Raw genomic sequence first — 115,343 nt, 5'->3', positions numbered from 1 at the left:
GACGGCGTACCGAGAAGGGAGCGGAAGTGAGCTACTCCGTGGGACAGGTCGCCGGGTACGCCGGGGTCACGGTGCGGACCCTGCACCACTACGACGACATCGGCCTGCTCGTCCCGAGCGAGCGCAGCCACGCGGGCCACCGGCGCTACAGCGATGCCGACCTCGACCGGCTGCAGCAGATCCTGTTCTACCGAGAGCTCGGCTTCCCGCTCGAAGAGGTCGCCGCCCTGCTCGACGATCCGGACGCGGACCCCGGCGCACACCTGCGCCGCCAGCACCAACTGCTGACCGCCCGGATCGAGAAGCTGCAGAAGATGGCGGCGGCCGTGGAGCACGCCATGGAGGCACGCAAGATGGGCATCAACCTCACGCCCGAGGAGAAGTTCGAGGTGTTCGGGGACTTCGACCCGGACCAGTACGAGGACGAGGTGCAGCAGCGCTGGGGCGACACCGACGCCTACCGGCAGTCGCGGCAGCGTTCGGCCTCCTACACCAAGGAGGACTGGCTGCGGATCCAGCGCGAGGCCGAGGAGATCAACGGCCGCTTCGTCGCGCTCATGGAGGCCGGAGAACCGGCGGACTCCGAAGCGGCCATGGACGCCGCCGAGGGACACCGCCGGTGGATCTCCGGCAATCACTACGACTGCGGGCACGAGATGCACACCTGCCTCGGCGAGATGTACGTGTCCGACCCGCGGTTCACGGAGACGTACGACACGATCCGCCCCGGCCTCGCGGTCTATCTGCGCGACGCCATCAAGGCCAACGCGGCCCGGCACTCCTCCTGACCCTTCTGGCCCGGGACCCCGCTCCCGGGCCGGAACCACCGGGAACCCGAGGCGGACACCTTGCGTTGATAGCTTTGTCCAGCCGTATTGGATGCCGTACTTCCCGACCCCTCAGGAGCCCGGAACCGTGACGACGCTTGCCCTCGGACCGAGCTGGCTGGATCCGAACTATCTGCTGGACACCTTCGGTATCTGGGGCCTGCTCCTCATCGTCTTCGCCGAATCGGGCCTGCTCATCGGCTTCTTCCTGCCGGGCGACTCGCTCCTGTTCACGGCCGGCCTGCTGATCGCTTCGAAACAGCTGGACTTCCCGCTGTGGGCGGCCGTCGTGCTGATCTGCATCGCCGCCATCCTCGGCGACCAGGCGGGCTACATGTTCGGCAAGAAGGTCGGCCCGGCGCTCTTCACCCGCCCCGACTCCCGCTTCTTCAAGCAGGAGAACGTCACCAAGGCCCACGAGTTCTTCGAGAAGTACGGCCCGAAGTCCCTGGTCCTGGCCCGCTTCGTGCCCATCGTGCGCACGTTCACGCCGATCATCGCGGGCGTCAGCGGCATGCGGTACCGCTCGTTCCTGATCTTCAACGTCGTCGGCGGCATCCTGTGGGGCGCGGGCGTGACGCTGCTCGGCGCCTGGCTGGGCAACATCGGCTTCGTCAAGGCGAACATCGAGGCGATCCTGATCCTGATCGTCTTCGTCTCGGTGCTCCCGATCATCATCGAGCTGTGGCGAGCCCGCTCGAAGAACAAGAAGAACCCCCCTCAGCAGCCCCAGCCCCAGCACCAGCCTCCGGCCCAGCAGCAGCCCCTGATGGACGACGCCACGACCCAACTCCGCCGCATCGAGCCGGACCACCAGCACGACCAGGGGTACGGCGGCCAGCAGGGTTACGGTCAGCAGGGGTATGGCTATGGCCAGCAGGGGTACGGCGACCAGGGCTACCCGCAGCAGTACCCGCAGCAGGAGCCGTACGCCCAGCAGTACCCGCAGCAGCAGTACGGCGGCCAGCAGGGCCAGCAGCAGTACCCGTACGACCCTTACCGGCAGAACTGAAACGCCCTCAGGGGCGCGGGCTGTATCGATGTGCGGCTCCGCCGCGTGGGCGCCCGGCGTCAGAACCCTCGCGTCCGCTTCGCAGCCCGCCGCCCCCCGGCGGAGCCCCCCGGCAGCCGCAGGAACAACCGAGAGATCTCCGACCCCAGATTGACCCCGATCGCAATGGCCATCGCCAACGCCGCGGCCTTGGTCAGCGACCCCAACCCCGGATCCACCTCGTTCTGCGCGATCGACAACAGCCCGAAGTACGTCGCGGATCCCGGCAGCAACGGCCCGATCGCGGCCGTCGTGTACGGCAGCGCGGACGCGTACCGGTACCGCGACAGCAGTTGCCCGAACAGCCCCACCAACCCCGCGGCCACCGCCGTGGAGGCCACCGGTGAGATGTCCCCGGCGTAGTGCATCGCCCCGTACACGGTCCACGCGACACCCCCGTTGAGCGTCACCGCGAGCACGGTGGACCGTTCCTGCTGCAACAGCACCGCGAAGGTCAGCGACAGCAGCATCGCCGCGGCGATCTGCACCCAGGGCCGCTCGGCGATGTACAACGCCGTGTCGGGGTTGAGCTGGGCACCGAGCTGAACGCCGAAGTACAGCACGACCAGCACGCCCACGACGATGCCCACGAAGAGGTACATGACCTCCAGCAGACGCGCCGCCGCGGTGATGTAGAAGCCGGTCAGGCCGTCCTGCACGCCCGCCACCAGCGCCCGCCCGGGCAGCAGCGCGAACAGTCCACCGGTGATGACGGCGGACGCCTTCACGTCGACGTGCAGCAGCGTGAGCGCGACCCCCATCGCGGCCGGCGGCATCGCGGCCACGGTGAACTGGTAGAACTCCGGCAGCCCGCGCCCGGCGCAGAGCCAGGCCAGCCGGTCGCCGAGCATCGCGCCCAGCGCGGCCGCGACGAACACGATCAGGCCACCGCCGACGAGCACGGAGGCCGCACCGGCGAGCAGCCCGGACGCGGAAGTGAGCACCCAGGTCGGGTACGGGTGCCGGTTGCGGCGGATCTCCGCGAGGCGCCGGTAGGCCTCCTCCAGGGAGATGTGGGTCTCGGGGTCGCTGAGGTCGTCGACGAGCCGGAAGACGGCCGCCAGGCGCGTGTAGTCGGTGCCCCGGCGGCGTACCGTCCGGGACGCCGTCACGGGGTCGTCGACGAGGGACGGCTGGTACGAGATCGACAGCAGCGTGAAGGTGACGTTCGGCTCACAGCGGTCCAGGCCGTAGGAGCGGCAGACCGCGAACATCGCCGCCTCGACGTCCTCGGCGCCCTCACCGCCGGCCAGCAGCAGCTCACCGATGCGCAGGGTCAGGTCGAGGACGCGCGGGACGGCGGGGCCGCCCTCCTCCTCGGCCTTCTGCACCGGCTCCGGCGCGGGCCGCTCGGCCACCGGCAGCCGCAGCATGGTGCGCATCCGGTCCTGCCAGGGCACGTCCTTGGTGAGCCGGACCGCGGGGATCCCGCTCGCGGGCGTGAACGCGACCGGCGCGCTGCGCGAGTTGTAGGTCTTCGGCGGGCTGAACGCCGACCCCTCGGGCTCGGCGGCGGACGGCGCCGGGACGTCGAGTCCGTCCGGCACGGCGAACTCGGACGTCGTCTCCGGCTCGGCGCCCGTCTTCGCGACGTCCAGCCCCTTGGGGACCGCGAACTCGGACGTGACCTCGGAGTCGAACGTGGTCCTGGCCTCGTCCGACTGCGGCTTGCGGTCCTCCGCCTCCGTCACCTAAGCAGTGCTCCCTGTCCCTATACATCCCTGTACGACATACATCCCTGTACGACACACTCGATGGCCCAGTATGCGCACAGACACGCGGACGGGCCGCACGCGTGCGCGTGCGGCCCGTCTACCCGGGATGCGGGCGCTCAGTGACCGCCCTGCTCCTTGAAGCGCTTGTAGGACCGCTCGATCTCGGCCTCGGCCTCCGTCCGGCCCACCCAGTTGGCGCCCTCGACGGACTTGCCGGGCTCCAGGTCCTTGTAGACCTCGAAGAAGTGCTGGATCTCCAGGCGGTCGAACTCGGACACGTGGTGAATGTCGCGCAGGTGCTCCACGCGCGGGTCGTGCGCCGGAACGCACAGCAGCTTGTCGTCGCCGCCGGCCTCGTCGGTCATCCGGAACATGCCGATCGCACGGCACTGGATGAGGCAGCCGGGGAACGTCGGCTCGTCCAGGATGACCAGCGCGTCCAGCGGGTCGCCGTCCTCGCCGAGGGTGTTCTCGACGAAGCCGTAGTCGGCCGGGTAGCTGGTCGACGTGAACAGGCGGCGGTCCAGGCGGATACGACCGGTCTCGTGGTCCACCTCGTACTTGTTCCGCGAACCCTTCGGAATCTCGATCGTGACGTCGAACTCCACCGGTGGCTCCTCCATGATCAGCACACAGTTCTGGTGGTTAAGTGTCCCTCACGCAGCTGTGTGATCGCGAAAGGGGCTGGTGGTCGTGCCCGAGCTGAGGCCTTGGCAGGCCGCGAGACCGCGTGTGGCGCGGATCGCGAACGCCGTTCGTCCCCGTCTCGCCCGGGCCCGCGCGGCCACCGCGCCCCGGGTCGCCCGGTGGGCGTCGGCCGCGAAACCGCAGGTCGGGAAGGTGATGGGGGCGAACCCGTGGCCGTACACCGCGGTCGCCGCCACCGCGGGCCTCGTGCTGGCCGCCGGTGTGGTGACCGCCGCGGGGCCCTGGGACTCCTCCGGCCAGCGTACGGCGGAGCGGGACCGGGCCGCCGCCCAGGAGGACCCGGGTGGCGCAGATCACGGCGGTGACTCCGGCATGGCCGGCGCCCCGAAGCCCGCACCCAGCGCCGCCTCGGTCCTGACCGGCCTCGGCGGCGCCGCGAACGCCGTCAAGTCGGCGCCGAACGGCCGGGACCTGGCCGGTGTCCTGGAGCCGCTGCTGGCCGATCCGGCGCTCGGCAGCCGCCGTACCGCCGTGGTCGTCGACCTGACCACCGGCAAGCGGCTCTACGGCAGCGGCGCCGACGAGGCGCTCACCCCCGCCTCCACCACGAAGATCGCCACCGCCGTCGCCGTCCTGTCCGCCCTGGGCCCCGACCACCGCCTCACCACCCGCACCGTCTACGAGCCCGACACGAAGGAACTCATCCTCGTCGGCGGCGGCGACCCCACCCTCACGGCCCGCAAGGACAGCGCGGGCCAGGCGAGCCTGCGCACCCTGGCCGCCGACACGGCGGCCGCCCTGAAGGAGCGCAAGCTGCGCGAGGTGACGCTGTCGTACGACACCACCCTGTACGCCGGGCCCGAACTTCACCCCATCGGTATCAACGACAACATCGCCGCCGTCAGCGCCCTGATGGTGGACGAGGCCCGCACCGACGCCTCGACCAGCGGGCCCGTGCCCCGCGTGCCCGACCCGGCGGCGGACGCCGCCCGGCAGTTCGCGGAGCTGCTGAACGAGCACGGCATCAGCACGACGTCCCCCGGCCCGTCCAAGGCGACCCGGCGCGCCCAGCCCCTCGCCGAGGTCCAGTCACCGCCCCTGTCGGCCCTGGTCGAGCGGATGATGACCAACAGCGACAACGACATCGCCGAGGCCCTCGCCCGCCACACCGCCCTCGCGACCGGCGAACGCGCCGACTTCGACGGGGCCGGACGCGCCATCCACGCCCAGCTGCAGAAGCTCGGCCTGCCGCTGCAGGGCGCCCGTTTCAAGGACGGCAGCGGACTCGACCGCGAAGGCCGCCTCACCGCCAACCTGCTGTCGCGCCTGCTCCTGAAGGCCGCCGACCCCTCCCGGCCCGAGCTGCGCCCCACCCTCACCGGCCTGCCGGTGGCCGGCTTCACGGGCACCCTGACCGGCCGGTACGCCGACGGCGCGGCCGGCATCGTACGCGCCAAGACCGGCACCCTCACGGGCGTGAACACCCTGGCCGGGACGGCCGTCACCCGGGACGGTCATGTTCTGGGATTCGCCTTCCTGGCGTCGGAGACGACCGACGCGACGGCCGCCCAGACGGCCCTGGACCGCGCGGCGACGGCGCTGACGACCGCCCGCTGAACCGGGTGCGGGGCCCCTGGAGGCAGCCACCACCGCCGCCGGCGGGCCGGGGCTGGCGGCGCCCCCGGCCCCCGCCGATCGTCACGCCCTGCCCGAAGTGGGACCGCTCACGTACGGTTGACGCATGACGAGCATCGGTGCTTCTTCCGGGATGGTCGACTGGAACCTCGCGGTGGCGACCGCGACCCGGCTCGTGCGGCCGGGCCCAGAAGTGAGCCGCGACGAGGCCCGGGCCGTCGTCGCGGAACTTCGCCGGCACGCCAAGGCCTCGGAGGGACACGTCCGGGGCTTCACCCGGATGGGCACCGAGGAGACCCACGACACCCCCGTCCTCGTGGTCGACCGCCCCGGCTGGGTCCGGGCCAACGTCGCCGGCTTCCGGGAACTGCTCAAGCCGCTGCTCGGCAAGATGCAGGAGCGGCGCGGCAACACCCCCGGCGGCGCGGTCCTCGGCGCCGTCGGCGGCAAGGTCACCGGCGTGGAACTGGGGATGTTGCTGTCCTTCCTGGCCTCCCGCGTCCTCGGCCAGTACGAGACCTTCGCACCCGCCGCCCGCGATCTCCCGGCCGGCGAGAACGGCGGCGGCAGGCTGCTGCTCGTCGCCCCCAACATCGTGCACGTCGAGCGCGAACTCGACGTCGAACCGCACGACTTCCGCCTGTGGGTGTGCCTGCACGAGGAGACGCACCGCACGCAGTTCTCCGCCGTGCCGTGGCTGCGTGATCACCTGGAGGGCGAAATCCAGTCGTTCTTGGCGGAGACCGACGTCGACCCCATGACCGTCCTCGAGCGCATCCGCGAGGCCGCCCAGACGCTCGCCGGGGGCCGTCCCGAGGGCGAGGAGGACGACGGCGGCCGGTCCCTGGTGGAGCTGGTGCAGACCCCGGCACAGCGGGAGATCCTCGGCCGGCTCACCGCCGTGATGTCACTGCTGGAGGGCCACGCCGACTTCGTGATGGACGGCGTCGGCCCGGACGTCGTACGGACCGTGGGGGAGATCCGCGAGAAGTTCCAGCAGCGCCGCGCCAAGGGCGCCTCCCGCCTGGACCTGGCCCTGCGCAAGCTGCTCGGTCTGGATGCCAAACTCAGGCAGTACCGGGACGGCGAGCGCTTCGTACGGGCCGTCGTCGACGAGGCCGGCATGGACGGCTTCAACCGCGTGTGGACCTCCCCGAACACCCTCCCCACCAAGGCGGAGATCGCCAAACCGGCGGACTGGATCGCACGGGTGCATCGCAGGAGTGAGACATGAGCGTCGGGTGAGCAGTGGTGAACCGGATCCGGCCGACGGCAGACGGACGTCCCTCCAATCACCCGTCCGAGGGACCGTGAGCCATGGGTAGGCGTGCAATGCTCGGGGAACGGCCCGGTTCTGTCACCATCTACACACTCTGAGTGACCGAACTCGGGCTCACCCCCGAAAAAACTTCATGAAGGGAACCGGACAATGGGTCCCCATCCTGCGGTCGCGGCGATACGCCTGGCGGTCCGCCGCGTCCTCCACGACATCCTCACCGAGCACACCTCCGCCCCCCACACCGCCGACCCCGACGAGCGTCCCCCCTCCCCGCTCGTGCTCGTGGCCTGCTCCGGCGGCGCCGACTCCATGGCGCTGGCCTCCGCGGTCGCATTCGAGGCCCCCAAACTCGGCATCCGCGCGGGCGGCATCACCGTCGACCACGGCCTGCAGCCCGGCTCCGACCTGCGCGCCGAGGAGGTCGTGCTGCGGCTGCGAGAACTCGGCCTGGACCCGGTCGAGTCCACCACCGTGCGCGTCGGCCGCGACGGAGGTCCCGAAGCCGCCGCCCGGGACGCCCGCTACGCCGCCCTCGACGCCGCCGCCGTACGCCACCGAGCCGCCGCCGTCCTGCTCGGTCACACCCGCGACGACCAGGCCGAAACCGTCCTGCTGGGCCTCGCCCGCGGCTCCGGCATCCGCTCCCTGTCCGGCATGGCCGCGGTCTCGGGGGCCGGCGGCCGTTACCGGCGCCCGTTCCTCCAGCTCGACCGGCAGACCGCCCGCAAGGCCTGCATGGTCCAGTCCCTGCCGGTGTGGGACGACCCGCACAACGCGGACCCGGCCTACACCAGGTCGCGGCTGCGGCACGAGGGACTGCCCGCCCTGGAGAAGGCGCTCGGCAAGGGCGTCGTCGAGGCGCTCGCCCGCACGGCCCAGCTCTCCCGGGACGACGCCGACGCCCTCGACACCTGGGCCAGCCAGGCCGAGGCCTCCGTCCGCGACGCCGCCGGCGGCCTGGAGTGCGCCAAGCTGTACGCCCTGCCGCCCGCGGTACGCCGCCGGATCCTGCGCCGGGCCGCCATCGAGGCCGGTGCGCCGGCCGGTTCGCTGTTCGCCCGTCACATCGAGGAAGTCGACCGCCTGATCACCGGCTGGCGCGGTCAGGGAGCCATCAATCTCCCCGGCAAAGTCGTCGTCCAGCGCCAGGGTGGCAGACTGGTGATTCGGCAAGGCTGAATCCGGACCCTCCCACCGGACGGTGCGCACGGCCCCACAAGGGCCGCTCACGCGGTCGGGGACGTTTCGGAGACGGCCGGTGGGACGACCGAAAGTGATGCGGGTGGACGCGAAAGACATGGGTGCCGACCTCAAGCAGGTACTCATCACCAAGGAAGAGATCGACGCGAAGCTGGCCGAGCTGGCCGCGAAGATCGACGCGGAGTACGCGGGCAAGGACCTGCTGATCGTCGGCGTCCTCAAGGGCGCGGTGATGGTCATGGCCGACCTCGCCCGGGCGCTGTCCACCCCGCTCACCATGGACTGGATGGCGGTGTCGTCCTACGGCGCGGGCACCCAGTCCTCCGGTGTCGTGCGGATCCTCAAGGACCTCGACACCGACATCAAGGGCAAGCACGTCCTCATCGTCGAGGACATCATCGACTCCGGCCTGACCCTGTCCTGGCTGATCTCCAACCTCGGCTCCCGCGAGCCCGCCTCCCTGAAGGTGTGCACGCTGCTGCGCAAGCCGGAGGCCGCGAAGGTCGCCATCGACGTGGAGTGGGTCGGCTTCGACATCCCCAACGAGTTCGTCGTGGGCTACGGCCTCGACTACGCCGAGAAGTACCGCAACCTCCCGTTCGTCGGTACGCTCGCCCCCCACGTCTACGGCGGCTGAGCCGGACGGCTGGGGCCTTGTAGAGAGATCGGGAACCCCGGCGGGCCTCGCGCCGTTGGAGCATGCAGACGGGTTCGCCAGCCGTCCCGTGCGGCTTCGCGCAACAATGCTGGGGTACCGTCAGAAGAACTGTCTTTATCAAACTCACTATGGCAGGAGGGACGGGGCGGCACCGCTCCGTATGGATGGACGTGAAGCGATACTTCCGTGGGCCGGTCATGTGGATCGTGCTGGCCGTCCTTGCCGTGGTCGTGTTGATGCAGGTCGTCGGCTCGTCCGGGGGCTACAAGACGGTGGACACCGGCCAGGTCGTCCAGGCGATCAATGACAACAGGGTCGAAGCGGCCAAGCTGACCACCGGCGACGAGCAGACCATCAAGGTCACGCTCAAGGACGGCGTAAAGATCGAGGACAGCTCCAAGATCCAGGCGAGCTACATCGGCGACCAGGGCGCCAACCTCGCCTCCACGCTGCAGGACAAGTACCAGAACAAGCAGATCCCGGACGGTTACACGGTCACGCCGACCAAGCAGAACGCGTTCGTCAGCATCCTGCTGTCTCTGCTGCCCTTCGTCCTCATCGTGGTTGTCTTCCTGTTCCTGATGAATCAGATGCAGGGCGGCGGCTCCCGAGTGATGAACTTCGGCAAGTCGAAGGCCAAGCTCATCACCAAGGACACCCCCAAGACGACCTTCGTGGACGTCGCGGGTGCCGACGAGGCCGTCGAGGAACTCCAGGAGATCAAGGAGTTCCTGCAGGAGCCGGCCAAGTTCCAGGCCGTCGGCGCCAAGATTCCCAAGGGCGTACTGCTGTACGGCCCGCCCGGTACCGGCAAGACACTGCTCGCGCGCGCCGTCGCCGGCGAGGCGGGCGTGCCCTTCTACTCGATCTCCGGTTCCGACTTCGTCGAGATGTTCGTCGGTGTCGGTGCCTCCCGAGTCCGTGACCTGTTCGAGCAGGCCAAGGCGAACGCCCCGGCGATCGTCTTCGTCGACGAGATCGACGCGGTCGGCCGCCACCGCGGCGCCGGCCTCGGCGGCGGTCACGACGAGCGCGAGCAGACCCTGAACCAGCTGCTCGTCGAGATGGACGGCTTCGACGTCAAGGGCGGTGTGATTCTCATCGCGGCGACGAACCGGCCCGACATCCTCGACCCGGCGCTGCTGCGCCCCGGCCGCTTCGACCGGCAGATCGCCGTCGACCGCCCGGACATGCAGGGCCGTCTGGAGATCCTCAAGGTCCACCAGAAGGGCAAGCCGGTCGCTCCCGACGTCGACCTGTCGGCGGTCGCCCGCCGCACGCCCGGCATGACCGGCGCCGACCTGGCGAACGTGCTGAACGAGGCCGCCCTGCTGACGGCCCGCAGCGACAAGAAGCTGGTCGACAACAAGATGCTCGACGAGGCCATCGACCGCGTCGTGGCGGGCCCGCAGAAGCGGACCCGGATCATGTCGGACAAGGAGAAGAAGATCACCGCGTACCACGAGGGCGGTCACGCCCTGGTCGCGGCGGCCTCACCGAACTCCGACCCGGTCCACAAGATCACGATCCTGTCCCGCGGCCGCGCCCTCGGCTACACGATGGTGCTGCCGGACGAGGACAAGTACTCGACCACGCGCAACGAGATGCTCGACCAGCTGGCCTACATGCTGGGCGGCCGCGCGGCCGAGGAGCTGGTCTTCCACGACCCGACCACCGGTGCCGCCAACGACATCGAGAAGGCCACCAACCTGGCCCGCGCGATGGTCACGCAGTACGGCATGACGGAGCGCCTGGGCGCGATCAAGTTCGGCGGCGACAACAGCGAGCCGTTCCTCGGACGTGAGATGGCTCACCAGCGCGACTACTCCGAGGAGGTCGCGGCGCTCGTCGACGAAGAGGTCAAGAAGCTCATCGAGACCGCGCACAACGAGGCGTGGGAGATCCTGGTCGAGAACCGCGACGTCCTCGACAACCTGGTCCTGGCGCTCCTGGAGAAGGAGACCCTGGGCAAGGAGGAGATCGCCGAGATCTTCGCCCCGATCGTCAAGCGGCCGCCGCGTCCCGCGTGGACCGGCTCCTCCCGCCGCACGCCGTCCACCCGTCCGCCGGTGCTCTCCCCGAAGGAGCTCGCACTGACGAACGGCGCCAACGGCGCGACGGCGGCGATCACCGCGAAGAGCTCGGCGACGGAGCCCGCCCCGGCAGCTGAACCGGCCGCCCCGGAGGACCGTCCCGAAGCCTGAGCCCCGGGCCGCCCCTGCGGCCCACCAGGCCCGGAATGGATGCCGCGCCCCCCTGGTTCTAGCCTGGGGGCGCGGCATCGACGTATGCGCACAGATGGGACGCGTCTCAGCACGCGTCAGGCACAGGAACGAGGCACCACACATGACCGACCCCGTGACGCTGGACGGCGAGGGCACGATCGGCGAGTTCGACGAGAAGCGCGCCGAGAACGCCGTCCGCGAACTGCTGATCGCGGTCGGCGAGGACCCCGACCGGGAGGGTCTCAGGGAGACGCCGGCGCGGGTGGCGCGGGCGTATCGGGAGCTCTTGGCGGGGCATATGCAGGAGCCCGAGGACGTGCTGACGACTACGTTCGACCTCGGGCACGATGAGATGATCCTGGTCAAGGACATCGAAATCGTGAGTCTGTGTGAACATCACATGTTGCCATTTCATGGCGTAGCCCACATCGGGTACATTCCGGCCGAAAGCGGCAAGATTACGGGCCTGTCGAAGCTTGCGCGGCTGGTTGAGGTGTTTGCACGCCGCCTGCAGGTGCAGGAACGACTCACTACGCAGATCGCCGACTCCCTCATGAAGATCCTCGAGGCTCGGGGCGTGATCGTCGTCATTGAGGCCGAGCACATGTGCATGTCGGTGCGTGGGATCCGTAAGCCTGGTGCCAAGACCACGACGTCGGCAGTGCGTGGACAGCTTCGGGATGCTACGACACGGGCCGAGGCAATGAGCTTGATACTGGCTCGCTGACCCGATTGTCAGTGGTGCCCGATAGCGTCCTTGATCAGCGGAGTTGATCGCTGATCAAGAGGGATCGAGTTGGGGTACGGGCTGCCCAGCAAGCAGACGGTGAACGTCGTTGGTGGACGTCTTCAGGCGCGAAGCGTTCAAGTGGGCGGCCGCCTGTGGACGCTGGACGGAGAGCGCACTGTTCAGACCACCGTTGTGGAGGTGGTGACCGCCAAGGTCCGTGACGTGGTGGACGTGGTGACAGATCAGGTGACGTTCACCGTGGCCGCGGACCAGATGCTGGGCACACCCGATGGATGGGTTCACGCGAGGGACGCCGAGGGCACCGTCCTCGCGTGGACACACGCTCGGAAGCTGTGCCGCGAACGGCTGACCATCAAACCGGGCTACGAGTTCGGTTACATGATCGGGGCCAACTGCTCGGACGGAACGGTTGGCAAGAACTACGTGTCACTGGTGGTCAACGATGAGGCATTCGCTTCCCGCTACGCGGCCTGTGTCACAGCGGCAACCAGGTTGCCTGCCCGTCTGGAATCAGTGACGCGGCCTTCTGGATACCTGCGGCGGGACGTGCCTGGCTTTCGAGTTCGGGTGGTCTCGTCGTACCTGGCCGACCTGATGAGGCAATACGTGGGCGGTGACGCGCACCACATGCGGCAACGGTTTCCGCGCGTTGTTCTCCGGGATGAGGAGACGTTCGAAGGATTCCTGGACGGTTACGTGGACGGCGACGGATTCCGTCCAAAGACGTGGCGTGGTCGCTTGCTGGTCAGCGCCAATGTGGCGTTTCTTTCCGAGCTGGCACTGGTGGTCGGCGCGAGATTCACGCCTCGTACAGGCGGGCGGGCCTCACACCTGGTCGTAGCGGACAGCTGGTCCTCACGGGGCGCCCTCCCATCCGAGCAGCACTCGTTGCAACTGAGGGAGATGACCTGGACGCAGGTGCACGAGGTGCGGCGGCGTACCACCGAGAACAAGCCGTTCACCCTTTACAGCTATCGCCTCGACCCTTACCCCAGCTTCCTGATCAATGGGCATCTGGCCCGCCAGGCCTGGTGAGCCTTGGCACCTCACGCCGCCGGAGCCGTCCCCGCGCCGTTGTGTTCGTCGTCCTCCGGGAGTTTGCAGACGTGCTCCAGGAAGATGGCGGCGGCTATGACGGCGATGCCTGCCACGACCGAGCAGCCGGCGTAGATGGCCTGGTCGCGGCGGGCCGGGATGTCCAGGGACTCCAGTAGGAAGACGCCCGTGCCGCCGTACATGCCGGCGACGAGGGCGGCGACCAAGGCGCTGGCCTGGCCGAAGACGACCGCGCGGGCCGCCATGAGGGGGTCGACGCCCTTGGCCTCGGGGCGGCGTTCGCGCTGGGCCCTGAGGCGGGCGCGGATCGAGAGTGCCGTGGCGAGCAGCACCGCGGCGATCAGTGCCAGCACGATGGGGGCGGCCAGGGGGACGCTCGGGAGCGTACCGATCGAGTTCCAGAGGCGGGCGCCCGCCCAGGACAGGATCCCGGCGACGACGAAGACGCCGGCCAGCACCCTGATACGCAGCTCTCTCACGGTGTCCCTTCGGTTCCCCGGATGCCCCGGACTGTGGCCGTCTCGACCTTAACGACTACTCGGGCAGCCGAAGTTCCAGGTCCGCGCGGGGAGCGACACCCTCGCGGGTGACCGCGCCGAGCAGGTCGGCGACGGCACCGCGGCCGGGCAGCTGGGCGTCGGGGTCCACGTCGTGCCACGGGGCGAGCACGAAGGCGCGTTCGTGGGCGCGTGGGTGGGGGAGGGTGAGCGTCGGGTCGTCGGAGACGACGTCGGAGTACGAGACGATGTCGACGTCGAGGGTGCGCGGGCCCCAGTGCTCGTCGCGGACCCGGTGGAAGGCCTCCTCGACCGCGTGCGCCCGCTCCAGGAGCGAGGACGGGGGCAGGGTGGTCTTCAGGACCACGACCGCGTTGAAGTACGACGGCTGGGTGCCGGGCTCGACGCCCCACGGCTCCGTCTCGTAGACGGGAGAGACCGCCTTGATGCGTACGCCGGGGGTGTCCTCCAGGGCGTCGATGGCGCCCTGCAGGGTCTCCAGGCGGTTGCCGAGGTTGGAGCCGATGGAGATCACGGCGCGTTTGGGGTTGTGCAGGGTGGTGTCGGCGGCGTCGACCTTCTCGACGACGGAGGCGGGTACCGGCTGTACGGTCGGGTCGCTGTGACCCTTGGTGAAGAACGCGGTCATACTCGGCTCCGGGTGATGGTGACGGTCACGTCGTCGAAGGGGACCGTGATCGGTGCGTCCGGTTTGTGGACGGTGACCTCGACCTCCTGAACCCCTTCGTGCTTCAGACAGGCATGGGCGATGCGCTCGGCGAGCGTCTCGATGAGGTTGACGGGCTCGCCCTCGACGACGGCCACGACCTCCTCCGCCACGATGCCGTAGTGCACGGTCTTCGTCAGGTCGTCGTCGGCCGCGGCCGGGCGGGTGTCCAGGCCGAGGACGAGGTCCACGATGAAGGTCTGGCCCTCCTCGCGCTCCCTGGGGAACACCCCGTGGTGCCCGCGGGCCTTCAGGCCGCGCAGCGCGACACGATCCACGCGAATCACTCCTGCAATCGTCGGGTGCGACCGGTCCGTACCGTGTGCGGGCGACACACCGGCCTCGAACGAATCTACCTGCGGCTACCGACAATCCCGGGCCACGGGGGCGCGGGGTCCGGCGGGGGCCGGGAGGTTTCATCGCGTGTTTCCCCTGGGGAATCCGGCGGCTCACGGGTTGGTAGCCGCCTATACCCGCGGGTTCGTGATTCCAACCACTTCTTGGTCCCTTCGGGCCCCGTGCGGTCCCTTCTTCCGGCCCCTTGTGGTGCGCCTACCCACTCAGGCGGTTGGCTCCTCGTCCTCGTCCTCGGCGCTCTCGGTCAGCACCGGGGACGCGTGGTGCGACCAGAGCTTCCAGCCGTCGGGTGTGCGCCGGAACACATTCGTGGCGACCACCAGCTGGCCGACGAGCGGACCGGGCCCTTCGCCGTCCTCGGGGACGGGGCCGCCGCTGAGGATGTTCTCCGTGCAGCTCACCAGGGCGGTGTCGCCGGTGACCGAGACGTGGACGTCGGTGAGGAAGAACTGGATGTAGTCGGTGTTCGCCATGATCAGGGCGTACGACCGGAGCACCTCGCCGCGGCCGGTGAGTACCGGCCAGCCGGGGTGCACGCAGGAGACCACGCCGGTGTCCGCCGGGTCGTGGTACGTCTCGTCGACGCCCAGGTCGGACGGGGTGAGCCAGAGCGTGGACAGCTCCTCGAAGTCGCCGCGCTCCAGTGCCTCGTAGAAGGCGGTGTTGGCGAGTTCGACCTGCTCGACGTCGGTGTGGGGGGCGCTCACCGGGCTCCTTCCACGGCGCGGGCGACCCGTACCGCGTCCGCCGTCGCACGCACCTCGTGCACGCGCACCGCCCATGCGCCGGCGTGCGCCGCCAGCGCGGAGACGGCGGCCGTGGCCGCGTCGCGCTCCCGCGCCGGGGGCGGGGAGCCGGCCGGGCCCGCCAGCACGCGGCCGAGGAAGCGCTTGCGGGAGGCGGCGACGAGCAGGGGGTGCCCGAGGGCGCGCAGGCGGTCGAGGTGGGCGAGGAGGGTCAGGTCGTGCTCGGTGTCCTTGGAGAAGCCGAGGCCGGGGTCGATCACGATCCGGTCGGGGGCGACGCCGCCCTCCAGAACGGCCTCCACGCGCGCGTGCAGTTCGTCCACGACCTCGGTGACGACGTCGTCGTACACGCCCCGGACGTTGCCGCCCTCCAGGAAGCCCCGCCAGTGCATGACGACGAAGGGGGCGCCGGTCCGCGCGACGACCGGGATCATCGCGGGGTCGGCGAGGCCGCCGCTGACGTCGTTGACGAGGGCGGCACCGGCGGCGAGGGCCTGTTCGGCGACGGAGGCGCGCATGGTGTCGACGGAGACGACGACGCCCTCGGAGGCGAGGCCGCGGACGACCGGGATGACGCGGCGCAGTTCCTCGGCCTCGTCGACCCGGGTGGCGCCGGGGCGGGTGGACTCGCCGCCGACGTCCACGAGGTCGGCGCCCTCGGTGACGAGGTCGAGGCCGTGCTTGACGGCGGCGGTGGTGTCGAACCAGCGGCCGCCGTCGGAGAAGGAGTCGGGGGTGACGTTCACGACTCCCATGACCGCGCAGCGGTCCCATTCCGGAAGGCCCGCGATCCGCCCGCGTCCGCTGTGGTTGCTCATACGTTCAGCGTAGGCCCAGGGTGGGGCCGGGCTCTTCACGTGGGCGGCCAGGCCGGGCGGGGCCGACGGGGGTGGTGCGGTCCGGCGCGGCAGCGTCGGCAGGGTGGTGCGGCCCGAGCGGCGGACCCCAGGGCTGGAGGGGCGGGGCTGCCGCTCGGGCCCGTCCTGTCGGGGTCAGGCCGCGCGTACGTCCCGTTCCGCGACGGCGTGCGCGCAGGGGCGCGCGGCGGCCTTCTGGCGCCGCAGGGGGCGTGGCAGGGCGCGGCCGAGGTTGAGGAAGCCCTCCGCCTGCAGGGCGGCCAGGCCGATGCGCGGCAGGTCGCCGGAGGCCCGGTAGACGACGAAGCGGGGCTCCCAGCGCGGCTGGAACTTGGCGTTGAACCGGTACAGGGACTCGATCTGGAACCAGCGGGAGAGAAACACCAGCAGGCCGCGCCAGGCGCGCAGCACCGGGCCCGCGCCGATCTTCTCGCCGCGCGCCAGCGCCGAGCGGAACATCGCGAAGTTGAGTGACACGCGCGCGATGCCGAACTTCGGCGCCGCCTGCAGCGCGGCCACGATCAGCAGTTCGTTCATGCCGGGGTCCGCCGAGCGGTCGCGGCGCATCAGGTCCAGCGAGACCCCGTCCGTCCCCCAGGGCACGAAGTGCAGGATCGCCTTCAGATCGCCGTACGGACCCGGCTCGGCGTCCGCCTTGTGGGCGGTGGCCACCAGGCAGTCACCGTCGGCGGGGTCGCCGATGCGGCCCAGCGCCATGGAGAAGCCCCGTTCGCTGTCGGTGCCGCGCCAGTCGTCGGCGGCGCGGCGGATCCGGTCCAGCTCGGCCTCGCCGACGTCACGGACGCGTCGTACCCGGGTTTCGTAACCGGCACGCTCGATGCGCTTGACCATCTGACGCACGTTGCGCATGGCGCGGCCGGTGAGGGAGAAATCCGCGACGTCCACCACCGCCTCGTCGCCCAGTTCGAGGGCGTCGAGGCCGGTCTCACGGGTCCACACCTCGCCGCCCGTCTCGGAGCAGCCCATGACGGCGGGCGTCCACGAATGCGCGCGTGCCTCGTCCATGAACCGTTCGATGGCGCCCGGCCAGGCCTCCACGTCACCTATGGGATCCCCGCTGGCGAGCATCACCCCGGAGACCACGCGGTACGTCACCGCCGCCTTGCCACTGGGGGAGAAGACGACGGCCTTGTCGCGGCGCAGCGCGAAGTGGCCGAGGGAGTCCCGGCCGCCGTGCCGCTCCAGCAGGGCGCGCAGCCGGATCTCGTCGTCCTCGGTGAGCCGCGCGGCCGGGTGTTCGGGGCGCAGGGCGAGGTAGATCGTGGTGACGGCGGTGAGCAGGCCGAGCGCGCCCAGGGAGGCGCCGACCGTCCATGAGGTGGTGCCCTGGTAGGCGACCGGGCCCTCGAAGCCGAACAGGCCGTACAGGACATGGGTGATGCGGTCGGCCAGGGACGGGTCGCCGATCAGGCTGTGCGGGTGCGCGCTGACGACGACCAGGCCCAGGGCGAGCGAACCGGCGCCCATGAGCACGAAGTTGGCCAGCGCACGCCACCGGCTGCGCGGGTCGGGCAGGGACGCGAACTGGTCGCGGTGGCGCACCAGCGCCGCGAGCAGCGCCAGCGAGATGATCACGCCGATCAGGGAGTGCCGGTAGGTGAACTGCGCGATCGCCCCGGCCGGCAGCAGCGCCACGGCGGCCCGCCAGGCCCGGCGTTTGCCGCGCTTGAGGCCGTGGGCGAGCAGCAGCAACAGCACGCCGACGCTGAGCGAGAGCGCGGCCGCGAACGGTCCGAGCGCGCCGGGCAGCACCTCGGCCAGCGCGTGCATACGGCTGTGCCGGAAGCGTGGGAAGACGCCCGCGGCGATGTCCACGATGCCGACGAGGGCACAGGCCCTGCCGACCAGGACGGGAACGGACTCGGGACGCGGACCGCGCAGCCGGCGGCGCTGCCGCGTCATTTCCTCATCTCCCCTGACAGACATCGCATCCCGTAGTTCTGCGCGTGAGTTGGCGTCCGGTGCCGATTCGGGCATCCGGCGACATTGCGCCCTCTAGGACGACGGGACGCAGGGCGAGGTTCACTGCGTTTCGCAAAGCCGTTTCAAAGGACGCGTGGTTGCTGTGATGCGAGGCCATGCGGTTGCTGTGATGCGAGGCCATGCGGTGGCCGTGTTTTTACCGGCTGGGGCACCACGATTCGCCTACGCGCGGTAAGTTTCTGGCCATGCCACGTGGACGTCATCGCCATTCACCGCCTCTGCACAGGCTGCTGCCCCCGTCGGCGATCGCAGGCGTCTCGCTCGTCTGCGCCCTCGGCCCATGGGTCTTCACGGAGCCGATGGTGCTCCGGGGACTGGCGGCGGCCGCCGCGGTGACGGCTGTCGCCGGCGCGGTCGTCATGCGCCGCTGGGACATCCAGGCCGGCAAGCAGGTGGCCGACCTCACGCGCGCGCGTGCGAGCGACGAGTGGCGGCACGAGGAGCGCGTCGCGGAACTGGAGAGCGACCTGGATGAGTCGCGCGAACTGCGCGGCAAGCTCGAACAGCGCCTGCGGGCCAAGCGCGCCGAACTGGCCGGCCTGCGCAACGAGCACGCGGCACTGCTGCGCCGGTACGCCACCGCCGAGACCGAGCGCGCGAGCGCCCTGGAAGGCCGCCGCCTGCTGGAGATAGAGGCCGCCGTTCCCGTGCCCGCGCTGCCTCCCGTACCGGACCGGGAGGACTCCGCCGACGTCGACGAGGCCGCGGTCGACGAGTCGGCGGTCGAGGAGTCCGGCGTCGAGGAGAAACCGCGGACGCCGAGGCTGTTCTCCCCGGAGGGGTCCCGGCTGTTCCTGCGGGCGCAGGCCGCGCTGGTCCGCTTCGCGGATCTGAAGGCCGGGGCCGGGAAGGACACGGCTGCCGGGGCGGAGGTGTCCGCCAAGGAGCCGGTGCCGGACGACGCCGACCGCGGTGCCGGGGCGGAGGCCGCGCTGGAGGACGAGGCGCGGGGGAAGACCGAGGCGGCCGACGGGCACCAGCGCGCGGCCGCCACCACTCCGGCGTACGTCCAGCAGCCCTCCGGGCACTACACTGTGCCGACCGCGGTGGCGGTCGTACCGGCGTCCACGCCGGTACGGCGTCCCAGTGTCGAGGGTGGCTTCGACTTCTTCGGTACGAAGGCGAAGGGCGCGGCGTCCGCCGCCCTGGAGGCCGTGCAGAACGAGGACCTCGCCGACGTGGTCGGCCAGGAGGCGCTCGATCTGCACAAGGCCCAGGCGGAGGCGGAGTTCAAGCCTCCGAGCGAGGAGTCGCGCGGCGTCGGGCAGGTGATCGACCTGACGGCGCACGACGAGACCGAGCAGATCGACGTGCAGGGGCTGCGGAGCGCGGCTTCCTGAGAGCCCGCACGAAGGACTCACTCCCCGTCCCGGCGCATGAAGGCCCGTTTCAAACGCTGCTTTCCGGACGACTTCACGCCATCCACCGGTCCGGCCGCGCGTCCCTGCGTCCCGTCCGGGACCGTTCCGCCTGGGCGTGCAGCAGCCGCGTGGCCTCCTCGGCGTCCCTCAGACGGGCTGTCACGGTCTTGTTGGCGCCGGTGTCCACGTGGACGTGCGCGAGCCGCCAGCGCCGCATCCAGGGGCCCTGCTCCTGCCGGACGCTCTGCACCTTGGCATGCGGGACGAGCGCGAGGCTGCGCCGGAGCAGTCCGTGCCGAGCCACGAACACCGTGTCCGTGACGGTGAGGCCGTATCCCCGCCACCACAGCGGCATGCACCGGCCCGCGCGTCGCGGCGGGCGGGACAGGGACGCGGCGGGCGGTACGGTCACGCCGGGCAGTACGCGCGCGATGAGGGGCTCCGCGACCTCGCGCGGAGCCACCGGCAGCAGCACGGAGTTGGACGAGCCGGCCACGTCCAGCTCCACCCGCACCCAGCCGCGCCGCCGCCACAGCAGCGGCTCCACGAGCCGCACGGTCTGCACCCGCCCCGGCGGCACCGTCTCGTGGGCACGGTCGAGGAGCCCGCGGTCGATCCGGATGCCGTCCGGCGACTCGGCCACCGTCCAGTCGTACTCGGCGACGAACCGCCCCACGCTGCTCGCGCCTGCCGCACCGAGCAGCGGCACGGCGGTCGCGACCACCGTCCACAGGTTGTGGGTGAAGAACCACAGCACGGGCGGTACGACGAGCGCGGCGGCCAGCGTGGCCCAGGTCGCGCCGGTCAGCAGCAGGGAGACGGCGAGCACGCCGGCCGGCACGTGCAGCAGCCGCTGCTCCGGCGCCTCGCCGACCTCGTGCGCGGTCTCGGGGGCGAAACCGGCCGCCCGCGCGAGGAGTTCGGCCCGCAGCGCGCGTGCGTCGGCCTCGCCCAGGTAGGCGAGCTCGTCCTTCTTGTCGGTCCCTATGACGTCGAGTTTGAGTTTCGCGACACCTGCCACGCGCGCGAGGAGCGGTCTCGTGACGTCGACGGCCTGGATGCGCTCCAGGCGGATGTGCGCGGTGCGCCGGAACAGCAGGCCGGTACGGATGCGCAGTTCCGTCCCGGTCACCGAGAAGTGCGTGAACCACCAGCTGAGAAAGCCGTACAGCGCGGCGGCCGGGATGACCACCGCGAGGGCTATGAGGATCGTGGTCGTCGTCAGCCGGGTCAGCTGGCGATGCGCCCCGTCCGGGTCGTGCAGCGCCCACCCGATGAGTACGGCGACCGGCGCCCACGCCCGCCTGAACGGCGTGACCGGGTGCAGCCGCCGCTCGGTCACGGTCACCTCGCGGCGGACCTCGTCGTCGGTGCCCGGCGCCGTCACAGCCCCGCCGATCGTGCCTCGCCCAGCTCGGTGAGCCGGTCGCGCAGTCGTTCGGCCTCGGCCGGGTCGAGGCCGGGGATGGTCGCGTCGGTCGCGGCGGCGGCCGTGTGCAGCTGGACGCTGGCCAGCCCGAAGTGCCGCTCGACGGGACCGGAGGTCACCTCGACCAGCTGCATGCGGCCGTACGGCACCACCGTCACGGTGTGCCACAGCACACCCCGGCTGAGCAGCAGGTCGTCGGCGCGCTCGGCGTACCGCCAGGAGCGCCAGTTGCGGCCGATCAGCACCCAGCCCCACAGCATCAGGGCCAGCGGCAGCAGCGCGAACACGGCCCATGCCGGACCGGCCAGCAGTCCCGGCACCAGACCCGTGGCCACGGTCAGCGACCCCAGCCACACCACCAGCAACAGCCGTCGCATGCGCAGCAGGCCGGGCGGCAGCCCGGTCCACGCCGGTTCCGCCTCCACCGTCACCACGCCCTCCGGGCCCATCGTCCTGCCACCCTCCGGGCTCCCCGTCTCCATATGGTCAGCCTACGTAGGACAGACTGTGTTCATGACTCCTACGACGGAGACCACGGTCGGAATCGGCGGCGCCGCGGAGAGTACCGACATGGTGCTCAACATCGGCCCTCAGCACCCGTCCACACACGGCGTGCTGCGCCTGCGGCTGCTCCTCGACGGTGAGCGCGTCACGCGTGCGGAGCCGGTGATCGGCTATATGCACCGCGGCGCGGAGAAGCTGTTCGAGGCGCGCGACTACCGCCAGATCATCATGCTCGCCAACCGTCACGACTGGCTGTCGGCCTTCTCCAACGAGCTGGGTGTCGTCCTCGGCGTGGAGCGCATGCTCGGCATGGAGGTGCCCGAGCGGGCGGTGTGGACGCGCACGCTGCTCGCGGAGCTGAACCGGATGCTGAACCACCTGATGTTCCTGGGCTCGTACCCGCTGGAGCTGGGCGGCATCACGCCGGTCTTCTACGCGTTCCGGGAGCGCGAGGTGCTCCAGAACGTCATGGAGGAGGTCTCCGGCGGGCGGATGCACTACATGTTCAACCGCGTCGGCGGTCTCAAGGAGGACCTGCCGGCCGGGTGGACCGCACGCGCGCGTGCCGCGGTCGCGGGGGTGCGCTCGCGCATGGACCGGTTCGACGACCTGGTGCTCGGCAACGAGATCTTCCGGGGGCGCACGCGGGGCGTGGGGTATCTCGCGCCGGAGACCGTGCACGCGTACGGCGTGAGCGGGCCGATCGCGCGCGCCTCGGGCGTCGACTTCGACCTGCGCCGCGACGAGCCGTATCTGGCCTACGGGGAGCTGCAGGACACCCTCAAGGTGGTCACCCGCACCGAGGGCGACTGTCTCGCCCGGTTCGAGTGCCTGCTGGACCAGACGCACAACGCGCTCGACCTCGCCGACGCCTGTCTCGACCGGATCGCCGAGCTGCCGCCGGGGCCGATCAACCAGCGGCTCCCCAAGGTGCTGAAGGCGCCCGAGGGGCACACGTACGCGTGGACCGAGAATCCGCTCGGCATCAACGGCTACTACCTCGTCAGCAAGGGCGACAAGACGCCGTACCGGCTCAAGCTGCGCTCGGCCTCCTACAACAACATCCAGGCGCTGACCGAGCTGCTGCCGGGGACGCTGGTGGCGGACATGGTGGCGATTCTGGGGTCGATGTTCTTCGTGGTGGGGGACATCGACAAGTAGGCGACCAGGAGGGTATGGGCGGGCGTCAGCCGCCCAGTGGGTCCAAAATTCCAACCGGCTGGACCAGCCACCCGAAGTCCCCCAGCCCGCCCGGCGCCGTCAGTTCGGCGGCCTCCCCGGCGCTCGCGAGGGCTCGTACGTAGGCCGCGGGGTCGGTGGTGGCGAGTGCGAGCGGGGGGCGTGCGCCTGCGACCCCCAGGGCGTGCAGGGCGTCGCGCTGGGTCAGCGTGCGCCCCCCGGGGAGCGCGCACGCGTCCAGCGCCACGTGCGCCGTGATGTCGCACGATCCGTCCGGCACGGGCGCCGTCTCACGCCCCTCCCGGAAGCCGGCGAGCGTCCCGAAGGGCGGGCGGGCGTCCGCGGTGTGCGCGTAGTCCACGGCGACCGCCAGCCCCCGCTCGACGCGCGCGACGACCGACGCCCACGCCGTGTCCCTGGGCAGCCCGATCTCCGCGCGCAGCCCCTCCTCGGCAGGCCCCGGCCACCACCGGGCGAGCCATTCGGCCGCCGCCCCGGACACCGGCTCCCCGAGCCGTTCGGTCCCGTCCTGCCGTACGAGCACGAGTCGCCACACTCCTGAGGGGTCCGCCTCGGCGACCTCCACGGGCACGTTGTCCAGCCACTCGTTGGCGAACAGCAGCCCGGTGACGCCCTTGGGGCACTCCGCGAGCCACTCGATGCGGTGATCGAGACCGGCCGGGCGGTCGGCGATCTCGACGGAGTACGCGCGCGTGCGGGCGGCCAGGTCGGTCGGCAGCGTGGCGAGCACGCCGGTGACCAGTTCGCCCCGCCCCGCCGCCATGTCGACGAAGTCCAGGGACGCCGGGCGGCCCAGCGCCTCGTCGACCCGGCCCAGCAGCCGCGCCACCGCCTCCGCGAACAGCGGCGACGCGTGTACGGACGTACGGAAGTGCCCGGCGGGCCCCTCGGGCCTGTGGTAGAAGCCGCCGGGGCCGTACAGCGCCGCCTCCATGGCGGCGCGCCAGCCACGCCCGTCGCCCCGGTCGCCGTCCGTCGTCTCGTGCGTCGCACCCCTGGTCACACGGCAAGGCTAGGCGCACAGGAGAACGGGGCCTCCACCTTGCGGAGTACACGTATCGCATCCGGATCGGCCCTCCGGTTGACTCCCGCACGCACCACGCTTCCCTACTCTGGGTTACGTGCAGCGCCTCTACGACTTCCTCCGCCGACACCCGACATGGGTCGACGGCTTCTGGGCCCTCGTCCTGTTCGGGATCTCGGTGGTCGGCGGGGCGGTCACCCAGGAGAACACCGGGACCGATCTGCCGGCTCTGGTGGTGCCGGTCACGGTCCTGCTGTGTGTGGCGCTGACGCTGCGCCGGCGGATGCCGGAGAAGATGCTGGTCCTGGCGGCCCTGGCAGGGGTGGCGCAGCTGGCGCTCGACGTGCCCCCGATGCCCGCCGACTTCGCGATACTGGTGATCGTCTACACCGTGGCCGCGGTCGGAGCGCGCTGGGCCTCCCGGTTCGCGCTGGTCGGCGGCCTGTGCGCGGCGCCGATGGCACAGATCCGCTGGCCGGAGTTCCAGACGAGCGTCGCGGGCAACATCGCGCTGGCGATCTTCCAGACGGTGCCGTTCGCCCTCGCCTGGGTGCTCGGCGACTCCATCCGCACCCGCCGCGCCTACTTCGCGCAGCTGGAGGAGCGCGCCGCCCGGCTGGAGAAGGAGCGCGAGGCGCAGTCCAAGGTCGCGGTCGCCGCCGAACGCGCCCGGATCGCCCGTGAACTGCACGACGTCGTCGCGCACAACGTGTCCGTCATGGTGGTGCAGGCCGACGGCGCCGCCTACGTCCTCGACTCCGCGCCCGACCAGGCCAAGAAGGCCCTGGAGACCATCTCCTCCACCGGCCGCCAGGCCCTCGCCGAGATGCGCCGCCTGCTGGGCGTACTGCGCACCGGCGAACACCAGGAGAGCGGGGAGTACGTCCCGCAGCCCGACGTCCAGCAGATCGAGGACCTCGTCGAGCAGTGCCGGGTCTCCGGACTGCCCGTCGACTTCAAGATCGAGGGCACGCCGCGCCCGCTGCCCAGCGGCGTCGAGCTCACCGCGTACCGCATCGTGCAGGAGGCGCTCACCAACACCCGCAAGCACGGCGGGCCCAACGCGGGCGCCAGCGTGCGCCTGGTCTACTTCGACGACGGTCTCGGCCTGCTCATCGAGGACGACGGCAAGGGCGCCCCGCACGAGCTGTACGAGGAGGGCGGCCTCGACGGCCAGGGACACGGCCTGATCGGGATGCGCGAGCGGGTCGGCATGGTCGGCGGCACCCTGGACGCGGGCCCCCGCCCCGGCGGAGGATTCCGGATCAGTGCCCTGCTGCCGCTCAAACCGGCGCACTGACGCAAACGCACGCCCCCTGTTGACACCTGTCACGCCCCCGAACAACTTCGCACCAACGACCTTCGAGACGGATACGGAAGAGGCCCCGATGACGATCCGCGTGATGCTCGTCGACGACCAGGTGCTGCTGCGCACCGGGTTCCGGATGGTGCTCGCCGCCCAGCCGGACATGGAGGTCGTGGCCGAGGCGGGCGACGGCGTCGAGGCCGTCCAGGTGCTGCGCTCGACCGAGGTCGACGTGGTGCTGATGGACGTCCGGATGCCGAAGCTGGACGGCGTGGAGGCCACCCGCCGGATCTGCGCGGATCCGAACCCGCCGAAGGTGCTGATCCTGACCACCTTCGACCTCGACGAGTACGCCTTCTCCGCGCTCAAGGCGGGCGCCTCCGGTTTCATGCTCAAGGACGTGCCGCCCGGCGAGCTCCTCGCGGCCATCCGTTCCGTGCACAGCGGCGACGCCGTGGTGGCCCCGTCGACGACCCGGCGCCTTCTGGACCGGTTCGCGCCGATGCTGCCCAGCGCCGGCAAGGAGCCCCAGCACAAGGAGCTGGAGCGGCTCACCGACCGGGAGCGCGAGGTCATGGTGCTGGTCGCCCAGGGGCTGTCCAACGGGGAGATCGCGGCCCGGCTGGTGCTGTCCGAGGCGACCGTGAAGACGCACGTGGGCCGCATCCTGACCAAGCTCGGGCTGCGGGACCGGGTGCAGGTGGTGGTCCTGGCGTACGAGACGGGGCTCGTGCGGGCCGGGGGACACGGCTGACCGGGGCGCTCGGCCGTCGGTAGGGTCTGCGCATGCTCCTGTGGATCAACGGGCCCTTCGGGGGCGGCAAGACACAGACCGCACACGAGATGCAGCGCCGGCTGCCCGGCAGCGTCATCTGCGACCCGGAGCACGCGGGCTTCGGCCTGCGCCGCATGCTCCCGCCCCCACTGCGGGGAGACTTCCAGGACCTGGTCTCCTGGCGGCAGGGCGTCGTCGAGGTCCTCGACCTCGCCCTCACCGAGCACGACGGCATCGTCATCGTGCCGATGACGGTCACCGACTCCGGCTACTTCGAGGAGACCGTCGGCCGACTGCGCGAACTCGGCCACGACGTACACCACTTCACTCTCCTCGCGGAACGCGAGACCGTGCTGAAACGGCTGCGTGAGCGGGGTCTCGGACGCCTCCTTCAGTACATCGGCGGGAAGAACGCCGGGCTGCGCAGGGAGAGTTGGGCGGTACGGCAGCTCGACCACTGCCTGGAGCGGCTGCGTGAGCCGGAGTTCGCCGAGCATCTGTGGACCGACCACTCGACGGTGCCGAAGACGGCGGACCGGATCGCCGTGCTCGCCGGGCTGACCCTCCGGCCGAACAACGAGGGGGCGCTGCGGACGCGGCTGCGGCAGGCCCGGGTGGGGATCAGGCACATCCGGTTCGACTGACGACCCCGGTCAGCGCAGGATCCCCTCCAGAAAGTCGCTGCCCAGCCGGGCCACCACCGTCACGTCCAGCTGGTGCAGCACGTACCGCCCACGGCGGCGCGTGGTGATCAGGCCCGCCTTCTTCAGCACGCTCAGGTGCCGGGATATCTCCGGCGCCGTCACGCCGTGCGCCGTGGCGAGCTCGCCGGTGGTGAACGCGCTGCGGGCCAGATGGCGGCAGATACGCATCCGCAGGGGGTGGGACAGGGCCGTCATCCGCAGGGTGAGCTGCTCGACCGACGGCGGCGAGGCCAGCTCAGGGGAGCTCACCGGGTAGTGCAGGACCGGCTGCCAGCCGTACCGGTGCAGCACCTGCAGGTGGGGCCAGCCGAGGCTCGTCGGTATGAGCAGCAGACCGCCGTCGGCGGTCGTCGTACGCCCCTGGGCCAGCTTGTCCACCGTGATCCGGGTGCCGTCCCCGTCCAGTGTCACGGCGGACGACACGGCGGCCAGCGCCTCGCCGAGGCCCTTGTGCCGCAGCAGCTCCGTCTTGTGCCGCGCGTCCGCGGCGAGGGAGTGGTGCACCCTGGCCCAGACGTCGCCGAAAAAGGCCTCGTCGCAGTCCTGCAGGAACTGCCGCAGCCAGGCACGCACGCGTGGCGGATCGGCGAGCAGACGCTTGGTGAACCGCAGCTGGCGCGGTCCGCGCGACGCCGCCAGGTCGAGGGCGCGGCGGCGCAGGCCGGGGTCGGCGAGGACGCTGCTGCTCGGCAGGTCGTAGTCGGGCGCGCAGGTGAACTCCAGCGCCGCGTCCGCGAACTGCTCGTCCGACAGCTTGTCCAGCAGCTCCATGTCCCCGGTGAGCGTCGCCCCGGGCAGGGTGCTGCGGCCCGGGATGCCCGCGAACGGCATGAAGAGGTCCGAGAACGTCGTCCGCCACAGGAAGTCGGCCTCGCACATCCGGTCGGCCAGATGCGAGTCGAGGCGGGCGGTCACGCCGGTCACCCAGCCCTGCAGGCCGGGATGGTGCCCCGGCTCGGACAGCGCGTGCAGCGCCATGCCGAGCTCGGTGAGGGGCGAGGGCACGACGGCGACCCTCTCCGGCCGCAGCCCCGCGATGTCGATGCTCACGCTCATGACGCCATGGTGCACTCCGCCACTGACAACGCCGCCCTCGATTGACGCCGGGCGTCAATTCGCGCGACGCCGACCGCCGGGGCGACGCAGCCTGGGGTCACCGGGGCAGGCGCTCCGCCCGCTCCCGGCACCCACGACTGGCAGGTCGTGCGCGAGTGGCGCGACCGGCGCGAGTTCCGCGCGGTACTCGCCGGCCGCCCGGCCCATGGGCGGCTACGGCAGTCCCTGGGCCGGTGGCTCCATCCGGGGCGACGGGCAACGAGCTGATCCTTACGGCAGCCGGGAGACGAACTCCGCGACCGCCGCCTTCACATCCTCCGCCGTCCACTCCAGGCCCCCGGCCCGTACGTCGATCTCCGTGACGGCGAGGCCCGGGCCCGGGGCGTCCCACGCGCGATCGAAGAGCAGGGTCCCCGTCTCCTCCGCCTGCCGGACCGCCGCCTCGGCGACGGTGTCGGCGTCGTACGGCAGCCAGACCTGGAACTCGTTGGTGTGCGGCTCCTCGGGCTGGACGCGCGCCCAGGGCACGCCGGCCGCCGCGAACCCCTCGCGCAGCGCGGCGGCCACCACGCGCGCGTGCCGCACGTAGTCGGGGAGCCGGGGCAGCTCCCGCTCCAGACCGGCGAGAGCCGACAGCACGGTCGGGAACTGCTGGAACACCTGACCGCCGTACCGGTGCCGCCAGGTCTTCGCCTCCTCCACCAGCGTCCTCGGGCCGGCGAGCGCCGCGCCGCCGAAGCCGTTGAGAGACTTGTAGAACGACACGTACACGCTGTCCGCGAGGCCCGCGATCTCGTGCAGGGGGCGGCCGAAATGGACGGTGGTCTCCCACAGGCGCGCGCCGTCGAAGTGCACCACCGCGTCGCGCTCCCGCGCCGCCTGAACCACCTCGGTGAGCTCCTCCCAGGAGGGCAGGACGAAACCGGCGTCCCGGAGCGGCAGTTCCAGCATCAGCGCACCGAACGGCTCCTCGAAGTCCCGGATCTCGGCGGCGGTCGGCAGCCGCGGCGCACCGCTCACATGGACCGGGCGCAGGCCGCTGACCTGCGTGAAGGCGTGGCGTTCGTGCACCTCGGGATGGGCGAGCGGGTGCAGGGCGACGGTCGGGTTGCCGGTGCGGCCCGCCCAGCAGCGCAGGGCCACCTGCTGGGCCATCGTGCCGGTCGGGAAGAACGCGGCGGCCTCGGTGCCGAGCAGTCCGGCGACCTTCGCCTCCAGGGCCTCCACGATGCCGTTGCCGTACACGTCCGCCGTCTCGTCCAGGTCGTACAGCTCCTCGGCGGTCTCCAGCACCGCCAGGCGCTCTCGGAGCGTGCCGAGCATGCCGGAGCGCGCGAGAACGCGCCGCGCGCCCCGATACGCCGCCTTGCGCCGCTCGAAGCGTTGCTTGCGCTGCTCCTCGACCGACTCCACCGATTCCCGCGAATCCTGCTCCACCGTCTCAGCCATGCCTGGATCATGCCGGGCCCCACCACGCGTGCGTACCGGATTTCACCACCCACAGCCTGTGGACAGAGCCACAGCCTGTGGACAACCGAACGCCCGTCGAACCAATCGCGTTAACATGACGAGAAATCGTCCGGTACCCCGAGCGGACTGGAACGGGAAGGCCGCCGTCGCGTGAGTACAAGCCAACAGCCAGACCCCAGGGACCGCCCCGCGCGGCTCACCGTCGGCGTCGTCGGCGCCGGTCGGGTGGGCCCCGCCCTCGCCGCGTCGCTCCAGCTCGCCGGGCACCGCCCGGTGGCCGTCTCCGCGGTCTCCGACGCCTCCCGGAGGCGGGCCGCGCTGCTCCTGCCCGACGTGCCGGTCGTCCCGCCCGCAGACGTGCTCCAGCGCGCCGACCTGGTTCTGCTGACCGTCCCGGACGACACCCTGCCCGGCCTCGTGGAGGGTCTCGCCGCCACCGGGGCGGTACGGCCGGGGCAGCTGCTGGTGCACACCTCCGGGCGGTACGGCGCGAACGTCCTGGAGCCCGCTCTGCGCGTCGGCGGACTGCCGCTGGCCCTGCACCCCGCGATGACGTTCACCGGGACTCCGGTGGACGTCCAGCGCCTCGCAGGGTGCTCTTTCGGCGTCACCGCCCCCGAGGAGCTGCGGCTGGCCGCCGAGGCACTCGTCATCGAGATGGGCGGCGAGCCCGAGTGGATCGCCGAGGAGAACCGCCCGCTCTACCACGCGGCGCTCGCCCTGGGCGCCAACCACCTGGTGACACTGGTCGCCCAGTCCATGGAGCTGCTGCGCACGGCCGGCGTCGAGGCCCCCGACCGGATGCTCGGCCCGCTGCTCGGCGCCGCCCTCGACAACGCCCTGCGCTCCGGCGACGCGGCCCTGACCGGCCCTGTCGCGCGCGGAGACGCCGGTACGGTCGCCGCGCACGTCACGGAGCTGCGCCGGCACGCCCCGCAGGCCGTCGCCGGCTATCTGGCGATGGCGCGGGCGACCGCCGACCGGGCGCTGGCCCGCGGCCTGCTGAAGCCCGAACTCGCCGAGGACCTGCTCGGGGTACTCGCCGCCGACACGACCCTGCCCGAGAACGGGGGAGACCGATGAGCCGCCGCAGCTTCGAACTCGTCCCCACCCTGGACGACCTGACGTACGTGCGCGAACACCACGCCGTACCCGGCCGTACCGCCGTGGTGATGACGATGGGCGCCCTGCACGACGGCCACGCCACCCTCATCCGCACCGCGCGCGGGCACGTCGGACCGGACGGCTTCGTCGTCGTCACGGTCTTCGTCAACCCCCTGCAGTTCGGCAAGGGCGAGGACCTCGACCGCTACCCGCGCACCCTGGAGGCCGACCTCAAGATCGCCGAGCAGGCCGGCGCGGACGTGGTGTTCGCCCCCGCCGTGGACGAGGTCTACCCGGGCGGCGAGCCCCAGGTGCGCATCACCGCGGGCCCCATGGGGGAACGCCTGGAGGGCGCCTCCCGCCCCGGCCACTTCGACGGCGTGCTCACGGTCGTCGCCAAGCTGCTCCACCTCACCCGCCCCGACGTCGCGTTCTTCGGGCAGAAGGACGCACAGCAGCTCGCCCTGATCCGCCGCATGGTGCGGGACCTGAACTTCGGCGTCGGGATCGTCGGCGTACCGACCGTGCGGGAGGACGACGGCCTGGCCCTGTCCAGCCGCAACCGCTACCTCTCGCCCCAGGAGCGGCGCACGGCGCTCGCGCTGTCCCGCGCGCTGTTCGCGGGCCGCGACCGGCACGCCGCGCAGGAGGCGCTGCGCGCGCGGGCGCGTGAGGTGCCCTCCACGCGCGCGCGTGCCGAGGCGCTGAGCGCGATCGGCGAGTCCCGCGCCGCCGCCGACGCACACGCCGTCGCCAAGGCGGTCCCCGGCGGCCCGTCCGCCGTCCGCGCCGCCGTCCGCCTGGTCCTCGACGAGGCCGCCCGCCTCGACCCGCCCCTGGTGCTGGACTACCTGGCCCTGGTGGACCCCGACGACTTCACCGAGATCGACGACGACTTCACGGGAGAGGCCGTCCTCGCGGTCGCCGCCAAGGTCGGCACGACCCGGCTGATCGACAACGTCCCCCTCACCTTCGGAGCCGCCTCGTGACCAGCACAGGCATACGACTGCACGCCCCCGCCCCGGGCTGGTCCATCGCCGCGGACGTCGTGGTCGTCGGCTCCGGCGTCGCCGGTCTCACCGCCGCGCTGCGCTGCGAGGCCGCCGGCATGCGGACGGTCGTCGTCACCAAGGCGCGCCTCGACGACGGCTCCACCCGCTGGGCGCAGGGCGGCATCGCCGCGGCCCTGGGCGAGGGCGACAGCCCCGAACAGCACCTGGACGACACCCTGGTCGCCGGGGCCGGTCTGTGCGACGTGGAGGCGGTACGGATCCTCGTCACGGAGGGCCCCGACGCCGTACACCGCCTCATCGAGACCGGCGCCCACTTCGACGAGTCCACCGAGGGCGAACTGGCGCTCACCCGCGAGGGCGGCCACCACCGCCGCCGTATCGCCCACGCCGGCGGCGACGCGACCGGCGCGGAGATCTCCCGCGCCCTCGTCGAGGCCGTACGCGCGCGTGGCCTGCGCACGATCGAGAACGCCCTCGTCCTGGACCTCCTCACGGACGCCGACGGCCGCACGGCGGGCGTCACCCTGCACGTCATGGGCGAGGGCCAGCACGACGGCGTGGGCGCGGTGCACGCCCCCGCGGTGGTCCTCGCGACCGGCGGCATGGGCCAGGTCTTCTCGGCGACGACCAACCCCTCGGTCTCCACCGGCGACGGCGTGGCCCTCGCCCTGCGCGCGGGCGCGGAGGTCAGCGACTTGGAGTTCGTCCAGTTCCACCCCACGGTGCTGTTCCTGGGCCCGGAGGCGGAGGGCCAGCAGCCCCTGGTCTCGGAGGCCGTACGCGGTGAGGGCGCCCACTTGGTGGACGCCGACGGCGTGCGCTTCATGCAGGGGCAGCACGAGCTCGCCGAACTCGCCCCCCGGGACATCGTCGCCAAGGGCATCATGCGGCGTATGCAGGAGCAGGGCGCCGAGCACATGTTCCTGGACGCCCGGCACTTCGGGGCCGACATGTGGGAGCACCGCTTCCCCACGATCCTCGCCGCCTGCCGTGCCCACGGCATCGACCCGGTCCACGAACCGATCCCGATCGCCCCGGCGGCCCACTACGCCTCCGGAGGCGTCCGCACGGACTCCCACGGCCGTACGACCGTCCCCGGCCTGTACGCGTGCGGGGAGGTCGCCTGCACCGGCGTGCACGGCGCCAACCGGCTCGCCTCCAACAGCCTCCTCGAAGGCCTGGTCTACGCCGAGCGCATCGCCCACGACATCGCGGTGACCCACCGCCGCAACGGCCTCCACGCGCGCGTGCCCGCCCCGGTCCCGCACCCGGAGCAGCCCGCGCACCCCCTCCTCGCCCCCGAGGACCGCTTCACGATCCAGCGGATCATGACCGAGGGCGCCGGAGTCCTGCGCTCCGCGGACTCCCTCACCAAGGCCGCCGAACAACTCCACCGACTGCACGCCGACGCCCGCGACGCGCTGCACGAGAACGGCAAGACGGCCGAGCCCGGCGTGGACACCTGGGAGACCACGAACCTCCTGTGCGTGGCCCGGGTCCTGGTGGCCGCGGCGCAGCTCCGCGACGAGACCCGCGGCTGCCACTGGCGCGAGGACCACCCCGACCGCGACGACACCGCATGGCGCCGCCACATCGTCGTACGGCTGAATCCGGACCGCACACTCGCCGTCCGTACCACGGATACCGCAGACTTCCCCCCAACCCGCCGGCACCATCGGGCGCACCGTCCCCAGGAGCAGTGAGAGCAGTGAGCACCCCCGACCTTCCCCTCGCCCCGTCCGACGGCTGCGGTGACGGCTGCGCCTGCGGCGCGGACACCGACGACGAGGCCTACCTGGAGTGCGGCCTCGACCCCGCACTCGCCCAGCTCCTGGCCGACGCCGGACTCGACCCCGTGGAGGTCGAGGACGTCGCCAACGTGGCCATCCAGGAGGACCTCGCGGGCGGCGTGGACGTGACGACGGTCGCGACCATCCCCGAGGACGCGGTGGCGACGGCCGACTTCGTGGCCCGCGAGGCGGGCGTCGTGGCGGGCCTCAGGGTCGCCGAAGCGGTCATGTCGATCGTCTGCGAGGACGAATTCGAGGTCGAACGTCACGTAGAGGACGGCGACCGAGTAACCGCAGACCAGAAACTGCTCTCCATCACCACCCGCACCCGAGACCTCCTCACCGCCGAACGCAGCGCACTGAACCTCCTCTGCCGCCTCTCCGGCATCGCCACGGCCACGCGCGCGTGGGCGGACGTCCTGGAAGGCACGAAGGCGAAAGTCCGGGACACCCGCAAGACCACCCCCGGCCTGCGCTCGCTCGAAAAATTCGCGGTCCGCTGCGGCGGCGGCGTCAACCACCGCATGTCCCTCTCCGACGCGGCCCTGGTCAAGGACAACCACGTGGTGGCGGCGGGCGGCGTCGCCCAGGCCTTCAAGGCGGTACGGGAGGCCTTCCCGGACGTACCGATCGAGGTCGAGGTCGACACCCTCCACCAGCTCCGCGAGGTCGTGGACGCGGGCGCCGACCTGATCCTCCTGGACAACTTCACTCCGGGCGAATGCGAAGAGGCAGTGGCCCTGGTCCACGGCCGAGCAGTCCTCGAAGCCTCCGGCCGCCTGACTCTCGCCAACGCCAGGGCGTACGCCGAAACGGGCGTCGACTACCTGGCCGTGGGCGCCCTGACGCATTCCTCCCCGATCCTGGACATCGGCCTGGATCTGCGAGCGGCGGAGTAGGGAGCGGGAACCGGCCATGCTGCTGACGATCGACGTAGGCAACACCCACACCGTCCTCGGCCTCTTCGACGGCGACGACATCGTCGAACACTGGCGCATCTCCACGGACGCCCGCCGCACGGCGGACGAGCTGGCGGTGCTCCTCCAGGGCCTGATGGGTATGCACCCCCTCCTCGGCGACGACCTGGGCGACGGCATCGACGGCATCGCGATCTGCGCGACGGTCCCCTCCGTCCTCCACGAACTCCGCGAGGTGACCCGCCGCTACTACGGCGACGTCCCCGCCGTCCTCGTCGAACCGGGCGTCAAGACGGGCGTCCCGATCCTCACAGACAACCCCAAGGAGGTGGGCGCCGACCGCATCATCAACGCGGTGGCGGCGGTCGAGCTGTTCGGCGGCCCCGCGATCGTCGTGGACTTCGGTACGGCGACGACGTTCGACGCGGTCAGCGCGCGCGGGGAGTACGTCGGCGGTGTCATCGCCCCCGGCATCGAGATCTCGGTCGAGGCCCTCGGCGTCAAGGGCGCCCAACTCCGCAAGATCGAGGTGGCCCGCCCCCGCAGCGTGATCGGCAAGAACACCGTCGAGGCCATGCAGTCAGGCATCGTCTACGGCTTCGCAGGCCAGGTCGACGGAGTCGTCAACCGCATGTCCCGCGAACTCGCCACGGACCCCGACGACGTCACGGTGATCGCAACGGGCGGCTTGGCCCCCATGGTCCTGGGTGAATCCTCGGTCATCGACGAACACGAACCCTGGCTGACCCTGATCGGCCTACGCCTGGTGTACGAACGCAACGTCTCCCGCATGTAAGAAGGCCTGCCCTGCGCCAGCGGCCCGACTGCCCGCGGCTACGCGTTGCTGCGGCCGAGCCGGGGATGCCCCGCAGCCCGGCGTCGCATACGGCGAGCGCCCCCGCGCGCGCCACGGCGATAGCCGCACTCGCGGACGCACGGAAGGGGCCGTGTCGGGGGGTGTCCGCCCGCAGCGGTTGGCGCGTCAACACGGGTACCTCTGTGAGAGACCGAGTCGCGCCGTTCCGAGGACGGACACCCCCCGGCGCGGCCCCGACCCACACCCCGCACCGTAGGCGCTACCGCAACCACGCACCCACAGCCACAGGCCGCCGCAGGCATTCAGCCCTCCGCCCCGCCCACCCGAGTGGCACCCCACGCCACACCCACCCCCTACCTCCTGGTTTGTCTGATTAGCGCGTATCGTCGCCCCATGCCCACGCCATACGGATCCCGCGGCGGCATGGCGTTCGGTGTGGCGGAGCTGCGTGTGCTCCGCCGCGCTCTCGCCCTCGCCCTCCACCCCGGCCAGGCCTCGGCCGAGGACGTCCAGGACTGTCACCGCCTGGCCGAGTCCCTCGACGAGGCGATGCGCGAGGGCGCCCGCCTGCGGGCCTTCCTCGTGGCCGACCTCGCCCGCTACCGCGCCGCCCTCCCCGGCACCGCGGCCGGCTACCTCACGCTCCTTGAGGAGGCGCTGCGCGCCGGATACCGCCCCCACCCCGACGACCTGGCCGCCCTACGGTCCCTCCGTGGCACCCCCACCGCCACCGCCCTGCTCGACCGCTGCCAGACCCTCGCCGAACAGGACGTACGCACGCGCCTGACCCGCAGCACCACCACCCCACCCCACGCCGCACCCCACGCCGCACCCCATACCGCAACCCTCGCCACCCTCGTCCCGGCCTCCCGCACCCACCTCCTCGCCCTCCCCGGCGGCCTCACCAACACCGCCGAGAACCCGGCAGCCAAACCCGACCGCAATCCCGAGAAGAAGCCGGCCGAAAAGCCGGCCGAACCGTCCCCAGCCCCCACCCCCACCCCGACCCCCGCCCCCGCGCCCGCCGCCCCGAAGCCCACCCGCCGCCCCGTCCCCACCCCGGGCGAGGTCTTCCCCCGCCGCAAACCACCCCAGCCCCCCGCGAACCCCCCACAGCAACTCGCGGCCGTCTGACCCTCCGCCCCTACGCCGCCCTCGCCCCGCCGCCCCGCCCTCGCCCCGCCGCCCCGCCCTCACCTCGCCGCCGCCCCGCACCCGCCCCACCCTGGCCCTGCCCCCACAAGGCGCGCCCCGAACAAACCCCCCAATCCCCCACCACTACCCTGGACCCATGGACTACGTCTCCGCGCTTCTCCCCCCGATCGTCATGGCCGTGTTCTTCATCGGCGTGATCCGGGTGATCGTGAAGTCCCAGGGCGGCGCCAACAAGGCCAAGGAGGACGCGGCCGTCGACGCCGCCCTCACCCGCGCGGAGGGCACGCGCCAGCCCTCCGCGGCCACCCCCGACGCCTGACACGGCCGCCTCGGACGCGCCCACAGTGGCGTACGCCCCTCACACCAGGGTCGTACGCCCCTTTTGTCCCCATTCGCCAAGAAAAATGCCCACCCAGCACGCCATAACCCAGATCTCCCACTATTGTGCTGAACTGTGCCTCGCCCATTGGGAGAACTCGAAGACGCGGTCATGACGCGGGTGTGGAAGTGGAACCGCCCGGTGACCGTTCGAGAAGTCCTGGAAGATCTTCAGCAGGAACGGTCCATCGCCTACACCACGGTGATGACCGTTATGGACAATCTCCATCAGAAGGGCTGGGTGCGCCGCGAGGCGGAAGGCCGGGCCTATCGATATGAGGCGGTCTCCACCCGGGCCGCCTACGCCGCCGCCCTGATGAACGACGCCTGGTCGCAGAGCGACAACCCCGCCGCCGCGCTCGTCGCCTTCTTCGGCATGATGAGCGAGGAACAGCGCAAGGCCCTGCGGGACGCGGCACGCATCGTAGGCATCCCGGAATCCCCCGAACCCGAAGCGCCGCCCCGCACCCGCCCCACCACCGAGCCGACCGACCCTGTCAAGAGCGCCGAACGCGCCGAACCGACCGAACCCCCGAATACCCGCCCCGATACCCAGGCCGAGAACCCCACCGACAACCCCACCGAGAACCCCGGCTCCGCCCCGGAGGCCCCCGGACGATAGCGTCCGCTCATGTCCGCAGAGTCCCCCTCCGCCGAGAACCTCGAAGTCACCGCTAAAGCCATCACCGTCCGCCGGGCCCGGACCAGCGATGTCCCCGCCGTCCGCCGACTCCTCGACGCCTACGTCCGCGACGGCATCCTGCTCGACAAAGCCACGGTGACGCTTTACGAGGACATCCAGGAGTTCTGGGTCGCGGAACGTGACGACAACGCCGAGGTCGTCGGCTGCGGCGCACTGCACGTGATGTGGGAAGACCTCGCGGAAGTCCGCACTCTCGCCGTGAAGCCCGGCCTCAAGGGCGCCGGCGTCGGCCATCACTTGCTGGAGAAGTTGCTGCAGACCGCACGCTGGCTGGGTGTTCGCCGGGTTTTCTGTCTGACCTTCGAAGTCGACTTCTTCGGCAGCCACGGCTTCGTGGAGATCGGTGAGACGCCGGTCGACACCGATGTCTACGCGGAGCTGCTGCGTTCATATGACGAGGGCGTCGCGGAGTTCCTGGGTCTCGAACGAGTGAAACCGAACACCTTGGGCAACAGCCGGATGCTTCTGCATCTGTGATCACCAAGGGTATGCCGGGGGGTATGCCGTAGGTATGCCCGGGGTATGCCGGAGTATTCCACCCGAGCCCGCTGCCCAAGTTCCCTATGTCCGAAACGCGCATGTTTCCGGGCGGGGACCGTGGGCCGGCCTCTCCCGGGGGTTTGTGTTTTTCCAGCAAAAGCGGTTTGCTTTCCGACGTACTGCAGTACTGCATATAACAGGGGGCGGCGAAACGGCGGACGCCGCAGACCCCCGGCCCTCAACGTTATCGATGAAAGGAAATCCGGTGGCACAGAAGGTTCAGGTCCTTCTTGTCGACGACCTCGACGGCGGCGAGGCGGACGAGACGGTGACGTTCGCGCTGGACGGTAAGACGTACGAGATCGATCTCACGACCACCAATGCGGACAAGTTGCGCAGCCTTCTTGAGCCCTATGTGAAGGGCGGTCGGCGTACTGGTGGCCGTGCTTCCGGTGGGCGTGGAAAGGCGCGTGCCGCGTCCGGCGGCAGCCAGGACACCGCTGCGATCCGTGCGTGGGCGAAGGAGAACGGTTACGAGGTCAACGACCGTGGCCGTGTTCCCGCGTCCATTCGCGAGGCTTACGAGAAGGCCAACGCCTGAGCGCACACGCGTCGCAGCCGGATTCGGTGGCAGTGAGTCGCCACCGTGTCCACCAGCCGTACGAGATCGGGGGCGCCTCCAACGCCCCCCATGGCCGACAACGTCGGCAGCGAGGCCTCGACCTCGCACCCCGGTTCGGGGGGCCGCAGCCACACGGCGGCCCCCTGAAGAGAGCCGCCCTCTGCGGCGCGGCCGGCCGCAGCGTCCCCCGGCGGGACGGGAGCCTCCATCACCCCGCTCCCGATGTCACCGCCGATGACCCGTAGATCCAGCGGCAGGCCGCCCCACTCCAGCCAGTCCAGCACCCCCGGCAGCTCGTCCGCGCTTCCCGGCGCCACCAGCAGCCGCATCCGGTCACCCTGGACGGCCACCGGAGAGCCCGGAACAAGGTGCCGCAGGCCCGCGAGGCCCGCCTCGGCCGGTACGTCCAGGACATCGAAGCGGGCGCCCACCGACAGGTGGAGCGGGGTGCCCGGCACGGTCGGCCAGCCCAGTTCGTGCTCGTACCACCGCCTGACCCGATCGCCCGGATCGACAGGGCGCCGTGGGATCGGGACCGAGGGCATCGCGCCAACCATGCCAAGCGAAACCGTCAAAACGGCGTTCGAGTTACGCTGGGTGTTCCTGATGGTGCGCAGAGTGGCGAAAGAGGGGGCATGTGGGGGCGCGGGGTGGCGCAAGGTTGTTCGCCCGTAGCGGAGGGAACGGGGGCGCGCGGCATGGAGTGTCGGTGCCTGCGGGTAAGACATCCCTAGTGAGAGGGGGCGACACGCAGGACAGGGCGTCTCACGTTCGCCATCGGCGTAGTGATGGTGAGGGTAACCACCTGGCCTGCGGGAACATCGTCTCGCACCATCGGGTTGGAGCAGATGTCGGCGTTAGCGGGGTCAGGAGGCCATCGACGGTGTCGGCAGTTGGAATGAGCGGTCCCCGCTTGCGGGACTAAGCTGCGGAAGGACAGGGAGGGGAAGTTCCCCCCACTGCCTGACCGCTCTGAGGAGCGATTAACGATGTTCGAGAGGTTCACCGACCGCGCGCGGCGGGTTGTCGTCCTGGCTCAGGAAGAAGCCCGGATGCTCAACCACAACTACATCGGCACCGAGCACATCCTCCTGGGCCTGATCCACGAGGGTGAGGGTGTCGCCGCCAAGGCCCTTGAGAGCCTCGGGATTTCGCTCGAGGCGGTCCGCCAGCAGGTGGAGGAGATCATCGGCCAGGGCCAGCAGGCGCCCTCGGGTCACATTCCCTTCACCCCCCGTGCCAAGAAGGTGCTGGAGCTGTCGCTCCGCGAGGCCCTTCAGCTGGGCCACAACTACATCGGCACGGAGCACATCCTGCTCGGCCTGATCCGTGAGGGCGAGGGCGTCGCCGCCCAGGTCCTGGTCAAGCTGGGCGCAGATCTGAACCGCGTGCGGCAGCAGGTGATCCAGCTGCTCTCCGGTTACCAGGGCAAGGAGACCGCCACCGCCGGCGGTCCTGCCGAGGGCACCCCCTCCACGTCCCTGGTCCTCGACCAGTTCGGCCGGAACCTCACCCAGGCCGCTCGTGAGTCCAAGCTCGACCCGGTCATCGGGCGCGAGAAGGAGATCGAGCGGGTCATGCAGGTGCTGTCCCGCCGTACGAAGAACAACCCGGTCCTGATCGGTGAGCCCGGCGTCGGCAAGACCGCCGTCGTCGAGGGTCTCGCCCAGGCCATCGTCAAGGGCGAGGTGCCCGAGACCCTCAAGGACAAGCACCTCTACACCCTGGACCTCGGCGCGCTGGTCGCCGGCTCCCGCTACCGCGGTGACTTCGAGGAACGCCTGAAGAAGGTGCTCAAGGAGATCCGCACCCGCGGCGACATCATCCTGTTCATCGACGAGCTGCACACGCTGGTCGGTGCGGGTGCCGCCGAGGGCGCCATCGACGCGGCTTCCATCCTGAAGCCGATGCTGGCCCGCGGTGAGCTGCAGACCATCGGTGCGACCACGCTGGACGAGTACCGCAAGCACCTGGAGAAGGACGCGGCCCTGGAGCGCCGGTTCCAGCCGATCCAGGTCGCGGAGCCGTCCCTGCCGCACACGATCGAGATCCTCAAGGGTCTGCGCGACCGGTACGAGGCGCACCACCGCGTCTCCATCACCGACGAGGCGCTGGTCCAGGCCGCCACCCTGGCCGACCGGTACATCTCCGACCGCTTCCTGCCGGACAAGGCGATCGACCTGATCGACGAGGCCGGTTCCCGGATGCGGATCCGCCGGATGACCGCGCCGCCGGACCTGCGCGAGTTCGACGAGAAGATCGCCGGTGTCCGCCGGGACAAGGAGTCCGCGATCGACTCGCAGGACTTCGAGAAGGCCGCCTCTCTCCGCGACAAGGAGAAGCAGCTCCTGGCCGCCAAGGCCAAGCGGGAGAAGGAGTGGAAGGCCGGCGACATGGACGTCGTCGCCGAGGTCGACGGCGAGCTGATCGCCGAGGTCCTCGCCACGGCTACCGGCATCCCGGTCTTCAAGCTGACCGAGGAGGAGTCCAGCCGACTGCTCCGCATGGAGGACGAGCTCCACAAGCGGGTCATCGGCCAGGACGACGCCGTCAAGGCGTTGTCGAAGGCGATCCGCCGTACGCGTGCGGGTCTGAAGGACCCGAAGCGTCCGGGTGGTTCGTTCATCTTCGCCGGCCCGTCCGGTGTCGGTAAGACCGAGCTGTCCAAGGCGCTCGCCGAGTTCCTCTTCGGTGACGAGGACGCGCTGATCTCCCTCGACATGTCGGAGTTCAGCGAGAAGCACACGGTGTCGCGTCTCTTCGGTTCGCCCCCCGGCTACGTGGGCTACGAAGAGGGCGGTCAGCTGACCGAGAAGGTGCGCCGCAAGCCGTTCTCCGTCGTCCTCTTCGACGAGGTGGAGAAGGCCCACCCGGACATCTTCAACTCGCTGCTGCAGATCCTGGAGGACGGTCGCCTGACCGACTCCCAGGGCCGGGTCGTGGACTTCAAGAACACGGTCATCATCATGACGACCAACCTCGGCACCCGGGACATCTCCAAGGGCTTCAACCTGGGCTTCGCGGCCTCGGGTGACACGAAGACCAACTACGAGCGCATGAAGAACAAGGTGTCGGACGAGCTCAAGCAGCACTTCCGGCCCGAGTTCCTCAACCGCGTCGACGACGTGGTCGTCTTCCCGCAGCTGACCCAGGGCGACATCCTGCGGATCGTCGACCTGATGATCGGCAAGGTGGACGAGCGACTGAAGGACCGGGACATGGGCATCGAGCTCTCCCAGTCCGCCAAGGAGCTGCTGTCCAAGAAGGGTTACGACCCGGTGCTGGGTGCGCGGCCGCTGCGCCGCACCATCCAGCGCGAGATCGAGGACTCGCTGTCGGAGAAGATCCTCTTCGGCGAGCTGCGTCCCGGTCACATCGTGGTCGTGGACACCGAGGGCGAGGGCGAGACCAAGACCTTCACCTTCCGTGGTGAGGAGAAGTCGGCCCTGCCGGACGTCCCGCCGATCGAGCAGGCGGCCGGCGGCGCGGGTCCGAACCTGAGCAAGGACGCGTAGCCGCTGCGCTCGGCTTGAACAGAGGGGCTGCCCCGGGACCAGGTCCCGGGGCAGCCCCTTTTGCTGGTCCGGTCGGCTCAGGACAACTGGCCGTCGTAGTCCGGCAGCTTGTACGCCTTCTCGGCGTGGCCGCCCGACAGGTCGGTGGTGTTGTTGCCGATGTTGGCGATGATCGTGTAGCCCTTGGACTCGATGTTCACGCGCTGGGCGGTCTTGTAGGCGGCGACGTCCTTGAAGAGGTCGAAGAAGCCGCGGACGTAGAGGCCGTCGACCTCGTAGCCGACCTTCTCCAGGTTGTACTCGGTGGGCGCGTAGATGATGCCCGGGCGGGCGGTGACGAAGAAGATGTCGACGCCGCGCTGTTGGGCGTACTCGGCGACCTCCAGGACCGGCTTGTTGGCCGGCTGCGGGAAGCTGAAGCCGAAGTCGGTCTCCAGCGTGGTGTTGTCGATGTCGAAGACGATCGCCTGCTTCTCGCCCGGCTCGGCCTGGGCGATCCGCTGCTTCAGGTACGGCAGCGCCTGGTCCATCACGGCCTGACAGTCCTTCTGCCAGGTGGCGTAGTCGACGTCCGCGGCGGCGGCGGTGGTGGCCGCGGTGGTCGTGGCGGTGCTGGTCGCGGCCTCGGCGGGGGCGGCGATGGCCACGAGGGCGGCCGCGGCGACGGCGGTTGTGGCGGCGCGGCTCGCCCAGGGGCGTCTTCTCGTCATCTGGGGGTCCCTTCACGTCCGTACGGTGACCGGCATGTCGTGTGCATGTTCGTGCGTGAGGGTGGCGCGAGGGGAACCGTAGGGTTACTGGACGGTAGGTGTCCAGGGGTGTGCGTCACACAACGGTGCGGTCCCTGGTGAACGTCGGTGTCACCGGGAGGAGTTCGCGTACGTGGTCCGGTACGTCGGCGACGTCGACGGCCAGGTTGATGCTGACCGTCTGCAGGTTGGGGAACAGGGTACGGACACCGGAGATGTCCTCGGTGCCGTGGAAGTTGTTGAGGCGCAGGGCCGTGACGCCGGGCAGCGGCGGGCCGTCCCAGCCGACGGCCTGCCAGTTGAGGCGCAGATCCAGGTCGTTGAGGCGGCCGATCTCCTCGTAGTCCTCGGGGGTGAGTGGCACGGCCGGGGTGGCGAGGCTGAGATGACGCAGTGTCGTCAGGCGGTGCAGGCCGCGCAGGCCGGTGTGGGTGATGGCGTTCTTGGTGAGCCGGAGGTAGCGCAGGGGCAGGCCCTCGGGGAGCGCCCGGTCCAGGGACTCGGCCTGGAGGGCGATCCCCAGGTCCAGCTGGTCCAGCGTCGGTGAGCCGGAGAGCGCGGACAGCACGTCCGGTCGTTCCAGACCGGGCAGGAGGTCCAGCGAGAGCCAGCGCAGCGGCAGGCGGGCCAAGGGCGCGATGTCGTCGACCTGCGGGCATCTGCTGAGGTCCAGATAGGTGAGCCGGTCCTGGTCGGCCAGGCACTGAAGGTCCCGCAGCTGTTCGTTGCCGCGGATGACCAGCTGGGTCACGCCGTCGGGCAGCTCCGTGGGGTCCACGTCGCCGATCAGCTGCAGTGACGGCCGGCCGCCCAGTTCGCGCAGGAAACGCAGGTGGTCCCCGGAGTGCGCGGCGAAGAAGAGGTCGTCCTCGGGCAGATGGGCGATGACCTCCGCGCCGTACCGCCTGGTGGGGAACCGGTGCCAGGTCCAGGTGAGTTGGGCCCGCACCGCCAGGGCCGGATGCGAGCGGAAGCGAGCGAGGACGGGCAGGGCGGCGTCCGTGCCGATCAGCGACGCCGTGATGACGACGGCCCGGGCCTCCTCGTCGCTGAGCCCCTCCGGCCCCGGCAGCAGTTCCAGCGCGAGCGGGCCGACCGAGGCCAGCGCGCGGGCCTCCTCCTTCGTCCGGGGTGGGATCAGGACGGCGGCCTGCTGCTCCACCTCGGCCCGCACCCCCGGATCCAGCTCCGTTGCATGCTCCAGGGACGCCAGCGCCAGTAGTCGTACCCGCGCGCGAGCCGGGTCCTCCAGCCGGTCCGCGAAAGCCACTAATTCCCGCAATAGTTCCGCCCGTTCCCGCGGTCGCGCGTGCGCCACCGCCATCCGGATCACGTCCACCCACTGCTCGTCCGCCGCGCCCCGCACCAGCAGCCCGAAGTCCCCGTCCTCCACCGCCGCCTTCGCGCCCAGGTAGTCCTGGAAGGTGCGGTGGACGAACTCCACGGTGCCGGGGGACGGTTCGCGCAGCAGCCCGCTGCGGACCAGCAGGTGCCGCAGGATCGACGGGGCGTCGCCCTGGGAGGCCGCGGCGGGGAGGGCGGGGAGGACGTCGGCGACGAGGCGCTCGGCCCGCTCGCGGTCCATCTCCGACTGGTTGTTGCGGATCAGCCAGTAGGCGAGCCGTTGGAGCAGCTGGATCTGGGGGAGTTCGGTGAGGTGGATGCCGTCGGGGCCGGCCATGTCCCGCTCCTCGTCCCGGCGGGCCAGCAGCATCGACAGGGCGGCGTCGTACAGCTCCTGGCGGCCGTGCGGGAGATAGCCGCGCCGGTCCCGGTGCAGGGCGCAGATCAGGCCGCACATCAGGGGGTTGGTGGCCAGGCGGCCGAGGTCGGGCTTGGTGCGCACGGCGTCGAGGAGGCTGCGCTCGTAGGCGTCGAGGCGGTCGCGGTCCTCCGGGGCGTCGGCGCGGGCGGCCGTATGCCAGCGGGTGACGAAGGCGGCCACGTCGTCCGCCCTCATCGGGGTGAGCGCCAGCTCCGTGAAGCCCTCGGGGGCGAGCCAGTCCTCCCGTACGGCGGAGGGGCGGGAGGTGACCAGCCACTGGTTGCCGGGATAGACGTCCAGCAGGTCGCGCAGCCAGCGGCGGGTGCGTTCGCGCTCGCGTTCGGGGATCTCGTCGATGCCGTCCACCAGCAGCAGCCCCCGGCCCGCGCTGAGGACGTGGTCCGCCCAGCCGTCCGGCTGGCTCGCGTGGAAGGGGACGCGTACGGCGGACAGGAAGGCGTCGGGTGCGGGGAGGCCGTCGGGGCGGCGGACCAGGGTGCGCAGGGGGAGGACGAACGGGATGCGGTCGCCGCGCTCGCCCCGGGCGGCGGTGACCGCGAGCCACTGGACGAGCGTGGTCTTGCCGGAGCCGGCCACCCCGCGCAGCAGCACCCGGTCGTGCTCGGCGAAGGCCTGTTCGGCGGGGAGTGCGGTGGCGGCGGAGGCGAAGCCGGGGCCGTCCGGGTCGGCCGCCTCGCCGTCGGCGGCCGGGCGCAGGGCCTGGAGGCTGAGGTAGGCGGCGTCGAGGGGCCAGCGGTCGGGGGAGTTGACCAGGTCGATGCCGTAGATGGTGAGGTGGCCGTGCTTGGTGGTGACGTACGCCATATAGCGCTGTTCGAACGCGGAGTCGGACGCCGGTGCAGTGCGGGCGAGCAGAGCGTCGACCTTGTCGATCAGTTCGCGCTGGCGGCGGGACTGTTCGACCAGAGTGCGGGGGACAAAGGTGGAGCGCTGGGTGAAGAAGTGCAGGATGTGCAGGCACGCGGTGGTGAGCGTCCTGAAGTAGAACAGGGCCGCGTCGAGGGAGAGGTCGCGGTCCGGCTTGCCGCTCGCGGCGCGCAGCCGTGCGGCCAGCGCCTCGTGGCCCAGCTCCACCGCCTGTACGTCGGTCATGTCCAGCTCGCCGAGGGCGTACAGGGTGTTGGCGAGGGCGTGGACGACGGCCTCTTCCTCGTCCGCCGGCAACGCGCGCTCCCCGGCGGCCTTCAGCGCCTGCCGCACCAGCTCGGCGGCCAGCCGCGCCAGGTCCTTGCGGTCGAGCTGCCGCTTCTCACCCCGGAACGAGACGTACGACGAGATCCGCACCGGCCGGTCCACCAGTCCGGCGCCCGCTCCCTCGGTCACGAACAGCTTCTTCACGAGCGGCGCGACCACGGCCGACGCCAGCCGTACGCCGATGACCGACGGTTCCACCCGGTCTCCCCCTGAGCCCTGTTGGCAGGAAACAGCAGAGTAGCGCCGGTCACATTCCCGGATGGTTGGATCTTGCCCGCCGGTGACATGCCGCACAGGCGATTTGTCCGTTACTAGCCGGAATAGTGGAAGGGCCAGTTTGGGCAAAACGGACTTTTATCTCGTAACTCTGCTGTCGGATTCGCGGACTTAGGTGCATTCACCCGGGATGGGTGCCCTGTCAAGAGTCCGCAGATTATGCAATGAAATACTGCCTTCCATAGTAGGTCACACGTTTTGGGCTTTATGGGTCCCCCGGGTACCAAGGGATGGCCCACCCGGCAGGTGCCTTTCGCGCCGAGTGGTTTCCCCGTTCCCGTCCCATGAGGTTCCGCATGTTCACGCAGGTCACGTCCCGTTCTTCCCGTACGTCCCAGCTCCGCACTCGCGCGGCCGTGCTGGCCGCCGGCATCGGCGCCTCGGTCGTGCTGGGGGCCGGGGTCGCGGCCGCCGGCACTTCCACGGCCACTGCCACGACCGCCACCAGCGGTGTCGCGCACGCCGTCGAGGCGCAGGCCGCGGCTCAGGCCAAGGCGGCCGAGGTCGCCGCGGCCAAGAAGGCGAACGCCAAGGTGGCTGCCAAGTCGGCCGCCGCCAAGAAGGCCGCCTCCTGGGTCAGTCCGGTCAAGGGCTACACGCTCAGCGCCAGCTACGCCCAGGCCGGCGGTATGTGGCAGTCCACCCACAGCGGGCAGGACTTCGCCGTGTCCACCGGCACCAAGGTCGTGGCCGCGCACGGCGGTAAGGTCGTCAAGGCCGGCGGCAACGGCGCCGGTGACGGCCCCGCGTACGGCAACGCCATCGTCATCAAGCACGGCAACGGCACCTTCTCGCAGTACGCCCACCTGTCTCGCGTCGACGTGAAGGTCGGCCAGATCGTCGCGACCGGCCAGCGCATCGCCCTGTCCGGCAACACCGGCAACTCCAGCGGTCCGCACCTGCACTTCGAGATCCGCACCACCGCCAACTACGGCACCGCGATAGACCCGGTCGCGTTCCTGCGGACCAAGGGCGTCAAGCTCTGAGGGAATGTGACCTAGGGCCTGTCCGGCGGATCAAGTCGCAGGAAAGCGACGGCGACTGTTCAACGCAGGCGAGCGGGGCCTGGTGCGTGCAGCTGCAAGGCGGAGGAGGGAGTCGACGCGGCGCGTCGGCGACCGACGACAACGCGGCAGATGTGCGTGCCAGGCCCCGCGTCTGCGGCATGATCCGCCGGACAGGCCCTAGGCCGCACCCTTGTGTGCCTGCGTCACCATGTCGATGGCGACCTCCAGGATGGCCTCGCGCTTGTCCTCGGGGTCGCCTTCGAGATCCTGCATCACGAACACCATCCCGGCGTGCAGCGTGAAGATGGCGCTCACGCAGCGGACCTGGTCGGCCAGGGTGGCGTCCGGGTCGATGATGATGTGGCGCAGGCCCTTCATGCGCTCCTTGAACAGATCGCCGATGCGCAACTCCCGTACCGTCGCCTGGTTCTCGTGCATGAAGCGGAACAACGGCGCCGCGGCGGAGAGGTGTTCGCTGTAGCGCCGTACGATCTGCTGCTTCGTCTCCAGGGTGTGCGGCTCATGGCGACCCCACTCGATCAGTTCGTCGATCGGCTGCATCACATCGTCGAAGACGCTGACCAGGATCTCTTCCTTGGTCTTGAAGTGGTAGTAGAGCGCCGCCTTGGTGACGTCGAGGCGTTCGGCGATCTCGCGCAGGGACGTCTTCTCGTAGCCCTGTTCGGCGAAGAGGTCCAGGGCCACGTCCTGGATGCGCCGGCGGGTGTCGCCGCGTCGCCGCTGCTTGGTGCCTTCCATCGTGCCGCCCGTCCTCGTGCTGTCCGGCAACTCCCTGGCCAGGAAGGTAATGCCCCGGCCAAGAAAAACTTACTTGACGCATGGCTAGTTTGCGAGCTACGTTCACGCCGTAGCTAGCCTGGCGGCAAGTAAGTGGGGGAGCGGTGCAAGACGGGAAGCAACCGAGGAGCGTGCGGGTCGTCCTGCTCGCCCTGATGATCGCGATGATGCTCGCGATGCTCGACAACATGATCATCGGCACGGCGATGCCGACGATCGTCGGCGAGCTGGGCGGTCTGGAACATCTGTCGTGGGTGGTGACGTCGTACACCCTGGCGACCGCGGCCTCCACCCCGATCTGGGGCAAGCTCGGCGACCTCTACGGGCGCAAGGGCGTCTTCCTCAGCTCGATCGTGCTCTTCCTGATCGGCTCCGTGCTCAGCGGCATGGCCCAGGACATGGGGCAGCTGATCGCGTTCCGGGCCGTGCAGGGACTGGGCGCGGGCGGACTGATGGTCGGTGTGATGGCGATTATCGGTGACCTGATACCGCCCCGGGAGCGCGGCAGGTACCAGGGCATGATGGCCGGCGTCATGGCGCTGGCGATGATCGGCGGCCCGCTGGTCGGCGGCACCATCACCGACCACTGGGGCTGGCGCTGGACCTTCTACATCAACCTGCCGCTCGGCGCGGTCGCGCTGGTCGCCATCAGCGCCGTACTGCACCTGCCGAAGAAGCGGTCCGAAGCCCGGATCGACTACCTGGGCGCCGCGCTGCTGACCGTCGGCATCACCGCGATCGTGCTCGTCACCACGTGGGGCGGCACGGAGTACGCCTGGACCTCCGCGGTGATCATGGAGTTGATCGGGATCGGTGTCGCCGCGCTGGTCGGGTTCGTGTTCTGGCAGACCCGCGCCGCCGAGCCGATCCTGCCGCTGCACATCTTCCGCAGCCTCAACTTCACGCTGATGTCCGTGATCGGATTCATCGTCGGTTTCGTGATGTTCGGGGCGACCCTGTTCCTGCCGCTGTACCAGCAGTCGGTGCAGGGCGCGTCCGCGACCAACTCCGGGCTGCTGCTCCTGCCGATGCTGGGCGCGATGCTCGTCACGTCGATGGTGGCCGGACGGGTGACCACGCAGACCGGGCGCTACAAGGTCTTCCCGCTGCTGGGCGGGGCGCTGCTGGTCGTCGGGCTGTATCTGCTGTCCCTGATGGACACGGAAACCTCGCGGCTGACCTCCGGTGTGTACATGGCCGTGGTCGGGCTCGGCATGGGCTGCCTGATGCAGATCACCATGCTGGTCGCGCAGAACAGCGTGGAGATGAGGGACATGGGCGTCGCGTCCTCCTCCACCACCCTCTTCCGCACCCTCGGCTCCTCCTTCGGCGTCGCCATCATGGGCGCGCTCTTCAACCACCGGGTCCAGGACGTCATGGCCGAGCGGGCCGGCGCGCTGGGCTCCAAGGTGACCGAACAGTCGGCCCAGCTGGACGCCGCGAGCCTGGCCAAGCTGCCGGTTGCGGCGCGGGAGGCGTACCAGCACGCGGTGTCCGCGGGGACGCACGGGGCGTTTCTGCTGGGCGCGGCGGTGGCCGTGGTGGCGCTGGTCGCGGCGGTGTTCGTGAAGGAGGTCCCGCTGAAGGGGGCGGGGCCGCAGACGGAGGACGCGGGGACGGCTGAGGCTCGGGCGCAGGTGAGCGGGGCGGTCTGATTCGGGGTGGGTGCAGAGGTGGGTGGGGCTGCCTGATTCGGGGGCGGATGCAGGTGAGCGGGGCCTCCTGATCCGGGGCGGTCCAGGTGAGCGGCGTCGTCGGACCCGGGCGGGTGTTCGGCACCGGCGTCGATGTCAGTGGCCCGTGCCACCATCGGCTCATGGACAAGATGCGCCAGCTGCGGCTGGCGAAGGACGCGATGGACCGCGACTGGGCCGACCCCGCACTCGACCTGGACGCGGTCGCCGCGCACGCCGGGTACTCGCGGTACCACTTCGTCCGCGCCTTCAAGGAGGCATACGGCGAGACACCCGGCCAGTACCTCACCCACCGCCGGACCGAGCGGGCGGAGGAACTGCTGCGCGCCGCCGACCTCACCGTCACGGAGATCTGCCACCTGGTCGGCTTCAGCAGCCTGGGCACCTTCTCGACCCGCTTCAAGACGCGCACCGGGCTGACGCCGAGCGAGTACCGCACGAAGCACGTCGGCAGCGGGGCGTCCCTGATACCCGGGTGCTACGCGATGCTGTGGGCCGGCGGCTTCCCGCGTCGCGCGCTCCCCGATCAGCACCGCGGTCAGCACCGCAATTCTGGAGAAGCGCCCTGAGCCGTGCCCTGCCTACGGTGACGAACACAAGCCGTTACCGACGCAGGAGAGCAGAGTCATGATCACCGGCCTGGGCATCGCCACCGTATGGACCTTCGACCAGCAGCGCACCAAGGACTTCTTCACCGAGAAGCTGGGCTTCGAGGTGCGCAGCGAGGTCCCGATGGGCGCCATGCGGTGGGTCACCGTCGGCGCCAAGGAGCAGCCGGACGTGGAGCTGGCCCTGATGAGCCTGGACGGCCCCGGTCTCGACGCCGAGTCCGCCGAGGCGCTGAAGAAGCTGGTCAGCAAGGGGGTCATCGGTGCGGGCGCGTTCCGGACGGACGACTGCCGGGGTGACTACGAGACGTTCCGGGCGCGCGGGGTGGAGTTCCTCCAGGAGCCGCAGGAGCGGCCGTACGGCGTCGAGGCGATCTTCCTCGACGACAACGGCAACTGGTACTCGCTGACGGAGCGCAGCGAAGAGCTGGACTTCTCGAAGGACTTCGGCGTCTGAGCCGACGCCTGCCGCAGTACGGTTCGGCACCGCACCTGAAGGGGCGCGAGCGCGGAGCGCTCAGTCGGCCAGCATCGGGAAGCTCCCCGTGTTCGTCGGCGCGTGTTCCGGCAGCCACAGGACGGCGACGGCGCCCTCGGCCGGTATGTGGTCGGCGGCGCCCGGTGGGCGGACGTTGCGGAAGGTCAGGCGGGCGCCCAGCACCCTCGCCTGGCCGGCCGCGATGGTCAGGCCCAGGCCGTGGCCGACACCGGCGCGGTCCTTGCTGCCGGTGCGGAACCGGCTCGGCCCCTCGGCCAGCAGGTCCTCGGGGAAACCCGGCCCATGGTCGCGGACGCGGATGACCCGGCCCTCGACGGTGACCTCTATGGGCGGCCTGCCGTGCCGGGCGGCGTTGGCGAGCAGGTTGAACAGCACGCGCTCCAGGCGGCGCGGGTCGGTCGTCACCTCCGACTCGTGCACCACCTGCACGCCGACCTCCGCGTCCTTGGCCGCCACTCGCCGGGCGACGAACTCGCCCAGCATGATGTCCTGCAGCTCGGCCCGCTCGGAGGCGCCGTCCAGGCGGGCCACCTCCAGCACGTCCTCGACGAGCGTGCGCATCGCCTTCGCCCGGTCCAGCACCAGCTCGGTCGGGCGGCCCGGCGGCAGCAGCTCGGCGGCGGTCAGCAGTCCGGTCACCGGCGTGCGCAGCTCGTGCGCGATGTCGGCGGTGACCCGGCGCTCCGCCTCCAGCCGCTGCTGAAGCGTGTCCGCCATCGCGTCCACGGCCCGCGCCAGGTCGTCGGTCTCGTCCCGGACGACCCCGCCGATGGCCTCGCGCACCCGCACGTCCGGCTCACCCCTGGCGACCCGGTGCGCGGCGGACGCCGCCTTGCGCAGCCGGCGCGACAGTTGCCCGCCGATGAGCACGCCGAGCGCGCTGCCGCCGAGGACCACCGCGATGGAGCCGATGACCAGGGCCTGGTCGAGGTCCTTGAGGATGTCCGTGCTGCGGTCGGTGAACCCGGTGTGCAGGGACAGCACATGCCCGTCCTTGAGCGGCACGGCCGCCCAGATGTCCGGCCCGCCACCCGGCCGGTCGGTCACGTACGTCGCCCGGCGCCCGTCCTTGACCTTCGCCCGCAGCGCGGACGGCAGGTGCGGGTCGTCGATCTTGATGTCGGGGAAGTTGGGCCGCCCGGACAGCTCATAGTTGCGCTGGGCGATCTGCACCCGCTCGTCGGCGAGGTCGCGCGCGTTGTCCAGCATGGAGACCCGGGCGGCGTTGTGCACGACCAGGCTGAGCACGATCGCGACCAGCGCGCCGACCAGCGTGATCGCCGCGCTGAGCTTCCATCTGAGTCCCGTACGGATGCCCGTACCCCGCACGCGCGCCCCGACCAGGCGCCGGATGATCCCCCGCATCGACGTGTCCTGCCCCGCCTCAGGGCTTCAGCTTGTAGCCGAAGCCGCGGACCGTCTCGATCCGGTCCTGACCGATCTTCGTACGGAGCCGCTGCACATGGACGTCGACGACACGGGTGTCCCCGCCCCAGCCGTAGTCCCACACGCGCTCCAGCAGCTTGTCCCGGGACAGCACCGTGCCCGGCGCGGCGGAGAACTCCAGCAGCAGCCGCATCTCGGTCGGCGTGAGCGCCACCGGGCGGCCGGCCTTGCGCACCTCCATGCCCTCGGTGTCGACCTCGAGGTCGCCGAAGGTCAGCACGCCGCCGGCGGGCGCCGAGCCGACGTCCTGGGGACGGTCAGCACCGCTCGCGTGCCCGAACCGGCGCAGCACCGCCCGGATCCGGGCGACCAGCACGGCACCGTCGAACGGCTTGGTCACGTAGTCGTCGGCGCCCGCCTCCAGGCCGAGGACCACGTCGATCGAGTCCGCCCGCGCCGACAGCATGATCACCGGGACGGTCGACTCGTCGCGGATACGGCGGCACAGGCTGACCCCGTCGAGGCCCGGCACCATGACGTCCAGCAGGGCGATGTCCGGCCGGTTCGCCCGGAACGCCTCCAGCCCCGACAGCCCGTCGGGCATCGCGGTGACCGCGAAGCCGTCCCGCTCCAGGGCGAGCTGGGTGGCCTCGCGGATGACGTCGTCGTCCTCGACGAACAGGACGTGGGTCTGGTCTGCCATCCGTGCTCTCAGTTCGTATCCGGTGGGGTCCGTCAGGTCGGTGCCCGGTCAGTTGCTCTCGGGGGCCACGGTCGGCTCGGCCCCGACGACCGTGCTGTAGTCGTTGTGCGTGCGGTATTCCTCGGTGAAGCGGCCCGCGGTCCAGCGGTACGTGATCACGTTCTCGCCGGACGGGCTCGACACCGGGTCGCCCTTCGCGTACACCTGCTTGGTGACCACCAGATCACCGCGGTCTATCTCGGCATAGACCGGCGGTTCCTCCGCCTTGAAGACATTCCGGTAGGAACCGCCCTCCTCGCGATACACGTACGAGCCGATACCGACGACGTCACTGCACGTCACGACGTTGACGACGACGTCCTCGACCGTTCCGCCGGTCAGATCGCCGTACGACAGGTCGACCGGGTACGCGTCGGCGACGCACGGCTTCAGGCCGCGCTTGACCGCCGCCGAGACATGCGGATCCGAAAGCAGCAGCTTGACCGCGGCGGCCCGCGTCAGCGACCTGGACTCGGGCACCGCGGAGGCCTGGGCGGCCGAGCTCGCCGCCGTGCCGGCCATCGAGTCGTCGTGCGCCGGGCCCTCGTCCCGGGCACCGGTGCCGCCCGTGGCGCAGGCGGACAGCAAAAGGCTGAGGGCGGTGAGCACGGCCGCCGCCGTGATCACCGCCTGCAAGGTGCCTCGGGCCGGGGTGGGCCCGGGGCCGGTGTCGACACCGGCCCTGCCGGTCAGGCCGCGCAACGCTCCCGCTCCTCACGCTCCAGCGCGCGTGCGTCCAGATCGCGGGCCTCCAGCTCCTCGCGGAGCCGGGCGAGCGCCCGGTGCAGCGTGCTCTTGACCGTTCCGGCCGACATGCCGAGGGCCGCGGCCGTCTCCTCCGTGGACATCTGCTCCCAGTGTCGCAGCACGACCACGCTGCGCTGCTTGGGGGCCAGCACCTTCATGACGTCCATCAGCAGGGCCCGGTCCGCGTGCTGCTCGGAGGAGTCCTCCACACACGCCTCCGGGAGCTGCTCGGTGGGCACCTCCTCCAGCTTGCGGGCCCGCCACCACTCGGTCCGCGTGTTGATCATGACCCGGCGCAGATAGGCGTCCGCCAGCCGCTTGTCGGCTATGCCTTCCCAGCGGCCGTATGTCCGGGCCAGTGCCGTCTGGAGCAGGTCCTGGGCGTCGACCGGGTCCGGGACCAGTCGGCGGGCGCTGCGCAACAGCGCGTCCTGCCGAGTGCGGACGTACTCCTCGAACCCGAGCACCTCGCCCACGTCGCCCTGCTCCATGATCAACGCCTCCATCCCCGTTTTTCTGTCCCTGCGCCCCTCTGTCGGGCACAGAAAGGAAGCTACGGAGGCGTTGTCACGGGGCTGTCCGAAGCAGCCTGCGGTGAACGCTCGGCTGTCCGTCGGTTGTGTAACGGAAGTAGGAAACGGTTAAAAGCGCAGTTCGGATGGGGTAGGTATGGGTGATTTGCCCGCCGGGGGGCGGAGCGCAGCTGTGATCCGTCTGTGTGCCGGGCTGTGAGCCCGCTGTACGTCAGCTCAGCGGCAGCCGGTACAAGCCGCCCGGCAGCGGCTCCACCAGACCGTCGGCGACCAGGCCGTCCAGGGCCCGGGCGCGCTGCACCGGCTCGTGCCACACCCGGTCGAGCAACGCCTGCGGGACAGGGGCGTGCGCCTCGCGCAGTACGGCGAGCAGCTTGCCGCGCACCTGGCGGTCCGTACCGGCGTACGTCTGACCGCGCCGCGGCGGGCCCTCGTGCTCCGGCTTGCCCGCCAGCCGCCACGCGCACTGCGCGGCGATCGGGCAGCGGTGGCAGCCCTCGTTCTTGGCCGTGCACACCAGCGCGCCCAGCTCCATCGACGCGGCGGCCCAGCGGGCGGCGATCCGCTCGTCGTCCGGGAGCAGGGCCCGCGCCAGCCTGCGCTCGGCGGCCGTCGTCGCGTTCGGCGGGTACTGCACGCCGATGACCGCGCGGGCGAACACCCGGCGGACGTTGGTGTCGAGCACGGCATGCCGCTGCCCGTACGCAAACGACGCCACGGCCGCCGCCGTGTACTCGCCGATGCCGGGCAGTGCGAGGAGCTGGGCGTGGTCGGTGGGTACGTCGCCGCCGTGCCGTTCCGTTATGGCGACGGCGGCGCCGTGCAGGCGCAGGGCGCGGCGCGGGTAGCCGAGCCGGCCCCAGGCGCGCACGGCCTCGCCGGGGGCCTCCTTGGCGAGGTCGGCGGGGCGCGGCCAGCGGGCCAGCCACTGCTCATAGACGGGCAGGACGCGGTTGACCGGGGTCTGCTGGAGCATGAACTCGCTGACCATCACGCCCCACGCGCCGGCCTCCGGCCGCCGCCAGGGCAGGTCGCGCGCGTGCTCGTCGAACCAGGCGATGACGGGGGAGTGGAGGTGCTCTCCGCGGATCTCTCCGCGCGGAGAGCCGGGGAGTGCCTCGGTGGGGCTGGTGTGCGGGGGCTTCGTGGGAGCAGTCATGGCAGTTCCGATCCTGCCATGTCGGGACGGATCGACCGTGCTGCTGCGTAGCGTTTCGCGGGGCGGCAGACCAAGGCCACTGGTGGAGCGGCGCGGTCCGGTGGGCTCGCCGCTGTGCCCGGCGCGCCCAACTGTCGTACGTTCGCAGGACGTTTCCGGGATGATGATCCGGAAAAGTTGTGGCTCCAGGCGGCGGGTGGGGCCAGTGACGGCACCGATCTCTCGTACAGTTTGCGCCGTGGGATCTCTGCGCAATCCGGTCGGGCCGCTTCCCTCCTCCATCTACTGGCGACGGAGGGCCGTCCTGCTGTCCGTGGTCGCCCTGCTGGCCCTGCTGGTCACCTGGGTCGTGACGACCGGTGGGGGCGGAAACGGCACCGGCGCGAACGGCTCCGACGGCAAGAATCCCGCGCCCTCCATCACGCCGGGGCCGTCCGGTTCCGGGCCCGCGATCTCCGAAGCGCCGGGCGGGCGCGACGAGTCGGGCGACGAGGGCTCCGGCGGGACCGGCGCCGGGGACGGGTCCGGTGACGGTACGGGCGACAGTTCCGGTGCGGGTTCGAGTGCGGGTTCGGGTGACGACGGTGGGTCCGGCGCCTCGGGCGGTGCCGGTTCCGGCGGTACGGCCGCGGGTGCCTCCGGGGGTGGTGTCGGTACGGGCGAAACGGTGCCGGCCGGGTCGTCGCTGCCCAACTGCACCGCGAACGCCGTGACGTTGACCCTGCGCAGTGTGCGCAACACGTACTCACCGGACGAGACGCCCGCGTTCCGGCTGACCGCGAAGAACACCTCCGGCAGTGACTGCAAGGTCGATCTCGGGCCGAAGAGCGCGGTGCTGACGATCACTCAGGCGGCGGGCGACGACACGTACTGGTCGTCGGCCGACTGCCCCAAGGGTGCCGGGAGCCTGCTGTACCGGGTGCCGGCCGGGAGCAGCATCACGTACACCGTGCAGTGGGACCGCAGGCCGAGCGCCCCGGAGTGCGGGACGCCTCCGGCGGGGGTGGCCGGGGCAGGGACGTATCTGCTGGAGGGGAAGGCGGCGGGGTTCGGGACGTTGCGGACGTCGTTCGTGCTGGACGCGGACTAGGCTCCGCCGGGTGCGGGTCCGTTGTGGCTGGTCGCGCCCACGCGGCGGAGCCGCACATTGATGCAGCCCTGCGCCCCTGACGGCGCTGCCCTCCCGGCCGCTCCAATGTGAGCGTCTAGACGTAGCGCTCCAGGATCGACGACTCCGCCAACCGCGACAGGCCCTCCCGTACGCTGCGTGCCCGGGCCTCGCCCACGCCGTCCACCGTCTGGAGGTCGTCGACGCTCGCGGCGAGCAGCTTCTGCAGGCCGCCGAAGTGTTCCACCAGCCGGTCGATGATGGCGCCCGGCAGGCGCGGCACCTTGGCCAGCAGCCGGAAGCCGCGCGGTGAGACCGCGGAGTCGAGGGCCTCGGGGGAGCCGGTGTAGCCCAGCGCCCGGGCCACCGTGGGCAGTTCGAGCAGCTCGGCGTGGCTGAGGGCGTCCAGCTCGGCCAGTGCCTCGTCCACCGTGCGTGAGCGCTTGGCCGTGGGCTCGGGGACGTAGTCCCGGACGACCAGCTCGCGCTCGGGCTCCACGCCCGCGATCAACTCGTCCAGCTGGAGCGCGAGCAGCCGCCCGTCGGTGCCCAGCTCGACCACGTACTCGGCGATTTCGGTCGCGATCCGGCGCACCATCTCCAGCCGCTGCGCCACCGCCGAGACGTCCCGGACCGTCACCAGGTCCTCGATCTCCAGCGCGGACAGCGTGCCCGCGACCTCGTCGAGGCGGAGCTTGTAGCGCTCCAGGGTCGCGAGGGCCTGGTTGGCGCGGGACAGGATCGCCGCGGAGTCCTCCAGGACGCGGCGCTGGCCGTCGACGTAGAGGGCGATCAGCCGCATGGACTGGGAGACCGAGACCACCGGGAAGCCGACCTGCTTGCTCACGCGGTCCGCGGTGCGGTGCCGGGTGCCGGTCTCCTCGGTCGGGATCGTGGGGTCGGGGACCAGCTGGACGCCCGCCCGGAGGATCTTCGACAGGTCGGAGGAGAGCACGATGCCGCCGTCGAGCTTGCACAGCTCGCGCAGCCGGGTCGCCGTGAACTCGACATCCAGCACGAAACCACCCGTGCACATGGCTTCGACGGTCTTGTCGGAGCCGAGCACGATCAGGCCGCCGGTGTTGCCGCGCAGGACCCGCTCAAGGCCGTCACGCAGGGGCGTGCCGGGTGCCACGGCGCTCAGCGAGGCGCGCATCAGGCCATCGGAACCGGCACTCCCACCGGACTTTCCGGGAGCTGCTGCCCGGTCGTTGGCTGCCACTGCACTCCTCCGGTCGCAGGTTCTGGGGCGCTCCCGGATCCGCACTCTGTTCGTACGGACGGGCGAGACCAGGGCAAAGTCTACCGGCGGTCCTCCTCGTCCCGGGGGGCCTCTCGGCGACGGGAGCGGGGCAGCACCCTCAGGGCGTCCCCTATGTCCGCGACTTCCAGGACCTTCATCCCGGCCGGGACCTTCCCCGGGTCGCCCGGTACGAGGGCGTGCGTGAAGCCCAGCCGGTGCGCCTCGGCGAGCCTGCGCTGCACGCCGGTGACCCGTCTGACCTCGCCCGCGAGGCCGACCTCGCCGATCGCGACGAGGTTCTTCGGCAGCGGAGTGTCGCTGGCGGCGGAGGCCAGGGCGAGGGCGACGGCGAGGTCGGCGGCCGGCTCGGAGAGCTTCACGCCGCCGACCGTCGCGGAGTAGATGTCCCGTTTGCCCAGGGCGCTGATCCGGCCGCGCTGCTCCAGCACCGCCAGCATCATCGAGACGCGGGAGGTCTCCAGCCCGGACGTCGTACGGCGCGGGGAGGGAATCTGGGAGTCGACCGTGAGGGCCTGGACCTCGGCCACCAGGGGGCGGCGGCCCTCCAGGGTGACGGTCAGGCAGGTGCCGGGGACGGGCTCGGCGCGCCGGGTGAGGAACAGGCCGCTGGGGTCGGCGAGGCCGGTGATGCCCTCGTCGTGCAGCTCGAAGCAGCCGACCTCGTCGGTCGTGCCGTAGCGGTTCTTGACACCGCGTACGAGCCGCAGGCGTGCGTGCCGGTCGCCCTCGAAGTGCAGGACGACGTCGACGAGGTGCTCCAGGAGGCGCGGGCCCGCGATCGCGCCGTCCTTGGTGACATGGCCGACCAGGAGCGTGGACATGCCGCGTTCCTTCGAGGCGCGGATCAGGGCGCCGGCGACCTCGCGGACCTGGGCCATGCCGCCGGGGGCGCCGTCGATCTCCGGGGAGGCGACCGTCTGCACCGAGTCCATGATCAGCAGCGACGGCTTCACCGCGTCCAAGTGGCCGAGCACGGCGGCCAGATCCGTCTCGGCGGCGAGATAGAGGTGGTCGTCGATGGCGCCGATGCGGTCGGCGCGCAGCCGGACCTGGCTCGCCGACTCCTCGCCGGTCACATAGAGGGTGCGGTGCTCGTCGCTCGCCGACTTGGCCGCCACGTCCAGCAGCAGCGTCGACTTGCCGACGCCCGGCTCGCCCGCGACCAGCACCACCGCGCCGGGCACCAGGCCGCCGCCGAGCACCCGGTCCAGCTCGGGCACCCCGGTCGAACGGGCGGTCGCCTGCCGTCCGTCGACCTGCCCGATGGGCACCGCGGACGTCGTGACGCGCCCCGGCGCCGTGGTCCGCACCGCGGGCGCGCCGTACTCCTCGATCGTCCCCCAGGCCTGGCACTCGGGGCAGCGGCCGAGCCATTTGGCCGTCTGCCAGCCGCATTCGGTGCAGCGGTAGGACGGCCGGTCCTTGGTGGTCTTCGTACGGGCAGCCATGGACGAAACCGTAGCCGCCGCCACTGACAGCCGGGGCACCGGCGCTGTATGCCCCTTTCACGCCCGGCCACGCGCCGGTACGCACCCCGAACCGGCAGCCCCGTCATGAACGAGCCATGGAATGCGGGGTTCCTGTCCCCTTATGAGGGATCGTTTCACCCGTATGGATTAAAAGTGCTCATCGGGGCAGAAGCCGCAACCCCCCGCCGCCTACGGTCGCCGGGTGATGAGCAGCAGCCCGGACACCACGACCCGCACCACTGGCGCCCATCGTGCGCGCCGCGATGCGCGTGACCGCGCTGCGGCGCGCACGCTGGTGCATCGGCCACCCGCGCGCTACGAGCCGTATCTGGACGGTCTGTTCACGTACTGCCTGTCCGTGCTGTGCGACCACGACGCGGCCACCGCCGCCCTGGGCGAGGTCCTCGCGCTCGCCGAGCGCCGCGGCCAGCGCGCTCCGCAGGCCGCCGGTGACCGCCGGGCCTGGCTGTACGCGCTGGCCCGCTGGGCGTGCCTGTGCAAGCTGGCCGAGGCCAAGCAGAAACGTCAGGCCACCCACGCGGCAGGCCGACCCGGCACCGAGCGAAAACGCGCCACGAGGTCCGTCACGCCCCCCGTCCCCGAGGAGGTGCACGAGCAGCGCCGGCGCGAACTCGCCCTGCTGGCCTGGCCGGAGGCGGCCGGCACCACCCCCGAGCAGCGCGAGGCGCTCGAACTGGCCGTGCGCCACCACCTGGCCGCCCACGAGGTCGCCGCCGTCCTCGGCCTGGACCTCGCCGCCGCCCGCGACCTGCTCGCCTCCGCCGCCTGCGAGGTGGAACGCACGCGTGCGGCCCTCGCCGTCGTCGAGACCGGCGCCTGTCCGAGCGTCGCCCGCCTCACCGGCGACCACCAGCTGGTGCTCAGCGCCGCCCTGCGCAAGGAACTGGTCCGGCACGTCGACGACTGCCCCCGCTGTCGCCGCACCGCCGAGCGCGCGTTTCCCGGCCGCTGGCCCGGCGCCGGCCCGACCCCCGCCCAGCTGCCCGTGCTGGAGGCGCCCCGCGCGGCCCTGCACATGGCCATGGCGCACCACCCGCGCGCGCGGGGCACCGCGCCCCGCTTCGACCGGCGCGGCTTTCCGATGGACCCCAAGGACCGTGCCGCCCGCAGAGACCGCCTCCGCGCGCGTGCCGTCACCACCACCGTCGTCGCCACCGTGGTGGCCGCCCCGGTCCTCGCCCTGTGGTCCGCCTACCGGGGTGCGCCGATCGGTGAGGGCGGGGACGGCCGCGGGGCCACCGCCAGCCGGGACGACGGTCCCGGCGCCCTCGGTGGCGAGGCGGCGGACGGCGGCTACGAGAACGCCGGCAACGCCGGCACCCGCCCCGGCGGCCGTTTCTCCCAGGGCAACCAGCCGGACGTGTCGGTCGAGGTCATCAGCGTCGCCGGCGCCGGTGAGAAGAGCGCGGGCCGGCTCCGGGTGAGCGCGGGCAACACCGGCGACACCACCTTCATCACCCTCACCGCCTCCGGCTCCGCCCCGGTCCGCTGGTCCGCTAGCACGGCCGCCTCCTGGCTGTATCTGAGCCGGTCCTCGGGAACCCTCCGGCCCGGCGAGACGCTGACGATCAAGGTGTACGTCGACCAGCTGCGCGAACCGTCCGGGTACTGGAGCGCACGGGTCGCGCTCGCACCCGTCGGCGCGGTCGTCTCCATCCAGGGGTACGGCAGCGCACCCACCCCCTCCGACCCCGGCCCCGCCCCGGACCCCCGGCCGAGCACCCCGGGCGACCCCGGTAAGCCGCCCCCGCCCGATCCGGACCCGACGCCCACGACCCCGCCCGACCCCACACCGAGCACCCCGACCACACCGCCGCCCGACCCCGAGCCCACCCCCAGCGCCACCGACCCGTCCGCCCCGGGAAGCCCGACACCGCCACCCGGCGAAGGCGGCGACCCGAACCCCGGCACGTCCTAGGTGTATTGACCCGCAGGGTTGTTCACGCGGGTGATGGGTGGCCGGCCGCCGGATCAGTCCACCGGATCCGCCGGATGCGGCGCGAGCAGGGGCAGCTGCGACGCCAGCCGCTGCGCGCAGAGCTCGGCCAGACGGTCGTAGCCCGCCTTGCCCATCAGCTCGGTCAGCTCCGCCCGGTAGGAGACGTACACCGGCTCGCCCGCGCCGTGCGCCGAGGTCGCCGACGTGCACCACCAGTGCAGGTCGTGGCCGCCCGGACCCCAGCCCCGGCGGTCGTACTCACCGATCGAGATCTGCAGCACGCGCGTGTCGTCGGGCCGGTCGATCCAGTCGTAGGTGCGCCGGATCGGCAGCTGCCAGCACACGTCCGGCTTGGTCTCCAGCGGCTCGCGGCCCTCCCGCACGGCGAGGATGTGCAGCGAGCAGCCCGCGCCGCCCGCGAATCCGGGCCGGTTCTGGAAGATGCACGAGCCCTGGTAGGGCCGGGTCTGGCGGGAGCCCTCGTCGTCCTTGGAGACCCAGCCCTTTCGGGTGCCCTCGGCGTGGTTCTGCCAGATCTCCGGCGTGAGCCTCGCCACATGCTCGGCGACCCGCCGCTCGTCGTCCTCGTCGGAGAAGTGGGCGCCCAGCGTGCAGCACCCGTCGTCCGCGCGGCCCGCCTGGATGCCCTGGCAGCCGCTGCCGAAAATGCAGTTCCAGCGAGAGGTGAGCCATGTCAGATCGCAGCGGAACACCTGCTCGTCGTCCGCCGGATCCGGGAACTCCACCCACGCGCGCGGGAAGTCGAGGCCCTTCTCGTCGGCTGCCGGGACGGCCGGGGCCTGCTGCGGCTGCTTCTTCGGTGCTGTCGCCTGCGAAGAATCCTGGACAGACCCCTTGGCCGATGTGGCCTTCTTGTCCGCCTTGCCGGTCTTCGCCTTTTTCGTCTTTGGCACCCGTCCAGGGTAAGTCGCCCGCGGCCGGTCCCGGGACCGCCTCGGGGACGGCGCACGGCGCGGCTGGCAGTAGCGTTCCGTACATGAGACTCGGTGTCCTCGACGTGGGAAGCAACACGGTGCATCTGCTGGTGGTGGACGCACACCCCGGCGCGCGCCCGCTGCCCGCGCACTCGCACAAGGCGGAACTGCGCCTCGCCCAACTCCTCGACGAGGCCGGTGCCATCGGCCCCGAGGGGGTCGACAAGCTGATCGCGGTCATCCATGACGCGCTCCAGGCCGCCGAGGACAAGGGCGTCGAGGAACTCCTGCCGTTCGCCACCTCCGCCGTGCGCGAGGCCGCCAACGCCGACGACGTCCTCGCGCGCGTGCAGCAGGAGACCGGCGTCGCCCTCCAGGTCCTCACCGGCCCCGAGGAGGCCCGGCTCACCTTCCTCGCCGTCCGCCGCTGGTTCGGCTGGTCGGCGGGCAAGCTGCTCGTCCTGGACATCGGCGGCGGCTCCCTGGAGATCGCCTACGGCATCGACGAGGAACCCGACGCGGCCGTCTCGCTGCCGCTCGGCGCCGGCCGGCTCACCTCCGCCTGGCTGCCCGCCGACCCGCCCGCCACCGAGGACATACGGGCGCTGCGCCGCCATGTCCGCGCCGAGATCGCGCGCACGGTGGGCGAGTTCGCCCGCTTCGGCGCCCCCGACCACGTGGTCGCCACCTCCAAGACCTTCAAGCAGCTCGCCCGCATCTGCGGCGCCGCCCGCTCCGCCGAGGGCCTCTACGTCCAGCGCGAACTCAAGCGGCAGTCCCTGGAGTCCTGGGTCCCGCGCCTGTCCGGCATGACCGCGGAGGAACGCGCCGACCTCCCCGGCGTCTCGGAGGCCCGAGCGGGCCAGCTCCTCGCGGGGGCGCTGGTGGCGGAGGCGGCGATGGACCTGTTCGGGGTGGAGACGCTGGAGATCTGCCCGTGGGCGTTGCGGGAGGGGATCATTTTGCGTCGGCTGGATCACATGGGGCCGGAGTGAAACGGGCGGCTGGGCGTCGCCGGGTACAGGGGCGCGGGGCTGTATCGATGTGCGGCTCCGCCGCACAGGCGCGACCAGCCACACGCGACCCGCACTCGCCCGTGGCGATCCTCGAACGGTGAATAGGCGCACACCAACCCCGGCCCACCCCCCAGACCCACGTACCCTGTCTCCGTGGCAGAACCAGTCGTACGCATCCCGGATGCGAAGGTCGCCCTCTCGACGGCCTCCGTCTATCCGGAGTCGACGGCGACGGCCTTCGAGATCGCCGCACGTCTCGGGTACGACGGCGTCGAGGTCATGGTGTGGAACGAACCCGTCAGCCAGGACATCGAGGCCCTGCGCCGGCTCAGCGACTTCCACCAGATCCCGATCCTCGCCGTACACGCCCCCTGCCTGCTCATCACGCAGCGCGTCTGGTCCACCGACCCCTGGGTCAAGCTCCAGCGCGCCCGGGCGGCCGCCGAGAAGCTCGGCGCCGGCACCGTCGTCGTCCACCCCCCGTTCCGCTGGCAGCGCCAGTACGCGCGCGACTTCGTCGCCGGGATCTGGCGGATGGCGAACGAGACAGATGTGCGGTTCGCCGTGGAGAACATGTACCCCTGGCGCTACCGGGACCGCGAGATGCTCGCGTACGCCCCCGACTGGGACGTCACCAAGGACGACTACCGGCACTTCACGATCGATCTCAGCCACACCGCGACCGCCCGCACCGACGCCCTGCACATGATCGACCGCATGGGCGACCGCCTCGGCCACGTCCACCTCGCCGACGGCGGCGGCTCCAACAAGGACGAGCACCTGGTCCCGGGCCGCGGCACCCAGCCCTGCGCCGAGCTGCTGGAACGTCTCGCCCTGAGCGGTTTCGACGGCCATGTCGTCATCGAGGTCAACACCCGCCGCGCCATGTCCAGCGCCGAGCGCGAGGCCGACCTCGCCGAGGCCCTGGCCTTCACCCGGCTCCACCTGGCCTCCTCCGTGAAGGTGCCCCGGCGATGACCGACGCGACCGCCCGCAGGCGCGGCAGGCCCCCTCGTACGGAGTCCGCCGACACCCGCGACCGCATCCTCGCCGCGGCCCGCGAGGAGTTCTCCGAGCGGGGCTACGAGAAGACGTCCGTACGCGGCATCGCCAAGGCGGCGGGCGTTGACTCGGCGCTGGTGCATCACTACTTCGGAACCAAGGAGCAGGTCTTCCAGGAGGCGCTGGAAGCGGTCTTCGCGCCCGCGCTGAAGGCGCCGGACGTGATCTTCGAAGGGCCGGCCGAGGGGGTCGGCGAGCGGTTCGCCCGGTTCCTGTTCGGCATCTGGGAGAACCCGGTCACCCGGACCCCGCTGCTCGCCGTCGTACGGTCCGCCGTGACCAACGAGGTGGCGGCGTCCGTCTTCCGCCGCCTCGTCGCCGCCCAGCTGCTGCGCCGGGTCGCCTCGCAGCTCGGCCTGCCCGACGCCGAGCTGCGCGCCGAGCTGGCGGCCGCGCAGCTGGTCGGGGTGGCCATCATGCGGTACGTGATCAAGCTGGAGCCGCTGGCCTCGGCCGACGTCGAAGTGATCATCAAGCGCATCGCACCGGTCGTCCAGGGACACCTGACCGGACCCTGACGGCCGGCAGCAGACGTCGACCGGCAGCAGACCCAGACCGGCCGCAGACCACCTTGAGACACACATCCCGCATTCCGGACACCGTGTCCATCCCTTGGAGCACCGGCGTACGCTCGTAGGAGTCAGATTTCTCCGAAGGAGCGAGCGACGATGCCCGAGCTGAGGTCCCGCACAGTCACCCACGGACGCAACATGGCGGGCGCCCGCGCCCTTATGCGCGCCTCCGGTGTACCCGGTGCGGACATCGGCCGGAAGCCGATCATCGCGGTGGCGAACTCCTTCACCGAGTTCGTGCCCGGCCACACGCACCTCCAGCCCGTCGGCCGGATCGTCAGCGAGGCGATCAAGGAGGCGGGCGGCATCCCGCGCGAGTTCAACACGATCGCCGTCGACGACGGCATCGCGATGGGCCACGGCGGCATGCTCTACAGCCTGCCCTCCCGCGACCTGATCGCGGACAGCGTGGAGTACATGGTCGAGGCGCACTGCGCCGACGCCCTGGTCTGCATCTCCAACTGCGACAAGATCACCCCGGGCATGCTGAACGCGGCGCTCCGCCTCAACATCCCCACGGTCTTCGTCTCCGGCGGCCCGATGGAGTCCGGCCGCGCCACGCTGGTCGACGGCACGGTCCGCACCCTCGACCTGGTCGACGCGATCTCCGACGCCGTGAACGACAAGATCTCGGACGAGGACATCCTCCGTATCGAGGAGAACGCCTGTCCGACCTGCGGCTCCTGCTCCGGCATGTTCACCGCCAACTCGATGAACTGCCTGACCGAGGCCATCGGTCTCTCCCTCCCCGGCAACGGATCGGTGCTCGCCACCCACACCGCGCGCAAGCAGCTCTACGTCGACGCCGCTCGCACGGTCATGGACATCACCCGGCGCTACTACGAGCAGGACGACGACACGGTCCTGCCCCGCTCCATCGCCACCTTCGCGGCCTTCGAGAACGCGATGGCCCTGGACATCGCCATGGGCGGCTCCACGAACACGATCCTGCACCTGCTGGCCGCCGCCCAGGAGGCTGGCGTGCCCTTCGGCCTGGAGCAGATCGACGCCGTCTCGCGCCGCGTGCCGTGCCTGGCCAAGGTCGCGCCGAACGTCGCCAAGGACCGCACGTACTACATGGAGGACGTGCACCGCGCCGGTGGCATCCCGGCCCTGCTGGGCGAACTGCACCGCGGGGGCCTGCTCAACGAGGACGTGCACGCCGTCCACAGCCCGTCGCTCGCCGACTGGCTCAAGACCTGGGACGTCCGCGGCGGCTCGCCCTCCCCGGAGGCCGTGGAGCTGTGGCACGCGGCCCCTGGCTGCGTCCGCTCCGCCGAGGCCTTCTCCCAGTCCGAGCGCTGGGCGGCGCTGGACGAGGACGCCGAGGGCGGCTGCATCCGCTCCGTCGAGCACGCGTACAGCAAGGACGGCGGCCTGGCGGTCCTCAGGGGCAACCTCGCCGTCGACGGCTGCGTGGTGAAGACCGCCGGTGTCGACGAGTCGATCTGGACCTTCGAGGGCCCCGCGGTCGTCTGCGAGTCGCAGGAGGAGGCCGTCGAGAAGATCCTCAACAAGCAGGTGACCGACGGCGATGTCGTCGTCATCCGGTACGAGGGTCCCAAGGGCGGCCCCGGTATGCAGGAGATGCTCTACCCGACGTCCTTCCTCAAGGGCCGCGGCCTCGGCAAGACCTGCGCGCTGATCACGGACGGCCGCTTCTCCGGCGGCACGTCGGGTCTGTCGATCGGCCACGCGTCCCCCGAGGCGGCCTCCGGCGGCACCATCGCCCTCGTCGAGGACGGCGACCGTATCCGCATCGACATCCCGAACCGTTCGATCGAGCTGCTCGTCGACGAGGCGGAACTGGCGCGCCGGGAGGATGCGTTGAACGGGGTGTACGCCCCCAAGAACCGCGACCGCAAGGTGTCCGCCGCCCTGCGCGCGTACGCCGCGATGGCGACCAGCGCGGACAAGGGCGCGGTGCGGGACGTCAGCAAGCTGGGCTGAGCTGCGTGAGTGAGTGGGGCCGCCCGTGACGAGGGCGGCCCCTTTCGCTATCCGACGGGACTTCCCCTGAGGGGCCTCGTCATCGTGGGACTTCCCCTGAGGGGCCTCGTCACCGTGGGACTTCACCCTTGAGGCGTCTCACCATCCCGCCACCTCGCCCCCGTCCACCGCGAACAACACCCCGTCCGGCGCCCCCGCGAACACCTTCCCGTCCGCCGCCACCGGCAACGGCAACCCCGAGACGACCGACCCGCGCGCCGGCCCCGGCCGCGCGTCCGTCTGCCCCAGCAACGCCCCCTTCGCGGCGTCGACGGCGACGACCCGCCCGTCCCCGGCGCTGAAGTACAGCCGCTTCCCGGCCACGACCGGCGCCGACGGGAAACTGACGGACGTGTCCAGCCGCCACCGCTGCTCCGACGTACCGGTGTCCACCGCGGTCAGCGACCCGTCGGCGCCCAGCAGATACACCGTCTCCTGCGCCACGACCGCCTGCGCCCCCGCCACCGGGAAGCGCAGGGCGACCCGGCGCTGGGTGCCGTGCGTGGCGTCGTACCGCACGACGGCGTCCGTGTCCGCGTACGCCGCGGACGTCGACGTGAACCACAGCACGCCCTCCCGCGCACCCACCAGGCTCAGCGCCCCCGCCAGCCGCCGCTGCCACCGCACCGCGCCGGTCTCCGGGTCCACGGCGGTGACGCGCGTCCCGGCGCCGTCCGCGGTCACGGCGTACGCGACCCGTCCGCCGTACGACTGGAACACCGGCTGGGTGAGCCCGGCGATCCTGTGCCGCCACTTGCGTTCGCCGGTGGCCGCGTCCAGCGCGGTGACCGTCGAGTCGGGGCCGGTGAGCAGGACGAACCCGCCGACGTGCGCGATCCGGCCGTCGTAGCGCGCGATGTCGTGGCTCCAGCGGGTCCGGCCGGTCGCCGGGTCGAGCGCGGCGAGACGCCTGCTGCCCTCGAAGACGACGTGCAGCAGGCCGCCCGCGAGGACCGGCGGCTGTACGTTCCCGTCGGCGCGCTGGTCCGAGCCCGCCCGCGCCCACTGCACTTCCCCGTCGAGGGGATCGACGGCGGCGGCCAGGACGCCGGGGCGCGTGCAGTACAGCGCGCTGCCGCCGTACGTGCACTGCGGCATTCCGCTCGCCTCGACGCCCGGCGCGCTCAGCTCGACGTCCCAGGCCCGGAACCGCTGGGCCTGCACGTGCCCGGCGGGCGCCTCGGTCCCGCCGGTCCCGGCCAGCATGAGGGCCCCGGCCCCGAGCGCGAGCACGGCGGCCCCGGCGACGGCCGCCATCCACCGTCGCCTGGCTTTGCTCTTCGGCGGTACGTCCGTGGCGGCGGCGCCCGGGACAGCGGGCACCCGGCGCCGCCGGTGGGTGGGCAGGTCCTCGCCGGGGCGCTCGACAGGGGGTTCGCCGGGGCGCTCGCCGGGGGGTTCGAACAGCTGCTCGCCCGTGCGCTGTTCGGGGATGAAGGCCTGGGTGTCGTACGACGCCGACAGCGACCGCAGCTCCGCCATCAGCTCGTCCGGTGTGGGCCGGTCCTCCGGCTCCTTGGCCAGACAACGGGCGACGAGCGGCGCGAGTTCCTGCGGCACGCCTGTCAAGTCCGCCTCTTCATGGACGACCTGATACGCCACCAAGTACGGGCTGTCGGAGTCGAATGGCCCGCTGCCCGTCGCCGCGTGCACGATGACCGACCCGAGCGCGAACACATCGGCGGCCGGCCCGACATCCCGCGGCCTGCGGAACTGCTCCGGCGCCATGAACGGCGGCGTGCCGATCAGCTTGCCGGTCTCGGTGCGCAGTTCGCTGTCCGAGGGCCGGGAAATGCCGAAGTCGATGACTTTCGGCCCGTCCTCGGCGAGCAGCACATTGCTGGGCTTGAGATCGCGGTGCACCACTCCGGCCCGATGGATGTCCCGCAACGCCTCCGCCAGCCCCGCCATCAACTGCCGCAGCCGGGCGGGAGGCAGCGCACTATTCCGCTTCACATACGCGGAGAGGGTCGGCCCGGGGATGAACAGCGTCGCCATCCACGGCCGCTCGGCATCCGGATCGGCGTCGACGACGGGTGCGGTGAACGCACCGCTGACCCGCCGGGCCGCCCCGACCTCCTGCCGGAACCGCCCCCGGAACTCGGGGTCCTGGGCGAACTCCGCGTGCACGACCTTCACGGCCAGCCGCAACCCCGAGGCCGACCGCGCCAGATGGACCACGCCCATGCCGCCGGACCCGAGCTGTGCCTCCAGCAGATACTGTCCGGCGTATTGCGGAGATTCCGCTTCCGCATCCGCACCGGTGCTGCGCCATGGCGGCATCTCTCACCCCCGGATGTCCGTCCGCACGCGCGACGCGCTGAGCCTAGTCGATGGTGCGTGCGAAGCCCCTGTGGCTTGCTAGCCTCGGTGCGCCAGACAATTTTGGCGTGAACTGTTCACAGGCATCCAAAATACGGGGGAGGCCGACATGGCCACGGAGAACATAGAGATCTCGGACGCGGGCGAGCAGGAGACGGCACCGACGGCGACGGCGGAGGCCGCGCCCGAGACGGAGACGCTGAGCGCGACGGCGACCGCCGTGCCGCGGGTCCGCGCCTACCCGGTCGCCCCCGGCGTCCGGCTCAACGTCCGCAGCGGTCCCGGCACCAGCTACCGCATCGTCCGCGTCCTGCCCGAGGGCGCCACCGTCCCGATCTACTGCCAGCGCCCCGGCGAAACCGTCACCGGCCCCTACGGCACCTCCAACATCTGGGACTGCATCGCCAACTCCCAGTACGTCTCCGACGCCTACGTCAAGACCGGCAGCGACGGCTATGTCGCCCCGCGCTGCTCCTGACCACGACCTGGGGCCCGTCGCGTACCCGGGAGCCATAATCGACCCGTGAGCGACCACCAGAACGGCACCCCGGACCGGCCCACGGGCGGCGGGCCCCGCCCCGAACCCCTCCGCTTCTTCGGCACGACCTGGGTCGACCACGACCACGGCTACACCGCCCGCCGCATCGCCGCCTCCGTCGGCTCCCTCGCCGCGGCCGTCGCCGCCTGCCTGGTGCTCCGCTTCGCCTACGAGGGCATCCAGCTCGCCGAGACGGGCAGCTTCGTCCCGCTCCTGGTCGTCGTCATGTTCGCGGTCTGCAGTGCCCTCGCCTTCCGGCACACCTGGGAAGGCTTCACCAAGCGCCACGACCCCGACCGCCAGTCCGCCCTCCGCGGCCTCCTCGCCATCGGCTTCGTCGGCTCCCTCCTCGCCTACTTCGTCCGCTCCCTCGTCGAGGCCCCCGGCGAAAGACTTCACCGCGAGGAATACGAAACGGCTCTCCAGGACCACAAGAAGCGCACCGCCCGCCGCACCGGCAACCCCGCGAAGAGGCGCCGCCGCGACTGAGGTGCCTTGACCCGCGCCGTCCCGGGCCTTCCCGAGGCAGGCGTGGAGGCGGGCTTCCCACCCGATCGTCACGCCTGGGCGCAGGCCACCGGCCATCGCGGCGAGGCGGGCGATCCTGTCCTCCCCTCCCCGGCCCCACCCCGGCCACCATGTCCCCATGGCCACCTCAACGACGCCCCCGCCCCCCTCCCACCCCTCCCGCGCCCACTCCTTCAACGCCGTCGCAGCCCAGTACGCCGCGAACCGCCCCTCCTACCCGCCCGCCCTCTTCGACGCCATCGAGGAACTGGCCGGGCGGCGCCTCGCCGGTGCGCGTGTGGTGGACGTCGGCGCCGGTACGGGCATAGCCACCGCCCTGCTGCACGGCCGGGGCGCCGACGTGGTGGCCGTCGAGCCCGGGGACGGCATGTCCACCCACTTCCGCCGCACCCGCCCCGGCATCCCGATCGTCCGCGGCGACGGCAACGCCCTCCCCCTCACCGATGCCTGCGCGGACTTCGTCACCTACGCGCAGGCCTGGCACTGGACGAACCCCAACCGCGCGCTGCCGGAGGCCTTCCGCGTACTGCGGCCGGGCGGCGCACTGGCGCTGTGGTGGAACCGCGATGCCGAGGGCGTCCCCTGGCTCGCCGCCCAGGCAGAGCGGATCAAGCAGCACTACGGCGACCCCCTCGCGGTCCAGCCGGACACCCCGGACCCCGGCACGGACCCTTCCGGCAGCGCCGTCCCGACCCCGGACTACGCCCGCCGAGTCGTCCGCTGGAGCCGCCGCGTCCCCCTCGACACCCACCTCGCCAACCTCGGCAGCCACTCGATCCTGCTGGTCAACGGCACGGAACGCAGCGAGGCCTTCCTCACCGAGGAGCGACACCACCTCCTGCAGGTCTTCCCGGACGGATTCGTCGACGAGATCTACGACGTGGAACTCCTGGTCGCCACCGCCCCCTGATCCCGCCAGACGGCGGGTCAGCCCCTCTCACCTCCAGCCCCGATCCCCTCAGTCGACGGCGCTGCACCCTCACCCCGCCACCTGCGCAGCCGAACACCCCTGACTTGACGCCACCAACCCCCAGGAGGATTATTCATCGCATGATGAATTACTCGGCGGACCCACCCCACCCCACGGCCGGCCAAACCGCCCCCGGAACCACCCACACCCCCGCCATCCACGCCGAAGACCTCACCGTCGTCCGCGGCCCCCGCACAGTCCTGCGCGCACTGAACTTCACCGTCCCGCGCGGCCAGATCACCGGCCTCCTCGGCCCCTCCGGCTGCGGCAAGTCCACCCTCATGCGCGCCATCGTCGGCACCCAGGCCAAGGTCACCGGCACCCTCGACGTCCTCGGCCGCCCCGCAGGCCACCGCACCCTGCGCACCCGCATCGGCTACGTCACCCAGGCCCCCTCCGTCTACGACGACCTCACCGTCCGTCAGAACCTCGACTACTTCGCCGCGATACTCGACCCCGGGCGCACGACCGCCGACCGCTGCCACGACGTCGACCGCGTCCTCACCGACGTCGACCTCACCAGCCATGCCGACGCCCTCGCCGGCAACCTTTCCGGCGGCCAGCGCAGCCGCGTCTCCCTCGCCGTCGCCCTCCTCGGCACCCCCGAACTGCTGGTCCTCGACGAACCCACCGTCGGCCTCGACCCCGTCCTCCGCCGCGACCTGTGGAACCTCTTCCACGCCATCGCCGCCGACCGCGGCGCCACCCTCCTCATCTCCTCCCATGTCATGGACGAGGCCGAGCGCTGCCACCGCCTCCTCCTCATGCGCGAGGGCGAGATCCTCGCCGACGACACCCCGGACGCCCTGCGCGCCCGCACCGGCGCCGAAACGGTCGAAGCCGCGTTCCTGCACCTCGTGGACGAGGCGAGCGCCGCGGCCCGCAACAAGGAGACGACCCGATGACCACGACCACGGCGACCGCACCCGCCCCCACCAGCGCCCTGAACGCATCCCGCACCACCGCGACCGCCGCCCGGGTCCTGCGCCAACTCCGACACGACCCGCGCACCATCGCGCTGATGATCCTCATCCCCTGCCTGATGCTGATCCTGCTGCGCTACGTCTTCGACGGCAGCCCGCGCACCTTCGACAACATCGGCGCGTCCCTGCTGGGCATCTTCCCGCTGATCACCATGTTCCTCGTGACGTCCATCGCCACCCTGCGCGAACGCACCTCGGGCACCCTCGAACGCCTCCTCGCCATGCCTCTCGGCAAGGGCGACGTGATCGCCGGCTATGCCCTCGCCTTCGGCACACTCGCGATCATCCAGTCCGCCCTCGCCACAGGTCTCGCCCTTTGGTTCCTCGGCCTCGACGTCACCGGCTCCCCCTGGCTGCTCCTGCTGGTGGCCCTGCTCGACGCGCTCCTCGGCACAGCCCTCGGCCTCTTCGTCTCGGCCTTCGCGGCCTCGGAATTCCAGGCGGTCCAGTTCATGCCGGCAGTGATCTTCCCCCAGCTCCTCCTCTGCGGCCTCTTCACCCCGCGCGACAACATGCACCCCGTCCTGGAGGCCATCTCCAACGTCCTCCCCATGTCCTACGCCGTCGACGGCATGAACGAAGTCCTCAAGCACACCGACATGACGGCCAACTTCATCCGCGACGCCCTGATCGTCGCGGGCTGCGCCTTGCTCGTCCTCACCCTCGGCGCGGCGACGCTGCGACGCCGAACCGCATGACCCAGGTGGGCGAGCCACATCCCGCCCACCGGACAACCGAGCCCGTCACCCGCGCCCGGTGCGAGGATGAATCCGGACGACGCAACCCCCGGAGGGCCCCGCACCATGACCCAGAAAGTCGCAGTCCTCGGCACCGGCAAGATCGGCGAAGCCCTGCTCAGCGGAATGATCCGCGCCGGCTGGACCCCCGCCGATCTCCTGGTCACCGCCCGCCGCCCGGAGCGGGCCGAGGAACTCCGCACCCGCTACGGAGTCACCCCGGTCACCAACCCGGAAGCCGCGAAGACCGCCGACACCCTGATCCTCACGGTCAAACCGCAGGACATGGGCACCCTCCTGGACGAACTCGCCCCCCACGTCCCCGCCGACCGCCTGGTCATCAGCGGCATGGCAGGCATCACGACCGCCTCCCTCGAAGCGCGCCTCGCCGCCGGCACCCCGGTCGTCCGCGTCATGACGAACACGCCCGCCCTCGTCGACGAGGCCATGTCCGTCATCTCCGCCGGCACCCACGCCAGCGAAGCCGACCTCGCCCACGCCGAGGAAATCTTCGGCGCCGTCGGCAAGACGCTCCGCGTCCCCGAGTCCCAGCAGGACGCCTGCACGGCCCTGTCCGGCTCCGGCCCGGCGTACTTCTTCTACCTGGTCGAAGCCATGACCGACGCCGGCATTCTGCTCGGCCTGCCCCGCGACAAGGCCCACGACCTCATCGTCCAGTCCGCGATCGGCGCGGCCACCATGCTCCGCGACAGCGGCGAACACCCGGTCAAGCTCCGCGAGAACGTCACGTCCCCCGCCGGCACCACCATCAACGCCATCCGCGAACTCGAGAACCACGGCGTACGAGCCGCCCTCATCGCCGCCCTGGAAGCCGCCCGCGACCGCAGCCGCGAACTCGCCTCCGGCAACAGCAAGTGACGCCGGCCGCCCCCTGCCCAGGGGCGGCCCAAGCCCGACCCCCTACGCGGTCACCTCGATATCGGCAGTCGCAGCCGCCGGCAACAACCCGATCGCCCGATACGCCGCATCCACCGTCGGCCGGGCCATCGCCCGAGCCCGCTCCGCACCATCCCGCAGCACCCCCTCCACGTAGCCAGGATCCGCACACAGCTCCCGGTGCCTCTCCTGCACGGGCCTCAAGACCTCGACCACGGCCTCCGCGGTGTCCTTCTTCAAGGCGCCGTACGACTCATATACACCGCTCAGGCCCGATGGGTTCCCACCCGTGCACGCCGCCAGAATCTCCAGCAGATTCGCCAGCCCCGGCCGCCCGTCCCGGTCGTACACGACCTCCCGCCCACTGTCGGTAACGGCCCGCATGACCTTCCTGCGCACCACATCCGGCTCATCGAGCAGATAGACGATCCCCGGCCCGGAATCGTCGCTCTTGCCCATCTTCGACGTCGGATCCTGGAGGTTCATCACCCGCGCCGCGACCTGCGGAGACGTCGCCCGAGGCACCACGAACGTATGCCCGTACCGCTGGTTGAACCGCACCGCCAGATCCCGCGTCAGCTCCACATGCTGCGTCTGGTCATCCCCCACCGGCACCTCGTCGGTCCCGTACGCCAGGATGTCCGCCGCCATCAGCACGGGATACGTCAGCAGCGACAGCCGCACACTTCCACCCCGCGCCCGCTCGCGCGCGGCCTTCTCCTTGTACTGGATCATCCGCCGCATCTCACCGTCGGTCGCCACGCACTCCAGCAGGTACGACAGCCGCGCGTGCTCATCGACATGACTCTGTACGAAGACGGTGCACCGCTCCGGATCCAGCCCCGCCGCCAGCAACAACGTCGCCGCCTGCCTACTCAGTCGACGCACCCGCGCCGGATCGTGCTCCACGGTCAGCGCATGCAGATCGACGATGCAGAACAACGCGTCCGCCCGTTGCTGGTCCACCTCCACCCACCGTCGCATCGCCCCGAGGTAGTTCCCCAGCGTCAGATGCCCGGTCGGCTTGACCCCACTGAAGACCCGCGTCATCTCTTCTCCACCTCCTGGTCGAGGCCGCCGTCCCCGGTCGGCCGACCCTCTGGAGCTCTGGAGGGAGATACGAGAACGGCCGCCGAGGCGGCGGCCGTTGAGTGCATACGTGAGTACGGCCGCCGTCAGGCGGCCCACCACAGCTGGGTACACGTACGCGTAGTCACGTCCCCCAGAGTACGCCTCCCGGGTGCGGTCGGGGACCTGAGTTGACACGCCCCAGGCAGGTACGTAGTGTTCTCCGAGTTGTCCGACGTGAGCGCCGACTCCGGTCGGTCCCCGGACAGCCATTCCGCGAGTACCAACCACTCTCGACGAGCAGTCGATCCGTCGCTCTGCTGTCGTGTCATTGGTATGCGTATTTGCGGAATGAGGAATCCGCGTTCGAAAGAACGCAGCCCCCGATTAGCTCGGGAGCGAGGAATCCGCTAAAGTCTCACTCGTCGGAACGGCCCAGGGGCCGGGAAGACAAACCCCGCTGACTGGGGATCAGGTCGAGAAAGGATCTGATAGAGTCGGAAACACCGAAGGGAAGCGCCCGGAGGAAAGCCGCGAGAGAGTATCTCGGGTGAGTACGAAGGAAGCGTCCGTTCCTTGAGAACTCAACAGCGTGCCAAAAGTCAACGCCAGATATGTTGATACCCCGACACCGGGAAGTTTCCTGGTGGCGAGGTTCCTTTGAAAAAATACAGCGAGGACGCTGTGAACGGTCGGATCATTCCTCTGACTGTTCCGCTCCCGTGAAAAGCATTCACGGAGAGTTTGATCCTGGCTCAGGACGAACGCTGGCGGCGTGCTTAACACATGCAAGTCGAACGATGAACCGGCTTCGGCCGGGGATTAGTGGCGAACGGGTGAGTAACACGTGGGCAATCTGCCCTGCACTCTGGGACAAGCCCTGGAAACGGGGTCTAATACCGGATACGAGTCCCTGCCGCATGGTGGGGGTTGGAAAGCTCCGGCGGTGCAGGATGAGCCCGCGGCCTATCAGCTTGTTGGTGAGGTAACGGCTCACCAAGGCGACGACGGGTAGCCGGCCTGAGAGGGCGACCGGCCACACTGGGACTGAGACACGGCCCAGACTCCTACGGGAGGCAGCAGTGGGGAATATTGCACAATGGGCGCAAGCCTGATGCAGCGACGCCGCGTGAGGGATGACGGCCTTCGGGTTGTAAACCTCTTTCAGCAGGGAAGAAGCGCAAGTGACGGTACCTGCAGAAGAAGCGCCGGCTAACTACGTGCCAGCAGCCGCGGTAATACGTAGGGCGCAAGCGTTGTCCGGAATTATTGGGCGTAAAGAGCTCGTAGGCGGCTTGTCGCGTCGGTTGAAAGCCCGGGCTTAACCCCGGGTCTGCAGTCGATACGGGCAGGCTAGAGTTCGGTAGGGAGATCGGAATTCCTGGTGTAGCGGTGAAATGCGCAGATATCAGGAGGAACACCGGTGGCGAAGGCGGATCTCTGGGCCGATACTGACGCTGAGGAGCGAAAGCGTGGGAGCGAACAGGATTAGATACCCTGGTAGTCCACGCCGTAAACGGTGGGCACTAGGTGTGGGCAACATTCCACGTTGTCCGTGCCGCAGCTAACGCATTAAGTGCCCCGCCTGGAGTACGGCCGCAAGGCTAAAACTCAAAGGAATTGACGGGGCCCGCACAAGCGGCGGAGCATGTGGCTTAATTCGACGCAACGCGAAGAACCTTACCAAGGCTTGACATACACCGGAAACGGCCGGAGACGGTCGCCCCCTTGTGGTCGGTGTACAGGTGGTGCATGGCTGTCGTCAGCTCGTGTCGTGAGATGTTGGGTTAAGTCCGCAACGAGCGCAACCCTTGTCCCGTGTTGCCAGCAACTCTTCGGAGGTTGGGGACTCACGGGAGACCGCCGGGTCAACTCGGAGGAAGGTGGGGACGACGTCAAGTCATCATGCCCCTTATGTCTTGGGCTGCACACGTGCTACAATGGCCGGTACAATGAGCTGCGATACCGCGAGGTGGAGCGAATCTCAAAAAGCCGGTCTCAGTTCGGATTGGGGTCTGCAACTCGACCCCATGAAGTCGGAGTCGCTAGTAATCGCAGATCAGCATTGCTGCGGTGAATACGTTCCCGGGCCTTGTACACACCGCCCGTCACGTCACGAAAGTCGGTAACACCCGAAGCCGGTGGCCCAACCCCCTTGTGGGGAGGGAGCTGTCGAAGGTGGGACTGGCGATTGGGACGAAGTCGTAACAAGGTAGCCGTACCGGAAGGTGCGGCTGGATCACCTCCTTTCTAAGGAGCACTTCTCACCAACCTCGGTTGGTCAGAGGCCAGTACATCAGCGAACGTCTGATGCTGGTTGCTCATGGGTGGAACGTTGACTACTCGGCACAGATGGTTTGGATGGGTTCGCTAGTACTGCTTCGGCGTGGAACGTGGACATCATCGACTGGCTGTGTCGGGCACGCTGTTGGGTGTCTGAGGGAATGATCCCTCGGGAGAGCCGGGGTCCGAGTAGTTGGCGGGCGACTGGTCGTTGTTTGAGAACTGCACAGTGGACGCGAGCATCTGTGGCCAAGTTTTTAAGGGCGCACGGTGGATGCCTTGGCACCAGGAACCGATGAAGGACGTGGGAGGCCGCGATAGTCCCCGGGGAGTCGTCAACCAGGCTTTGATCCGGGGGTTTCCGAATGGGGAAACCCGGCAGTCGTCATGGGCTGTCACCCGCTGCTGAACACATAGGCAGTGTGGAGGGAACGCGGGGAAGTGAAACATCTCAGTACCCGCAGGAAGAGAAAACAACCGTGATTCCGGGAGTAGTGGCGAGCGAAACTGGATGAGGCCAAACCTGCGACGTGTGAGACCCGGCAGGGGTTGCGTCGTGGGGGTTGTGGGATCTCTCTTCTGTTGTCTGCCGGCAACAGGGCGAGTCAGAAACCGTTGATGTAGGCGAAGGACATGCGAAAGGTCCGGCGTAGAGGGTAAGACCCCCGTAGTCGAAACGTCAGCGGCTCGTTTGAGAGACACCCAAGTAGCACGGGGCCCGAGAAATCCCGTGTGAATCTGGCGGGACCACCCGCTAAGCCTAAATATTCCCTGGTGACCGATAGCGGATAGTACCGTGAGGGAATGGTGAAAAGTACCCCGGGAGGGGAGTGAAATAGTACCTGAAACCGTGTGCCTACAAGCCGTGGGAGCGTCGCATGCAAGCTTGCTTGTGTGTCGTGACTGCGTGCCTTTTGAAGAATGAGCCTGCGAGTTTGCGGTGTGTTGCGAGGTTAACCCGGGTGGGGTAGCCGTAGCGAAAGCGAGTCCGAAGAGGGCGTTTTAGTAGCACGCTCAAGACCCGAAGCGGAGTGATCTAGCCATGGGCAGGTTGAAGCGGAGGTAAGACTTCGTGGAGGACCGAACCCACCAGGGTTGAAAACCTGGGGGATGACCTGTGGTTAGGGTGAAAGGCCAATCAAACTCCGTGATAGCTGGTTCTCCCGAAATGCATTTAGGTGCAGCGTCGTGTGTTTCTTGCCGGAGGTAGAGCACTGGATAGGCGATGGGCCCTACCGGGTTACTGACCTTAGCCAAACTCCGAATGCCGGTAAGTGAGAGCGCGGCAGTGAGACTGTGGGGGATAAGCTCCATGGTCGAGAGGGAAACAGCCCAGAGCATCGACTAAGGCCCCTAAGCGTACGCTAAGTGGGAAAGGATGTGGAGTCGCACAGACAACCAGGAGGTTGGCTTAGAAGCAGCCACCCTTGAAAGAGTGCGTAATAGCTCACTGGTCAAGTGATTCCGCGCCGACAATGTAGCGGGGCTCAAGCGTACCGCCGAAGTCGTGTCATTGCAGCATGAGGGCCAACGCCCGCTGTGATGGGTAGGGGAGCGTCGTCTGCCGGGTGAAGCAGCACCGGAAGGTAGTTGTGGACGGTTGACGAGTGAGAATGCAGGCATGAGTAGCGATACAAACGTGAGAAACGTTTGCGCCGATTGACTAAGGGTTCCTGGGTCAAGCTGATCTGCCCAGGGTAAGTCGGGACCTAAGGCGAGGCCGACAGGCGTAGTCGATGGATAACCGGTTGATATTCCGGTACCCGCTGTGAAGCGTCAAACATCGAATCCAGTGATGCTAAGCCCGTGAAACCGCCTGCCCTCAGCTTTGCTGTGGGTGGGAGTGGTGGAGCCGGTGACCCGAGCTGGTAGTAGGTGAGTGATGGGGTGACGCAGGAAGGTAGTCCATCCCGGGCGGTGGTTGTCCCGGGGTAAGGGTGTAGGCCGTGCGATAGGTAAATCCGTCGCACTTGTGGCTGAGACCTGATGCCGAGCCGATTGTGGTGAAGTGGATGATCCTATGCTGTCGAGAAAAGCCTCTAGCGAGTTTCATGGCGGCCCGTACCCTAAACCGACTCAGGTGGTCAGGTAGAGAATACCGAGGCGTTCGGGTGAACTATGGTTAAGGAACTCGGCAAAATGCCCCCGTAACTTCGGGAGAAGGGGGGCCACATCCGGTGAGAGCACTTGCTGCTTGAGCTGGGGGTGGCCGCAGAGACCAGCGAGAAGCGACTGTTTACTAAAAACACAGGTCCGTGCGAAGCCGTAAGGCGATGTATACGGACTGACGCCTGCCCGGTGCTGGAACGTTAAGGGGACCGGTTAGCTCCATTTCGGTGGGGCGAAGCTGAGAACTTAAGCGCCAGTAAACGGCGGTGGTAACTATAACCATCCTAAGGTAGCGAAATTCCTTGTCGGGTAAGTTCCGACCTGCACGAATGGCGTAACGACTTCTCGACTGTCTCAACCATAGGCCCGGTGAAATTGCACTACGAGTAAAGATGCTCGTTTCGCGCAGCAGGACGGAAAGACCCCGGGACCTTTACTACAGTTTGATATTGGTGTTCGGTTCGGCTTGTGTAGGATAGCTGGGAGACTGTGAAAGCCATACGCCAGTATGGTGGGAGTCGTCGTTGAAATACCAGTCTGGTCGTGCTGGATGTCTAACCTGGGTCCGTGATCCGGATCAGGGACAGTGTCTGATGGGTAGTTTAACTGGGGCGGTTGCCTCCTAAAGGGTAACGGAGGCGCCCAAAGGTTCCCTCAGCCTGGTTGGCAATCAGGTGTTGAGTGTAAGTGCACAAGGGAGCTTGACTGTGAGACCGACGGGTCGAGCAGGGACGAAAGTCGGGACTAGTGATCCGGCGGTGGCTTGTGGAAGCGCCGTCGCTCAACGGATAAAAGGTACCCCGGGGATAACAGGCTGATCTTCCCCAAGAGTCCATATCGACGGGATGGTTTGGCACCTCGATGTCGGCTCGTCGCATCCTGGGGCTGGAGTCGGTCCCAAGGGTTGGGCTGTTCGCCCATTAAAGCGGTACGCGAGCTGGGTTTAGAACGTCGTGAGACAGTTCGGTCCCTATCCGCTGTGCGCGTAGGAGTCTTGAGAAGGGCTGTCCCTAGTACGAGAGGACCGGGACGGACGAACCTCTGGTGTGCCAGTTGTTCTGCCAAGGGCATGGCTGGTTGGCTACGTTCGGGAGGGATAACCGCTGAAAGCATCTAAGCGGGAAGCCTGCTTCGAGATGAGGACTCCCACCTCTTTAAGAGGGTAAGGCTCCCAGTAGACGACTGGGTTGATAGGCCGGATATGGAAGCACGGTAACGTGTGGAGTTGACCGGTACTAATAGGCCGAGGGCTTGTCCTCAGTTGCTCGCGTCCACTGTGTTGGTTCTGAAACCACGAACAGTCCCGCCCCGTGAGGGTGGTCCGGCTGGACAGTTTCATAGTGTTTCGGTGGTCATAGCGTGAGGGAAACGCCCGGTTACATTCCGAACCCGGAAGCTAAGCCTTACAGCGCCGATGGTACTGCAGGGGGGACCCTGTGGGAGAGTAGGACGCCGCCGAACAATTTTTGGGAAAGCCCCCGCATCGGATGATGCGGGGGCTTTCTGCGTTTAGGGTCTGGAGCATGCGCTATGACTTGGTCATCTTCGACAACGACGGTGTTCTCGTCGACAGTGAGCCGATCTCCAACCGGCATCTGGCGGCCTATCTCACCGAGTTGGGGCATCCGACGACGTACGAGGACTCCATTCGGGACTTCATGGGGTCCGCGATGCATCGGATCCATGAGCTGATCGAGGAGCGTACGGGGCTGCGGTTGCCGGCCGAGTTCGACGAAGTCTTTCACGCGCGGGTCTTCGCCGCGTTCGAGCGGGAGTTGACTGCGGTGAGCGGGGCCGGGGAGGTGCTGGAGAAACTGGCCGCGGACGGGGTGCCGTACTGTGTGGCCTCCTCGGGGAGCCATGAGCGGATTCGGGTGGGGCATCGGGTGGCCGGGCTGGAGCGGTGGTTCGACGACGGGCGGATCTTCAGCTCGCAGGATGTGGGACGGGGGAAGCCGGCACCGGATCTGTTCCTGTACGCGGCGGAGCGGATGGGGGTCGCGCCGGAGCGCTGTGTGGTCGTCGAGGACAGCCCGCGCGGGGTGCAGGCGGCCGTGGCGGCCGGGATGGATGTGTACGGGTTCACGGCCATGACGCCGGCCGGCAAGCTGGTGGGAGCAACCGGACTCTTCGCCGACATGGGGGAGTTGGCCGACCTGCTCAGATGAAGCTGAGCGCAATTCATCTTTGGCTGGATATACCCAGCGGTACGCCGGGGCCCTACGCTCGCCGCCATGACTCGTGTGCTGCGGCGCGGTAGGGCCTCGTTGGCGTTCGGCTTCTTCGCGCAGGGGGTGGCCTTTGCCCTGCTGGTGACGCGGATTCCGGCCATCCAGGACCGGTACGGGGTGTCCGACGCGTTGCTGCCGGCGTTTCTGGCCGCGGTGCCGGTGCTGGCCGGGGTCGGGAGCGTGGTGACCGAGCGGATGGTGAAGCGGATACCGCCCAGCTCGGTGCTGCGGTGGTCCCAGCCCGTTGTGCTCCTGGCGCTGGTCGGAGTGGGCGCCGGGGAGCGGATGGTGGTGCTGGGGGTGGCGCTGGCCGCGTTCGGGCTCGCCGTGGGGGCGTTGGACGCCTCGATGAACATGCTCGGGGTGAGCCTGCAGCGGTCGTACGGGCGCAGCATCATGCTCGGGTTTCATGCCGCGTACAGCCTCGGGGGGATCGTCGGGGCCTCGCTGGCGTGGGTGGGGGCGCACTGGGAGCTGGCGCTGGTCGTGTCGTATCTGCCGGTCGTGGGGGTGTTGTTGCCGGCTGCGCTGGTGGGGAGCCGGTGGTACGTCGATGGGGGCGGCCGGGGCTCGGGTGGTGTGGCCAGTGGGGGTGAGGCCGGGAGTGTCGCCTTCCGGGCGTTGCTGCCGTTGTGCCTGGTGATGACCTTCGCGTACATCGGGGACGCGACCGTTTCCAACTGGAGCGCGAAGTATCTGCAGGATGTGCTGGGGAGCTCGGAGCAACTGGCGACGGTTCCGTACAACGTCTACATGGTCACGACGCTGGTGGGGCGGGCTCTGGGCGACTTCGGGGTGCGGCGGTTCGGGGCCGTGGGGGTCGTACGGAGTGGGGGGGTGGTCGCCGCGGTGGGGTTCGCGGTAGTGGCCGGGGCGCCTGGGGCGTGGGTCGGGATGGTCGGGTTCACGTTGCTGGGGCTGGGGTTGTGTGTGTTGGTTCCGCAGACGTTCGCGGCGGGTGGAAGGTTGTTTCCGGGGGCTTCGGATGCGGCCGTGGCGCGGCTCAATGTTTTCAACTATGTGGGCTTTTTGGTCGGTTCGCCGTTGGTGGGGGCGTTGGGGGATGCCTGGAGCTATCGGGGGGCGATGCTCGTGCCGATGGTGTTGGTGCTGGTGACACTCGTGTACGCCCGGTCGTTCGCCGCTCAACCGGACCGATACGGTGGCGGGCATGAGCGGCCGCGCACAGCTGATGTGGGACGAGGCAGTAACGGGCTATGACTTCGGGCCGGACCATCCGATGGATCCGGTTCGGCTGGCGTTGACCCGGAGACTGGTCGAGGCGTTCGGGCTCGATCGTGAGATGGATGTCGTGGCCGCGAAGGCGGCGGGGGAGTCGACGCTACGGCTGGTTCACCGGGAGGACTACATCGCGGCGGTGAAGGCCGCGTCGGTGGATCCGGGGGCGGCCGACCAGTCGTACGGGCTGGGGACGTTGGACGATCCGGCGTTCGTCGGGATGCATGAAGTGTCGGCTCTTATCGCCGGGCAGTCGGTGGGGGCGGCGGAGGCCGTGTGGCGCGGGGAGGCGTTGCACGCGGTGAACTTCGCGGGTGGGCTGCATCATGCGATGCCGGCGGCGGCGTCGGGGTTCTGCATTTACAACGATGCCTCGCTGGCTGTCGCCCGGTTGCTGGAACTGGGAGCCGAGCGGGTCGTCTATGTGGATGTCGATGTGCATCACGGGGACGGGGTGCAGGCGGCCTTCTGGGACGATCCCCGGGTTCTGACGATTTCCTTGCACGAGCATCCTCGGACGCTGTTTCCGCAGACCGGGTGGCCGGAGGAGACGGGGGCGGAGGGGGCCGCGGCGGGATCGGCGGTGAATGTGGCGTTGCCGGCCGGGACGGGGGACGCCGGGTGGTTGCGGGCGTTTCATGCGGTGGTGCCGGAGCTGGTGGCCGAGTTCCGGCCGCAGGTGTTGGTGACTCAGCATGGGGCCGACACGCATTTCGAGGATCCGTTGGCGCACTTGGCGGTTTCCCTGGATGCGCAGCGGGCTGTGCAGGTCGCCTGCCACGAATTGGCGCATGAGTACGCCGAGGGGCGTTGGGTGGCGCTGGGCGGCGGCGGCTACGCGGTGGTGGAGGTGGTGCCGCGGTCCTGGACTCATCTGGTGGGGATCGTGGCGGGGCGGGAGGTGGCGCCCGAGGCGATGATTCCCGAGGAGTGGCGGCACGAGGTCTTTGCCCGGACTCGGCAGCTGGCGCCGGTGCGGATGACCGATGGGCGGTGGCCGGTGTCGTGGCGGGGCTGGGAGGCCGGGTACGACCCTGCGGATCGGCTGGATCAGGCGGTGCTGGCCACTCGGCGGGCGGTGTTTCCGTTGCGGGGGCTGCTGGCGTAGGGGTTGCTGGGCCGGTTGGGTACGACTGCCCGCAGGTACGACTGTCCGCACCGCAGGTACGGACTGTCCGCAGGTTACGACTGCCCGCAGTGCGCAGCCGCTGGCATCGCCATACCCGTTACGCCAACCGAGCCCCCTTCCCCCATTCCCACCCCACCCCCCACCCGCCATCCGTCACCATCCCCCCATGCCCACCCCCACCACGCCCCGCCGAGCTCACCTCAGATCGCACCTCCTGGCCGCCCGGCTGGCCGGCCCTGTCGCCACCTCCCGGGAAGAGAGCCTGCGCAGCTATCGGGCCTTCGCGGCCCGCGATCCCCGGCTGTTGATCGGGATTGACCCCGAATGGGCTTGGACCGAGCGGGATTTGATCGGGTTGATGGCGGACAGGTGTGGGGTATCCAGCGATCCGAGGTGCGTCTCCGGTCAGGATGTGATCGACCCGGAACTGACCCTCGCCGCGCTGGAAGCTTTCTCGGAACGGCTCGCCGTAGTCGCACAGCGTGGTGCGCCCGTGTTGCTCGGGACCGGTCACCCGCACCGGCTGCTCGGTTTCTACGGCGCCTTGGCGGACGCCTTGTCGGCGGCCGGATGTGCCGTCCTCACCCCGGCGAAGGGTCGCTCTGTCGACATAACGACTAGGTTCGGCCTACGCACGTACGACCTTGATTACGTACGAGGCGTTGCGCTGGTGCGGGAACCCGGCGCCCCCGGCTCCGGTTGTGCGACCGGCGCACACACCCATTCCCCCCTCCCGGTTCGGACCGTTCTGGCCGCGATCGCCGAGGCCGGCGGGACCCTCCCGGAGCTGGTGATCGGGGACCACGGATGGGTCTGCGGAGCAGGTCAGCTGGGGTTCGAGGCCATCGGTCTGGCCGACACGGACGATCCCGCGCTGTTCGTCGGCGAGGCCGAGGGGCGGTTGTCCGTCGTCGTTCCACTTGATGACGCTGTGCGGTCTGGTTACTACCGGCCGCTTACCCGCTACGTACTCAATCGGGCGTGTCTGTCACAGTAGGCCGCCGATGGGTGCACCTCTTCCCCACTCGCATCACCCGCCCCTAGTCTGGGGAGTGAGCACGCAGCGACGAAGAGTCACCGGAAGGGGAAGCCGGTGGCCGTCGAGTCGAGTGCGGAAGGTTCAGGTGTGTCATGGCTGCAGCTGGAGATCAGAGGCCTCTGAGTGAGGTTCAGTTCCTTACCGTGGCGGAGGTTGCCTCGGTGATGCGAGTGTCGAAGATGACCGTGTACCGGTTGGTGCACAGCGGTCATCTGCCCGCGATCAGGGTGGGGCGGTCCTTCCGCGTCCCCGAGAACGCGGTTCACGAGTACCTCCGCGACAGCTATGTGGGGGTGGAAACCGCCTGACGGCGATCCGGGGAGATCGAGTACAGGGCACTTTCGATCTCCCCGTGCACCTCGATTACGACCTCAGCGCTCGGGCGGGTAGGCTAGCCCCTCGTAGGTCGTGTGGGCCCATGGCGCCCAAACACCGAGTGATGAGAAGTGAGCGAGGGTAGTCGTGGGCTCTGTTATCAAGAAGCGGCGCAAGCGGATGGCCAAGAAGAAGCACCGCAAGCTGCTCAAGCGCACGCGCGTTCAGCGTCGTAACAAGAAGTAAGTAGCGAGAAGTAACGACGCACCGCAACGCCGCGAAAGCGTGGCTGTGGCCCCCCACCCCGTCCGGTGGGGGGCCACACGCATATCCCGGCGGAGCGATTTCCGCTCACTTGGTGCAGCGGGCGGTCATCACAGCGCAACGACAAACCGCTAAGTTGGCCGCAGACGGGGAACTCGGCAGCGGTACGAGGGCTGGAAGGAAGGCGCGGATCTTGGGCAAGGTCGTGCTCGTGACCGGAGTGGCCCGTCAGCTGGGGGGCCGGTTCGTCCGACGGATCCAGCGGGACCCGGACGTCGATCGGGTCGTCGCCGTGGACGCGGTACCGCCCGAGCATCATCTGGGCGGCGCGGACTTCATCCGGGCCGACATCCGGCAGCCCACCATCGCGCGCGTGCTGGCCGAGACGGCCGCCGACACGGTCGTCCACATGGACGTCACCGCCACCGCGCTGGGCAGCGGCAACCGGGCCACGGTCAAGGAGACCAACGTCATCGGCACGATGCAGCTGCTCGGCGCCTGCCAGAAGTCCCCGACCGTACGGCGGCTGGTGGTGAAGTCCAGCACGAACGTCTACGGCTCGGCGCCCCGCGACCCGGCCGTGTTCAGCGAGACGACCCCGCCCAAGTCGCTGCCCAGCGGCGGCTTCGCCAAGGACACGGTGGAGGTCGAGGGGTACGTACGCGGGTTCGCGCGCCGCCGGCCGGATGTGGCGGTGTGCGTGCTGCGGCTCGCCAACATCCTGGGCCCCTGCGCCGACTCACCGCTCGCCTCATACTTCTCGCTGCCCGTCCTGCCGACCGTCTTCGGCTACGACCCCCGGCTGCAGTTCGTGCACGAGGACGATGTGATCGAGGTACTGCGGATCGCCTCGCACGAGCCGCGCCGGGGCACCCTCAACAGCGGCACCTTCAACATCGCCGGCGACGGCGTCCTGCTGCTCTCCCAGTGCTCCCGGCGGCTCGGACGCCCCACCCTGCCGCTGCTGCTGCCCGCCGTCACGTGGGCCGGCTCACTGGTGCGTACCCTGGGCATGACGGACTTCTCACCCGAGCAGATCCGACTGCTGACCCATGGCCGGGTGGTGGACACGACCCAGATGCGCGAGACGCTGGGCTTCCAGCCGAAGTACACCACTGCGGAAACGTTCGCGGACTTCGCGCGCAGCCGCGGACCCGGACTCCTGCCGCCCGAGGCTCTTGCGGGGGCCGTCGACCGGATCGCCGCGCTGCCCGTCGCGGGCGGCGGCCACCCCCCGACGCAGAGCGCCAACTGAGGAGCGCATCAACGATGGCGGACGCCAAGGTCATTCCGTTCGACGACGACCGGTCCCGCGGGAGCGCCGTACAGCGGCCGCCGCGGCGCGGCCGGAGCGGGGGGAGCCGGCGGCCCGGCGGGGAGCCCGCACGGGTTCGCGAGGTGGGCGAGGTCCAGCCCCTGCCCAGCCGGACACGTGCGCAGGATGATGTCCCCGTGCATCACGAGGAACAGGGGCCGGACGAGCCCGAGCAGCAGCCGCTCCCCGACGAGGGCGGTCTGGAGAAACGCATCGCCTCCGGTCTCGCCTTCCTGCGCCGCCGCCTCACCGGCGACTACGAGGTCGACGACTTCGGCTACGACGCCGAACTCACCGACCACGTCCTGATGTCCCTGCTGCGCCCGGTGTACGAGAACTACTTCCGGGTCGATGTGAAGGGCATCGAGAACATCCCCTCCGAGGGCGGCGCCCTGATCGTCGCCAACCACTCCGGCACGCTGCCGCTGGACGGCCTGATGATGCAGGTCGCCGTGCACGACCACCACCCGGCCGGCCGTCACCTCCGCCTCCTCGCCGCCGACCTGGTCTTCGTCCTCCCGGTCGTCAACGAACTCGCCCGCAAGCTCGGCCACACCCTCGCCTGCGCCGAGGACGCCGAACGCCTCCTCGGGCAGGGCGAACTGGTGGGCGTCATGCCGGAGGGCTTCAAGGGCATCGGCAAGCCCTTCAGCGAGCGTTACAAGCTCCAGCGCTTCGGCCGCGGCGGCTTCGTCTCCACCGCGCTGCGCCAGGGCACCCCGATCATCCCGTGCTCGATCGTCGGCGCCGAGGAGATCTACCCGATGCTGGGCAACTCGAAGACGCTCGCCCGCCTGCTGGGTTTCCCGTACTTCCCGCTGACGCCCACGTTCCCCTGGTTCGGCCCTCTGGGCGCGATCCCGCTCCCCACGAAGTGGACGATCCAGTTCGGCGAGCCGATCCCCACGGACGGCTATCCGCCGGAGGCGGCCGAGGACCCGATGCTGATGTTCAACCTGACCGACCAGGTCAGGGAACAGATCCAGCACACCCTGTACAAGCTGCTGGTGCAACGCCGCTCGGTCTTCTTCTGACACGACGCCTGGCACGACGACTGACAGGACGCCTGATACGACGACGGGGGCGCCCCTCCCACAAGGGACGCCCCCGTCGTCGTACTAGCGGAAAGCTACTCGGCGTCCTCGGCATCGAGACCCAGCCCGGGCAGCAGCCCCGGGAGCAGCGGCGGCAGCGTGACGTCGGGCTCGGCCGTCGGCGGCTTGCTCTGCGACGGCGAGGCGCTGCCGATGTCCTTCGGCGGGTCGAGCAGGCCGCCGGTGTTGCCGCCGAGCAGGCCGTCGATCTCGCCGCCGGACTCGGCCGAGCGGCTCGGGCCGCCGCTGCCGGTGTCGCCGCCGTAGGAGGAGCCGCTGCCGCTGCTGGGGGCCGTCGAGCCGCGCCCGGACTCGGTGGTACCCGCGGCGGGCCCGCTGCCGGTGCCGCGTCGCTCGCTGTCGCCTCGGCTGCCGTCCTGGGCCGGGGGCGGCGGGAGCAGGGACTGCAGCGGGGCGACTTGCTGGTCTATGGCGGCGAACACCGACGACACCTGCTCACTGACGTCCCCGAGCTGCACCGGCAGCCGCTCGCGCAGGGCGCCCCAGGCCTCGCGGTGCGAGCGGGAGAAGGTGGAGAGGGCCTGGATGGGGCCCAGCGACTCGGGGTCGCGCTCGTACGCCGCGGTCAGCAGCCGGTGGCCCTCGGACGCGTCGTGCTTCATGCCGGACAGGGCGCGGCGGATCTCGCCGACCGACTCGTGGTCGAGGTGGCCGCCGCGACCGCGCTCCATCAGCCGACGGGCTTCGTTCAGCCGGGTGGACGCCTGGTCGAGGTACATCTGCCCGCGCTCGTCGTCGCCGTCGGCGAGACCGAGCTTGAAGTCCTCGATGCCGCGCTTGAGCCCGTACAGCGAGTCGCCGGGCAGGGCGTTCCCGCTGGCGGCGGCGACTCCGCCGAAGGCACTGGCGGCGACACCCACGCTGAGCCCGCCGGCGGTGAGGCCCTTGGCCAGGCGCGTACGCGGACGGAACTTGCCCAGCGGTGTGGCCCGGTGGGCGCCCCGGCCCCGCATGGACCGCTGCTCGGGCAAGGCCGGATCGGCTGCCGCCCCGCCGCCCTCCTGCAGCATGGCTTCGAACTGGGCCACCAGTTGCGCCCGCTGGACGACCTTGACCTCGGGATCCAGCTCCGGCTTGGGCAACGCGCCAAGACCGGCCGTGAGGGCCAACAGGCGGCCCTGCTCGGTCGGTTGTTCCGCAGCAGCCGGGGCCGATTCCTCGGACTGCTCGGCCGCCGTGCCCCGCTCGGACTGCTCCTCCAGGGCCTGGGCGAAGGCGTTCGCCCGCCGGTGCGCCGATACGTTCGCGATCACTGGCGGCACCTCCTCTCGTCATGACGGTCGACTCCCCAGGGGGTCCTGAGGGTTGCACGCCCCGGCCACAACCACACGATCGAGGGATGGGAGTCAGCCAGGGAGTGACCACAGGGAGCCTGCATCCCGCACAACGAGCGGCGCGGCACTTGGGTTACGGACGGAGGAGGAACGGACGGCGAAGCCAATGGCCTGTCACAGACGGTGAGTTGGAGATCGCTGAGTGTGTGTCTCGGTGCGCGGCGCTCAGCGCGCGTCGTCGGGGAGGAGGCGGGCGAGGGTGCGCACGGCGCGGTACTGGAGGGTCTTGATGGCGCCCTCGTTCTTGCCCATCACGCGGGCGGTCTCGGCGACCGAGAGGCCCTGGAGGAAGCGGAGCGTCACGCACTCCTGCTGCTGGGGGTTGAGCCGCCGTACCGCGTCCAGCAGGGCGGCGTTGGAGAGGGACTCCAGCACGGAGTCCTCGGGCGAGCGTTCGACCTCGTTGGCGTCGAGCATCTCGCCGGTGGTCACTTCCAGCCGGAAGCGACTGGACTTGAAGTGATCGGCGACCAGATTCCGCGCGATGGTGACCAGCCACGCACCGAAGTCGCGCCCCTGCCAGGTGAACGTGCCGATCCTTCTCAGTGCCCGCAGAAAGGTCTCACTCGTCAGATCCTCGGCGGTCGCTTTCCCTCCCACCCGGTAGTAGATGTACCGGTACACGGTGTCGCTGTACTGGTCGTAGAGCCGCCCGAACGCGTCGGCCTCGCCGGCCTGGGCGCGCTCCACGAGGTCCATCATCCGGGCGCTGTCGCTGTCGGCGGCCGGACGGCGTGCGGTGGCCGCTCCGGCCGAGCGGCCTCGTCTGCCGACCGCGGCGGTGCCGTCGGCCAGTGCATAGCACGGGCCGACCGGCGCGGCGGTGGTGAATGCGGGGACGGCATACGCGGTGGGGACGAAGCCGCGCAACAGGTCTTGGACCGTTGCGCGCAGCGTAGCCAGGCCCGAGGCGTCAACCCCGACGTGTGGGTACACGAGACTCCCAGAGGCAGAGCTTCCATCACGTGCAGTGCGGGACCTTTCACCCGTCGTAGCGACGGGAGGGGTACCGGTTTGCGTCTGAGGAGAATAACGCTTCGTGCAGGCGCTGCTACGCCCAGTTGCTCAAATCACCGATTACGTCGCTTCCGTAACTGATTGACGCCCGATCAAGTGCCGCAAAGTGACAGCTTGTTGACCGATGGGGCTCGATTTCGCGGTCGGTACGGGGCGTGTTGTGGCCGGGTGCGGGTGAGGGGACTGGGCGGGCTGCTGTGTGGGTATGGGGTCTGGATTGGCACGCGTTTCGAATGTGCCCGGCGTTGCAACTGAGACCGGGGCGTGACGCAGCCCGGCGCAACGGGGTGCCGCTGACTACGGGAGGACCCGCGCACCCGCGCAGGCTGCCGCAGGCATGGCGCGCGCTACCGCCGCCGACGATGCAGCGCGATGGCCGCGGCGGTACCACCCGCCACCGCCCCGACCCCAGCCGCAGCCGGAATGCCGACCTTCGCGGCCTTGCGGCCCGTCCGGTAGTCCCGCAGTCGCCAGTCCTTCTCCCGGGCGTACTTGCGCAGCTTGCTGTCCGGGTTGATCGCGTACGGATGTCCCACCAGGGACAGCATCGGAATGTCGTTGTGCGAGTCGCTGTACGCCGCGCAGCGCGCCAGGTCCAGCCCCTCCGCCGCGGCCAGCGCCCGCACCGCCTCCGCCTTCGCCGGCCCGTGCAACGGCTCGCCCACCAGCTTGCCCGTGTACACGCCGTTCACCGACTCCGCCACGGTCCCGAGCGCACCCGTCAGCCCCAGGCGCCGCGCGATGACCTGCGCGATCTCCACCGGCGCGGCCGTCACCAGCCACACCTTCTGCCCCGCGTCCAGATGCGCCTGCGCCAGCGCCCGGGTCCCCGGCCAGATCCGCTCGGCCATGTACTCGTCGTAGATCTCCTCGCCGATCGACTGGAGCTCGGCCACCCGATGCCCCTTCACGATCGACAGCGCCGACTCCCGCACGTCCTGCATATGGTCCGGATCCTCGAACCCGGCCAGCCGGAACCACGCCTGCTGCCACGCGAACTTGGCGAGATCACGGGTCTCGAAGAATTTCCGCTTGTACAGCCCACGCCCGTAGTGGAACAGCGCGGCGCCCTGCATCACGGTGTTGTCGAGGTCGAAGAACGCGGCGGCCTTCTCGTCGCCGCGCACGGGAAACTCCGGCTCCTCGCCAACAGCGCCAACGGCGGCGACGGAGGTGTCCTGTGTCTTGCGCGCGGCCTCCGCCGCGGCCTCGCCTGCCAACACGCTCCGCGCCGTGGCGGAGCGCCTACGGGGAGTGAGCCATCCAAGAGCGGCCATGACGTGAGCATAGCCATTCTGTTCGGGGGTTCCGGAGCCGAGAGGTTGGAACGCCGTGAACTCTCCGCGTCCGTGCCGTAAAACATCCCCGCTTCCGTGCCGTTGAGCATCCCCGCGACCGCACCGTTCAACAACGCGCGTGTCGCGGCGCGAGAATGGCCGTCATGAGCCCGATTTTCCGCCGCAAGGCCGCCACCCCGGCCCGCTCTCCGCAGGACCGCGTGGTCACTCTCATCCGTAAGCCAGGCTGTCACCTGTGTGATGACGCACAGGTCGTGATCGAGAAGGTCTGCGCCGACCTCGGTGTGTCGTGGGAGCAGCAGGACATCACCCAGGACCAGGAACTCCACGACAAGTACTGGGAACAGATCCCCGTCGTCCTCGTGGACGGCGAGCAGCACACGTTCTGGCGGGTGAACGAGGACCGCCTCCGCAAGGCGCTGACCGAGTAGCCGAGCACGCGTGACCCCGGTCACGTTGGCCGGACAAATCGGACACAATCTTTGTGCACGCGTTCACAAAGACATAGCCTGCTTTCGACGGGGCGGTCCGGGGACGTATGACCGCCTGCAGCCCCGCTCAACCCGCAGGAGCACCGTGGCAACTGGCCGAACTCACCGACCGGCGACCCGTAGCCGAGGGATTCCCGAGGCCACCGTCGCCCGTCTTCCGCTGTACCTCCGAGCCCTGACGGCGCTGTCGGAGCGCTCGGTACCCACGGTCTCGTCCGAGGAACTCGCGGCCGCGGCCGGCGTCAACTCCGCCAAGCTCCGCAAGGACTTCTCCTACCTCGGCTCCTACGGCACGCGTGGTGTCGGCTACGACGTCGAGTATCTCGTCTACCAGATCTCCCGCGAACTCGGCCTCACCCAGGACTGGCCGGTTGTGATCGTCGGTATCGGTAACCTCGGCGCCGCGCTCGCCAACTACGGCGGGTTCGCCTCCCGCGGCTTCCGGGTCGCCGCGCTCATCGACGCCGACCCCGCGCTCACCGGCCGTGCGGTCGCCGGGATCCCGGTGCAGCACACCGACGACCTGGAGAAGATCATCCAGGACAACGGCGTGTCGATCGGCGTGATCGCGACCCCCGCGGGCGCCGCCCAGCAGGTGTGCGACCGGCTGGTCGCCGCCGGTGTCACCTCCATCCTGAACTTCGCGCCGACCGTGCTGTCCGTGCCGGACGGCGTCGACGTGCGCAAGGTCGACCTCTCCATCGAGCTGCAGATCCTCGCCTTCCACGAGCAGCGCAAGGCCGGCGAGGAGGTCGCGACCCCCGACGGTGGCGGCCCGGCCGCCGTCGCACGCAAGGAGTCCGCCGACCAGGGGCCCGACGGGGACGTACCCGCCGTGATGCCGGCATGAGTCTGCTCGTCGTCGGACTGAGTCACCGCAGCGCCCCGGTCAGCGTGCTGGAGCGGGCCGCGCTGAGCGCGGACGCCCAGGTCAAGCTGGTGCAGGACACGGTCGCCGCCGAACCGGCCGCCGAGGCCGCGGTGCTCGCCACCTGCAACCGCATCGAGCTGTACGCCGACGTGGACAAGTTCCACGCCGGTGTCGCCGAGCTGTCCACGCTGCTCGCCCAGCACAGCGGGGTCGGCCTGGACGAGCTCACGCCGTACCTCTACGTGCACTACGAGGACCGGGCCGTCCACCACCTGTTCTCGGTGGCGTGCGGGCTGGACTCGATGGTCGTCGGCGAGGGGCAGATCCTCGGCCAGATAAAGGATTCACTGGCCCGCGCGCAGGAGCTGCACACCGCGGGACGGCTGCTGAACGACCTGTTCCAGCAGGCGCTGCGGGTCGGCAAGCGCGCCCACACCGAGACCGGCATCGACCGCGCCGGGCAGTCCCTGGTCACCTTCGGCCTGGAGCAGCTGGCCTCCGGCTGGGCCGTGGAAAAGTGGGCGCGGGGCAAGAAGGCGCTGGTCATCGGCGCCGGGTCGATGTCGTCGCTGGCCGCCGCGACGCTGACGCGGGCCGGGGTCGGCGAGGTCGTCATCGCCAACCGCACCTTCGACCGCGCCGAGCGCCTCGCGCAGATCCTGAACCAGGCCGACGACACGGACGTGGTGGCCCGGGCGGTACCGATGGAGTCGGTACGGGCCGAGCTGACACGTGCCGACATCGCCGTCTCCTGCACCGGAGCCACCGGCCTGGTCCTGAGCGCGGAGGACATCGCCGGCGCGGTCGAGGGCCGCGCCGGCCGCCCCGCACAGGTCGCGGACGCGGCTGCGGAGGCCCGTACGGCCACTGTGGCAACTTCGACGACTTCGTCGAAGACGGACGTACGGCAGACGCCGCTGCCGCCCACCTCGGTGGGCGCCGACGAGAACTGCCCCCTGGATCTGACCGCGCCCGGCTTCTCCGTGATGGGCGAGGCCGCCGTGGCCGGGATGGACGCGGCGACGCTGGAGCAGCACGCCGCCTGGGCCGCCGGCAGCGCGGTCGAGCGGCGGGAGGCGGCGCGCCGGGCGCCCGAGGTGGACTCCGAGCTGATCACCGCGCTGGCCGCGACCGTGGCCACCGTCGGCCGGATCCCCGAGCACCGCAGGCCCGAGCCGGTCACCGAGGTGCCGCGCCCCGAGCCGGTGCTCTTCCTGCTCGACCTCGCGATGCCGCGGGACATCGACGCGGCCGTGCACCGGCTGGCCGGGGTGCGGCTGGTGGACATCGAGTCGCTGGCCGAGGCGTCCGCGGACGCTCCGATGGCGGCCGACGTCGACCAGGTCCGCCGTATCGTTTCGGACGAGGTCGCGGCGTTCGGGGCCGCCCTGAGGGCCGCGCACATCACGCCGACCGTGGTCGCGCTGCGGACGATGGCCGCCGATGTCGTGGCGAGCGAGATCGCCCGGCTGGACGGGCGGCTGCCCGGTCTGGACGACAAGCAGCGCGGCGAGATCCGGCAGGCCGTGCACCGGGTCGTCGACAAGCTGCTGCACGCGCCGACCGTACGGGTCAAGCAGCTCGCGGCCGAGCCCGGCGGCGCCGGGTACGCGGACGCGCTGCGGACCCTGTTCGACCTCGACCCCGAGACGGTGGCCTCCGTCTCCCGCGCCGAGGACAGCACCGAGAAGAACCGAGGGTCACGATGAGTGAGAAGGCGCTGAGGCTGGGGACCAGGCGGAGCAAGCTCGCCATGGCCCAGTCCGGGCAGGTGGCGCAAGCCGTGAGCCAGGTGACCGGACGGCGCGTCGAGCTCGTCGAGATCACCACGTACGGCGATGTCTCGCGCGAGCACCTCGCGCAGATCGGCGGCACCGGTGTGTTCGTGACCGCGCTGCGGGACGCGCTGCTGCGGGGTGACGTCGACTTCGCGGTGCACTCGCTGAAGGACCTGCCGACCACGCAGCCCGAGGACCTGGTCCTGGCCGCCGTACCGCTGCGCGAGGACCCGCGGGACGTGATCGTCGCCCGGGACGCGCTGAAGTTCACCGACCTGCCGCGCGGGGCGCGCATCGGCACGGGTTCGCCGCGCCGGATGGCGCAGCTGAACGCGTACGCGCGCGGCCACGGGCTGGACATCGAGACGGTGCCGATCCGCGGCAACGTCGACACCCGGATCGGGTACGTCCACAAGGGCGAGCTCGACGCCGTTGTGCTGGCCGCCGCCGGACTGCACCGGATCGGCCGGATCGACGAGGTGACCGACTTCCTGTCGGTCGACACGGTTTTGCCCGCCCCCGGCCAGGGGGCACTGGCGATCGAGTGCAGGGCGGGGAACACCGCCCAAGACGCTGACCTCATCGCCGCGCTCGGGGAACTCGACGACCCGTTCACCCGGGTCGCCGTGACCGCCGAGCGATCACTGCTCGCCGCCCTGGAGGCCGGTTGCAGCGCCCCTGTGGGGGCGCTCGCCGACCTGCTGGCCGACGGGCAGACTGTCAAGGAAATGCGCCTGCGGGGCGTCGTCGGCACGACCGACGGCACCCGTACGGTGCAGCTGTCCACCACCGGTCCCGTGCCCGACACGCACGACGGGGCAGTGGCATTCGGCCGCGAACTCGCCGCCGACATGCTTGCCCAGGGCGCGGCCGGTCTGATGGGGGAGCGAGCACATTGAGCCCCACCACCCTTCCCGCCGCCGGTCCGGAACACGGGCACGTCACCTTCCTCGGTGCCGGACCCGGGGATCCGGGACTGCTGACTCTGCGCGCCGTCGAGGCGCTGGCGAACGCTGATGTACTCGTCGCCGAGCACGAGGTGCTCGACGTGGTACGCACGCACGCCAGGCCGGGCGTCGCCGTCGTGAACACGGAGCCGGGTCCTTCTTCGGACCTCGGTCCGGGCACGGGCACGCCTCAGCTGACGGTTGTTGACGGCGCGTCAACAACCGCTGGTGTCCCCACAGTGCGGGATGCCGCACATCTTGTCATGGAGGCCGTGCGGGGCGGCAGGCGGGTCGTCCGTGCGGTGTCCGGGGACCCGGGACTTGATGCGTACGCCGCCGAGGAAATGCTCGCGTGCGCCGCGGCGGGTGTTCCGTTCGAGGTCGTGCCCGGTGTCGCGGCCGCGGTCGGGGTGCCGGCGTATGCCGGTGTGCCGTTGCGGGATGCGCAGGGTGCGGATGTGCGGTTCGTGGACGCGCGGACGGCTTCCGATCGGTGCTGGACCGAGGTCGGGGCGTCGGACGGGACCGTGGTCGTGTCGACGACGCTGGATTCCGTCGCCGCGGCTGCGGGTGAGCTGGTGTCCGCCGGGCGCAAGCCCGATACGCCGATGACGGTGACGGTCGCGGGGACCACGACGCGGCAGCGGACGTGGACCGCGACGCTGGGCACCATCGCGCAGACGCTGAAGCAGGCGAAGGTGCTGCCGTCGCCCGAGGGTGGGCGGCCTGTGATAGCCGTGGTCGGGGAGCGATCCGCCGCGGCTCAGCGTGAGCAGTTGTCGTGGTTCGAGTCCAAGCCGTTGTTCGGCTGGAAGGTGCTCGTGCCGCGGACGAAGGAGCAGGCGGCTTCGCTGTCCGACCAGTTGCGGTCGTACGGGGCCGTGCCGCACGAGGTGCCGACGATCGCTGTCGAGCCGCCGCGGACGCCTCAGCAGATGGAGCGGGCGGTCAAGGGGCTGGTGACCGGGCGGTACGAGTGGATCGCCTTCACGTCGGTGAACGCGGTCAAGGCCGTGCGGGAGAAGTTCGAGGAGTACGGGCTTGATGCTCGGGCCTTCGCGGGGATCAAGGTCGCCGCGGTGGGGGAGCAGACGGCGAAGGCGCTCGTTGCGTTTGGTGTGAAGCCGGATCTGGTGCCGAGTGGGGAGCAGTCGGCGGCGGGGTTGCTGGAGGACTGGCCGCCGTACGACCCGGTGTTCGATCCGATTGATCGGGTGTTCCTGCCTCGGGCCGATATCGCCACCGAGACGCTGGTGGCGGGGCTGATCGAGCTGGGGTGGGAGGTCGATGACGTCACGGCTTATCGGACCGTGCGGGCGTCGCCGCCGCCTGCCGAGACTCGGGAGGCGATCAAGGGGGGTGGGTTCGATGCCGTGTTGTTCACGTCGTCGAGCACGGTGCGGAATCTGGTGGGTATCGCCGGGAAGCCGCACAACGTGACGGTGATCGCCTGTATCGGGCCTGCTACGGCCAAGACCGCCGAGGAGCATGGGCTTCGGGTGGATGTGATGGCTCCTGAGCCGTCCGTGCACAAGCTGGCGGAGGCGCTGGCCGACTTCGGGCTGCGGCGGCGGGCTGCGGCGTTGGAGGCCGGGGATCCGGTGACGCGGCCGAGTGAGCGGCGGCCTGGGGCTCGGCGGAGACGGACCACGTAGTTGGCTGCGGCGCCGTGGTGGGTGCGGCGCCGTGCCTGCGGCGGCCTGTGGTTGTGGGTGCGTGGTTGCTGTCGCGCCTACGGTGCGGGTGGTGGTCGGGGCCGCGCCGACACGGCCCCTTCCCGCCGTGGGCGGGTGCGGCTTCACGCTCAGCCGACGCCGTGTTGGTAAATGGCCGGTGGGGGCGGGCGTAGCTTAGGAGTATGTCGAAGTACGGTTCCTTTCCCGGTTCGCGTCCTCGTCGGCTGCGTACCACGCCTGTGATGCGGCGCATGGTCGCCGAGACGCGGTTGCATCCCGCCGACTTCATCCTTCCCGCGTTTGTGCGGGAGGGCGTGCGTGAGCCGGTGCCGATTGCCGCCATGCCGGGGGTTGTTCAGCACACGCGGGACAGCTTGAAGAAGGCCGCTGCTGAGGCGGTGGCCGCCGGGGTCTCCGGGATCATGCTGTTCGGGGTGCCGGAGGACGCGAAGAAGGATGCGGTAGGGACGCCGGGGACCGATCCGGACGGGATTCTTCAGGTCGCGATTCGCGATGTGCGGGCCGAGGTCGGCGATGAGCTGCTGGTGATGTCCGATCTGTGTCTGGATGAGACCACCGATCACGGGCATTGCGGGGTGCTGGACGCCGCGGGGCGTGTCGACAATGACGCGACCCTGGAGCGGTACGCCGAGATGGCTCAGGTGCAGGCCGATGCCGGGGCCCATGTGGTCGGGCCCAGCGGGATGATGGACGGGCAGGTCGGGGTCATCCGCGACGCCCTCGATCAGATCGGGCGGGAGGATGTGGCCATCCTCGCCTATACCGCGAAGTACGCGTCTGCTTTCTACGGGCCTTTTCGGGAGGCCGTCGCCTCGTCGTTGCGGGGGGACCGGAAGACGTACCAGCAGGATCCCGCCAGCGTGCGGGATTCGATGCGCGAGTTGGCCCTGGATTTGGAGGAAGGGGCCGACATGGTGATGGTGAAGCCTGCCGGGCCGTATTTGGATGTTCTCGCTCGGGTTGCGGATGCGGTGGATGTGCCGGTGGCTGCTTATCAGATCTCTGGTGAGTACTCGATGATCGAGGCTGCTGCCGAGAAGGGCTGGATCGATCGGGATCAGGCGATTGTGGAATCGCTTACCGGGATCAAGCGGGCCGGGGCGCAGAACATTCTTACTTACTGGGCCACCGAGGTGGCGCAGAAGCTGCGCTGAGCCGTCCACCGGGCACCCGCAGCTCCAGCACCGGCTCGCCCGTGGCATCCCCCTCGGGTGAGCCGATCAGCGCGGAGAACGCCTCGGTCGTGACGAGCAGGCCGGTGTCGGTGCGCTCGAAGACCGGCGCGAACGGCTCGTCGGCGTGGGCGGGCCCGTAGCGGACCGCGAAGACGGTCAGCCCGCCCGGGGCGACCGGCACAGGGTCCGCCTCGAACGCCGTGGTCGCGACCGTGTGGCGCCAGCCGGCATCCGGGTTGCCGTAGCCGCGCGGGTCGGCGGCCAGCCGGAAGGCCGCCTGCTCCTGGGTGAGACCGATGGTGTCGGGGGAGTTGAAGTAGGCGGAGGAGTCCGTGCCCGGCCAGTCGGGCGTGGTGACCGCGATCCCGGCGGCGCCGGTGACGGCCAGACCGCCCGCGTGGAGCGCGCCGTCGGTGGCGAGCCGCCCCGCCCGCTCGGACAGGTCCAGACCCGCCACCTCCAGGGCCACCGTCAGCCACAGCGACGTCCCGTCGGTCACGTACAGCGACTGGGTGTGAACGAGGACCTGCGCGGCGCTGACCACCGGCTTGGTGACCAGCTTCGCCATGAGCCCGGGGGCGGCCGCGTCGCGTACCCGCACCTCGCCCATCGGCCTGGTCAGCAGGAAGCTGCCCCCGCCGGCCAGCCGTACGGCGGTCCGATGCCGTGCTGGCGGTCGGCGGCCGCGGGCAGCAGCGTACCGGCGGCCTCGATCAGCGACGGCGTCAGCACGTTGTCGAAGGAGACGGAGACACGGGCGCTGCGCAGCTGATGGCGGCGCCGTCCGGACCGGCGGCGTGGTAGCCCCACCGGGTGTCACCGCGGTAGCGGCCGAGGTCGGCGCGGATACGGCGGCTGAAGAACCGTAGTCCCAGGACCGCCTCGAAACCGGAGTGCTGCTCGCTGTAGCGCGGCCCGCCGACGTCGTAGCCGCAGGACGACAGCCGCGCGTCGATATAGCGGGCGATGTCGTCGCCGTCCTCGACGAACACCTGCTCGCCGCTGACCCAGTGGGCCTGGGCGAGGAAGGACAGCGAGATGGGGCCGTAGTTGTTGTCGTACGCGCCCCCGTGCTCGGCGGGCAGCAGCGCGCCCCGGTCGGGCAGCCGGCGGGAGCGGATCTCCTCCGTGTACAGACGCATGGCCGTCTCGCGGACGCCCTCCGCCTCCGTGCCTGGCAGGTGGCGGGCGAGCCTGAGACCGCCGACCACACAGCCGATGGTGCGCCGGACTGCTCGTCGGACAGCAGGCCCTGGCCGATGTCCAGCAGATTCACCGCCTGGAGCAGCGCCCAGACCGTGCTGGGCCAGTCGCCGATCGGGTGCGCGCCGTCGCCGAGTACGTAACGGGCGTACGGCTCACCGGAGTCGCGCAGGCGCAGGTTCGGGTAGCCGGTCGTCGCCCGTGCGCCGCCACGTCAGCGCCAGCAGCGAGGAGATGCCGAGCGAGGTGTCGCCGATGTCGTCCGTGCAGCCGGGGCGTTCGAGGTTGCCGTCGGGGGTGATCCGGTCCAGGGCCTCGGCGGCGACGCGTGCCGGCACGGCGTCGTACGCCTCGGGGCTGTCGGGCTGGTCGTGCAGGGAGGTGCGCTGGTGCGGGAGCAGCACGGGGATCAGCCCTTCATGCCTGAGGTGGCCATGGTGTGGGTCGTCGGGGTCACACGACCGGTGCGGGCCGGCGGGCGCGCAGGGCGACGGTCAGGGTGTGCGGGCCGAGTCCACCGATGTAGACACGGTTCCCGGTCGTCGCGTCGGTGCCGCCCACCACGGTGTAGTCCTGGCCCGGGTCGTACCGCAGTACGTCGCTCCGGTCCGGCCCAGCAAGCGGTTCGCCCGTCTCGACGGCGGTCTCGATCCGGATCTCGTCGTCACCGACCCGGTAGGTCATCGGCCCGGTCGTCAGGCACCAGCGTCCGTCGCCGATCGGTGCAGCGCCCTCTGGCACGCCACCCGGCCGGAAGGTCAGTTCAAGGGCCCAGGGCACCCGTGGTCCGCTGATGTCGATCCGCAGGTCGGCACCGTCTTCCCTCAGGTCCACCTCGACGCGGGTCGTGTGTGAGACCTCGTCCCGAGGCCGGTCCGGGAAGGTCATCGCGGCCGAGAAGCGTCCCTCGTCCGCCAGCCGGTAGGCGCCGTCGTCCCGTCGCTGGTCCGGCGGGAGCGGCTGGTAGTAGGCGGCCGTGAGGGTTTCGGTGAGCCGGTACCGGTTGTCGGCGGGCTGTTGCATGCCGGCGGCGCGAAACGGGCCCAGGTCGAAGAACCCCCGCGAGAGGCGGGCCGCGTCGAGGACGGCGTCTCCGGCGAACAGGCGCAGGAAGGTGGGATTGCAGGCGAGGCCCGAGCGGATGCGCCGGTGCTCGGGCACGTCGGAGCCGCCGTACACCACCGTGTGCGCGGTGGCCGAGGCGCGTGCGGCGAGGCGTGCGGTGGTGATGTACCGGTCGCGTGGAAATGTCTCCGCGGCCGGGGCAGGCAGGACGCGGCACAGGTCCGGGGTGAGGAGGGTCTCGGCGAGCAGGTCGGGGTCGTCGATGCCGCCGGTGGCCGCCAGCTGCGCCGCCCGGCTGAAGTCGCCCCGGCCGGTGCGGATCGCGAGCAGCCGGTAGTGCGGCAGGTAGGGCGCCAGCGGGAACGGGTGGTTCTGGTCCTGTCGTCGCGAGTGGACGGTCTCCACCGTGCCGTCCGGCCTGATGAGGTCCAGCGTCGTGGCGAGGTTGTGTTCTACGGCGGCCAGCAGGTCGGCGCGGCCGAGGACGCCGGCCAGCAGCAGCAGCGACGGGTTGGACACGTGGGCCGCGTAGTTGGCGCTCCGTTCCGAGTACAGGCCCTCCGCGTCGATGTCGACGCCCTCGGAGAGCCACTCCTCGACGCGGTCGAGCAGCCGGTTGTCCGGGAACGACCGGTGCAGCCGGGCCAGTGCCGCGCACAGCTCCCAGCGGTGGTTCGGGGTGTGCACCCCGCCGGTCAGGAGACTGCCGGTGGCGGCGCCGGCGATCTCGGCGAGCGCGGCCGTGACGTCGTGCAGTTCCGGCCCCGCGCCGGCGGCGAGGACGTGCGCGTCGCACACGTCGTTGACAGTGAACGCGGAGTCCGGCGGTGACTGCACGTTGTCGCCGCCGGCGAAGAGGCCGGTGGCGGTCTGCACGGCCCGCAGGGCGCGCAGGTGGGTCATCGCGGCGGCGACGGCCTGCCCGCTGCCGTGCAGTGCCGAGTCCGTGGAACGGTACGCCGCGACCAGGGTCTTCACCCGGCGGGCCAGAGCACGGTGGGGCACACCGGCGGGTTCCTCGTCGGGGCCGGTCGCCAGCGGGACGGCCGACCGGTCGGCGGCGCGGGCCGCCGCGCGGACGAACTCGTGGTCGAGGGGGGTGGGCAAGGTCAGTCCTTCAGTCCGGCGTTGATGTCGGCGTTCATGACGTAACGCTGGAACACCAGGAAGACGACGATCAGCGGAATCATGGAGATGACCGATCCGCCGAGCACCACCGACCAGTTGATGTTCTGCGCGCCGACGAGGCTCTGGATGCCGATCTGCACGGTGAACTTCTCGGGGTCGTTGAGCATCAGCAGCGGCCAGATGTAGTCGTTCCACCGCCACTGGAACGACAGGATGGCGAGCGTCAGCATGATGGGCCGGGAGACCGGCACCATGATCCTCAGGAAGATCGACAGCTCACGCGCCCCGTCGATGCGGGCGGCCTCGATGAGCTCGTCGGGGACCGTCAGGAAGAACTGGCGGAACATGAAGCACCCGGTCGCGGTGAGCAGGGCCGGGAAGATGATGCCGGCGAGCGAGTTGTAGAGGCCCAGGTCGCGGACCACCAGGAACTGCGGGGCGAGCATGACCTCGCCCGGCAGCATCGTCGTGGCGAGGATGCAGATGAAGAACACCTTGAGCCACTTGTTGTCGTACTTGGCCAGCGCGTACCCCGTGCAGCAGCTGACTCCCACCGTGAGGATCGTCGCGATCACACACACGATGGCCGTGTTGATGAAGTACTGGGAGAAGTTGGCGCCGTCCCACGCTGCCTGATAGCCCGACAGGGTGGGGTCGCTCGGAAACAGCGACAGCGAGGTGAACAAGTCTCCCGCCGGTTTGAAGGAGCTGAGGACGAACCACAGCACCGGAAACCCGTAGATGGCCGCAAGGACCCACAGCAGTGTCGTCGCGGGCACCGCGCGCCGAAGCCCACCGCCGGCCGCGCCGCGGGACCGCTTCTTGGGAACGGCCCGTCCGGGCTCAGCGTCGACAGGGCGTGGCATGTCTGTGGTTGTCATCGGTTCTCCACCCGCCGGTTGACGATCAGCTGGATGATCGCGACGGCCATCAGGATGAGCATGAGCACGAACGACGCGGCGCTCGCGTAGCCGATCTGGCCCGATTTGAAGCCGGTCTGGTAGATGTACTGGACAAGCAGGTTGTTCGACGTTCCGGGTCCGCCGTTGTTGAGGGAGGCGAACAGCGGATATTCCTTCATCGCGTGGATCGTGTTGAGCAGGATGACGATGAAGGAAGTCGGCGCGATGCTCGGCAGTGTGATGCTGATGAACTGGCGCCACGGACCGGCGCCGTCGAGCGAGGCCGCCTCATAGTAGGACACCGGTACGTTCTTGATCGCCGCGATGAACAGCAGCATCGAGAAGCCCGTCCAGGCCCAGGACGCCGCCACGACCACCACCATCAGCGACAGGTCCGCGTTCGACTGCCACGGAACCGCGCTTCCGCCGAACTTCTCGATGACGTCGTTGACCAGTCCGAAGTTCTCACCGAACAGCCACCGCCACAGGACACCCACGACGATGGGCGACAGCAGCCACGGGATGAAGAAGAAGACGCGGGCGACCGACACACCCTTGGCGTGCTTGCTCACCAGCACGTTGGCGATGAGCAGCGAGAGCACGAAGTTCAGCGGAACGAAGAGCACGGTGTACAGCAGCGTCCGGGTCAGCGCGCCGTAGAAGGTGGAGTCCCCAGCCAGGTCCTGGTAGTTGTCCAGTCCGACGAACTGGAACGCCCCTACGCCCGTGTAGTTCGTGAAGGAGTAGACGAGCCCGATCACCGCCGGCCAGGCGAAGAACAGCGCGAAGAGCACGACATTGCCCGCGATGAGGACGAGCGGCGCAAGGGTGTACTTACTGCGTCTCCTGGGCGGGCTCACGGTCACGTCCGAGGCGCGTTTTGTCATCTTCCTGACTCCGTGCTGGTGGAATGGATTGCGGTGGGCTCACACCATGAGCCCGGCAACACGTGGGCGCCCGGGGCCCGGGCGGCGGTGCCTCGACCCCGCCGCCCGGGCCTGCCGGCCTACGCTCAGCCGCCGACCTGCTGGTTGTAGCCGTCCACGATGTTCTGCAGGGCCTCGTCGGCCGACTGCTGGCCGTTGATCGCCTTGCCGAGCTCCGTCTTGGTCGGGTCCTCGGTGAGGCTCTTGCCCTTCAGCACCCAGTTCGTCTGCGCGGTGTTGAAGTAGCCGGAGATCGGGTCGTAGAGCGGGATCGACTCGTTGTAGAGCTTGAACGCCGCCTGCGCCGCCTCGGACTCGAAGGGGTACTCCGGGTTCAGACCGCTCTCGACGGGCAGGAACCCGGACGCCTCACACAGCTCGCGGTAGTGGTCCGGCTCGTACAGCCAGGACATGAACTTCTCCGTGGCGGTGGCCGCGTCGGCGTTGTTGTTGAAGCCCACCATCATGCCGCCGCTGTTGACGTCGCTGGCCTGCACCGGCTGGGCGGGAGTCGGGACGCTCGCCCACTCGAACTTTGTGATGCTCTCCGCGAAGGAGGCGACCTGCCACACGCCGGACCAGTAGGCGACCACGTCACCGCTCTGGAACATGGCCGACGGGTCGGCGCCGCTGGTCCACACGGACTTCGGCATGGTCTTGTCGTCGTTCAGTCCGACGAAGTAGTTCACGGCCTTCTTGGTCGCCGCGTCCGCCGAGAACTTGCCGGAGGAGTCCGCGTGGACGTACTTGCCGCCCATCTCGTACACCATGGCGCGAAGCCGGGAGGGCGACTGGTCGAACGTCAGGGAGTACTTGGCGTCGGTCTTCTCCCGGACCTCGTCCGCCGCCTTGATGAAGTCGGTCCAGGTCCAGGTCTTCTCGGGCGAGGTCGGGTAGGAGACGCCGGCCTTCTCGAAGAGCGACTTGTTGATGAACAGGCCGGACGCGGTGACGTCCGAGGGGATGGACAGCACCTTCCCGGACGAGTCCTTGGCGACGAAGTTGGTGTTGATCTTGTTGCTCTTGTTGTTGACGATGGGGCTGAGGTCGATCAACTTGTTCGACCAGATCGGGTCCAGCTTCGGCACTGCCGCCACGTCGGGCAGGGAGTTCGCCTGCGCGGCGTTGCGCAGCTTCGCGTCGTAGCCGTCGTAGGGGATGTTGACGAGCTTGACGTCGACGCCGGCTTCCTTCTTGTACTGCGCCACCATCTTCTTCCAGCCCGCGTCCTGCCCCGGAACCGTGGAGATCCAGAACGTCAGCGACTTGGAGGTCCCGCCCGAGTCGGACCCCGACCCGCAGGCGGAGAGCAGAAGGGCTCCTGCCGTGGCCACGGCAGCGAGGGGAACCATGCGGCGTATGCCGCCGCGGCCCATTCGGCGGGAGCGCCGCACACCCACACTGATCATCTTCGATCCCTTTTCGTCGTAGCGGACCAAGCACGGCGCCGGCCGCTGGTGGTAGCAGGGCCCCGTTTCCCATCGCTGTGATTGAGCGCTTCCGCGGGCCGCGGCCTCGCCCGGCCGCACCGCTTGAGTGGGTTGAAGGCCCCGGTTCACTCGCTGCCTCGCAGCGGCAGTACGAGCACGCCCTCGTACGGGACACCTCACCCGAACCGGAGTCCCGCCGGTTGTGGTAAGCGCTTGCCCGGGACCCTGACAGATGGGGCGGGGCGGCGTCAATGTCCTGTCATAATGCCGAGGGTCACGGTTCGGACTCGCGGCTTCCGCGAAGGGCCAGGGTGTCGGGGAGGTACGGGCTACGGCGCCGGCCGAGGCGCGGGCTGGGACGGACCGGGCCGGGTCGAGGTCAGGTCCGGGCACCGTCGGTCACCGCTCGGACTCCGCGGGCCACGGCGAGGCGGGTGGCGCCCAGCACCGTGCCGCTGCTGCCGAGCACGCTGGACACCACCTCGGTGGGCCAGCTGAGGCGGTCCAGCTCCGCCCGCACACCGGGCAGGATCTGCGGGTTCGCGCCGATTCCGCCACCGAGCACGATCAGGCCCGGATCGAGTACGGCGGTCACGGCCGCGGCCAGCCGGCCGACTTCCGCGGCGTGGCCGTCGACCATACGGCGCGCGGTGGGGTGGCCGGCCGCGGCGAGGGCGAAGAGCCGCTCGGCCGACTCAGGGCGATCTCCGTCGTCCGCCTGCCAGGACGCCTCGGCCCGGCACAGCAGCGAGCGGGCGCCGACGTACTCCTCCAGGGCCTCGGGATGCGCACGCTGTCCGTCGGCCCACGGGTAGGGCAGCCGGGCCACCTCGCCGGCGGCACCGTTCGCGCCGCGCAGCACCTGGCCGCCGATCACGATGCCCAGGCCGATGCCGTAGCCGACCTGCAGATAGCCGAAGCTGTTGCGGCCGCGCGCGGCACCTTCGTGCAGCTCGGCGAGCGCGGCGCAGTTGACGTTGTTCTCCACGTGGACCGGTACGCCCTCGGGCAGCCCGAGGGCGTCGAAGGCGGAGGCGATACGGGCGGTTGCGGGCCGGGGGCCGGGGGCGGGGCCGGATTTCGTGCCCTTGCTGCCGTTGGCGGGGGCGGCAGCGACGTCGGGGACTGCGACGACGGCGGCGCGGAGCGGGCCCGTACCGACGCCCGGGCTGGTCAACTGTTCGAGGACGGACCGTACGGCGTCGGCCGGTCCAATGCCGTCGTCGGTGGTCCGGACGGCAAGGACGGTGCCGGCCAGCGCGCAGCCCCGTACCTCGGTATGGGTGGAGCCCAGGTCGATGGCGAGCACCGTCCCCGCGGCGGGGCCGAGGCCATAGACGGCCGCGGAACGGCCGGTGTTGCCGTGCGCGGTGCCCGAACGGGCCGCCAGACCGGCGGCCTCCAGTTCGGTCATGGCGGCCGAGACGGTGGGCTTGGACAGGCGGGCGAGTTCGGCGATCCGGGGGCGGGTGGCCTCGCCGGACTCGGCCAGCACGGCGAAGACGGCTCTGGCGCTGTCGGTCAGTGACGGGGTGCGGGCAGCCGGGATGCCGTTGTCGCGGCGTGCGCCCGCACCGCGTCTGCTGGCTGCGCCTCGGCGGCGGTGATCGTTTCCGTCGTCCGGGGCGCGCTTCTCGCCTGCGGCGTGCCTGTCATCCGTGGCCTGCCTGTCGCCTGTGGCGAGTCTGTCGCCCGCGGCAGTGTGTCCGTCGCCTCTGGCGCTGGAGATCATGTGTGGTCCCTGTTGCTGGTTGTCGACGACGCTGTTGGGGTCGGCCGGCGATGAGGCCCTATCGGGCTTCTGCGGTCCCTTGACGCAGCGTACTTCGTTAGTTAAGTTCCTAACGAACCCGTGGCGTACGCCCGCCACGCTCACCGAGGTCCGTCCCGGGGCCTCCCGACCGACCATCCTCGTCCGTAGAACAGTTGACCCTGTCACGGTTCGCCCGCCGTGCGCAGCATGTCCCAGGCGGCTGCTGCGATGCGAACAAGGCGAAAGAGGCTCCGTGCAGGACTCCACACCATCCGCGCAGGACTCCACGGGGTCCGTGCATGACTCCACCGGGTCCATGCAGGGCGGCCCCGCACCACTCGTCCCACTCGTCGTCGCCATCGACGTGGGTGGCACGAAGACCCATCTCCGCGCCTGCTCGGGCACGGACGTCGTCGTCGACACCGTCCGTCCGAGCAGCGGCTGGCGGCCGCACGATCCCGGTGAGGCCGCGCAGTGGCTCGCCGGGCTCGTCCGGGAGGCCCTGCCCGCGGGGGCCAGGCCCGCATCCGTCGCCGTCGGGGCGCACGGCTGCGAATCCCCGCGCCAGGGCGCCCTCCTCCACCAGGCGCTCGGCGCCCATCTCGATGTGCCCCGGCGCATCGTCAACGACGCCGAACTCCTCGTCCCCGCCCTCGGCCTCAAGCAGGGCGTCGGTCTGGTGGCGGGCACCGGCTCCGTCGCCGTCGGGCATCTCGCCGACGGGACGCTGGTCCGGGTCGGGGGCTGGGGCGCCGTCCTCGGCGACGAGGGCAGCTCGGCCGGGACCGTGCGCGAGGCGGCACGTGCCGTCTGCGCCGCGCACGACCGGGGCGATCCTCCCGATCCCCTCGCCCGCCAGCTGCTCGCGGCCTTCGGGGTGGGCGAAGTCCCGGCGATCGGCGCGGCGCTGGAGTCCGCGTCCGACGTCTCGGCGGACTGGGGCCGGCACGCCGACGCCGTTTTCAGCGCCGCCGCAGCCGGCTCCGGCCTCGCCCACGATGTGATCGCCGCGGGAGGGCGGGCGCTGGCCGCGCTCGTGACACGGCTCGCCGACCGCGGGGCCGCCGTGGACGACGTCGTCGTGGCCGGCGGAGTCATCCTGAACCAGGCCGCCCTCTACAGTGCACTCGATGACGCGCTCGGCCGGGAGCTCCCCGGCACCCGACTGCACCCGCTGCGTGTGCCGCCCGTCGAGGGTGCCGTCGAACTGGCCCGCGCTCTGCTGTAGCCCGTCGCCCGGACGCACCCTCGCCGTGGGCACCCCACGGACCCCCACAGGACGCACCAGCCGCAGGGCACACCGCCCGTGACGTACGACCGGTGACCAGCCGCCTTCGATCAGCCCGTACAGACACCGAAAGGCCCACGCCAGCATGCGGATCAGCGACGTCCGGTCCACCGACCTCTTCGTCGGTACGCAGCAGTCCCCCCGCCAGGTCGTACGTGTGACCCTGCAGGGCGGGACCGGCCGCGTACGGGTCCGGGTCGAAGGGCCGACGGTCAGCACGCCGGAACCGGCGCTGATCGCCGCACCCGGGTCGGGACGGGAGGCCGTCGCCGAGGTCGGGGTCGTCTTCTCGGCCCCGGCCCCCGCCGGATCGCTGCACCGGGTCACCACGATCGCCGAGACCGCCGAGGACTCCGGCGCCCACCGCTGCACCGCCGAGGCGACCGTCACGGCCGAGGAAACCGGCTGGACCATGTGGATGGTCTCCCACTTCCACTACGACCCGGTCTGGTGGAACACCCAGGCAGGCTTCACCGAAGTCCGCCACGAACTCCCCGATCTGCCCTGGGTGGACCGGCTCCGCCCGCCCCATGTGCGCAGCGCCTTCGACCTCGTACGTGCCCACCTCGACTCGGCCCGGCACGACGACGACTACCGCTTCGTGCTCGCGGAGATCGACTATCTCAAGCCGCACTGGGACGCCTTCCCACGCGACCGGGCCGACCTGCGCCGCTTCCTGCGCGACGACCGGATCGAACTGGTCGGCGGCAGCTACAACGAGCCCAACACCAACCTCACCCACCCCGAGTCGACGATCCGCAACACCGTCTACGGCATCGGCTACCAGCGGGACGTACTCGGCGGTGATCCGCGTTCCGGGTGGCTGCTCGACGTGTTCGGTCACGACCCGGCGCACCCCGGGATCATGGCCGACGCCGGACTCGACTCCAGCGCCTGGGCGCGCGGCCCCTTCCACAACTCCGGGCCCATCGGGCATACCGGGGACATCGCGCGGATGCAGTTCCCCAGCGAGTTCGAGTGGATCGCGCCCAGCGGTCGCGGCGTCCTCACCCACTACATGGGCGCTCACTACACCGCCGGCTGGGCCATCCACCGGACCGACTCGCTCGAGGCCGCGATGGTGGCCGCGTATGACCAGTACGCGCAGTTGAAGAAGGTCGCCGCCACGCGCAATGTGATGCTGCCGGTGGGCCACGACCACAACGTGCCGTCGCGCTGGTGCACCGAGATCCACCGGGAGTGGGCCAAGCGCTATGTCTGGCCACGCTTCACGATGGGCCTGCCGCGGGACTTCTTCGCGGCCGTGCGGCGTGAGGCGGAGTCCCCGTCCCGCTCGCGTACGACGAGCGTGATCACGCCGCAGACCCGTGACATGAACCCGGTCTTCACCGGCAAGGACGTCTCGTACATCGACACGAAGCAGGCGCAGCGGGCCGCCGAGACGGCCGTACTCGACGGGGAACGGCTCGCCGCCCTCGCAAGCCTCTTCGGCGAGCGCTTCCCCAGCGAGGCACTCGACAAGGCGTGGCGCCTCCTCGCCTATGGTGCGCACCACGACGCCGTCACGGGCACCGAGTCCGACCAGGTCTATCTCGATCTCGCCGACAACTGGCGTGAGGCGTACGAACTCGGCGACAGGGTGCGGACGGACGCGCTGGGGCAGCTCGCCGCCCGCACCGACACCCGCGGCAGCGCGCACACGTCGGGGCGGCCCCTGCTGGTCGCGAACACCCTCTCCTGGGAACGGGACGGGCTCGTCACCGTGGACGGTGCGGCAGGCGCAGAGGTCCGGGACGAGGCCGGGCGGCCTGTGCCCTCGGTCACCGAAGGCTCCGCTCTCTCCTTCCTCGCCCGGGGCGTACCCTCGCTCGGCCACCGCGTCTACCAGCTGGTCGAACCCGAACCGGCTACCACCGGCTGGGCCCTCGTCGCGGACGCCACCGCCATCGAGAACGAGATCTTCCGGATCGAGGCCGACCCCGACCGCGGCGGTGCGCTGAGCCGCATCTCCGATCTGCGCACCGGCCGCGAACTCCTCCGCCCGGGCGGCCTCGGCGGCGAACTGACCCTGCAGGACGAGTACACGACCCACCCCGTCTGGGGCGAGGGCCCCTGGCATCTGCTCCCCAAGGGGCCCGGCACGGGCACCGGCGCCCGGCCCGCCACCTCCGTACGCGTCGAGCGCTCCGCCGTCGGCGCGCGGATCACCACCGAAGTGCGCCTGGACACCCTGCGGTTCACACAGACGGCCACCCTCCTCCAGGGCAGCTCCCGCATCGACTTCCGTACCCGCGTGGACGGCTCCATCGGTGAGGACAGGCTGCTGCGGGTCCGCTTCGACCTCGACCTGCCCGGCACCCTGCCGGTCTCCGAGGTCGGATTCGCCGCGATCGGGCGGCCTTTCGGCTTCCCGGAGACCGACACCGCCGAGCACCTGTGGACGCTGGACAACCCCGCACACACCTGGGCCGGGCTCTCCACGACCGCCCGCATCGCCCTGCATCCGGCCGACTCGGCCGACTCCGCCACCGGTGACGGCAGCGGGCGCAGCACGCTGTCGCACGCCATCGGCGTCGCCGAAGTGATCACCCCCGAACACCATGATGTACGCCCCCTCCTCGCCGCTCTCGTGGCCCAGGGCGTGACCGCAACCTGCACACGCCCGGACGGCCCGCGCCACGGGTCTCTCGACGCGGACTCCAACCTCCCCGACATCAGAGTGGCACCCGGCACTGACAACGCCTTCGCCGAACGCGTCCTGGCCGCCACCGGAGCGGACGAAGCCGCCTACCGGGCGGCCCTCGCCACACACGGCCGCGTCTTCGTGCCCGCGGCCCGTACCCGCCGCGAAGCCTGGGTGCCCGGCGCCGACCTGCGCGGCCCGCGCGATCTCCCGGTACTGATCGTCAGCGACACCGACGCCCTCACCGCCGACCTCTCCGACGCGGTGATCGACGTCCCCGTACCCGGCGGCCTGCCCACCACGGCCGAACCCGCCGACGACTATTCCGCCGCCCTGGTCAATCACGGCACCCCCGGTTCCGTCGCCACCACCGACGGCACCCTCTACCTCTCCCTCATGCGTTCCTGCACCGACTGGCCCAGCGGCGTCTGGCTCGACGGCCCGCGCCGCACCGCCCCCGACGGCAGCAGCTTCGCCCTCCAGCACTGGACGCACGACTTCCACTACAGCCTCGTCGCCGGACCGGGCGGCTGGCGCCGGGCAGGCTTCGTACGCGCCGGACGCGAGGCGAACCATCCCCTGCTCGCCCTGCCCACCACTCCCTCCGACGGCGAACTCCCGCCCCGCACCTCCCTCCTGACCGTCGAACCGGCGAACGTCGTGCTCTCCGCGCTCAAGCCGCGCGGCAACCCCATGGCCTCCGGCCTCCCCGGCGACACCGACCCCGCCACCGACGGCCTGGTCATGCGCCTGTACGAGTCGGAGGGCCGGCCGGTGACCGCGCGGGTCCGCCTGCACGGCGGACCCGGCGGGTTCACGGCCGGTGAGGCCACGGACCTGCTGGAACAGCGCACGGTACGACCGCTGACCGCCGACGAGGACGGTTCGCTGAGCATCGGCCTGGCGGCGGCGGACGTCGCGACGATCGCGGCCCGCCCCGGCCTGTCCGGCCGCTCGGGCCTGTCCGCCTCCGACCCGGCCCCGTCCCGGTCGGACCGGCCCACATCGGAACCCGATGGCGGCGGCCCGGCCCGCGAACCCGTCCAGCCCGTCTTCACCCGCTACTGGCTGCACAACACAGGCCCGGCCCCCCTCGGTCATCTCCCGGTCAGCCTCCGCCTGGAGCGCACCGAACGGCTCGGCGAGGGCGCTGAGGCGGGGGAGGCCGGCGAGCCCGCGGGCAGCACGAAGAGCGAGGCGTCTTCAGCGGGAGCCGCGGAAACCGTACGCATCACCGTCGCGACCTCCGTCCTCCCGGCCAGGGGCACTGTCTCCCTGTGCGTCCCGGCGGGCCTCACCGCGGCAGCGCACGCGCCACTCCGGTACGACCTGGCTCCGGGCGAGTTCGCGGAGTTCGACATCACCGTGCGGCCGGAGAAGGGTGCGGCACCGGGCACGTACTTCGTGGCGGCCCGCATCCTCGACGGTATCGGCCAGATCCTGGAGGACGCGCTGCCCGTCGCCGTCGGGGGAGGCTCAGAGGTCGCTCCCTTCGGCATCGACCTCTCCCACCCCGCGCCCGATCGCCTCGTCCTGCGCCTGACCGGCCACGCGCTGAGCGAAGTCCGCGGTGAGGCCCGCATCATCAGCCCGTACGGCACGTGGGGCGCCCCCGGCGACGCCGTCGCGATCAGGCCCCGGATCCAGGGATTCACCGTGTCCCCGAGAGCCGTGACGGAACTCCACTACGCCGTGACGCACCGCCCCGGCGACACCAGCGACCGCGGCGGCGCCTGGTGGGCGCTGGCCAAGGTCTCCGCCTTCGGCACCGTCCAGTACTCGGCCACCGTCCCCGTGACGGCATCTCCCTGACGGCCGGGCTCCCGTCAGTCGACCGGCCAGGTGTGGGCCGGGGCGTTGAGGTGCATGTAGTCGATGTACTGCTGCGTCATGCGGCGCAGGGCCTCGTGGCGGCCGGGGGCGGATGCGGTTGCCTGGTGGAACATCTCCTTCTGCCAGACCGCTCCGTTGCGGGCCGTGACGCAGCGCTGTTCGATGATGCCGAGCAGGGGTTCTCGCCAGGCCTCGTCCATGCCGGAGTGCTCCAGGCCCCGGTGGGCGAGGGGGAGCAGGCGCCGCAGGACCAGTTCGGGGGCGGGGACCTCGCCCATGCCGGGCCAGTACAGCAGCGCGTCCATGCCGTGGCGGGCCGCCGTGTGCAGGTTGTCCTCGGCCGCCGCGAAGGACATCCGGGACCACACCGGGCGTTCCTCCTCCACCAGGGCGCGGGTGAGGCCGTAGTAGAAGGCGCCGTTGGCGAGAGTGTCGGCGACGGTCGGGCCGGCGGGCAGGACGCGGTTCTCCACCCGGACGTGCGGCTTGTCGTGGGCGATGGCGTAGACCGGGCGGTTCCAGCGGTAGATCGTGCCGTTGTGCAGGGTCAGTTCACCCAGTTCGGGGATGTCGCCCTGCTCCAGCGTCTCCAGGGGATCCTGCTCGTCGCACAGCGGGAGGAGTGCCGGGAAGTAGCGGATGTTCTCCTCGAAGAGGTCGAAGACGCTGTTGATCCATCGCTCCCCGAACCAGACCCGGGGCCGCACGCCCTGCACCTTGATCTCCTGCGGGCGGGTGTCGGTTGCCTGTTCGAAGAGGGGGATGCGGGTCTCGTGCCACAGTTCCTTGCCGAAGAGGAACGGTGAGTTCGCGGCCAGTGCGACCTGGATGCCGGCGATCGCCTGTGCCGCGTTCCAGTAGCCGGGGAACTCCTCCGGGGAGACCTGGAGGTGGAACTGCGTGCTGGTGCACGCCGCTTCCGGCGTGATCGTGTCGGCGTAGGTCCGCAGCCGGTCGACGCCGTCCACCTCGATGTGGAGGTCCTCGCCCCGGGCCGCGAAGACCTGGTCGTTGAGCAGCCGGTAGCGCGGGTTCTCGGACAGTGCGCACTCGCCGACGTCCTGCTGTCGGAGGGTGGGGAGGATGCCGATCATGATCAGGTGCGCGCCGACCGACCTGGCGCGTTCGTCGGCGTGGTTGAGCGCGGCGCGGACCTCGGACTCCCAGGAGTCGGGGCCGCCCTCGGTCAGCCGGCGGGGCGGGACGTTGATCTCCAGGTTGAACCGGCCCAGCTCCGTCGACCACGCCGGGTCCGCGATCGCCTCCAGTACGTCGCTGTTGCGCATCGCCGGCTCGGCGTGATCGTCGACCAGGTTCAGCTCGATCTCCAGCCCCACCTGCGGCCGCCCGGATTCGAAGCGCGCCTCGCGCAGCATCAGCGCGAACGCGTCGAGGCACCTCTGCACCTTGATCCGGTACCGGCGGCGGTCCTCCCGGGTGAAGACCACCGCCGGGACGTCGCGTCCCATCGGGCCTCCCGAGCTGACTCGGACTGCTCCTGACTCCAGCCTCGCACCAGCTGGGCGAGATGTCAGCGCCAGCCGAACCGGCGGTCCACCACCGCCGAGAACTCCTCCAGGGTCAGTACGGCGTCCCCGTTCTGGTCGGCCGCGTCGAACAGCGCGGAGGAGGCGTCGGCGTCTCCCAGGCCCCAGAACGGCAGCAGCCCCGAGGCGGCGAGGGTGGGGCCCTTCGTCCGCAGGGCGATGATCACCTCTTCGCGGGTCAGGGTCCCGTTCTCGTCGAGGTCGAGCGCCTCGAACAGTTTCCGTGCCTTGTCGCTCACGGTGTCGTCCTCATTCCTGGCAGGCCGTGCGGGCCGGTGGCTCAGTCCCACCAGAAGGACCAGATTTCCAGGTCCATCAGTTGCTCGGCGTAGGCATCGAGGGACGGTGTGCTGCTCTGGTTGATGTTGTCGGGGCAGAACGCGTAGTGCTCGACCGCCACCGCCTGCGCTTCGGCGGGGGTGGTGGGCGGTGCCGCGACCGAGAGGATCAGCTGGTCGAAGGTGAGGGCGACGACGCGTATGCCGAAGCGGTCCTCCCAGGAGCGTAGTACCGCGCACAGGCGCGCCACGTCGTCCTCGTGGTTCACGGGGCCCGACCAGCCGATCGCCGCCGGGATGTCCGCGCTGCGGCGGGCGGGGACGAGGGCGACGCGGGGTTCCTTGAGCCAGGTTCCGTCCGTGAGGAGGTGGTCGGCTATCTCCGTGGCCAGGGTGTCGGCGTCGGGGGAGGCGGCTTCTGGTTGGGGTTCGGGTGCCAGGCCCGGCCAGTCGTCGTCCTCCGTGTCCTCCCAGTACTCGGCCAGTACCTCTTCGGGGTCGTGATCTCCGGGGTACGAGGTCTCGCCGGGCGCCAGTTCCCAGGCCTCTGGGCCGCCCTGGCCGCCGCCGACGTCTATGAGCAGCGGTAGCAGGCCCGCGGTGCGGCGGGCCGGTGCCAACGCCATCCAGTCACCGGGGGTCGCGGGCTGCTCGGCGTGCCACAGCAGCGGCTCGTGCCAGCGGCCTTCGCCCGTGACATCGATCAGTGTCCCGGGCTGGAGCGTGAGACCGAGGGAACGGCCGCTCGGGTCGGTCGCCAACGTGGGCAGCGGGTTCGGAAGAGTCGCCATGTCGGTGACTGTAGAGGTGGCCACTGACAACGGGCCTGGAGCGGAGTGCCGGGGCGGGGCGGTCAGGCAACGGTTCGAGATCGTTCCAGCCTCGAAGCGGCGTAGGAGCGGCAACGGATCGCACACGGTTCGGTGGCTACTGGGTGCCGTGGCCGGTGATGTTGGTGGGATGTGTCCGGAAAACGACGGCTGCTCGTCGTCCGGAGTGCGCGGTCGGCGTCGGCCAGCGGGCTGAGCAGGGCGTATCTATCGCGTTGACGGGACCGCGTCAGCTACGTACGGTCTGCGTCTGGCCGGATCCGATCGGTGAGGCTTCCGTACATCGATCCCTGGGGGGATGCAATGCACTGGTTCGTCGAAGTCGTCAAGAAGTACGCGGTGTTCAGCGGGCGTGCGCGTCGCAAGGAATACTGGATGTACACGCTGTTCTACATGATCATCGCCATCGTGCTGGCGATCGTCGACGCCACCGTCCTCGGCTCGCAGATCCTCAGCCTCATTCTGGCCGTCGGGCTCCTGCTGCCCAGCCTGGGCGTCACCGTACGGCGGCTCCACGACACCGGTCGTACGGGCTGGTGGATCCTCATCGGGATCGTTCCGCTCGTCGGCTCCATCGTGCTGCTGGTCTTCCTCTGCCTCGACGGCGAGACGGGCGCCAACAAGTACGGCGAGAACCCGAAGTTCGCTCCGGCCCAGGCCTGACGCACGGACGCACAAGCCCTGGCCGCCCGGTTCCTCCGGGCGGCTTTCGGCGTT

General features: G+C 70.3%; 97 protein-coding genes, 3 rRNA genes and 1 pseudogene (1 of these 101 cut by a window edge). 61 read left to right on the top strand and 40 right to left on the bottom strand.

Features of this window, described 5'->3' with window-relative positions:
* Positions 1-26 precede the first annotated feature (26 nt).
* Positions 27-788, top strand: a complete 762-nt coding sequence (locus HJD23_RS17590; protein WP_171109686.1) for a MerR family transcriptional regulator — start codon at positions 27-29, stop codon at positions 786-788.
* Between the two features lie 127 nt (positions 789-915).
* Positions 916-1,839 carry a VTT domain-containing protein gene (locus tag HJD23_RS17585; protein ID WP_171109687.1) on the top strand — a complete coding sequence of 308 codons (924 nt, stop codon included), beginning with the start codon at positions 916-918 and terminating at the stop codon, positions 1,837-1,839.
* A 59-nt stretch (positions 1,840-1,898) separates the two neighbouring features.
* Here HJD23_RS17585 and HJD23_RS17580 read toward each other — a convergent pair whose 3' ends face one another.
* The gene (locus tag HJD23_RS17580; protein WP_171109688.1) at positions 1,899-3,569 is read right to left on the bottom strand and encodes a threonine/serine exporter family protein; all 1,671 of its coding nucleotides are present in this window, start codon (positions 3,567-3,569) and stop codon (positions 1,899-1,901) included.
* A 140-nt stretch (positions 3,570-3,709) separates the two neighbouring features.
* A complete protein-coding gene (locus HJD23_RS17575; RefSeq protein WP_053756473.1) occupies positions 3,710-4,201 on the bottom strand; it encodes an inorganic diphosphatase in 492 nt (163 codons plus the stop codon).
* 79 nt (positions 4,202-4,280) lie between these two features.
* Between HJD23_RS17575 and dacB the strand changes: the two genes are divergently transcribed.
* From dacB to HJD23_RS17540, 7 genes are all read left to right on the top strand, one after another.
* Positions 4,281-5,858, top strand: coding sequence for a D-alanyl-D-alanine carboxypeptidase/D-alanyl-D-alanine-endopeptidase (gene dacB / locus HJD23_RS17570; RefSeq protein WP_171109689.1), 1,578 nt, complete (start codon positions 4,281-4,283; stop codon positions 5,856-5,858).
* Positions 5,859-5,982: 124 nt separating this feature from the next.
* Positions 5,983-7,110 (top strand): zinc-dependent metalloprotease, encoded by a 1,128-nt coding sequence (locus HJD23_RS17565; protein ID WP_171109690.1) that lies wholly within the window; start codon positions 5,983-5,985, stop codon positions 7,108-7,110.
* Positions 7,111-7,305: 195 nt separating this feature from the next.
* The gene (gene tilS, locus HJD23_RS17560; protein ID WP_171109691.1) at positions 7,306-8,334 is read left to right on the top strand and encodes a tRNA lysidine(34) synthetase TilS; all 1,029 of its coding nucleotides are present in this window, start codon (positions 7,306-7,308) and stop codon (positions 8,332-8,334) included.
* Positions 8,335-8,431: 97 nt separating this feature from the next.
* On the top strand, positions 8,432-8,992 hold the full coding sequence (gene hpt / locus HJD23_RS17555) for a hypoxanthine phosphoribosyltransferase (protein WP_141315294.1): 561 nt from the start codon (positions 8,432-8,434) through the stop codon (positions 8,990-8,992).
* Positions 8,993-9,177: 185 nt separating this feature from the next.
* Positions 9,178-11,217: an ATP-dependent zinc metalloprotease FtsH gene (gene ftsH, locus HJD23_RS17550; RefSeq protein ID WP_171109692.1), complete on the top strand. Its 2,040-nt coding sequence runs from the start codon at positions 9,178-9,180 to the stop codon at positions 11,215-11,217.
* Positions 11,218-11,359: 142 nt separating this feature from the next.
* Positions 11,360-11,965 (top strand): GTP cyclohydrolase I FolE, encoded by a 606-nt coding sequence (gene folE, locus HJD23_RS17545; RefSeq protein ID WP_171109693.1) that lies wholly within the window; start codon positions 11,360-11,362, stop codon positions 11,963-11,965.
* A gap of 69 nt (positions 11,966-12,034) precedes the next feature.
* On the top strand, positions 12,035-13,024 hold the full coding sequence (locus HJD23_RS17540) for a hypothetical protein (protein ID WP_232108274.1): 990 nt from the start codon (positions 12,035-12,037) through the stop codon (positions 13,022-13,024).
* An 11-nt stretch (positions 13,025-13,035) separates the two neighbouring features.
* Here the strand turns inward: HJD23_RS17540 and HJD23_RS17535 are convergent, their stop codons facing one another.
* The 6 genes from HJD23_RS17535 to HJD23_RS17510 form a co-directional block, all read right to left on the bottom strand.
* Positions 13,036-13,524, bottom strand: a complete 489-nt coding sequence (locus HJD23_RS17535) for a DUF3180 domain-containing protein (RefSeq protein WP_141315282.1) — start codon at positions 13,522-13,524, stop codon at positions 13,036-13,038.
* Between the two features lie 55 nt (positions 13,525-13,579).
* Positions 13,580-14,191, bottom strand: coding sequence for a 2-amino-4-hydroxy-6-hydroxymethyldihydropteridine diphosphokinase (gene folK, locus HJD23_RS17530; RefSeq protein WP_171109694.1), 612 nt, complete (start codon positions 14,189-14,191; stop codon positions 13,580-13,582).
* Positions 14,188-14,547, bottom strand: coding sequence for a dihydroneopterin aldolase (folB, locus tag HJD23_RS17525; RefSeq protein WP_171109695.1), 360 nt, complete (start codon positions 14,545-14,547; stop codon positions 14,188-14,190). Before folB ends, folK begins: the two co-directional genes overlap by 4 nt.
* Before the next feature lie 282 nt (positions 14,548-14,829).
* Positions 14,830-15,333 carry a nuclear transport factor 2 family protein gene (locus HJD23_RS17520; RefSeq protein ID WP_171109696.1) on the bottom strand — a complete coding sequence of 168 codons (504 nt, stop codon included), beginning with the start codon at positions 15,331-15,333 and terminating at the stop codon, positions 14,830-14,832.
* The gene (gene folP, locus HJD23_RS17515) at positions 15,330-16,190 is read right to left on the bottom strand and encodes a dihydropteroate synthase (protein ID WP_171109697.1); all 861 of its coding nucleotides are present in this window, start codon (positions 16,188-16,190) and stop codon (positions 15,330-15,332) included. The genes HJD23_RS17520 and folP overlap by 4 nt, the downstream gene beginning before the upstream one ends.
* 174 nt (positions 16,191-16,364) lie before the next feature.
* Positions 16,365-18,152, bottom strand: coding sequence for a phosphatidylglycerol lysyltransferase domain-containing protein (locus HJD23_RS17510; protein ID WP_171109698.1), 1,788 nt, complete (start codon positions 18,150-18,152; stop codon positions 16,365-16,367).
* A gap of 266 nt (positions 18,153-18,418) precedes the next feature.
* Between HJD23_RS17510 and HJD23_RS17505 the strand changes: the two genes are divergently transcribed.
* On the top strand, positions 18,419-19,573 hold the full coding sequence (locus tag HJD23_RS17505; RefSeq protein WP_171109699.1) for a hypothetical protein: 1,155 nt from the start codon (positions 18,419-18,421) through the stop codon (positions 19,571-19,573).
* Between the two features lie 73 nt (positions 19,574-19,646).
* Here HJD23_RS17505 and HJD23_RS17500 read toward each other — a convergent pair whose 3' ends face one another.
* Both HJD23_RS17500 and HJD23_RS17495 read right to left on the bottom strand, forming a co-directional pair.
* Entirely contained in the window at positions 19,647-20,981 is a 1,335-nt protein-coding gene (locus HJD23_RS17500; RefSeq protein WP_171109700.1) for a PH domain-containing protein, read from the bottom strand.
* The gene (locus HJD23_RS17495) at positions 20,978-21,505 is read right to left on the bottom strand and encodes a PH domain-containing protein (RefSeq protein ID WP_171109701.1); all 528 of its coding nucleotides are present in this window, start codon (positions 21,503-21,505) and stop codon (positions 20,978-20,980) included. The genes HJD23_RS17500 and HJD23_RS17495 overlap by 4 nt, the downstream gene beginning before the upstream one ends.
* A gap of 31 nt (positions 21,506-21,536) precedes the next feature.
* On the opposite strand from HJD23_RS17495, the gene HJD23_RS17490 reads away from it, so the two are divergent.
* Entirely contained in the window at positions 21,537-22,688 is a 1,152-nt protein-coding gene (locus HJD23_RS17490; RefSeq protein WP_171109702.1) for an NADH-quinone oxidoreductase subunit D, read from the top strand.
* A 25-nt stretch (positions 22,689-22,713) separates the two neighbouring features.
* Here the strand turns inward: HJD23_RS17490 and HJD23_RS17485 are convergent, their stop codons facing one another.
* Positions 22,714-23,661: an SAM-dependent methyltransferase gene (locus HJD23_RS17485; RefSeq protein ID WP_171111595.1), complete on the bottom strand. Its 948-nt coding sequence runs from the start codon at positions 23,659-23,661 to the stop codon at positions 22,714-22,716.
* Between the two features lie 187 nt (positions 23,662-23,848).
* Between HJD23_RS17485 and HJD23_RS17480 the strand changes: the two genes are divergently transcribed.
* The 3 genes from HJD23_RS17480 (at position 23,849) to HJD23_RS17470 (ending at position 26,476) form a co-directional block, all read left to right on the top strand.
* Positions 23,849-25,051: a sensor histidine kinase gene (locus HJD23_RS17480; protein ID WP_171109703.1), complete on the top strand. Its 1,203-nt coding sequence runs from the start codon at positions 23,849-23,851 to the stop codon at positions 25,049-25,051.
* Between the two features lie 88 nt (positions 25,052-25,139).
* On the top strand, positions 25,140-25,811 hold the full coding sequence (locus HJD23_RS17475) for a response regulator transcription factor (RefSeq protein WP_171109704.1): 672 nt from the start codon (positions 25,140-25,142) through the stop codon (positions 25,809-25,811).
* A 32-nt stretch (positions 25,812-25,843) separates the two neighbouring features.
* Entirely contained in the window at positions 25,844-26,476 is a 633-nt protein-coding gene (locus HJD23_RS17470; RefSeq protein ID WP_171109705.1) for an AAA family ATPase, read from the top strand.
* Between the two features lie 9 nt (positions 26,477-26,485).
* Here HJD23_RS17470 and HJD23_RS17465 read toward each other — a convergent pair whose 3' ends face one another.
* Together HJD23_RS17465 and HJD23_RS17460 are read right to left on the bottom strand one after the other, a co-directional pair.
* Positions 26,486-27,592, bottom strand: coding sequence for a DUF5937 family protein (locus HJD23_RS17465; RefSeq protein ID WP_171109706.1), 1,107 nt, complete (start codon positions 27,590-27,592; stop codon positions 26,486-26,488).
* Between the two features lie 270 nt (positions 27,593-27,862).
* Positions 27,863-29,041 (bottom strand): beta-eliminating lyase-related protein, encoded by a 1,179-nt coding sequence (locus tag HJD23_RS17460; protein ID WP_171109707.1) that lies wholly within the window; start codon positions 29,039-29,041, stop codon positions 27,863-27,865.
* Positions 29,042-29,212: 171 nt separating this feature from the next.
* Here HJD23_RS17460 and HJD23_RS17455 point away from each other — a divergent pair, with 171 nt between their 5' ends.
* From HJD23_RS17455 to HJD23_RS17410, 10 genes are all read left to right on the top strand, one after another.
* Complete coding sequence (locus tag HJD23_RS17455; protein WP_171109708.1) at positions 29,213-30,145, top strand: DUF2520 domain-containing protein; 933 nt, start codon at positions 29,213-29,215, stop codon at positions 30,143-30,145.
* A complete protein-coding gene (gene panC, locus HJD23_RS17450; protein WP_171109709.1) occupies positions 30,142-31,155 on the top strand; it encodes a pantoate--beta-alanine ligase in 1,014 nt (337 codons plus the stop codon). Before HJD23_RS17455 ends, panC begins: the two co-directional genes overlap by 4 nt.
* Entirely contained in the window at positions 31,152-32,882 is a 1,731-nt protein-coding gene (locus tag HJD23_RS17445) for an L-aspartate oxidase (RefSeq protein ID WP_171109710.1), read from the top strand. The genes panC and HJD23_RS17445 overlap by 4 nt, the downstream gene beginning before the upstream one ends.
* A 5-nt stretch (positions 32,883-32,887) precedes the next feature.
* On the top strand, positions 32,888-33,868 hold the full coding sequence (gene nadC / locus HJD23_RS17440; protein WP_171109711.1) for a carboxylating nicotinate-nucleotide diphosphorylase: 981 nt from the start codon (positions 32,888-32,890) through the stop codon (positions 33,866-33,868).
* Between the two features lie 16 nt (positions 33,869-33,884).
* Positions 33,885-34,682, top strand: coding sequence for a type III pantothenate kinase (locus HJD23_RS17435; RefSeq protein ID WP_171109712.1), 798 nt, complete (start codon positions 33,885-33,887; stop codon positions 34,680-34,682).
* A gap of 444 nt (positions 34,683-35,126) precedes the next feature.
* Positions 35,127-35,837, top strand: a complete 711-nt coding sequence (locus HJD23_RS17430) for a hypothetical protein (RefSeq protein WP_171134145.1) — start codon at positions 35,127-35,129, stop codon at positions 35,835-35,837.
* A gap of 157 nt (positions 35,838-35,994) precedes the next feature.
* Entirely contained in the window at positions 35,995-36,177 is a 183-nt protein-coding gene (locus HJD23_RS17425; protein WP_171109145.1) for a hypothetical protein, read from the top strand.
* 135 nt (positions 36,178-36,312) lie between these two features.
* On the top strand, positions 36,313-36,858 hold the full coding sequence (locus HJD23_RS17420; protein ID WP_171109143.1) for a BlaI/MecI/CopY family transcriptional regulator: 546 nt from the start codon (positions 36,313-36,315) through the stop codon (positions 36,856-36,858).
* A 9-nt stretch (positions 36,859-36,867) separates the two neighbouring features.
* Positions 36,868-37,416, top strand: a complete 549-nt coding sequence (locus HJD23_RS17415; RefSeq protein ID WP_171109141.1) for an amino-acid N-acetyltransferase — start codon at positions 36,868-36,870, stop codon at positions 37,414-37,416.
* 268 nt (positions 37,417-37,684) lie between these two features.
* On the top strand, positions 37,685-38,020 hold the full coding sequence (locus HJD23_RS17410; RefSeq protein ID WP_141314683.1) for an Lsr2 family protein: 336 nt from the start codon (positions 37,685-37,687) through the stop codon (positions 38,018-38,020).
* Here HJD23_RS17410 and HJD23_RS17405 read toward each other — a convergent pair.
* Positions 37,999-38,586 (bottom strand): SCO3374 family protein, encoded by a 588-nt coding sequence (locus HJD23_RS17405; RefSeq protein ID WP_232107939.1) that lies wholly within the window; start codon positions 38,584-38,586, stop codon positions 37,999-38,001. The genes HJD23_RS17410 and HJD23_RS17405 overlap by 22 nt on opposite strands.
* Positions 38,587-39,030: 444 nt before the next feature.
* On the opposite strand from HJD23_RS17405, the gene HJD23_RS17400 reads away from it, so the two are divergent.
* On the top strand, positions 39,031-41,556 hold the full coding sequence (locus tag HJD23_RS17400) for an ATP-dependent Clp protease ATP-binding subunit (protein ID WP_171109136.1): 2,526 nt from the start codon (positions 39,031-39,033) through the stop codon (positions 41,554-41,556).
* A 77-nt stretch (positions 41,557-41,633) separates the two neighbouring features.
* On the opposite strand, the gene HJD23_RS17395 is transcribed toward HJD23_RS17400, so the two are convergent.
* Both HJD23_RS17395 and HJD23_RS17390 read right to left on the bottom strand, forming a co-directional pair.
* Entirely contained in the window at positions 41,634-42,266 is a 633-nt protein-coding gene (locus tag HJD23_RS17395) for an HAD family acid phosphatase (RefSeq protein WP_171109134.1), read from the bottom strand.
* A 115-nt stretch (positions 42,267-42,381) separates the two neighbouring features.
* Positions 42,382-45,483 (bottom strand): NACHT domain-containing protein, encoded by a 3,102-nt coding sequence (locus HJD23_RS17390; protein ID WP_171109132.1) that lies wholly within the window; start codon positions 45,481-45,483, stop codon positions 42,382-42,384.
* A 374-nt stretch (positions 45,484-45,857) separates the two neighbouring features.
* Here HJD23_RS17390 and HJD23_RS17385 point away from each other — a divergent pair, with 374 nt between their 5' ends.
* Positions 45,858-46,547, top strand: a complete 690-nt coding sequence (locus HJD23_RS17385; protein WP_171109130.1) for a M23 family metallopeptidase — start codon at positions 45,858-45,860, stop codon at positions 46,545-46,547.
* 198 nt (positions 46,548-46,745) lie between these two features.
* Here the strand turns inward: HJD23_RS17385 and HJD23_RS17380 are convergent, their stop codons facing one another.
* A complete protein-coding gene (locus HJD23_RS17380; RefSeq protein WP_171109129.1) occupies positions 46,746-47,327 on the bottom strand; it encodes a TetR/AcrR family transcriptional regulator in 582 nt (193 codons plus the stop codon).
* A gap of 194 nt (positions 47,328-47,521) precedes the next feature.
* Between HJD23_RS17380 and HJD23_RS17375 the strand changes: the two genes are divergently transcribed.
* From HJD23_RS17375 to HJD23_RS17365, 3 genes are all read left to right on the top strand, one after another.
* Positions 47,522-49,021 (top strand): MDR family MFS transporter, encoded by a 1,500-nt coding sequence (locus HJD23_RS17375; protein ID WP_197972232.1) that lies wholly within the window; start codon positions 47,522-47,524, stop codon positions 49,019-49,021.
* 170 nt (positions 49,022-49,191) lie between these two features.
* The gene (locus tag HJD23_RS17370; RefSeq protein ID WP_171111471.1) at positions 49,192-49,629 is read left to right on the top strand and encodes a helix-turn-helix transcriptional regulator; all 438 of its coding nucleotides are present in this window, start codon (positions 49,192-49,194) and stop codon (positions 49,627-49,629) included.
* Positions 49,630-49,687: 58 nt separating this feature from the next.
* Positions 49,688-50,125 carry a VOC family protein gene (locus HJD23_RS17365; protein ID WP_171109125.1) on the top strand — a complete coding sequence of 146 codons (438 nt, stop codon included), beginning with the start codon at positions 49,688-49,690 and terminating at the stop codon, positions 50,123-50,125.
* 60 nt (positions 50,126-50,185) lie between these two features.
* Here the strand turns inward: HJD23_RS17365 and cseC are convergent, their stop codons facing one another.
* From cseC to HJD23_RS17340, 5 genes are all read right to left on the bottom strand, one after another.
* On the bottom strand, positions 50,186-51,532 hold the full coding sequence (gene cseC, locus HJD23_RS17360; RefSeq protein WP_171109123.1) for a two-component system sensor histidine kinase CseC: 1,347 nt from the start codon (positions 51,530-51,532) through the stop codon (positions 50,186-50,188).
* A 19-nt stretch (positions 51,533-51,551) separates the two neighbouring features.
* Positions 51,552-52,256, bottom strand: coding sequence for a two-component system response regulator CseB (gene cseB, locus HJD23_RS17355; protein WP_171109120.1), 705 nt, complete (start codon positions 52,254-52,256; stop codon positions 51,552-51,554).
* Positions 52,257-52,304: 48 nt separating this feature from the next.
* Positions 52,305-52,997 (bottom strand): hypothetical protein, encoded by a 693-nt coding sequence (locus HJD23_RS17350; protein ID WP_171109118.1) that lies wholly within the window; start codon positions 52,995-52,997, stop codon positions 52,305-52,307.
* Positions 52,985-53,533 carry a SigE family RNA polymerase sigma factor gene (locus HJD23_RS17345; protein ID WP_171109116.1) on the bottom strand — a complete coding sequence of 183 codons (549 nt, stop codon included), beginning with the start codon at positions 53,531-53,533 and terminating at the stop codon, positions 52,985-52,987. The genes HJD23_RS17350 and HJD23_RS17345 overlap by 13 nt, the downstream gene beginning before the upstream one ends.
* Before the next feature lie 253 nt (positions 53,534-53,786).
* Positions 53,787-54,734: an A/G-specific adenine glycosylase gene (locus HJD23_RS17340; protein WP_171109114.1), complete on the bottom strand. Its 948-nt coding sequence runs from the start codon at positions 54,732-54,734 to the stop codon at positions 53,787-53,789.
* Positions 54,735-54,972: 238 nt separating this feature from the next.
* Here HJD23_RS17340 and HJD23_RS17335 point away from each other — a divergent pair, with 238 nt between their 5' ends.
* Positions 54,973-55,824, top strand: coding sequence for a hypothetical protein (locus HJD23_RS17335; RefSeq protein WP_171109112.1), 852 nt, complete (start codon positions 54,973-54,975; stop codon positions 55,822-55,824).
* A 115-nt stretch (positions 55,825-55,939) separates the two neighbouring features.
* Here HJD23_RS17335 and disA read toward each other — a convergent pair whose 3' ends face one another.
* Positions 55,940-57,064, bottom strand: a complete 1,125-nt coding sequence (disA, locus tag HJD23_RS17330) for a DNA integrity scanning diadenylate cyclase DisA (protein WP_141314654.1) — start codon at positions 57,062-57,064, stop codon at positions 55,940-55,942.
* An 80-nt stretch (positions 57,065-57,144) separates the two neighbouring features.
* Positions 57,145-58,554 carry a DNA repair protein RadA gene (gene radA / locus HJD23_RS17325; RefSeq protein ID WP_171109110.1) on the bottom strand — a complete coding sequence of 470 codons (1,410 nt, stop codon included), beginning with the start codon at positions 58,552-58,554 and terminating at the stop codon, positions 57,145-57,147.
* Positions 58,555-58,777: 223 nt separating this feature from the next.
* Between radA and HJD23_RS17320 the strand changes: the two genes are divergently transcribed.
* Complete coding sequence (locus tag HJD23_RS17320) at positions 58,778-60,514, top strand: hypothetical protein (RefSeq protein ID WP_171109108.1); 1,737 nt, start codon at positions 58,778-58,780, stop codon at positions 60,512-60,514.
* A gap of 53 nt (positions 60,515-60,567) precedes the next feature.
* Here HJD23_RS17320 and HJD23_RS17315 read toward each other — a convergent pair whose 3' ends face one another.
* Positions 60,568-61,449, bottom strand: a complete 882-nt coding sequence (locus HJD23_RS17315) for a hypothetical protein (protein ID WP_171109106.1) — start codon at positions 61,447-61,449, stop codon at positions 60,568-60,570.
* An 83-nt stretch (positions 61,450-61,532) separates the two neighbouring features.
* Here HJD23_RS17315 and HJD23_RS17310 point away from each other — a divergent pair, with 83 nt between their 5' ends.
* The 4 genes from HJD23_RS17310 to ilvD all read left to right on the top strand — a co-directional run bounded on the left by HJD23_RS17310 (position 61,533) and on the right by ilvD (position 66,070).
* Positions 61,533-62,465 (top strand): Ppx/GppA phosphatase family protein, encoded by a 933-nt coding sequence (locus tag HJD23_RS17310; RefSeq protein WP_171109104.1) that lies wholly within the window; start codon positions 61,533-61,535, stop codon positions 62,463-62,465.
* A 174-nt stretch (positions 62,466-62,639) separates the two neighbouring features.
* Complete coding sequence (locus tag HJD23_RS17305; protein ID WP_141314643.1) at positions 62,640-63,464, top strand: sugar phosphate isomerase/epimerase; 825 nt, start codon at positions 62,640-62,642, stop codon at positions 63,462-63,464.
* Positions 63,461-64,066 (top strand): TetR family transcriptional regulator, encoded by a 606-nt coding sequence (locus HJD23_RS17300; RefSeq protein WP_171109102.1) that lies wholly within the window; start codon positions 63,461-63,463, stop codon positions 64,064-64,066. The genes HJD23_RS17305 and HJD23_RS17300 overlap by 4 nt, the downstream gene beginning before the upstream one ends.
* Before the next feature lie 150 nt (positions 64,067-64,216).
* Positions 64,217-66,070, top strand: a complete 1,854-nt coding sequence (ilvD, locus tag HJD23_RS17295) for a dihydroxy-acid dehydratase (protein ID WP_171109100.1) — start codon at positions 64,217-64,219, stop codon at positions 66,068-66,070.
* Between the two features lie 138 nt (positions 66,071-66,208).
* On the opposite strand, the gene HJD23_RS17290 is transcribed toward ilvD, so the two are convergent.
* Positions 66,209-68,392, bottom strand: a complete 2,184-nt coding sequence (locus tag HJD23_RS17290; protein ID WP_171109098.1) for a serine/threonine-protein kinase — start codon at positions 68,390-68,392, stop codon at positions 66,209-66,211.
* A 148-nt stretch (positions 68,393-68,540) separates the two neighbouring features.
* On the opposite strand from HJD23_RS17290, the gene HJD23_RS17285 reads away from it, so the two are divergent.
* The 6 genes from HJD23_RS17285 to proC all read left to right on the top strand — a co-directional run bounded on the left by HJD23_RS17285 (position 68,541) and on the right by proC (position 73,066).
* On the top strand, positions 68,541-68,909 hold the full coding sequence (locus HJD23_RS17285) for an SH3 domain-containing protein (protein WP_171109096.1): 369 nt from the start codon (positions 68,541-68,543) through the stop codon (positions 68,907-68,909).
* 45 nt (positions 68,910-68,954) lie between these two features.
* A complete protein-coding gene (locus HJD23_RS17280; protein ID WP_171109095.1) occupies positions 68,955-69,458 on the top strand; it encodes an EamA/RhaT family transporter in 504 nt (167 codons plus the stop codon).
* Between the two features lie 157 nt (positions 69,459-69,615).
* Positions 69,616-70,407, top strand: a complete 792-nt coding sequence (locus HJD23_RS17275; RefSeq protein ID WP_171109093.1) for a class I SAM-dependent methyltransferase — start codon at positions 69,616-69,618, stop codon at positions 70,405-70,407.
* A 140-nt stretch (positions 70,408-70,547) separates the two neighbouring features.
* The gene (locus tag HJD23_RS17270; protein WP_171109090.1) at positions 70,548-71,372 is read left to right on the top strand and encodes an ABC transporter ATP-binding protein; all 825 of its coding nucleotides are present in this window, start codon (positions 70,548-70,550) and stop codon (positions 71,370-71,372) included.
* Entirely contained in the window at positions 71,369-72,148 is a 780-nt protein-coding gene (locus tag HJD23_RS17265) for an ABC transporter permease (protein WP_171109088.1), read from the top strand. The genes HJD23_RS17270 and HJD23_RS17265 overlap by 4 nt, the downstream gene beginning before the upstream one ends.
* Positions 72,149-72,253: 105 nt before the next feature.
* A complete protein-coding gene (gene proC, locus HJD23_RS17260) occupies positions 72,254-73,066 on the top strand; it encodes a pyrroline-5-carboxylate reductase (protein WP_171109086.1) in 813 nt (270 codons plus the stop codon).
* Between the two features lie 42 nt (positions 73,067-73,108).
* Here proC and trpS read toward each other — a convergent pair whose 3' ends face one another.
* Positions 73,109-74,134, bottom strand: coding sequence for a tryptophan--tRNA ligase (trpS, locus tag HJD23_RS17255; RefSeq protein WP_171109084.1), 1,026 nt, complete (start codon positions 74,132-74,134; stop codon positions 73,109-73,111).
* Between the two features lie 750 nt (positions 74,135-74,884).
* On the opposite strand from trpS, the gene HJD23_RS17250 reads away from it, so the two are divergent.
* The 11 genes from HJD23_RS17250 (at position 74,885) to HJD23_RS17200 (ending at position 87,110) form a co-directional block, all read left to right on the top strand.
* A 16S ribosomal RNA gene (locus tag HJD23_RS17250) occupies positions 74,885-76,402 on the top strand.
* Between the two features lie 280 nt (positions 76,403-76,682).
* Positions 76,683-79,803: ribosomal RNA gene (locus HJD23_RS17245) — 23S ribosomal RNA — on the top strand.
* A gap of 85 nt (positions 79,804-79,888) precedes the next feature.
* Positions 79,889-80,005: ribosomal RNA gene (gene rrf / locus HJD23_RS17240) — 5S ribosomal RNA — on the top strand.
* The 16S, 23S and 5S rRNA genes sit together here, the layout of an rRNA operon.
* Positions 80,006-80,067: 62 nt before the next feature.
* Positions 80,068-80,712: an HAD family hydrolase gene (locus HJD23_RS17235; protein ID WP_171112702.1), complete on the top strand. Its 645-nt coding sequence runs from the start codon at positions 80,068-80,070 to the stop codon at positions 80,710-80,712.
* A 66-nt stretch (positions 80,713-80,778) separates the two neighbouring features.
* Complete coding sequence (locus HJD23_RS17230; RefSeq protein WP_171112700.1) at positions 80,779-81,996, top strand: MFS transporter; 1,218 nt, start codon at positions 80,779-80,781, stop codon at positions 81,994-81,996.
* Positions 81,947-83,122 carry an acetoin utilization protein AcuC gene (locus HJD23_RS17225; protein ID WP_171112698.1) on the top strand — a complete coding sequence of 392 codons (1,176 nt, stop codon included), beginning with the start codon at positions 81,947-81,949 and terminating at the stop codon, positions 83,120-83,122. The genes HJD23_RS17230 and HJD23_RS17225 overlap by 50 nt, the downstream gene beginning before the upstream one ends.
* A gap of 187 nt (positions 83,123-83,309) precedes the next feature.
* Positions 83,310-84,140, top strand: a complete 831-nt coding sequence (locus HJD23_RS17220) for a phosphatase (protein ID WP_171112696.1) — start codon at positions 83,310-83,312, stop codon at positions 84,138-84,140.
* A gap of 134 nt (positions 84,141-84,274) precedes the next feature.
* On the top strand, positions 84,275-84,490 hold the full coding sequence (locus HJD23_RS17215; RefSeq protein ID WP_141316280.1) for a helix-turn-helix domain-containing protein: 216 nt from the start codon (positions 84,275-84,277) through the stop codon (positions 84,488-84,490).
* 154 nt (positions 84,491-84,644) lie between these two features.
* Complete coding sequence (locus tag HJD23_RS17210; RefSeq protein ID WP_003948845.1) at positions 84,645-84,743, top strand: AURKAIP1/COX24 domain-containing protein; 99 nt, start codon at positions 84,645-84,647, stop codon at positions 84,741-84,743.
* A 211-nt stretch (positions 84,744-84,954) separates the two neighbouring features.
* Positions 84,955-86,016, top strand: coding sequence for an NAD-dependent epimerase/dehydratase family protein (locus tag HJD23_RS17205; protein ID WP_171112694.1), 1,062 nt, complete (start codon positions 84,955-84,957; stop codon positions 86,014-86,016).
* A 14-nt stretch (positions 86,017-86,030) separates the two neighbouring features.
* A complete protein-coding gene (locus tag HJD23_RS17200; RefSeq protein ID WP_171112692.1) occupies positions 86,031-87,110 on the top strand; it encodes a lysophospholipid acyltransferase family protein in 1,080 nt (359 codons plus the stop codon).
* Positions 87,111-87,205: 95 nt separating this feature from the next.
* Here HJD23_RS17200 and HJD23_RS17195 read toward each other — a convergent pair whose 3' ends face one another.
* From HJD23_RS17195 to HJD23_RS17185, 3 genes are all read right to left on the bottom strand, one after another.
* Positions 87,206-88,444, bottom strand: a complete 1,239-nt coding sequence (locus HJD23_RS17195) for a DUF5667 domain-containing protein (protein ID WP_171112690.1) — start codon at positions 88,442-88,444, stop codon at positions 87,206-87,208.
* A gap of 246 nt (positions 88,445-88,690) precedes the next feature.
* Complete coding sequence (locus HJD23_RS17190) at positions 88,691-89,461, bottom strand: ECF subfamily RNA polymerase sigma factor, BldN family (protein ID WP_171112688.1); 771 nt, start codon at positions 89,459-89,461, stop codon at positions 88,691-88,693.
* A 428-nt stretch (positions 89,462-89,889) separates the two neighbouring features.
* The gene (locus tag HJD23_RS17185) at positions 89,890-90,819 is read right to left on the bottom strand and encodes an HAD-IB family hydrolase (RefSeq protein WP_171112686.1); all 930 of its coding nucleotides are present in this window, start codon (positions 90,817-90,819) and stop codon (positions 89,890-89,892) included.
* A gap of 155 nt (positions 90,820-90,974) precedes the next feature.
* On the opposite strand from HJD23_RS17185, the gene HJD23_RS17180 reads away from it, so the two are divergent.
* The 6 genes from HJD23_RS17180 (at position 90,975) to hemB (ending at position 97,778) form a co-directional block, all read left to right on the top strand.
* Positions 90,975-91,271 carry a glutaredoxin family protein gene (locus HJD23_RS17180; protein WP_171112684.1) on the top strand — a complete coding sequence of 99 codons (297 nt, stop codon included), beginning with the start codon at positions 90,975-90,977 and terminating at the stop codon, positions 91,269-91,271.
* A gap of 145 nt (positions 91,272-91,416) precedes the next feature.
* Positions 91,417-92,181, top strand: a complete 765-nt coding sequence (locus HJD23_RS17175; protein WP_171112683.1) for a redox-sensing transcriptional repressor Rex — start codon at positions 91,417-91,419, stop codon at positions 92,179-92,181.
* Complete coding sequence (locus HJD23_RS17170; protein WP_171112681.1) at positions 92,178-93,911, top strand: glutamyl-tRNA reductase; 1,734 nt, start codon at positions 92,178-92,180, stop codon at positions 93,909-93,911. Before HJD23_RS17175 ends, HJD23_RS17170 begins: the two co-directional genes overlap by 4 nt.
* Positions 93,908-94,879 carry a hydroxymethylbilane synthase gene (gene hemC / locus HJD23_RS17165; RefSeq protein WP_171112679.1) on the top strand — a complete coding sequence of 324 codons (972 nt, stop codon included), beginning with the start codon at positions 93,908-93,910 and terminating at the stop codon, positions 94,877-94,879. The genes HJD23_RS17170 and hemC overlap by 4 nt, the downstream gene beginning before the upstream one ends.
* Positions 94,876-96,582: a bifunctional uroporphyrinogen-III C-methyltransferase/uroporphyrinogen-III synthase gene (locus HJD23_RS17160; protein WP_171112677.1), complete on the top strand. Its 1,707-nt coding sequence runs from the start codon at positions 94,876-94,878 to the stop codon at positions 96,580-96,582. Before hemC ends, HJD23_RS17160 begins: the two co-directional genes overlap by 4 nt.
* Before the next feature lie 203 nt (positions 96,583-96,785).
* A complete protein-coding gene (gene hemB / locus HJD23_RS17155) occupies positions 96,786-97,778 on the top strand; it encodes a porphobilinogen synthase (RefSeq protein ID WP_171112675.1) in 993 nt (330 codons plus the stop codon).
* Here hemB and HJD23_RS17150 read toward each other — a convergent pair.
* The 6 genes and pseudogenes from HJD23_RS17150 to HJD23_RS17125 all read right to left on the bottom strand — a co-directional run bounded on the left by HJD23_RS17150 (position 97,738) and on the right by HJD23_RS17125 (position 106,185).
* Positions 97,738-99,406: pseudogene (locus HJD23_RS17150) on the bottom strand (hypothetical protein). The gene hemB and the pseudogene HJD23_RS17150 overlap by 41 nt on opposite strands.
* 49 nt (positions 99,407-99,455) lie before the next feature.
* On the bottom strand, positions 99,456-101,174 hold the full coding sequence (locus tag HJD23_RS17145) for a hypothetical protein (RefSeq protein WP_171112673.1): 1,719 nt from the start codon (positions 101,172-101,174) through the stop codon (positions 99,456-99,458).
* Positions 101,175-101,176: 2 nt separating this feature from the next.
* A complete protein-coding gene (locus HJD23_RS17140; protein WP_171112671.1) occupies positions 101,177-102,076 on the bottom strand; it encodes a carbohydrate ABC transporter permease in 900 nt (299 codons plus the stop codon).
* Positions 102,073-102,984 (bottom strand): sugar ABC transporter permease, encoded by a 912-nt coding sequence (locus tag HJD23_RS17135; protein ID WP_171112669.1) that lies wholly within the window; start codon positions 102,982-102,984, stop codon positions 102,073-102,075. Before HJD23_RS17135 ends, HJD23_RS17140 begins: the two co-directional genes overlap by 4 nt.
* 125 nt (positions 102,985-103,109) lie before the next feature.
* The gene (locus HJD23_RS17130; protein WP_171112667.1) at positions 103,110-104,432 is read right to left on the bottom strand and encodes an extracellular solute-binding protein; all 1,323 of its coding nucleotides are present in this window, start codon (positions 104,430-104,432) and stop codon (positions 103,110-103,112) included.
* Positions 104,433-104,832: 400 nt separating this feature from the next.
* On the bottom strand, positions 104,833-106,185 hold the full coding sequence (locus HJD23_RS17125) for an ROK family transcriptional regulator (protein ID WP_171112666.1): 1,353 nt from the start codon (positions 106,183-106,185) through the stop codon (positions 104,833-104,835).
* 337 nt (positions 106,186-106,522) lie between these two features.
* Here HJD23_RS17125 and HJD23_RS17120 point away from each other — a divergent pair, with 337 nt between their 5' ends.
* Together HJD23_RS17120 and HJD23_RS17115 are read left to right on the top strand one after the other, a co-directional pair.
* On the top strand, positions 106,523-107,434 hold the full coding sequence (locus tag HJD23_RS17120) for a BadF/BadG/BcrA/BcrD ATPase family protein (protein WP_171118598.1): 912 nt from the start codon (positions 106,523-106,525) through the stop codon (positions 107,432-107,434).
* Positions 107,435-107,579: 145 nt separating this feature from the next.
* Positions 107,580-111,950 carry a glycoside hydrolase family 38 C-terminal domain-containing protein gene (locus tag HJD23_RS17115; RefSeq protein ID WP_171112664.1) on the top strand — a complete coding sequence of 1,457 codons (4,371 nt, stop codon included), beginning with the start codon at positions 107,580-107,582 and terminating at the stop codon, positions 111,948-111,950.
* Between the two features lie 14 nt (positions 111,951-111,964).
* Here the strand turns inward: HJD23_RS17115 and HJD23_RS17110 are convergent, their stop codons facing one another.
* The 3 genes from HJD23_RS17110 to HJD23_RS17100 all read right to left on the bottom strand — a co-directional run bounded on the left by HJD23_RS17110 (position 111,965) and on the right by HJD23_RS17100 (position 114,587).
* The gene (locus tag HJD23_RS17110; protein ID WP_171112662.1) at positions 111,965-113,440 is read right to left on the bottom strand and encodes a glutamate-cysteine ligase family protein; all 1,476 of its coding nucleotides are present in this window, start codon (positions 113,438-113,440) and stop codon (positions 111,965-111,967) included.
* 62 nt (positions 113,441-113,502) lie between these two features.
* Entirely contained in the window at positions 113,503-113,757 is a 255-nt protein-coding gene (locus tag HJD23_RS17105) for an EF-hand domain-containing protein (protein ID WP_171112661.1), read from the bottom strand.
* 41 nt (positions 113,758-113,798) lie between these two features.
* Positions 113,799-114,587, bottom strand: a complete 789-nt coding sequence (locus HJD23_RS17100) for a DUF4253 domain-containing protein (RefSeq protein ID WP_171112659.1) — start codon at positions 114,585-114,587, stop codon at positions 113,799-113,801.
* A 342-nt stretch (positions 114,588-114,929) separates the two neighbouring features.
* Between HJD23_RS17100 and HJD23_RS17095 the strand changes: the two genes are divergently transcribed.
* A complete protein-coding gene (locus tag HJD23_RS17095) occupies positions 114,930-115,289 on the top strand; it encodes a DUF805 domain-containing protein (RefSeq protein ID WP_171112657.1) in 360 nt (119 codons plus the stop codon).
* A gap of 53 nt (positions 115,290-115,342) precedes the next feature.
* On the opposite strand, the gene HJD23_RS17090 is transcribed toward HJD23_RS17095, so the two are convergent.
* Position 115,343 carries a 1-nt sliver of a DUF397 domain-containing protein gene (locus tag HJD23_RS17090; RefSeq protein ID WP_171112656.1) on the bottom strand. 245 nt of this gene lie beyond the right edge of the window, so just 1 of its 246 coding nucleotides falls inside the window; its start codon lies beyond the right edge, outside the window — the gene reads right to left on this strand; the stop codon is cut by the window's right edge — 1 of its three bases falls inside, at position 115,343.

The organism is Streptomyces sp. Z423-1 (assembly GCF_013009255.1).
Lineage (GTDB): Bacteria > Actinomycetota > Actinomycetes > Streptomycetales > Streptomycetaceae > Streptomyces > Streptomyces gossypiisoli.
The sequence above is the reverse complement of the archived record's forward strand: the minus strand, read 5'-3'. Positions and strand labels throughout refer to the sequence as shown.

Excerpts from the sequence above, each read along its gene's own strand:
- HJD23_RS17565 (WP_171109690.1), top strand. The coding sequence starts at position 5,983 with ATGACGAGCATCGGTGCTTCTTCCGGGATGGTCGACTGGAACCTCGCG.
- tilS (WP_171109691.1), top strand. The coding sequence starts at position 7,306 with ATGGGTCCCCATCCTGCGGTCGCGGCGATACGCCTGGCGGTCCGCCGC.
- hpt (WP_141315294.1), top strand. The coding sequence starts at position 8,432 with ATGCGGGTGGACGCGAAAGACATGGGTGCCGACCTCAAGCAGGTACTC.
- ftsH (WP_171109692.1), top strand. The coding sequence starts at position 9,178 with ATGGACGTGAAGCGATACTTCCGTGGGCCGGTCATGTGGATCGTGCTG.
- folE (WP_171109693.1), top strand. The coding sequence starts at position 11,360 with ATGACCGACCCCGTGACGCTGGACGGCGAGGGCACGATCGGCGAGTTC.
- folK (WP_171109694.1), bottom strand. The coding sequence starts at position 14,191 with ATGACCGCGTTCTTCACCAAGGGTCACAGCGACCCGACCGTACAGCCG.
- folP (WP_171109697.1), bottom strand. The coding sequence starts at position 16,190 with ATGAGCAACCACAGCGGACGCGGGCGGATCGCGGGCCTTCCGGAATGG.
- HJD23_RS17510 (WP_171109698.1), bottom strand. The coding sequence starts at position 18,152 with ATGACGCGGCAGCGCCGCCGGCTGCGCGGTCCGCGTCCCGAGTCCGTT.
- HJD23_RS17505 (WP_171109699.1), top strand. The coding sequence starts at position 18,419 with ATGCCACGTGGACGTCATCGCCATTCACCGCCTCTGCACAGGCTGCTG.
- HJD23_RS17495 (WP_171109701.1), bottom strand. The coding sequence starts at position 21,505 with ATGGAGACGGGGAGCCCGGAGGGTGGCAGGACGATGGGCCCGGAGGGC.
- HJD23_RS17490 (WP_171109702.1), top strand. The coding sequence starts at position 21,537 with ATGACTCCTACGACGGAGACCACGGTCGGAATCGGCGGCGCCGCGGAG.
- HJD23_RS17485 (WP_171111595.1), bottom strand. The coding sequence starts at position 23,661 with ATGGAGGCGGCGCTGTACGGCCCCGGCGGCTTCTACCACAGGCCCGAG.
- HJD23_RS17475 (WP_171109704.1), top strand. The coding sequence starts at position 25,140 with ATGACGATCCGCGTGATGCTCGTCGACGACCAGGTGCTGCTGCGCACC.
- HJD23_RS17470 (WP_171109705.1), top strand. The coding sequence starts at position 25,844 with ATGCTCCTGTGGATCAACGGGCCCTTCGGGGGCGGCAAGACACAGACC.
- HJD23_RS17465 (WP_171109706.1), bottom strand. The coding sequence starts at position 27,592 with ATGAGCGTGAGCATCGACATCGCGGGGCTGCGGCCGGAGAGGGTCGCC.
- HJD23_RS17460 (WP_171109707.1), bottom strand. The coding sequence starts at position 29,041 with ATGGCTGAGACGGTGGAGCAGGATTCGCGGGAATCGGTGGAGTCGGTC.
- panC (WP_171109709.1), top strand. The coding sequence starts at position 30,142 with ATGAGCCGCCGCAGCTTCGAACTCGTCCCCACCCTGGACGACCTGACG.
- HJD23_RS17435 (WP_171109712.1), top strand. The coding sequence starts at position 33,885 with ATGCTGCTGACGATCGACGTAGGCAACACCCACACCGTCCTCGGCCTC.
- HJD23_RS17430 (WP_171134145.1), top strand. The coding sequence starts at position 35,127 with ATGGCGTTCGGTGTGGCGGAGCTGCGTGTGCTCCGCCGCGCTCTCGCC.
- HJD23_RS17425 (WP_171109145.1), top strand. The coding sequence starts at position 35,995 with ATGGACTACGTCTCCGCGCTTCTCCCCCCGATCGTCATGGCCGTGTTC.
- HJD23_RS17415 (WP_171109141.1), top strand. The coding sequence starts at position 36,868 with ATGTCCGCAGAGTCCCCCTCCGCCGAGAACCTCGAAGTCACCGCTAAA.
- HJD23_RS17405 (WP_232107939.1), bottom strand. The coding sequence starts at position 38,586 with ATGCCCTCGGTCCCGATCCCACGGCGCCCTGTCGATCCGGGCGATCGG.
- HJD23_RS17400 (WP_171109136.1), top strand. The coding sequence starts at position 39,031 with ATGTTCGAGAGGTTCACCGACCGCGCGCGGCGGGTTGTCGTCCTGGCT.
- HJD23_RS17395 (WP_171109134.1), bottom strand. The coding sequence starts at position 42,266 with ATGACGAGAAGACGCCCCTGGGCGAGCCGCGCCGCCACAACCGCCGTC.
- HJD23_RS17385 (WP_171109130.1), top strand. The coding sequence starts at position 45,858 with ATGTTCACGCAGGTCACGTCCCGTTCTTCCCGTACGTCCCAGCTCCGC.
- HJD23_RS17380 (WP_171109129.1), bottom strand. The coding sequence starts at position 47,327 with ATGGAAGGCACCAAGCAGCGGCGACGCGGCGACACCCGCCGGCGCATC.
- HJD23_RS17375 (WP_197972232.1), top strand. The coding sequence starts at position 47,522 with ATGATCGCGATGATGCTCGCGATGCTCGACAACATGATCATCGGCACG.
- HJD23_RS17370 (WP_171111471.1), top strand. The coding sequence starts at position 49,192 with ATGCGCCAGCTGCGGCTGGCGAAGGACGCGATGGACCGCGACTGGGCC.
- HJD23_RS17365 (WP_171109125.1), top strand. The coding sequence starts at position 49,688 with ATGATCACCGGCCTGGGCATCGCCACCGTATGGACCTTCGACCAGCAG.
- cseC (WP_171109123.1), bottom strand. The coding sequence starts at position 51,532 with ATGCGGGGGATCATCCGGCGCCTGGTCGGGGCGCGCGTGCGGGGTACG.
- cseB (WP_171109120.1), bottom strand. The coding sequence starts at position 52,256 with ATGGCAGACCAGACCCACGTCCTGTTCGTCGAGGACGACGACGTCATC.
- HJD23_RS17345 (WP_171109116.1), bottom strand. The coding sequence starts at position 53,533 with ATGGAGCAGGGCGACGTGGGCGAGGTGCTCGGGTTCGAGGAGTACGTC.
- HJD23_RS17340 (WP_171109114.1), bottom strand. The coding sequence starts at position 54,734 with ATGACTGCTCCCACGAAGCCCCCGCACACCAGCCCCACCGAGGCACTC.
- radA (WP_171109110.1), bottom strand. The coding sequence starts at position 58,554 with ATGGCTGCCCGTACGAAGACCACCAAGGACCGGCCGTCCTACCGCTGC.
- HJD23_RS17310 (WP_171109104.1), top strand. The coding sequence starts at position 61,533 with ATGAGACTCGGTGTCCTCGACGTGGGAAGCAACACGGTGCATCTGCTG.
- HJD23_RS17300 (WP_171109102.1), top strand. The coding sequence starts at position 63,461 with ATGACCGACGCGACCGCCCGCAGGCGCGGCAGGCCCCCTCGTACGGAG.
- ilvD (WP_171109100.1), top strand. The coding sequence starts at position 64,217 with ATGCCCGAGCTGAGGTCCCGCACAGTCACCCACGGACGCAACATGGCG.
- HJD23_RS17290 (WP_171109098.1), bottom strand. The coding sequence starts at position 68,392 with ATGCCGCCATGGCGCAGCACCGGTGCGGATGCGGAAGCGGAATCTCCG.
- HJD23_RS17285 (WP_171109096.1), top strand. The coding sequence starts at position 68,541 with ATGGCCACGGAGAACATAGAGATCTCGGACGCGGGCGAGCAGGAGACG.
- HJD23_RS17275 (WP_171109093.1), top strand. The coding sequence starts at position 69,616 with ATGGCCACCTCAACGACGCCCCCGCCCCCCTCCCACCCCTCCCGCGCC.
- HJD23_RS17270 (WP_171109090.1), top strand. The coding sequence starts at position 70,548 with ATGATGAATTACTCGGCGGACCCACCCCACCCCACGGCCGGCCAAACC.
- HJD23_RS17265 (WP_171109088.1), top strand. The coding sequence starts at position 71,369 with ATGACCACGACCACGGCGACCGCACCCGCCCCCACCAGCGCCCTGAAC.
- proC (WP_171109086.1), top strand. The coding sequence starts at position 72,254 with ATGACCCAGAAAGTCGCAGTCCTCGGCACCGGCAAGATCGGCGAAGCC.
- trpS (WP_171109084.1), bottom strand. The coding sequence starts at position 74,134 with ATGACGCGGGTCTTCAGTGGGGTCAAGCCGACCGGGCATCTGACGCTG.
- HJD23_RS17235 (WP_171112702.1), top strand. The coding sequence starts at position 80,068 with ATGCGCTATGACTTGGTCATCTTCGACAACGACGGTGTTCTCGTCGAC.
- HJD23_RS17230 (WP_171112700.1), top strand. The coding sequence starts at position 80,779 with ATGACTCGTGTGCTGCGGCGCGGTAGGGCCTCGTTGGCGTTCGGCTTC.
- HJD23_RS17225 (WP_171112698.1), top strand. The coding sequence starts at position 81,947 with ATGAGCGGCCGCGCACAGCTGATGTGGGACGAGGCAGTAACGGGCTAT.
- HJD23_RS17220 (WP_171112696.1), top strand. The coding sequence starts at position 83,310 with ATGCCCACCCCCACCACGCCCCGCCGAGCTCACCTCAGATCGCACCTC.
- HJD23_RS17215 (WP_141316280.1), top strand. The coding sequence starts at position 84,275 with ATGGCTGCAGCTGGAGATCAGAGGCCTCTGAGTGAGGTTCAGTTCCTT.
- HJD23_RS17200 (WP_171112692.1), top strand. The coding sequence starts at position 86,031 with ATGGCGGACGCCAAGGTCATTCCGTTCGACGACGACCGGTCCCGCGGG.
- HJD23_RS17185 (WP_171112686.1), bottom strand. The coding sequence starts at position 90,819 with ATGGCCGCTCTTGGATGGCTCACTCCCCGTAGGCGCTCCGCCACGGCG.
- HJD23_RS17180 (WP_171112684.1), top strand. The coding sequence starts at position 90,975 with ATGGCCGTCATGAGCCCGATTTTCCGCCGCAAGGCCGCCACCCCGGCC.
- HJD23_RS17170 (WP_171112681.1), top strand. The coding sequence starts at position 92,178 with ATGAGTCTGCTCGTCGTCGGACTGAGTCACCGCAGCGCCCCGGTCAGC.
- hemC (WP_171112679.1), top strand. The coding sequence starts at position 93,908 with ATGAGTGAGAAGGCGCTGAGGCTGGGGACCAGGCGGAGCAAGCTCGCC.
- hemB (WP_171112675.1), top strand. The coding sequence starts at position 96,786 with ATGTCGAAGTACGGTTCCTTTCCCGGTTCGCGTCCTCGTCGGCTGCGT.
- HJD23_RS17140 (WP_171112671.1), bottom strand. The coding sequence starts at position 102,076 with ATGACAACCACAGACATGCCACGCCCTGTCGACGCTGAGCCCGGACGG.
- HJD23_RS17135 (WP_171112669.1), bottom strand. The coding sequence starts at position 102,984 with ATGACAAAACGCGCCTCGGACGTGACCGTGAGCCCGCCCAGGAGACGC.
- HJD23_RS17130 (WP_171112667.1), bottom strand. The coding sequence starts at position 104,432 with ATGATCAGTGTGGGTGTGCGGCGCTCCCGCCGAATGGGCCGCGGCGGC.
- HJD23_RS17125 (WP_171112666.1), bottom strand. The coding sequence starts at position 106,185 with ATGATCTCCAGCGCCAGAGGCGACGGACACACTGCCGCGGGCGACAGA.
- HJD23_RS17120 (WP_171118598.1), top strand. The coding sequence starts at position 106,523 with ATGCAGGGCGGCCCCGCACCACTCGTCCCACTCGTCGTCGCCATCGAC.
- HJD23_RS17115 (WP_171112664.1), top strand. The coding sequence starts at position 107,580 with ATGCGGATCAGCGACGTCCGGTCCACCGACCTCTTCGTCGGTACGCAG.
- HJD23_RS17110 (WP_171112662.1), bottom strand. The coding sequence starts at position 113,440 with ATGGGACGCGACGTCCCGGCGGTGGTCTTCACCCGGGAGGACCGCCGC.
- HJD23_RS17100 (WP_171112659.1), bottom strand. The coding sequence starts at position 114,587 with ATGGCGACTCTTCCGAACCCGCTGCCCACGTTGGCGACCGACCCGAGC.
- HJD23_RS17095 (WP_171112657.1), top strand. The coding sequence starts at position 114,930 with ATGCACTGGTTCGTCGAAGTCGTCAAGAAGTACGCGGTGTTCAGCGGG.